Source organism: Paraburkholderia bannensis (genome assembly GCF_014200455.1).
Classification (GTDB): Bacteria; Pseudomonadota; Gammaproteobacteria; order Burkholderiales; family Burkholderiaceae; genus Paraburkholderia; species Paraburkholderia bannensis_A.
Window position 1 is genome coordinate 1 of sequence record NZ_JACHBW010000018.1, and the last position, 115,343, is coordinate 115,343.

94 protein-coding genes, 1 tRNA gene and 1 riboswitch are annotated in these 115,343 nt (G+C 65.0%); of the genes, 44 read left to right on the forward strand and 51 right to left on the reverse strand.

Annotation, left to right across the window (positions count from 1 at the left end; all coding sequences use genetic code 11):
• From F4827_RS26425 to fdnG, 8 genes are all read right to left on the reverse strand, one after another.
• Window positions 1-1,758: hypothetical protein (locus F4827_RS26425; RefSeq protein ID WP_183729002.1), on the reverse strand; the 1,758-nt coding region annotated here is incomplete at its 3' end.
• 402 nt (window positions 1,759-2,160) lie between these two features.
• Window positions 2,161-2,256: transfer RNA gene (locus F4827_RS26430), tRNA-Sec, on the reverse strand.
• 74 nt (window positions 2,257-2,330) lie between these two features.
• Entirely contained in the window at window positions 2,331-4,250 is a 1,920-nt protein-coding gene (gene selB / locus F4827_RS26435; RefSeq protein ID WP_183729005.1) for a selenocysteine-specific translation elongation factor, read from the reverse strand.
• On the reverse strand, window positions 4,247-5,716 hold the full coding sequence (gene selA / locus F4827_RS26440) for an L-seryl-tRNA(Sec) selenium transferase (protein ID WP_183729008.1): 1,470 nt from the start codon (window positions 5,714-5,716) through the stop codon (window positions 4,247-4,249). The genes selB and selA overlap by 4 nt, the downstream gene beginning before the upstream one ends.
• A gap of 17 nt (window positions 5,717-5,733) precedes the next feature.
• Window positions 5,734-6,669 carry a formate dehydrogenase accessory protein FdhE gene (gene fdhE / locus F4827_RS26445; protein ID WP_311674497.1) on the reverse strand — a complete coding sequence of 312 codons (936 nt, stop codon included), beginning with the start codon at window positions 6,667-6,669 and terminating at the stop codon, window positions 5,734-5,736.
• A gap of 128 nt (window positions 6,670-6,797) precedes the next feature.
• Window positions 6,798-7,439: a formate dehydrogenase subunit gamma gene (locus F4827_RS26450; protein ID WP_183729014.1), complete on the reverse strand. Its 642-nt coding sequence runs from the start codon at window positions 7,437-7,439 to the stop codon at window positions 6,798-6,800.
• On the reverse strand, window positions 7,426-8,421 hold the full coding sequence (fdxH, locus tag F4827_RS26455) for a formate dehydrogenase subunit beta (RefSeq protein ID WP_183729017.1): 996 nt from the start codon (window positions 8,419-8,421) through the stop codon (window positions 7,426-7,428). The genes F4827_RS26450 and fdxH overlap by 14 nt, the downstream gene beginning before the upstream one ends.
• An 18-nt stretch (window positions 8,422-8,439) precedes the next feature.
• Entirely contained in the window at window positions 8,440-11,511 is a 3,072-nt protein-coding gene (gene fdnG, locus F4827_RS26460) for a formate dehydrogenase-N subunit alpha (protein WP_183729021.1), read from the reverse strand.
• Between the two features lie 270 nt (window positions 11,512-11,781).
• On the opposite strand from fdnG, the gene F4827_RS26465 reads away from it, so the two are divergent.
• Both F4827_RS26465 and F4827_RS26470 read left to right on the forward strand, forming a co-directional pair.
• Window positions 11,782-13,197, forward strand: coding sequence for a YihY/virulence factor BrkB family protein (locus F4827_RS26465; protein ID WP_183729354.1), 1,416 nt, complete (start codon window positions 11,782-11,784; stop codon window positions 13,195-13,197).
• A 375-nt stretch (window positions 13,198-13,572) separates the two neighbouring features.
• A complete protein-coding gene (locus tag F4827_RS26470; protein WP_183729024.1) occupies window positions 13,573-14,763 on the forward strand; it encodes a porin in 1,191 nt (396 codons plus the stop codon).
• A gap of 164 nt (window positions 14,764-14,927) precedes the next feature.
• Here F4827_RS26470 and F4827_RS26475 read toward each other — a convergent pair whose 3' ends face one another.
• The 3 genes from F4827_RS26475 to F4827_RS26485 form a co-directional block, all read right to left on the reverse strand.
• The gene (locus F4827_RS26475) at window positions 14,928-15,827 is read right to left on the reverse strand and encodes a LysR substrate-binding domain-containing protein (RefSeq protein WP_183729027.1); all 900 of its coding nucleotides are present in this window, start codon (window positions 15,825-15,827) and stop codon (window positions 14,928-14,930) included.
• 251 nt (window positions 15,828-16,078) lie between these two features.
• Window positions 16,079-16,543 (reverse strand): HU family DNA-binding protein, encoded by a 465-nt coding sequence (locus F4827_RS26480; protein WP_183729030.1) that lies wholly within the window; start codon window positions 16,541-16,543, stop codon window positions 16,079-16,081.
• A gap of 280 nt (window positions 16,544-16,823) precedes the next feature.
• Window positions 16,824-18,335 (reverse strand): PLP-dependent aminotransferase family protein, encoded by a 1,512-nt coding sequence (locus F4827_RS26485; RefSeq protein ID WP_183729033.1) that lies wholly within the window; start codon window positions 18,333-18,335, stop codon window positions 16,824-16,826.
• 194 nt (window positions 18,336-18,529) lie between these two features.
• Here F4827_RS26485 and F4827_RS26490 point away from each other — a divergent pair, with 194 nt between their 5' ends.
• The 3 genes from F4827_RS26490 (at window position 18,530) to F4827_RS26500 (ending at window position 21,562) form a co-directional block, all read left to right on the forward strand.
• Complete coding sequence (locus F4827_RS26490) at window positions 18,530-19,207, forward strand: DJ-1/PfpI family protein (RefSeq protein ID WP_183729036.1); 678 nt, start codon at window positions 18,530-18,532, stop codon at window positions 19,205-19,207.
• 298 nt (window positions 19,208-19,505) lie between these two features.
• Window positions 19,506-19,844 (forward strand): DUF4148 domain-containing protein, encoded by a 339-nt coding sequence (locus F4827_RS26495; protein WP_183729039.1) that lies wholly within the window; start codon window positions 19,506-19,508, stop codon window positions 19,842-19,844.
• Between the two features lie 221 nt (window positions 19,845-20,065).
• Window positions 20,066-21,562 carry a DASS family sodium-coupled anion symporter gene (locus F4827_RS26500; protein ID WP_183729042.1) on the forward strand — a complete coding sequence of 499 codons (1,497 nt, stop codon included), beginning with the start codon at window positions 20,066-20,068 and terminating at the stop codon, window positions 21,560-21,562.
• A gap of 90 nt (window positions 21,563-21,652) precedes the next feature.
• Here the strand turns inward: F4827_RS26500 and F4827_RS26505 are convergent, their stop codons facing one another.
• Entirely contained in the window at window positions 21,653-22,825 is a 1,173-nt protein-coding gene (locus F4827_RS26505) for a 4-hydroxybenzoate 3-monooxygenase (RefSeq protein WP_183729045.1), read from the reverse strand.
• Between the two features lie 257 nt (window positions 22,826-23,082).
• Between F4827_RS26505 and treF the strand changes: the two genes are divergently transcribed.
• The 3 genes from treF (at window position 23,083) to F4827_RS26520 (ending at window position 28,260) form a co-directional block, all read left to right on the forward strand.
• The gene (treF, locus tag F4827_RS26510) at window positions 23,083-24,888 is read left to right on the forward strand and encodes an alpha,alpha-trehalase TreF (RefSeq protein WP_183729048.1); all 1,806 of its coding nucleotides are present in this window, start codon (window positions 23,083-23,085) and stop codon (window positions 24,886-24,888) included.
• Between the two features lie 263 nt (window positions 24,889-25,151).
• The gene (locus tag F4827_RS26515) at window positions 25,152-26,135 is read left to right on the forward strand and encodes a glycosyltransferase family 2 protein (RefSeq protein WP_183729051.1); all 984 of its coding nucleotides are present in this window, start codon (window positions 25,152-25,154) and stop codon (window positions 26,133-26,135) included.
• Window positions 26,136-26,256: 121 nt separating this feature from the next.
• Window positions 26,257-28,260, forward strand: coding sequence for a PAS domain S-box protein (locus F4827_RS26520; RefSeq protein WP_183729054.1), 2,004 nt, complete (start codon window positions 26,257-26,259; stop codon window positions 28,258-28,260).
• A gap of 36 nt (window positions 28,261-28,296) precedes the next feature.
• On the opposite strand, the gene F4827_RS26525 is transcribed toward F4827_RS26520, so the two are convergent.
• Entirely contained in the window at window positions 28,297-29,130 is an 834-nt protein-coding gene (locus F4827_RS26525) for a class II glutamine amidotransferase (protein WP_183729057.1), read from the reverse strand.
• 119 nt (window positions 29,131-29,249) lie between these two features.
• Window positions 29,250-29,933 (reverse strand): MarC family protein, encoded by a 684-nt coding sequence (locus tag F4827_RS26530; protein WP_183729059.1) that lies wholly within the window; start codon window positions 29,931-29,933, stop codon window positions 29,250-29,252.
• Between the two features lie 316 nt (window positions 29,934-30,249).
• On the opposite strand from F4827_RS26530, the gene F4827_RS26535 reads away from it, so the two are divergent.
• Together F4827_RS26535 and F4827_RS26540 are read left to right on the forward strand one after the other, a co-directional pair.
• The gene (locus tag F4827_RS26535; protein WP_183729062.1) at window positions 30,250-30,465 is read left to right on the forward strand and encodes a DUF3311 domain-containing protein; all 216 of its coding nucleotides are present in this window, start codon (window positions 30,250-30,252) and stop codon (window positions 30,463-30,465) included.
• Entirely contained in the window at window positions 30,462-31,937 is a 1,476-nt protein-coding gene (locus F4827_RS26540; RefSeq protein WP_183729066.1) for a sodium:solute symporter, read from the forward strand. The genes F4827_RS26535 and F4827_RS26540 overlap by 4 nt, the downstream gene beginning before the upstream one ends.
• A 56-nt stretch (window positions 31,938-31,993) precedes the next feature.
• Here the strand turns inward: F4827_RS26540 and F4827_RS26545 are convergent, their stop codons facing one another.
• The 5 genes from F4827_RS26545 to cbiE all read right to left on the reverse strand — a co-directional run bounded on the left by F4827_RS26545 (window position 31,994) and on the right by cbiE (window position 37,447).
• Window positions 31,994-33,451 (reverse strand): methyltransferase domain-containing protein, encoded by a 1,458-nt coding sequence (locus F4827_RS26545; RefSeq protein ID WP_183729069.1) that lies wholly within the window; start codon window positions 33,449-33,451, stop codon window positions 31,994-31,996.
• 219 nt (window positions 33,452-33,670) lie between these two features.
• Entirely contained in the window at window positions 33,671-34,537 is an 867-nt protein-coding gene (locus F4827_RS26550; RefSeq protein ID WP_183729072.1) for a DUF5672 family protein, read from the reverse strand.
• A 218-nt stretch (window positions 34,538-34,755) separates the two neighbouring features.
• A complete protein-coding gene (cobM, locus tag F4827_RS26555) occupies window positions 34,756-35,487 on the reverse strand; it encodes a precorrin-4 C(11)-methyltransferase (protein ID WP_183729075.1) in 732 nt (243 codons plus the stop codon).
• Window positions 35,484-36,227 carry a cobalt-precorrin-6A reductase gene (locus F4827_RS26560; RefSeq protein WP_183729078.1) on the reverse strand — a complete coding sequence of 248 codons (744 nt, stop codon included), beginning with the start codon at window positions 36,225-36,227 and terminating at the stop codon, window positions 35,484-35,486. The genes cobM and F4827_RS26560 overlap by 4 nt, the downstream gene beginning before the upstream one ends.
• Complete coding sequence (gene cbiE / locus F4827_RS26565) at window positions 36,224-37,447, reverse strand: precorrin-6y C5,15-methyltransferase (decarboxylating) subunit CbiE (protein WP_260175428.1); 1,224 nt, start codon at window positions 37,445-37,447, stop codon at window positions 36,224-36,226. The genes F4827_RS26560 and cbiE overlap by 4 nt, the downstream gene beginning before the upstream one ends.
• A 229-nt stretch (window positions 37,448-37,676) precedes the next feature.
• Between cbiE and cobG the strand changes: the two genes are divergently transcribed.
• The 5 genes from cobG to F4827_RS26590 all read left to right on the forward strand — a co-directional run bounded on the left by cobG (window position 37,677) and on the right by F4827_RS26590 (window position 43,744).
• Window positions 37,677-39,125: a precorrin-3B synthase gene (gene cobG / locus F4827_RS26570; protein WP_260175429.1), complete on the forward strand. Its 1,449-nt coding sequence runs from the start codon at window positions 37,677-37,679 to the stop codon at window positions 39,123-39,125.
• Complete coding sequence (locus F4827_RS26575; protein ID WP_183729086.1) at window positions 39,118-39,744, forward strand: precorrin-8X methylmutase; 627 nt, start codon at window positions 39,118-39,120, stop codon at window positions 39,742-39,744. Before cobG ends, F4827_RS26575 begins: the two co-directional genes overlap by 8 nt.
• Entirely contained in the window at window positions 39,745-40,476 is a 732-nt protein-coding gene (locus tag F4827_RS26580; protein ID WP_183729089.1) for a precorrin-2 C(20)-methyltransferase, read from the forward strand.
• The gene (cobJ, locus tag F4827_RS26585; RefSeq protein WP_260175430.1) at window positions 40,464-42,170 is read left to right on the forward strand and encodes a precorrin-3B C(17)-methyltransferase; all 1,707 of its coding nucleotides are present in this window, start codon (window positions 40,464-40,466) and stop codon (window positions 42,168-42,170) included. Before F4827_RS26580 ends, cobJ begins: the two co-directional genes overlap by 13 nt.
• Before the next feature lie 623 nt (window positions 42,171-42,793).
• On the forward strand, window positions 42,794-43,744 hold the full coding sequence (locus F4827_RS26590; RefSeq protein WP_183729091.1) for a flagellar brake protein: 951 nt from the start codon (window positions 42,794-42,796) through the stop codon (window positions 43,742-43,744).
• Between the two features lie 12 nt (window positions 43,745-43,756).
• Here F4827_RS26590 and F4827_RS26595 read toward each other — a convergent pair whose 3' ends face one another.
• From F4827_RS26595 to cobW, 4 genes are all read right to left on the reverse strand, one after another.
• Window positions 43,757-44,365, reverse strand: a complete 609-nt coding sequence (locus tag F4827_RS26595; protein WP_183729362.1) for a VWA domain-containing protein — start codon at window positions 44,363-44,365, stop codon at window positions 43,757-43,759.
• A 77-nt stretch (window positions 44,366-44,442) separates the two neighbouring features.
• Window positions 44,443-45,495: an ATP-binding protein gene (locus F4827_RS26600; protein ID WP_183729094.1), complete on the reverse strand. Its 1,053-nt coding sequence runs from the start codon at window positions 45,493-45,495 to the stop codon at window positions 44,443-44,445.
• 3 nt (window positions 45,496-45,498) lie between these two features.
• Window positions 45,499-49,299, reverse strand: coding sequence for a cobaltochelatase subunit CobN (gene cobN, locus F4827_RS26605; protein ID WP_183729097.1), 3,801 nt, complete (start codon window positions 49,297-49,299; stop codon window positions 45,499-45,501).
• A gap of 48 nt (window positions 49,300-49,347) precedes the next feature.
• A complete protein-coding gene (cobW, locus tag F4827_RS26610) occupies window positions 49,348-50,448 on the reverse strand; it encodes a cobalamin biosynthesis protein CobW (protein WP_183729102.1) in 1,101 nt (366 codons plus the stop codon).
• A 222-nt stretch (window positions 50,449-50,670) separates the two neighbouring features.
• Window positions 50,671-50,933: riboswitch (cobalamin riboswitch) on the reverse strand.
• 275 nt (window positions 50,934-51,208) lie between these two features.
• Here cobW and F4827_RS26615 point away from each other — a divergent pair.
• The 4 genes from F4827_RS26615 to bluB are packed head-to-tail and all read left to right on the forward strand — an operon-like array spanning window position 51,209 to window position 54,210.
• Complete coding sequence (locus F4827_RS26615) at window positions 51,209-51,628, forward strand: cobalamin biosynthesis protein (protein WP_183729366.1); 420 nt, start codon at window positions 51,209-51,211, stop codon at window positions 51,626-51,628.
• A 9-nt stretch (window positions 51,629-51,637) separates the two neighbouring features.
• The gene (cobO, locus tag F4827_RS26620) at window positions 51,638-52,240 is read left to right on the forward strand and encodes a cob(I)yrinic acid a,c-diamide adenosyltransferase (RefSeq protein WP_183729105.1); all 603 of its coding nucleotides are present in this window, start codon (window positions 51,638-51,640) and stop codon (window positions 52,238-52,240) included.
• Window positions 52,241-52,244: 4 nt separating this feature from the next.
• Entirely contained in the window at window positions 52,245-53,573 is a 1,329-nt protein-coding gene (locus F4827_RS26625) for a cobyrinate a,c-diamide synthase (RefSeq protein WP_260175431.1), read from the forward strand.
• Window positions 53,557-54,210: a 5,6-dimethylbenzimidazole synthase gene (gene bluB / locus F4827_RS26630; RefSeq protein WP_183729108.1), complete on the forward strand. Its 654-nt coding sequence runs from the start codon at window positions 53,557-53,559 to the stop codon at window positions 54,208-54,210. The genes F4827_RS26625 and bluB overlap by 17 nt, the downstream gene beginning before the upstream one ends.
• Before the next feature lie 35 nt (window positions 54,211-54,245).
• Here bluB and F4827_RS26635 read toward each other — a convergent pair whose 3' ends face one another.
• The 7 genes from F4827_RS26635 to ribA form a co-directional block, all read right to left on the reverse strand.
• Window positions 54,246-54,869: a DUF4136 domain-containing protein gene (locus tag F4827_RS26635; RefSeq protein ID WP_311735605.1), complete on the reverse strand. Its 624-nt coding sequence runs from the start codon at window positions 54,867-54,869 to the stop codon at window positions 54,246-54,248.
• 86 nt (window positions 54,870-54,955) lie between these two features.
• On the reverse strand, window positions 54,956-57,394 hold the full coding sequence (locus tag F4827_RS26640; RefSeq protein ID WP_183729111.1) for a CHASE2 domain-containing protein: 2,439 nt from the start codon (window positions 57,392-57,394) through the stop codon (window positions 54,956-54,958).
• Window positions 57,395-57,423: 29 nt separating this feature from the next.
• Window positions 57,424-58,842: a FecR domain-containing protein gene (locus F4827_RS26645; protein WP_183729114.1), complete on the reverse strand. Its 1,419-nt coding sequence runs from the start codon at window positions 58,840-58,842 to the stop codon at window positions 57,424-57,426.
• Window positions 58,839-59,537, reverse strand: a complete 699-nt coding sequence (locus F4827_RS26650) for a response regulator transcription factor (protein ID WP_183729117.1) — start codon at window positions 59,535-59,537, stop codon at window positions 58,839-58,841. Before F4827_RS26650 ends, F4827_RS26645 begins: the two co-directional genes overlap by 4 nt.
• A gap of 287 nt (window positions 59,538-59,824) precedes the next feature.
• A complete protein-coding gene (locus F4827_RS26655) occupies window positions 59,825-60,250 on the reverse strand; it encodes a hypothetical protein (protein WP_183729120.1) in 426 nt (141 codons plus the stop codon).
• Window positions 60,251-60,964: 714 nt separating this feature from the next.
• On the reverse strand, window positions 60,965-61,885 hold the full coding sequence (locus F4827_RS35885) for an SH3 domain-containing protein (protein ID WP_183729124.1): 921 nt from the start codon (window positions 61,883-61,885) through the stop codon (window positions 60,965-60,967).
• Window positions 61,886-61,988: 103 nt separating this feature from the next.
• Entirely contained in the window at window positions 61,989-62,636 is a 648-nt protein-coding gene (ribA, locus tag F4827_RS26665; RefSeq protein WP_183729127.1) for a GTP cyclohydrolase II, read from the reverse strand.
• Window positions 62,637-62,910: 274 nt separating this feature from the next.
• Between ribA and F4827_RS26670 the strand changes: the two genes are divergently transcribed.
• Window positions 62,911-63,354: a CBS domain-containing protein gene (locus tag F4827_RS26670; RefSeq protein ID WP_183729129.1), complete on the forward strand. Its 444-nt coding sequence runs from the start codon at window positions 62,911-62,913 to the stop codon at window positions 63,352-63,354.
• Between the two features lie 279 nt (window positions 63,355-63,633).
• On the opposite strand, the gene F4827_RS26675 is transcribed toward F4827_RS26670, so the two are convergent.
• The 5 genes from F4827_RS26675 to F4827_RS26695 form a co-directional block, all read right to left on the reverse strand.
• On the reverse strand, window positions 63,634-63,984 hold the full coding sequence (locus tag F4827_RS26675) for a DUF4148 domain-containing protein (RefSeq protein ID WP_183729132.1): 351 nt from the start codon (window positions 63,982-63,984) through the stop codon (window positions 63,634-63,636).
• A gap of 195 nt (window positions 63,985-64,179) precedes the next feature.
• The gene (locus F4827_RS26680; RefSeq protein WP_183729135.1) at window positions 64,180-64,848 is read right to left on the reverse strand and encodes a DNA-3-methyladenine glycosylase; all 669 of its coding nucleotides are present in this window, start codon (window positions 64,846-64,848) and stop codon (window positions 64,180-64,182) included.
• The gene (locus tag F4827_RS26685; RefSeq protein WP_183729138.1) at window positions 64,845-66,215 is read right to left on the reverse strand and encodes a cytochrome c; all 1,371 of its coding nucleotides are present in this window, start codon (window positions 66,213-66,215) and stop codon (window positions 64,845-64,847) included. The genes F4827_RS26680 and F4827_RS26685 overlap by 4 nt, the downstream gene beginning before the upstream one ends.
• 11 nt (window positions 66,216-66,226) lie before the next feature.
• Window positions 66,227-68,470, reverse strand: coding sequence for a xanthine dehydrogenase family protein molybdopterin-binding subunit (locus F4827_RS26690; protein ID WP_183729141.1), 2,244 nt, complete (start codon window positions 68,468-68,470; stop codon window positions 66,227-66,229).
• A gap of 3 nt (window positions 68,471-68,473) precedes the next feature.
• Complete coding sequence (locus F4827_RS26695) at window positions 68,474-68,929, reverse strand: (2Fe-2S)-binding protein (protein WP_183729144.1); 456 nt, start codon at window positions 68,927-68,929, stop codon at window positions 68,474-68,476.
• 330 nt (window positions 68,930-69,259) lie between these two features.
• Here F4827_RS26695 and F4827_RS26700 point away from each other — a divergent pair, with 330 nt between their 5' ends.
• Window positions 69,260-69,652 (forward strand): hypothetical protein, encoded by a 393-nt coding sequence (locus F4827_RS26700; RefSeq protein WP_183729147.1) that lies wholly within the window; start codon window positions 69,260-69,262, stop codon window positions 69,650-69,652.
• Window positions 69,653-69,680: 28 nt separating this feature from the next.
• Here the strand turns inward: F4827_RS26700 and prpR are convergent, their stop codons facing one another.
• Entirely contained in the window at window positions 69,681-71,678 is a 1,998-nt protein-coding gene (prpR, locus tag F4827_RS26705; protein WP_183729150.1) for a propionate catabolism operon regulatory protein PrpR, read from the reverse strand.
• Between the two features lie 208 nt (window positions 71,679-71,886).
• On the opposite strand from prpR, the gene prpB reads away from it, so the two are divergent.
• The 5 genes from prpB (at window position 71,887) to prpF (ending at window position 78,365) form a co-directional block, all read left to right on the forward strand.
• On the forward strand, window positions 71,887-72,777 hold the full coding sequence (gene prpB, locus F4827_RS26710) for a methylisocitrate lyase (protein WP_167069644.1): 891 nt from the start codon (window positions 71,887-71,889) through the stop codon (window positions 72,775-72,777).
• A gap of 57 nt (window positions 72,778-72,834) precedes the next feature.
• On the forward strand, window positions 72,835-74,001 hold the full coding sequence (gene prpC, locus F4827_RS26715; protein ID WP_183729153.1) for a 2-methylcitrate synthase: 1,167 nt from the start codon (window positions 72,835-72,837) through the stop codon (window positions 73,999-74,001).
• A 98-nt stretch (window positions 74,002-74,099) separates the two neighbouring features.
• Complete coding sequence (gene acnD / locus F4827_RS26720) at window positions 74,100-76,694, forward strand: Fe/S-dependent 2-methylisocitrate dehydratase AcnD (RefSeq protein WP_183729156.1); 2,595 nt, start codon at window positions 74,100-74,102, stop codon at window positions 76,692-76,694.
• Between the two features lie 82 nt (window positions 76,695-76,776).
• Entirely contained in the window at window positions 76,777-77,178 is a 402-nt protein-coding gene (locus F4827_RS26725) for an endonuclease domain-containing protein (protein WP_221303827.1), read from the forward strand.
• A complete protein-coding gene (prpF, locus tag F4827_RS26730; RefSeq protein WP_183729162.1) occupies window positions 77,175-78,365 on the forward strand; it encodes a 2-methylaconitate cis-trans isomerase PrpF in 1,191 nt (396 codons plus the stop codon). Before F4827_RS26725 ends, prpF begins: the two co-directional genes overlap by 4 nt.
• A 91-nt stretch (window positions 78,366-78,456) precedes the next feature.
• Here the strand turns inward: prpF and F4827_RS26735 are convergent, their stop codons facing one another.
• A complete protein-coding gene (locus tag F4827_RS26735; RefSeq protein ID WP_183729165.1) occupies window positions 78,457-79,308 on the reverse strand; it encodes a peptidoglycan DD-metalloendopeptidase family protein in 852 nt (283 codons plus the stop codon).
• A gap of 707 nt (window positions 79,309-80,015) precedes the next feature.
• On the opposite strand from F4827_RS26735, the gene F4827_RS26740 reads away from it, so the two are divergent.
• Both F4827_RS26740 and F4827_RS26745 read left to right on the forward strand, forming a co-directional pair.
• Entirely contained in the window at window positions 80,016-81,116 is a 1,101-nt protein-coding gene (locus F4827_RS26740; RefSeq protein WP_183729168.1) for an OpgC domain-containing protein, read from the forward strand.
• Window positions 81,117-81,243: 127 nt separating this feature from the next.
• On the forward strand, window positions 81,244-82,140 hold the full coding sequence (locus tag F4827_RS26745; protein ID WP_183729171.1) for an esterase family protein: 897 nt from the start codon (window positions 81,244-81,246) through the stop codon (window positions 82,138-82,140).
• Between the two features lie 52 nt (window positions 82,141-82,192).
• Here the strand turns inward: F4827_RS26745 and F4827_RS26750 are convergent, their stop codons facing one another.
• The gene (locus tag F4827_RS26750; protein ID WP_183729174.1) at window positions 82,193-83,260 is read right to left on the reverse strand and encodes an AI-2E family transporter; all 1,068 of its coding nucleotides are present in this window, start codon (window positions 83,258-83,260) and stop codon (window positions 82,193-82,195) included.
• Window positions 83,261-83,630: 370 nt separating this feature from the next.
• Here F4827_RS26750 and F4827_RS26755 point away from each other — a divergent pair, with 370 nt between their 5' ends.
• Complete coding sequence (locus F4827_RS26755) at window positions 83,631-83,939, forward strand: DUF3331 domain-containing protein (protein ID WP_183729375.1); 309 nt, start codon at window positions 83,631-83,633, stop codon at window positions 83,937-83,939.
• Between the two features lie 140 nt (window positions 83,940-84,079).
• Here the strand turns inward: F4827_RS26755 and F4827_RS26760 are convergent, their stop codons facing one another.
• On the reverse strand, window positions 84,080-84,646 hold the full coding sequence (locus F4827_RS26760; protein ID WP_183729177.1) for a thioesterase family protein: 567 nt from the start codon (window positions 84,644-84,646) through the stop codon (window positions 84,080-84,082).
• A gap of 154 nt (window positions 84,647-84,800) precedes the next feature.
• Here F4827_RS26760 and F4827_RS26765 point away from each other — a divergent pair, with 154 nt between their 5' ends.
• Entirely contained in the window at window positions 84,801-87,344 is a 2,544-nt protein-coding gene (locus F4827_RS26765) for an adenosylcobalamin-dependent ribonucleoside-diphosphate reductase (RefSeq protein ID WP_183729180.1), read from the forward strand.
• A gap of 181 nt (window positions 87,345-87,525) precedes the next feature.
• Here F4827_RS26765 and F4827_RS26770 read toward each other — a convergent pair whose 3' ends face one another.
• The 3 genes from F4827_RS26770 to F4827_RS26780 all read right to left on the reverse strand — a co-directional run bounded on the left by F4827_RS26770 (window position 87,526) and on the right by F4827_RS26780 (window position 91,735).
• Entirely contained in the window at window positions 87,526-89,583 is a 2,058-nt protein-coding gene (locus tag F4827_RS26770) for an EAL domain-containing protein (protein WP_183729183.1), read from the reverse strand.
• A 249-nt stretch (window positions 89,584-89,832) separates the two neighbouring features.
• A complete protein-coding gene (locus F4827_RS26775; protein WP_183729186.1) occupies window positions 89,833-90,786 on the reverse strand; it encodes a 2-hydroxyacid dehydrogenase in 954 nt (317 codons plus the stop codon).
• Window positions 90,787-90,835: 49 nt separating this feature from the next.
• On the reverse strand, window positions 90,836-91,735 hold the full coding sequence (locus F4827_RS26780) for an AraC family transcriptional regulator N-terminal domain-containing protein (protein ID WP_409258863.1): 900 nt from the start codon (window positions 91,733-91,735) through the stop codon (window positions 90,836-90,838).
• A 404-nt stretch (window positions 91,736-92,139) separates the two neighbouring features.
• On the opposite strand from F4827_RS26780, the gene F4827_RS26785 reads away from it, so the two are divergent.
• Both F4827_RS26785 and F4827_RS26790 read left to right on the forward strand, forming a co-directional pair.
• The gene (locus tag F4827_RS26785) at window positions 92,140-93,192 is read left to right on the forward strand and encodes an NAD(P)-dependent alcohol dehydrogenase (RefSeq protein WP_183729192.1); all 1,053 of its coding nucleotides are present in this window, start codon (window positions 92,140-92,142) and stop codon (window positions 93,190-93,192) included.
• A 337-nt stretch (window positions 93,193-93,529) separates the two neighbouring features.
• The gene (locus F4827_RS26790; protein ID WP_183729195.1) at window positions 93,530-94,486 is read left to right on the forward strand and encodes a LysR family transcriptional regulator; all 957 of its coding nucleotides are present in this window, start codon (window positions 93,530-93,532) and stop codon (window positions 94,484-94,486) included.
• 48 nt (window positions 94,487-94,534) lie between these two features.
• On the opposite strand, the gene F4827_RS26795 is transcribed toward F4827_RS26790, so the two are convergent.
• Window positions 94,535-95,236, reverse strand: coding sequence for a C39 family peptidase (locus F4827_RS26795; RefSeq protein WP_409258865.1), 702 nt, complete (start codon window positions 95,234-95,236; stop codon window positions 94,535-94,537).
• 364 nt (window positions 95,237-95,600) lie between these two features.
• On the opposite strand from F4827_RS26795, the gene F4827_RS26800 reads away from it, so the two are divergent.
• Complete coding sequence (locus tag F4827_RS26800; protein WP_183729198.1) at window positions 95,601-96,455, forward strand: helix-turn-helix domain-containing protein; 855 nt, start codon at window positions 95,601-95,603, stop codon at window positions 96,453-96,455.
• Between the two features lie 12 nt (window positions 96,456-96,467).
• Here F4827_RS26800 and F4827_RS26805 read toward each other — a convergent pair whose 3' ends face one another.
• A complete protein-coding gene (locus F4827_RS26805) occupies window positions 96,468-98,285 on the reverse strand; it encodes an ATP-binding protein (RefSeq protein WP_183729201.1) in 1,818 nt (605 codons plus the stop codon).
• A 10-nt stretch (window positions 98,286-98,295) separates the two neighbouring features.
• A complete protein-coding gene (locus F4827_RS26810; RefSeq protein ID WP_183729381.1) occupies window positions 98,296-98,790 on the reverse strand; it encodes a molybdopterin-dependent oxidoreductase in 495 nt (164 codons plus the stop codon).
• 397 nt (window positions 98,791-99,187) lie between these two features.
• On the opposite strand from F4827_RS26810, the gene F4827_RS26815 reads away from it, so the two are divergent.
• The 3 genes from F4827_RS26815 to F4827_RS26825 all read left to right on the forward strand — a co-directional run bounded on the left by F4827_RS26815 (window position 99,188) and on the right by F4827_RS26825 (window position 101,617).
• Window positions 99,188-100,135, forward strand: coding sequence for a phosphoribosyltransferase (locus F4827_RS26815; RefSeq protein ID WP_183729204.1), 948 nt, complete (start codon window positions 99,188-99,190; stop codon window positions 100,133-100,135).
• A gap of 141 nt (window positions 100,136-100,276) precedes the next feature.
• Complete coding sequence (locus tag F4827_RS26820; protein ID WP_183729207.1) at window positions 100,277-100,903, forward strand: glutathione S-transferase family protein; 627 nt, start codon at window positions 100,277-100,279, stop codon at window positions 100,901-100,903.
• Window positions 100,904-100,978: 75 nt separating this feature from the next.
• Window positions 100,979-101,617: a Fur family transcriptional regulator gene (locus F4827_RS26825; protein ID WP_183729210.1), complete on the forward strand. Its 639-nt coding sequence runs from the start codon at window positions 100,979-100,981 to the stop codon at window positions 101,615-101,617.
• Window positions 101,618-101,784: 167 nt separating this feature from the next.
• Here the strand turns inward: F4827_RS26825 and F4827_RS26830 are convergent, their stop codons facing one another.
• From F4827_RS26830 to F4827_RS26840, 3 genes are all read right to left on the reverse strand, one after another.
• Window positions 101,785-102,195 (reverse strand): response regulator, encoded by a 411-nt coding sequence (locus tag F4827_RS26830; RefSeq protein WP_233178625.1) that lies wholly within the window; start codon window positions 102,193-102,195, stop codon window positions 101,785-101,787.
• A 243-nt stretch (window positions 102,196-102,438) separates the two neighbouring features.
• Window positions 102,439-103,977 (reverse strand): deoxyribodipyrimidine photo-lyase, encoded by a 1,539-nt coding sequence (locus F4827_RS26835; RefSeq protein WP_260175434.1) that lies wholly within the window; start codon window positions 103,975-103,977, stop codon window positions 102,439-102,441.
• Window positions 103,978-104,064: 87 nt separating this feature from the next.
• The gene (locus F4827_RS26840; protein WP_183729216.1) at window positions 104,065-104,748 is read right to left on the reverse strand and encodes a TetR/AcrR family transcriptional regulator; all 684 of its coding nucleotides are present in this window, start codon (window positions 104,746-104,748) and stop codon (window positions 104,065-104,067) included.
• A gap of 132 nt (window positions 104,749-104,880) precedes the next feature.
• Here F4827_RS26840 and F4827_RS26845 point away from each other — a divergent pair, with 132 nt between their 5' ends.
• Complete coding sequence (locus F4827_RS26845; RefSeq protein WP_183729218.1) at window positions 104,881-106,407, forward strand: MDR family MFS transporter; 1,527 nt, start codon at window positions 104,881-104,883, stop codon at window positions 106,405-106,407.
• Between the two features lie 15 nt (window positions 106,408-106,422).
• On the opposite strand, the gene F4827_RS26850 is transcribed toward F4827_RS26845, so the two are convergent.
• Complete coding sequence (locus F4827_RS26850) at window positions 106,423-107,808, reverse strand: PLP-dependent aminotransferase family protein (RefSeq protein WP_183729388.1); 1,386 nt, start codon at window positions 107,806-107,808, stop codon at window positions 106,423-106,425.
• 209 nt (window positions 107,809-108,017) lie between these two features.
• On the opposite strand from F4827_RS26850, the gene F4827_RS26855 reads away from it, so the two are divergent.
• Together F4827_RS26855 and F4827_RS26860 are read left to right on the forward strand one after the other, a co-directional pair.
• On the forward strand, window positions 108,018-108,920 hold the full coding sequence (locus F4827_RS26855; protein ID WP_183729221.1) for a DMT family transporter: 903 nt from the start codon (window positions 108,018-108,020) through the stop codon (window positions 108,918-108,920).
• 126 nt (window positions 108,921-109,046) lie between these two features.
• Window positions 109,047-109,598, forward strand: coding sequence for a GNAT family N-acetyltransferase (locus F4827_RS26860; protein ID WP_183729224.1), 552 nt, complete (start codon window positions 109,047-109,049; stop codon window positions 109,596-109,598).
• A gap of 28 nt (window positions 109,599-109,626) precedes the next feature.
• Here the strand turns inward: F4827_RS26860 and F4827_RS26865 are convergent, their stop codons facing one another.
• The gene (locus F4827_RS26865; RefSeq protein ID WP_183729227.1) at window positions 109,627-110,517 is read right to left on the reverse strand and encodes a LysR family transcriptional regulator; all 891 of its coding nucleotides are present in this window, start codon (window positions 110,515-110,517) and stop codon (window positions 109,627-109,629) included.
• A 111-nt stretch (window positions 110,518-110,628) separates the two neighbouring features.
• On the opposite strand from F4827_RS26865, the gene tam reads away from it, so the two are divergent.
• Together tam and F4827_RS26875 are read left to right on the forward strand one after the other, a co-directional pair.
• A complete protein-coding gene (gene tam / locus F4827_RS26870) occupies window positions 110,629-111,438 on the forward strand; it encodes a trans-aconitate 2-methyltransferase (RefSeq protein ID WP_183729230.1) in 810 nt (269 codons plus the stop codon).
• Between the two features lie 112 nt (window positions 111,439-111,550).
• Window positions 111,551-112,402: a mechanosensitive ion channel family protein gene (locus F4827_RS26875; protein WP_183729233.1), complete on the forward strand. Its 852-nt coding sequence runs from the start codon at window positions 111,551-111,553 to the stop codon at window positions 112,400-112,402.
• Here the strand turns inward: F4827_RS26875 and F4827_RS26880 are convergent, their stop codons facing one another.
• On the reverse strand, window positions 112,403-112,957 hold the full coding sequence (locus F4827_RS26880) for a putative glycolipid-binding domain-containing protein (protein WP_183729236.1): 555 nt from the start codon (window positions 112,955-112,957) through the stop codon (window positions 112,403-112,405).
• A 233-nt stretch (window positions 112,958-113,190) separates the two neighbouring features.
• Here F4827_RS26880 and F4827_RS26885 point away from each other — a divergent pair, with 233 nt between their 5' ends.
• The 3 genes from F4827_RS26885 to F4827_RS26895 are packed head-to-tail and all read left to right on the forward strand — an operon-like array spanning window position 113,191 to window position 115,134.
• Window positions 113,191-114,120: an urea transporter gene (locus tag F4827_RS26885; RefSeq protein ID WP_183729239.1), complete on the forward strand. Its 930-nt coding sequence runs from the start codon at window positions 113,191-113,193 to the stop codon at window positions 114,118-114,120.
• 10 nt (window positions 114,121-114,130) lie between these two features.
• Complete coding sequence (locus tag F4827_RS26890; RefSeq protein WP_183729242.1) at window positions 114,131-114,904, forward strand: class II aldolase/adducin family protein; 774 nt, start codon at window positions 114,131-114,133, stop codon at window positions 114,902-114,904.
• A gap of 41 nt (window positions 114,905-114,945) precedes the next feature.
• Window positions 114,946-115,134, forward strand: coding sequence for a 4-oxalocrotonate tautomerase (locus tag F4827_RS26895; RefSeq protein WP_183729245.1), 189 nt, complete (start codon window positions 114,946-114,948; stop codon window positions 115,132-115,134).
• Window positions 115,135-115,343: the final 209 nt, after the last annotated feature.

Consider the following 115,343-nt stretch of genomic DNA (forward strand, 5'->3'; position numbering starts at 1 on the left):
CGCTCTCGGACTTCCGGGGAAAACTTGGTTACCTTCTTGTTCATGGCTCCATTCTCTCAAGAGTTGGAGCCTCCACAAAACCCGGGGCGGTTCAATCCTTCGACTAAACGCGCATATAATCAAGGTCAAAATTGGTCGCTTGAGAGATTCTCCAGTTTTCTTTGACACCACTTCTATCTCCAGCTCAGTATGGTCGATATGAACGTACTGCATGGGATAGTCACCATGCACAGGGGTGTCGTGACGCAAGACCCAGACGAAACGGGATGCTTGGTAAGCAGCTTTCTCGCCTGCACGCTTCCTTATAGTGTCAACGTCTGTCTCTTTGGCTACGCGACGAAGGAATGTGACCTTGGATATTTTTTCACCGATCGCCTTCAATCGCTCTCCGAGTTTTCCGTAGACAAACCACTTGTTTGGCCCTCGAAGCGATTCAAAATCTTCGGAAAATATTTTTTCTATTTCCGCCTCTACTTCATCACTCAATCTCTTTTTCCGATTTCCCCTGTCCGGCCACTTCGGCAACAGAGCGGCGAGGACATCCTCCCCCGCTTGTAGAGCGCTATCCCTTACTTTTCGGAGGCTTCTGTACGACCGATCCGAATAAGCCTCGGTGACCCGCAGCGATCGATCACCGCGCGCCCACATCTCAAGCAACTCAAGCTTATTGATAGCATTCCGTACCGCGCCCAGCGATGCATAGCGCCACTGAGACTCCAAGCACAACGCGTCATCATTGGGTTTTGGTAGGCTCAGAATAGTTATTTCATTGTTGCGCCAGTAGCGTACGAGATCCATCACCGGAATAACGATCGGCTTTCCATCGTCGTCCGGAGTAAGGAACGCATCAATGTTGCCACGTACCGCGACCGTAAAGGCGTGTGAACACAGGATAAGTCTTGTTCCAACAGAAAAATCTGGAGGCGAATGGGCCAATTCAAGCGCTGCAAGCCTGCGCTCCCACTGATACGCCTCTCGATACACATCTCGACTTTCGAGATCTCGAAACACCATAAATCGATGACTTTCACACACGAAAGCGCTCGAGAAATCAGCAACGATGTTTCCAGTTGCAATTGCGGCATAGAAAACATCGATCTTGTGCAAAGGAATCGCAGTTCTAAGTTCCTCCAGTGTGGCGAATGAGACGCGGTCGAAAAATTCCTTCACCTCGCGAACAAAGTGCGAAGGAATCTCCTCTCCGTCCACCAAGTACGATCGCAGAAAATTCCTGTTACGACCTGCGATCGCATCGATCTCCTCTGCAATGCGGAGCCTGTAAGTTAGCTTTAGTTTACTGGCCGCCTCCTCGAGAGGAGGGCATCTGATGACCGTACCTTCTCTTTTGTAGCGAGCCGGATTTCGCTTGCATTTTGCATTCGCAGAATCCAGCGTAATCCAGTCATCTAGGTAGATGCATGAAGGAGTGAAAACTAGAAATCCTTGTGACCAGTTGAAGCAAGTCTCCTTCCCTCCACGCCCTCTATACTTGACATGCAGTTCAAATGGACTGTCGAGATAACCTAGAACTTCATCGTCGAACAAATATGCATTTGCTGCTGCCCTCTCGACCGCGTTTGCGACATGGATAACCAACTCCATTTTCGGACAGGGCATCTCCATTGGTGCACGAAAGCGGTTAGGCTGCAAGTCACGCGCAGGTCGCCGAAAGCTATCGAGTATGCGCCTCCTTGTCGCAGGAGGTATCTCCAGTTCATCAAGCAACGAGTACAAACGATCCTGAGAGAACACGTTCATTCGTACACCTAACCCTAAATTCAGGACAGATTTCGCCAGCGACTTCATCAACCGCAAATGAAAGCGCAACCCAGAGAGCCGTGCCAGGCTCGAGGTCACCGACAGAATCACTTGAGGACGAAGCTATACTAACGCTATAAACTTGCAATGCGCTGGTCAAGCACAGGAGGCTCGACAACTACCCACACGACCAGTTTGTGTCCTTCGCGTTGAGGCAAACGTCTTCGGGCGAGCTTTGTCGCAGAATGCTTTGCGCCTGATTGACGTGTGTCCGGCCCGTGTCGGCAAGGAGGATGTAACTAAATGTAAATTTCTGACGCTATTATTAAACCAATTAACTTCCAGCCGGAAGTTTTATGGTTACCCCTACAAATATTGGCGCTGGCGACGGAACAGAAGGTCTGGCGGAAAGCAGACAGAGTCGAACTGTCCCGGGAACGGCTGACGTCCCCAACTGGATTTGAAATCCAGCCGCACCACCGGATGCGATTGCCTTCCGTTGACTACAAAACCCCTTGTACATTGCATTCAAACGCGATTTCGATGCATGCACACGCACTTTCATCATCTGTTCATAACCATTCACGCATACGGCTATCGGGCCTCAACAGATGCAGATCGCGCTGGAACCGAGTATATCCAACGCGATCGAAGAACTCCAGAATCTGGATCGCACGCTTGCGCCCCAAACCAGACGCATCGCGAAACGCAGCCGCACCGACTCCCGCCCCCTCACTCCCCGCCGTATGCGCAATCAAACGCGCCAGCTCATGCACCGCGTCACGGTCGTAAAACAGGTCGCGCACGATCTGATGAAGGCGTCCCAGGCGAGCAAGTTTGCGCAGCAACGCACGTACCTTCTCCTCGGGCTGCTGCGTTTCGCGCGCCAGATCGCGCACCCACGGCGGATCGTAGCGCCCTTGCGCGATCAACGGCATGAGTCGCGCCGCCAGGTGCTCCTCTTGCGCGTCGAGTACGACCGCATGCGAAGGCAGATGCAGCCACGGCCCGCTACGCGCGAGACGGCCTTCTTGGACCAATGCATCAACGGCCGCGCGCCAGACCGTATCGCTCGCCAGCGGCGCCGCCATACGGCGCAAACGCGCTGCATCCGGACCTTGTTCGTCCGGCATACGCGCATGAAAATCGCTCAGCACTTCGACGATGCGCGCAGCCAGACTCGCCCAATGTTCGCGTGTCAGTAGCGTCGCGTCTTCGGCACGGCCTTGCGGCGCGATCACGACAACGTCATCGGGCAATGCAAGCGTCGCGGCGTCGTAGCCCGTCAATCGCATCAGCGCACTGCGTTCCAGCCCATGCGGCGCCTGAGCAATTAAAGCATCCACCCGGCTTTCGTCCAGCCACGCGCAAAGCGCATCGAGCCAGGCGCGACGTTCCGGCGTGCGCCGTCTGCGCGCCGGACCAAAGGGATCCAGCACGCGGCCGCCGCCCACTGTGCGGCTCGCTTGCGCGTTGCGCACGATGAAGCGATCACCGGGCATCGCGTGCAGCGGCGCGTCGAACACCAGTTGCACGCGCGCGCGCTCGCCGGCTGCAAGCACATCTGCCTCCAGCAGCGCCGCGTTCGCCACCCTATGCGTCGTGCCCAGATGCACATGCAAAGGCGACCAGTGCTGCAGCGTGATATCCGCATCCGCGAGCAGTTGCAGCTCGACGTCGAGCCGCGTGGCCGGTTGCGCGAGCCGCCCATCGACGATCCAGTCGCCGCGTGCGATGCGATCCTTGTCGACGCCGGTAAGGTTGAGCGCGCAACGTTGTCCTGCATGGCCGGTTTCAGACGCGCGATTCTGCGCATGGATGCTGCGTATGCGCACGTGCTCGGCGGCAGGCGCGAGCAGCAGCGTATCGCCCGTCTGCACGCGCCCCGCGAATACGGTGCCGGTCACGATGGTGCCCTGTCCCGTCAGCGTGAATACACGGTCGACAGCAAGGCGGAACAAGCCGTCATCGCGGCGCGACTGCCAGTGCGTCGCGCGCTCGCGCAAATACGCATCGAGTTGCGCCACGCCTTTGTCGCCCGCTACGCTTGCATTCGTTTCAAAAACCACCGCATCGGCAAGCGAAGCCGGTGCGAGCCACGCTGCAATTTCGGCGCGCACCTGCGCGAGCCTTGCCGTCTCCACGCGGTCCACCTTCGTGAGCGCAATCACGCCATGCCGCACACCCAGCAATTGCAGGATCGCGAGATGTTCGCGCGTTTGCGGCATTACCCCATCGTCGGCGGCGATCACGAGCAGCGCAAAGTCGATCCCGCACGCACCCGCCGCCATCGTATGCACGAGCTTTTCGTGACCCGGCACGTCGATGAAACCCAGCACATCGCCATTCACCAGCGGCGCATAGGCATAGCCTAGTTCGATGGAGATGCCGCGCGTCTTCTCTTCCTTCAGGCGGTCGGTGTCCACGCCGGTGAGCGCACGAACGAGCGTGGTCTTGCCGTGGTCGATGTGTCCTGCCGTGCCGACAATCACAGGCGCAACTCCGCGAGTTGCGCGATGAAGGCGGATTCGTCCGCGCTTTCGAGGCAACGCAGATCAAGCCGCAGGGCGTCGTCGGCGATGCGGCCAATCACGGGGCGCGGCAGCGCGCGCAAGGCGCGTTCGAGTTTGACCAACGCGCGGCCGCTGCCGCCCTTGCCGCGATGACGCACGACGAGCCCGCTGCCGGGCAGCACGTCCACCGGCAAGGCGCCGCTGCCAATCTGGCTGAACATCGGCTCGACGCTCACGTCGTAGCCCTCACGCAACGCGCTTTGCCACGCGGGCAAGACGCGCGTGGCGGCTTCGTGAATTTCCGTGGCGGGCCGCGTGAGCAGGCGCAGCGTAGTGAGTCGCTCGCGCAAGAACTCGGGTGCCTGATAGAGCCTGAGCACCGGCTCCAGCGCAGCGAGCGTGAGCTTGCCCACGCGCAATGCCCGCTTGAGCGGATGCTTCTTGATCTTCGCAATCAGTTCCTTACGGCCAACGATCAAGCCCGCTTGCGGGCCGCCAAGCAATTTGTCTGCGCTGAACATCACGATATCCGCGCCCGCCTCCACCGTGGCGCGCACCGTGGGCTCGGCAGGCAAGCCCCATTGCGTCAGATCGGTAAGCGTGCCGCTGCCGAGGTCCACCGCAACGGGCAGATTATGACTACGCGCGAGCGGTGCAAGCTCGTCGAGTTCAACGCTTTTGGTGAAGCCGCTGATCGCGTAATTACTGCAATGGACTTTCATGAGCAGCGCCGTTCGCGCGCTGATAGCCGCTTCGTAATCCTTAAGATGCGTTCGATTGGTCGTGCCGATCTCGCACAGGCGTGCGCCCGCGCGGCTCATGATGTCGGGAATGCGGAACGCACCGCCAATTTCCACCAGTTCGCCACGAGAAACGATGACGTCCTTGCGCGCCGCCAGCGCCGATAGCGTCAGCAATACCGCTGCCGCATTGTTGTTCACCACGGTTGCCGCTTGCGCGCCGGTGAGTTCGCAGATCAGCCCGTCAATCAGATCGTCGCGATCGCCACGCTTGCCGGTGGCGAGATCGAATTCGAGGTTCGCGGGCTGTGTGAGCGCCTGGACCACGGCACGCACCGATTCATCGGGCAGCAGTGCACGGCCCAGATTCGTGTGCAGCACCGTGCCGGTTAGGTTGAATACCGCGCGCAATCTGCTTTGCGCACGTTCGCTCAACGTGCGTTGGGCGGCGGCAACAACGCGTTCGATTGAAAACGCCGCGGCATCGGCGGTCAAAGCGAGCGCTCCTGTCTGCGCGTCGCGCCGCCATCCATCGAGCGTCGCACGAATCGCCGCGAGCACCTGCGTGCGCCCATACTCCGCGATCAACGCCTGCGCTTCGCTTGAGGCAATGACGCGCTCCACCGCCGGCATCTGCGCCAGCAGTGCATTCAGCGCATGGGTATCGAGTGTGGGTTTAGCGCCCTGCTCCACGGTTTCGCTCATCGCGGTCTTCTCAAGGGTCACTGGTCGGCGGGGGCTTCAGGATAGAGCAGCGGGTTCGCGCTTGCGCGCCGGTAGCCCGCTTCGCTCATCAGCAGATCGAGCGTGAGGCTGGCGAGGTCGTCGGCGAGCGGTTCGAATTCCAGATCCTTGTCCTGATAGCCGATCTTGCGATATGTGCGGCATTCGTCGCACGATTCGGCCTTCAATGCGCCATCGCTGCCTTCGATGCCGTGATACGCAATGCCTTTGGTCGAATCGCAATTCGTGCATTTGACGCGTACCACATGATGCTCGGTGGCGCACAGGCTGCATTGCGTGTACCGATAACCCTGGAACGCGCCGCCCACGCGCACGATGCTGGCCACGGGCGGCAAGCCACATACTGGGCACACGCCTGGCGCATCCACGTAGGGCACCTCCTTCACATCGAGCCGGCTCGCGAGATCGGTCCACACAGTTTGCAGCGCGGCCATGATAAACGGCGCGGTAGCAGGCGCGACTTCCGCATATCGTTGCGCGAGCAACGCATCGGCTTGCGCATCGAGTTGTGCGTCGCTCATCGCGCGCAATGCGTCGAGCACTTTTGCGAGCGCGGGCGTGACCGCGCCAGTGGCTTCGATGCGATCGGCGAGGCGGCGCAGCACCGCACGCCATTGCGGATCGCGATTCGCTCCCAGCGCGGGCAGGATCGGCATCGAATGACGTTGCGCGTGAGCGATGGCTTCTGTCGAAGGCATCTGCGCGTCCAGGTGTTCGAGCGCCTGTTGCTGCGCGTCGACGAGTGCAGCCATCAGGCGCATATAGCCGCCGATCGGATTGCGATCAGCCAGTTTGCGCAGCCGTGCGGCACGCTCCTTGAAAAGCGTCGCGCGTTCCGGCAGACGGATGCGTGGAATCGCGGTGGGGTCCTGCGTCTGGATCTGTTCCGGGTCGAGTATGCGTTGTTGCGTCACGGCTAGTCTCCGTCCAACTTGTTCCATCCAATTTATTCGGTCCAGCTCATTTGCATCCGCCCAGCAAAAAGCCGCCGCGCCCTCGCGGGCGAGGCGGCTTGCGTGCAGCGCGCCGTGCAACGGCGACGTTACTTGATGCTCTCGCGGAACCAGCGCGGATGATGCTTGCGCGCCCAGCCCCAGGTGACGTAGCCGCGCGTCATCGCGCCAATCGATCCCTTCACCCAGATCGCCGCATAGATATGCACGACGATGCTCACGATCAGCACGAAGGCCGCCGCGGCATGCACGACGGCGGCAACGCGGATGATCGTGATCGGAAAATAGAACGAGAAGTAACGCCGCCAGATCACGATGCCGCTCACCAGCAGCAGCACGAGGCAAACCACCAGGGTAAAGAATAACAGCTTCTGTCCCGCATTGTATTTGCCGATTTCGGGCAGTTTGTCCTCGCGATTGTGCAGCACATCGTCCATCTGTTTGAGCCATTGCACATCGGCTTTGTCCAGATAGTTGTGATGCCAGAAACGCAGCGCAAGGATCATGAACGACACGAACATCACGATGCCGATGAACGGATGCAGGATGCGCGTCCATTGTCCGCCGCCAAACAGCGCGCTGAGCCAGAACATGGCCGGATGGAACATCGCCAGCCCGGACAGCGCAAGCAGGACAAAAGTGATGGCCGTGATCCAGTGGTTGCTGCGTTCGTTGGCGGTGTAGCGCTGGATCAAGCGCGGCTCGATCACCCGCGGTTCATGGTCGCTCATCGTTGCGCTCCTCGGGAGGGATACTGCCAATGCCGCCGATTCCACCGATGCCACCGACTCCACCGATGCCGCTACGCTGCGAACGAATGCGCTGCGCTTCGTCGATCGCGGCCTCTTCGTCCTCGGCGTGCGTTTCGTTCGGGCCGATGCGCGTGTAGTGGAAGAAACCAGCCACCGCCGCCAGCGCGATACCCGCGAGTGCGAGCGGTTTGGCCACGCCCTTCCACAGACGCACGAACGGGCTGATACGCGGGTTATCGGGCAAGCCGTGATAGAGCGACGGCGTGTCCGCATGATGCAGCACGTACATCACATGCGTGCCGCCCACACCCGGCGGATCGTATAGTCCCGCGTTTTCGAAACCGCGCTCCTTGAGATCCTCGATGCGCTCAGCAGCATGCACCTTCATATCTTCCTTGGTGCCGAAAACAATCGCGCCGGTCGGGCAGGTCTTCACGCAGGCCGGTTCCTGCCCCACGGCCACGCGATCGGAACAGAGCGTGCATTTATAAACGCGATGTTCGGTCTTCGACAGACGCGGAATATTGAACGGACAGCCGGTAATGCAATACCCGCAACCGATGCAGTTTTCCTCGTGAAAATCCACGATGCCATTCGTGTACTGCACGATCGCCCCGGGCGACGGACACGCCTTGAGGCAGCCCGGATCCTCGCAATGCATGCAGCCGTCCTTGCGGATCAGCCATTCGAGGTTGCCATCCGGATTTTCGTATTCGGTGTAACGCATCACCGTCCACGAGTGCTCCGTGAGGTCGCGCGGATTGTCGTACACGCCCGTGTTGATGCCCACTTCGTCGCGCAGATCGTTCCATTCCATGCACGCGGTCTGACACGCCTTGCAGCCGATGCATTTAGTGACGTCGATGAGCTTCGCGACCGTGCCCGTCACCGGCTCGCGCACGCCCGGCGGCGGCGTGGTGGTGGCGGACAGCCGTTTGATGTCGAGAGACTGGAATGCCATGTTCCCCCCTGCTCCCCGTTATGCCTTTTCCACTTTCACAAGGAAGGACTTGAACTCGGGCGTCTGCGAATTGCCGTCGCCGACGGGCGGCGTAAGCGAATTCGTCAGATAGCCCGGTTTCGTCAGCCCCGTGAAGCCCCAGTGCAGCGGCACGCCCACGGTATGCACCTTCTTGCCATCGATCATGAGCGCCTTGATGCGCTTCGTGACCACGGCAACGGCAATCAGATAACCGCGATTGCTCGATACCTTCACGCGCCCGCCATCGGCCACCCCCACTTCCCTGGCCAGTTCCTCGCCGATTTCGACGAACTGCTGCGGCTGGATAATGGAGTTCAGGCGTGCGTGTTTGGTCCAGAAGTGGAAATGCTCCGTGAGACGATAGGTGGTAGCGACATGCGGGAAAGCCTGCGCCGTCCCAAAGGTCTTGCGGTCGTCCGGAAACACCCGCGCGGCCGGATTGGAAGTGGCCTGCGGATTGTGCGGATGGAACGGGTTGTAGCCCAGCGGGTTTTCAAACGGTTCGTAGTGCTCAGGGAACGGACCTTCGTTCATGCCGTCGCGGGCGAAGAAACGCGCCACGCCTTCTGGATTCATGATGAACGGCCCCATGCCCAGATCGGGCGATTCATCGACCTTGTAGTCGGGCACGTCCGCCCCGGTCCACGCCGCGCCATTCCAGCCGATCAGCTTGCGGGTGGGATCGAAGGGCTTGCCCGCGGTATCGCACGACGCGCGGTTATAGAGCACGCGCCGGTTGACCGGCCACGCCCAGGCCCAATTCAGCGTCTGGCCGATGCCGGTGGGGTCCGAGTTGTCGCGCCGGCCCATCTGGTTGCCCGCCTGGGTCCACGCGCCGCAGAAGATCCAGCAACCGCTCGCGGTGCTGCCATCATCCTTGAGTTGCGCGAATCCCGATAGTTGCTCACCCTTCTTCACGAGCACCTTGGTGGCGTCCTTCGGATCGGTCTGATCGGCGAGTGCCTTGCCGTTGTATTCCCTGGCAAGCTCCTCGGGTGTGGGGCTTTCCGGGTCGGAATACGGCCAGCTCAGCTTGAGGATCGGGTCGGGCACCTTGCCGCCGTCCTTTTGGTACGCGGCGCGAATGCGCAGGAACAGCCCCGACATGATCTCCAGGTCGCTCTTAGCCTCGAATGGCGGCTCCGCCCCCTTCCAGTGCCATTGCAGCACGCGGCTCGAACTCACCAGCGAACCGTTTTCCTCGGCAAAACAGGTGGTCGGCAGGCGAAAAACCTCGGTCTGGATCGAGCCCGTATCGACATCGTTGTAGTCGCCGTACTTCCTCCAGAACTCGGATGTCTCGGTTGCGAGCGGGTCCATGATGACGAGCCACTTGAGCTTGCTGAGCGCCGAGACCGTTTTCGCCTTGTCCGGCGCGGAGGCGATCACGTTGAAGCCCTGGCAGATATAGCCCGTCATCTTGCCTTGATTCATCAACTCGATGGTCTGCAACAGGTCGTAGGGCTTGTCGAGCTTGGGCAGCCAGTCGTAGCCCCAATTGTTCTCCTGGGTGGCGTTATCGCCCCACCACGACTTCATGAAGCTCACGAAGAACGCGCCGTAATGCTGCCAGTAACTCAGTTGATTCGGCCGCAGCGGCTGCGGCGCGCGCTTCTTGATGTACTCGCCGTAATCCTGCTCGTCTTCGACCGGCAGCGTCATATAACCGGGCAGCAAGTTCGACATCAGGCCGAGATCGGTGAGCCCCTGGATGTTCGAGTGGCCGCGCAGCGCGTTCATGCCGCCGCCTGCAATGCCGATGTTGCCCAGCAGCAATTGCACCATTGCGCCCGTGCGGATCATCTGCGCGCCAATCGAGTGATGGGTCCAGCCCAGCGCATAGAGGATCGTGCCCGCGCGGCCCGGCACCGCCGTGCTCGCCAGCATTTCGCACACCTTGAGGAATTTATCCTTCGGTGTGCCGCACACTTTCTCCACCATCTCGGGCGTATAGCGCGAATAATGTTGCTTGAGCAACTGATACACGCAGCGCGGGTTTTGCAGCGTGTCGTCGGTTTTCACGAAGCCGTCGTCGCCCAGCTCGTAATTCCACGACGATTTATCCGGATACGCGTGCTTTTCGGCGTTATAGCCCGAATAGATGCCATCGTTGAACGCATAGTCGTCGCGCACGATGAACGAGAAGTCCGTGTAGTTCTTCACGTACTCGTGCTGGATCTTGTCGTTCGTGAGCAACCAGTTGATCACCGCGCCCAGGAATGCGATGTCCGTGCCGGTGCGGATCGGCGCGTAATAGTCCGCCACCGATGCCGTGCGCGTGAAGCGCGGGTCCACCACGATGAGCCGCGCCTTGCGGTGCGCCTTGGCTTCCGTGACCCACTTGAAACCGCACGGGTGCGCCTCGGCCGCATTGCCGCCCATCACCAGAATCACGTCCGCATTGCGAATATCGACCCAATGGTTCGTCATCGCACCACGGCCAAACGTCGGGGCAAGACCTGCCACCGTCGGGCCGTGTCAGACACGCGCCTGGTTATCGAATGCGAGCATGCCCCACGAGCGGGCCACCTTATGCGTGAGATAACCGACTTCGTTGCTGGCCGCCGATGCAGCCAGCATGCCGGTGCTCAGCCAGCGGTTGACCGTCTTGCCGTCCGCGGTTTTATCGACGAAATTCGCGTCGCGGTCTTCCTTGAGCAACTTCGCGATGCGATCGAGCGCCTCGTCCCACGAGATGCGTTTCCACTCGTTCGATCCCGCCGCACGGTATTCCGGATACTTAAGGCGATTCGGACTATGAATGAAATCGATCAGGCTTGCGCCCTTGGGACAGAGCGTGCCGCGATTGACGGGGTGATCGGGATCGCCCTCGATGTGGATGATGCTCGCCGTCGCGTTCTTCGCGCCATCGCCGAGACCGTACATAAGGATGCCGCAACCGACCGAGCAGTAAGGACAGGTATTGCGGGTTTCAGTGGTGCGCGCCAGTTTGTATTGTCGGACTTCGGCAAGCGCATTGTCAGGCGCGAAGCCCATCAATGCGAGGCTGGATCCCGCCAGCGACGTAGCCGTGACCTTGAGGAACTGACGCCGGGACATCTGCAGCATGATGTACGTCCTCGGCTTTCTGGTTGTGGGTAGATTCAGTATAAGACGTTTTGGGATCCGGATCCCATGAGTTGCGTCTTGGCGTTCACCCTATGTCCAACCCGATGTTCGCCCTGCCGCGCATCGCGCAACCGGGTATTGGGATTGCTATAGTCGAACGAAAGGTGCAGCGCAAAATCCGCGGCGACGCGAAGCGTGAAACGGGTTGCATGCTTGCTGAATCAAGCCCGATGACGCTGCGCACCTGGCACACGCTTGAACGCGGAACGCATAATCATGACGACGATTTCATCCCGGCGGCTCGAATCGGCCGCGCGCAAGGAAGCTTCCTGGGTTGTCGACGCCTGCCGGCAATTCATCGCCGACCGCTGCCCATCGCTGGCCGCCAGCATCGCCTTTTATTCTGCGTTTTCGCTCGCGCCCACACTGGTCATGGTGATCGCCGTGGCCGGCTGGTTCTTCGGCGCCGACGCCGCGCGCGGCGAGCTTTTTCGTCAGGTGCATAACGTGCTGGGCAATGACGCCGCCGCCGGCATCACCACCATCGTGCAGAACGCCCATCGCGCGGGCGACGCGGGCGGCCTCGCCGCCGTGATTTCGCTGGTGCTGCTGGTGGTCGGGGCGTCCGCAACCTTCTCCTCGCTCAATTCGGCGCTCAATATAGTGTGGCCGCTGGACGGGCCGCGCACCTCGTCGGTAATCGCACTGGTGCGGGTGCGGCTGATCTCGTTCGGGCTGGTGCTGGGCGTCGCCTTTCTGCTGATCGTGTCGCTCGTGCTCGACGCCGCCATCACCTTTGTCGGCCAGTGGCTGCTGGGCGACTCCACCTATCTGTTCATCGGCAACATCGTGCAGTTCGTGGTGGGGCTGCTGGTGCTCGCGGTCGCGTTCGCTGCGCTATTGCGCTTCCTGCCCGATGCACTGGTGCAATGGCGCGACGCGATGGTGGGCGGCATTGTCGCCGCCGTGTTGTTTTCGGTCGGCAAGAAGCTGTTCGCTCTCTATCTCGCCCACGCGGGCATGGCGACGGCGTTCGGCGCGGCGGGCTCGCTCGCGGTGCTGCTGATGTGGCTGTACTTTTCGGCGGCGGTTCTGCTGCTGGGCGCGGAGTTCTCGGCGGCGCGCGGACGCCTGCACGATCCGCGCGGCGCATGGAGCTTTCTCGACGAACCTCCGCCCGGCAGCCGCGCCAAACTGGCCTCGGTGCTGGCCGCCTCGACGATCGCGCCGCGGCGCGAAGCCGCCAGCGGCGTGCGCAAGGCCGACGCCGTTGCAGGCGCAAGCGCTGCTGAAGCAGACGCCGCGCCGAGCAACGGCGCTTTGCCGCCCTACGCGGCAGCCGTGGCCGCCGAAGCCGCCGCTGGAACCCCCGCCGGCCCCGCCGATCTCGCTGCAGCCGACGCCGACGCGCCCCTGCGCGCCATCGGCCAGGCGCGTGCCGCGGGCCGCGCCTTCGCGCGGCGCGGCAATGGCGGCTTGCAGATCCGCCGCTCGGTGGTCCGCATCGAAGACAGCGCCACCTATGCCGCCGCACTCACGCTCGTTCATGCCGGTCGCACCATGGCCGCCGCCGACCGCTATATCAAGCGGCACCCGTGGAGTTCGGTCCTGATCGTCGCCAGCGCTGCCATCGCCGTCACCGCCGCCACCAGCCGCCGGCACGCCAGCTCACGCAGCAAATCCTGAGCGCCGGCCGGGCGCGCTGCCCTTCCCGCGCGCCTCTATATAAAGAGCACCGCTAACTTTGCGTGGAGCAACCAGGGCACACCCCTGGTTGCTCCACGTTTACCCGTACACTCTAAAAACTGGAGTTGCACTTTTCGCGACTTGTAGTGAAAACGACAATAATGCAGAGTCGGCATTCCGATATTTCAGGATTCGGAGGAATCGCCGAATCTCCCGTATTTCAAGGCCTTACGCGCGTGTGTCAGCTTTTCGCGACACTGATTTTTTTTCAGTTCGAGAGATTTGCACCCCTGCGTTATTCTCCTTTACGCAACAGCTGCAATCAAATTGCGCAACAGCAACAACTAAATCAAACATCTGCGTGGAGAATTCTGGATGAAACGAGTCGCACTCTCGACCCTCTCGCTGGCACTGCTGGCCGTTACTGGCGTGGCACATGCCCAGAGCAGCGTCACCCTGTACGGCGTGATCGATGAATCGATCCAGTGGGCACACAACGTGGACACCAACGGCGCCAACAAGAACCTGTATCAACTGGCCGGCGGCAATCTGTCGGGCAACCGCTGGGGCCTGAAAGGCACGGAAGATCTGGGCGGCGGTCTGAAGGCGATTTTCCAGTTGGAAAGCGGCTTCAACGTCAACAACGGCAAGTTCTCGGCATTTAACGCAAGCACCACGATCTTCGGCCGTCAGGCATACGTCGGTTTGACGCATGACCAGTTCGGTACGGTCACGCTGGGCCGCCAGTATGATCCGTTGGTCGACATGGTTCAGCCGCTGACGGGCGACAACTACTTCGGCAGCGAATTTGCCACGCCGGGTGACGTCGACAACAACGACAACAGTTCGCGCACCAACAACGCGATCAAGTACGTGTCGCCGGTGTTCGACGGCTTCCAGTTCGAAGGCATGTACGCACTGGGCGGCGTCGCTGGCGCAACCGGTTCGGGTCAAAGCTGGGGTGCGGCTGCAACGTACGGCATCGGCTCGTTCAACGCTGCTGCTGGCTACTTCCGCATGGATAACTCGTCGACCCCGGCAGACCGCATCGCAGCGTCGAACGGCGGCTGGGCTTCGGGCGCGACTTCGGACAACGTGTTCTACGACGGCAGCGTGATCACCAACAGCCTCGCTTCGGCGAAGTCGGTTGGCATCGCGTCAATCGCTACGCAGTACGTCGCTGGTCCGTTCACGTTCGGCATCCGTTACAGCAACGTGCAGTTCAAGCCGGACGGCTACTCGGCGTTCGCGTCGACCGAGCGCTTCAACGTCGGTGGCGGCTTCCTGGGCTATCAGCTCAATCCGGCACTGCTGCTGGGCCTCGGCTACGTCTACACGCACGCCGCAGGCGAAACGTCGAGCACGTACCACCAGATTTCGCTCGGCGCGGACTACAACCTGTCGAAGCGCACCGACCTGTACGCCGTGGCGGCTTACCAGCACGCAAGCGGCACGCAGCCGGGCACGCCGGGTGTGAACGCCACCGCATCGATCGGTTCGTACGGCATCAACTCGGCAACGAGCTCGCAGGAACTGGTCAGCCTGGGCATCCGCCACAAGTTCTGATCGACGGCATGAGCCGGGCGCAAGCCCGGCCACGCGACGAGACCTCGCAGCCAGAAATCTCACGCTGCACCCAAACCAGCCTTCGGCGCGAGCCCAGGCTGGTTTTTTATTGGCCGTGCGGCGTGCTGCGCTGCCTGGTTACGCTGATGTGGCTTGCGCCTGACTTACTTCAGCCGCCCCAGTGCGGCCGTTGCATGCCGAACGAAAGCATCGGCCAGCGGCGACGTTTCGGGTTGCCCGCCGCGCGCCACATTGACCGGCACGTCGAGCGCCGGCTCGAAACGCTTCACTGCGACGCGCGTTCCCAAGGCCGCCGCCGTCACTGGATCGACGAGCGCGATGCCCATCCCCGCCTCTACCAGCGTCACCACCGCCTGCGCGAGATCCGCTTCCAGGCCGCCCGCGCGCGTCACCGCGCATTCGGCAAACAGGCGATCGATGCGCAGACGCGCGGGCGTGCCCGCCGCGAACGCGATGAACGCCTCGCCTTCGCAATCCGCCGCGCTCAGCACACGCTTGCGCGCTAGCAAATGACCGCGCGGCACGATCGCGCGCATCGGCCATTGCCCCAGACGTTCGAGCCGTACGCCGCGCGGCGGTGCGGCGTCGTTCACGATGGCCAGATCGCAGCGCTGCGCGGCTACGCGTTCGAGCGCAAGCGCCGCTTCGAGCGTGAGCAGCGTCACGTCTACACCTTCGTGTTCATGCGCGAAGGCCGCCGCCACGCGTGGCAGAAAATCAGCCGCAAGCTCCGGCGTTGCCGCCACGCAGATCGCACCGCGGCGCTGCTCGCGAATCTGCGCGGCCGCCTGAACCACGCGATCGAAGCCGCTGAATGCGCGCTCCACTTCTGCATGCAGCGCATGCGCCTGCGCGGTAGGCCATAGGCGGCCTTGCCTGCGCTCGAACAGCACAAACCCCACACTCGATTCGAAATCCGCCAGCAAACGGCTCGCCGCAGGTTGCGACACGCCAAGCATGTGCGCGGCGCGCGTGACGGTGCGCGCATGCATCAAGGCGCGAAATGCCTCGATCTGGCGAACGCTGAGTTCATTGTCGGCCATAATATAAAGACATGGTCTGCTGAATAAATTCCATCAATACAGCGTCAAGCGAAGATTTTCCGCGCGAAATCTTCCTTATTTATCGCCAGATATTACAGCACTTCATTCCATAACATGCACACATTGAACTGCGCGCGTTTCACACGCACTTATTTTTCGCGGACAAATAAAAATCCCCGCGGGCGCAAAGCCAACGGGGATTCTTTGGGTACTGACGCAAACCGCAACCGTCTTGGCTGCGGCGCGAGGCTTTAGCCTGCTGCTGCGTCCTTCAGCTTTTTCAGCGCGCGTGCCTTGACGCGAACGCTAGCCGGCTTGGCCGGGAACCAGCGCTCTGCACCCGTGAACGGGTCCTTGCCGAAGCGCTTCTTCTTCGCCGGCACAGCCTGAACGACGATCTTCAGAAGGCCCGACAGCGTGAATTCGCCAGCGCCCTTCTTGTGGACCGAACCCAGGATCGTGTCTTCCAGTGCGGCGAGCACAGCCTTCGTTGCCTTCGGCTCGACACCAGCGCGCTCAGCGACGTGAGCAGCCAGCGAGGCCTTCGTGAAGGTGTCCTTGATCGGCGACGGAGCGCCGGACGCCTTCACGGCGACCTTCTTAGCTGCGGGCGTCTTGGCTGCGGCCGTCTTGGCGGGCGCTGCTTTCTTTGCAACAACCTTCTTGGCCGGGGCAGCAACTGCCTTTTTGGCCACTTTCTTTGCGGAAGTCGGCATGTTTCTCCTACCAGTGTTGGTCAGTGAAGCGACGAAGCACTACGGGATGCAGATGCTTCATCGGCGGATTCTACAAGCGTGCAAGCGTTTTGCGTCATTCTTTTGCATCGCCGATGCAAATTTTTTGTTTCAAACCCACTCTCGAACGCATTTTGACGCCTGTTTACAGGGGTAAACGTGCCCGGGCGCGCCTGCCAAACATGTCGTGCGCCTCGACGCGACACAGCGGCGCTGCAGCGAAAACGCCACACGTATGGCGTTTTTCGCGTTCAAGCGCGCTTCACGCGGCCTCAAGACGCGCGGCGAGCGCACTCAGCGCGGCGTCGATCTGCCCGACTTCGACCGCACCGTAGCCAAACAGAAAGCCTTGTTGCAGCGGTGCATTCAGATGAAACGGCGCAAGCGCATGCAGGCCAACCGAGGCCGCACGCGCCGCCGCCAGCAGCGCGTTTTCATCCGCGCCAGCGACGAGGCGCGCGGCCAGATGCAGTCCCGCTGTATTCGGCATCACCGGTTCGAGCCATGCACAAAGCGGTCCGCGCAGATGGGCAAGCAGCGTCTCGCGCCGCGCCGCATAGGTCTGGTGCATACGTCGCAGATGCCGTGCGAAGTGGCCGTTGAGCAAGAAGTCAGCGAGCGCCGTCTGCGTGAGCACGCAGCCGTGACAGTCCGCGGTCTGACGCGCACGCATGAGCGCCCCCTTGAGCGCGGCGGGCGGCACCATGTAGCCAACTCTTAACTCGGGAAAGATGGTCTTCGAAAACGTGCCGACGTAGGCCACGAGACCGGCGTTATCGAGGCTCTTGAGCGGTTCGAGCGAACGTCCTTCGAAGCGGAACTCGCAGTCGTAGTCGTCTTCGATCACGAGCGCCCCGTGCTTCTGGGCCCATTCGAGCAGCGCGACGCGCCGCGCGAGACTCATCGGCATACCGAGCGGAAACTGATGGGACGGTGTCACATAAACGACGCGCGCGTCCTTCGGCAGCGTCTCAACGATCAGGCCGTCGTCGTCGACGGGAACCGGCACGACCTTCGCGCCAAACGACTCGAACGCTTCGCGTGCAGGCGGATAACCGGGATCTTCCACCGCGACGATGTCGCCGGGACGCAACAGCACGCGTGCGAGCAGCGCGAGCGCCTGCTGTGCGCCCTGCGTGACGATCACGTCGTCCCAGTTGCTCGCCACGGCGCGATTGAAAGCGAGGTAACGCGATATGGCGAGGCGCAGTTTCTCCTCGCCCGCCGGATCGCGATACGCACCCAGGCCGCGCGCCTGAACGCGCAGCGCATCGGTGATGCAGCGACGCCAGATGTCGAAGGGAAAGCGCGATTTGTCCACGATGCCACCCGCGAAATCGCAGGCAAGACGCGGATCGGGACGCGGCAGCGCGAACGGCCCGGTCTGCGTTTGCCACCATGGCAGAGCATCGGCGTCGCGCACCAGCGGCTGAGCGTGTGGATCGCGTCGGCCACCCGCGTCGCGTTGGCTGACTGCCTGCGCCGCGCGACTCTGTGCATTCGGATGCCCAGACGCACGCGCGGGCAGACGCTCCAGCGTATCGGCGACGAAGGTGCCCGAGCCGCGCCGTGCGATCAGATAGCCTTCGGCGAGCAGGCGCTCGAATACGTCGAGCGTGGTCTTGCGCGAGACCCCCAACTGCCCGGCAAGTTCGCGCGTGGACGGCAAGCGCGTTCCGCCCGCCAGCCGTCCTTCGACGATGCGTTCGCGCAGTTGCCGGTAGATCTGTCCGGCAAGGTCGCGCTGGCCGGACACGGTGACGTGTAGATCCATCTGAGTGACGAGTGGTCGTGCTGGCAAGGATGCTGGCACAAAGCCGCGCTGCGCTGGCAGCTTTTGTGCGTTTTTTGGCGCTCGTGCGCGAGCGCGCCTGCCTAAAGTAGCGATGCGCAAGCGATGAACCGACGATGGGCGTGCCGCCGCGACGGCGGCTCGCCCGGTCTCACTCCAATATAAAGGCACTTTCCATGACGCTACAGATCGGCTTTCTGCTCTTCCCCCAGGTCCAGCCTCTGGACCTCTGCGGCCCTTACGACGTGCTCGCCTCGATGCCGGATACGACCGTCCGGCTCGTCTGGAAAACGCGCGAACCGCTCATGTCGGCGACGGGCATGCTGCTCACGCCCGATACCGTGTTCGATGATTGTCCGCCGCTCGACGTGCTCTGCGTGCCGGGCGGCAGCGGCGTCGGTGCCTTGATGGAAGACGATGCCACGCTCGCCTTCGTGCAACGCCAGGCGCAAAACGCGCGCTACGTGAGCTCCGTGTGCACCGGTTCGCTCGTGCTGGGCGCAGCGGGCCTGCTGCACGGGCGCCGTGCGACGACGCACTGGGTCTTCCATGGGCTGCTCGAACCGTTCGGCGCCATCGCCGTGAAGGAGCGCGTCGTGCGCGACGGCAATCTGATCACGGGCGGCGGCATCACGGCGGGCATCGACTTCGCGCTCACGCTCGCGGCGGAACTGATCGGCGACGAAGCCGCTCAAGCGCTTCAACTCGAACTGGAATACGCGCCCGCGCCGCCTTTCGATGCAGGCAGCCCGCAAAGCGCGCCGCCCGCCGTGGTGGAGCGCGTGCGCGAGATGAACGCGACGGCGCTGGCGCAACGCACGCGCATCGTCGAACGCGTGACGCAGAGGCGCTGAAAATCAAGCCGCAGCGCCTGGGCGGGAGCGCACTTCGCGCCTGCCGGGCGCGCACTTCGCGCCTGCCGGGCGCGCACTTCGCGCCTGCCGGGCGCGCACTTCGTGCGTTGGGGGGAGCGCACTTGGTGCTTAGGGTCGGCACTTGCTACCGTGTTTTGCAAGGATCGTATACATTGAGCCTCGGGCGTGACATGCATTGCACTCGTTGTTTCGGGTCGCGCCGCGCGTCCAGAACTTCTCGCCGTGCCTGCATCTCAAGCCCTGAATCCAGCCGTACACACAACCAAGAGGGGTATCAATGCGTTCCATTACCAGCAAGCTGACTCTCGCCGCGGCCACCGCCGCATTCCTGCTCGGCACCGCCGCGCCCGTGTTCGCCCAGGACGCCAGCGCACCTGCCGCCACGGCGCCGGCCATGGCATCGGCACCCACCGCCAAGGAGCAGAAGGCCGCCGCGAAGAAGCAGGCCCGCGCCGAGCGCAAGGCCGAACGCAAGGCCGCACGCGCCAAGAACAACGCGGAACTGAAGAAGCTCGAAGACGCCGGCTACAAGCCCGCGAACAACGACCCGAACTATCCGCAGAATCTCCAGGACGCGCAGAAGAAAGCCGCCGCTGCGCAGGGCGCAAGCCAGTAAGTTCGCCGTCGTTTCGTAGCTGAAATATCCATGCCGTAACGCAGTAAAGCAGCATGAGGACCGGCGCTGCCGGTCCTGCCACGCGTCTCATGAAAGCGCCCGCCGCACGCCCCGCCGCAGCTCTTTTCCCCGCTTCGCTTCATTACAGGACACCTACGACGCACACCCCGATTCGTTATGGGACGATGCGCGACGTGCCGGTCCCAGATGGAGCGCAACGCATGAACGCAGCGAAGCCGCAGGCAAGCGCCGCCCAGGCGCAGAAAAAACCAGGCGTTCCGATCGGCCTGATCGCGGGCGCGATTGCACTCGTCGTCGTGCTGTTGTTGCCGTTGCCTGCGAGTCTGCCTGTTGCCGGCCAGCGCATGCTGGCGATCCTCGCCTTCGCCGTGGTCGTGTGGCTCACCGAAGCCGTCTCCTACGAAGCGAGCGCCATCATCATCACTTCGCTGATGGCGTTTCTGGTCGGCACCGCGCCCACCATCGACGATCCCGCGCAGCTTTACGGCACCTCCAGAGCGATCAGCATGGCGCTTGCGGGCTTTTCGAATTCCGCGCTCGCGCTGGTGGCGGGCGCGCTGTTTATTTCGGCGGCGATGACCGTCACTGGCCTCGACAAGCGCATCGCGCTCGTCACGCTCTCGCTGATCGGCACCACCACGCGACGCATCCTGATCGGCGCGGTGGCGGTCACCATCGTGCTGTCGCTGGTGGTGCCCAGCGCCACCGCGCGCAGCGCCTGTGTGGTGCCGATCATGGTCGGCGTGATTGCGGCGTTCGGGGTGGACAAGCGCTCGAATATCGCGGCCGGCATCATGATCGTGGTGGCGGAGGCGACCAGCATCTGGAACGTCGGCATCCAGACCGCCGCCGCGCAGAATCTGCTGACCGTGGGCTTCATGGACAAGATGCTGGGCACGCGCGTGACGTGGCTCGACTGGCTGATCGCGGGCGCGCCGTGGGCGATCGTGATGTCGGTGGTCCTGCTCGTGCTGGTGCTCAGGATGCTGCCGCCCGAAACCGACGCCATCGCGGGCGGCAAGGAAGCCGTGGAAAAATCGCTGCGCGACCTCGGCCCCATGACGGGCCCGCAAAAGCGCCTGCTGGGCGTCTCCATCGGGCTGCTGTGCTTCTGGGCCACCGAGGGCAAGCTGCATCCCTTCGATACCACCTCGGTCACCTACGTGGGCCTCGTGCTGCTGCTTCTGCCGCGCTTTGGCGTGATGGACTGGAAGACCGTGCAAAGCCGCATTCCGTGGGGCACGGTGATCGTGTTCGGCGTGGGGATCAGCCTGGGCACCGCGCTGCTGACAACCAGGGCGGGCCAGTGGCTAGGCGATCTCGTTGCACATCACACCGGGCTCGATAGCGCCGGGCCGTTCATGGCGTTTGCGATTCTGGCCGCGTTTCTGGTGGTGATCCACCTGGGTTTCGCGAGCGCCACGGCGCTGACCTCCGCCATGCTGCCGATTCTGATTGCGGTGCTGCAGTCGATGTCGGGCGATTTCAATCGTCTGGGCATCGCCATGCTGCTCGGCTTCACGATGAGCTTCGGTTTTATCTTGCCGATCAACGCGCCGCAAAACATGGTGTGCCTCGCCACCGATACCTTCACCGCGAAACAGTTCGCGCGCGTGGGCCTCGTGCTGAGCGTGATCGGCTATCTGCTGTTGCTGCTATTTGCAGCGACGTGGTGGCGCTGGCTCGGTTGGGTTTGATATTTCCCCCGCACCATGAAAAAGGGGCGTTTTTCGCGCCCCTTTCGCACCCCTGCGCCCCTTCTGATTGACTCCTGCGGATTGCCCGGCTTAAACCGCCACTGCGCCCACATAGTTCTCGGCCATCGCCATCGCCGCCGCGCGCGAGGTGGTCACGTGCTCCAGCTCCGCCACCTGCAAACGCCGCTCGAACGGTGTGGCGTCGTCGAGGCGGTGCATCATGCACGTCATCCAGTACGAGAAGTGCTCGGCGCGCCAGATGCGGCGCAGCGCCGTTTCGCTATAGCCGTCGAGCAGATCCGTGCGGTTCTCCTTGTAGAACGCCACCAGCGCCGCGGTCAGCACGCGCACGTCGGCGACGGCCAGGTTGAGGCCCTTCGCGCCCGTCGGCGGCACGATGTGCGCCGCGTCGCCCGCGAGGAACAGGCGGCCGTGCTGCATCGTCGTCGAAACAAAGCTGCGCATGCCGACGATATTCTTCTGGAAGATCTTGCCCTCCACCACCTGATGGCCTTCTTCCGAATCGACGCGGGCGTGCATTTCGGCCCAGATGCGATCGTCGGACCAGTTATCGACGGAGTCCTTCGGATCGCACTGGAAATACATGCGCTGCACATTGGGCGAGCGGGTGCTGACGAGCGCGAAACCGCGGTCGTGACGCGCGTAGATCAGTTCGTCGGACGACGGCGGCGCTTCCACCAGAATGCCGAACCAGCCAAACGGGAACACGCGCTCGTAGTCCTGGCGCAATGCGGCGGGAATGGCCGCGCGCGAGACGCCTTGCGAGCCGTCGCAGCCGATCACGTAGTCGCAGTGCAGCGTGTGTTGCTCGCCGTCGTGCTCGAAACTGATCGAGGGCGCATCGGTATCGATGCCGTGAATCGCGGTGTTCTTGACGCCGAAGAACAGCGTGCCGTCGGCGGCCACGCGCGCCGCCACGAGGTCCTTGAGCACTTCGTGCTGCGCATAGACCGTGATGGCCTTGCCCGTGAGTTCGGTGAGATCGATGCGGCGGCGCTTGCCCTCGAAGGCCAGTTCGAAGCCGTGATGCAGCGCGCCTTCGGCCTTCATGCGCGCGCCGACGCCGGCTTCGGTGAGCGTGTCCATGGTGCCCTGTTCGAGCACGCCGGCGCGGATCGTCGATTCGATCTGCTCGCGGCTGCGCATTTCCAGAACAACGGACTCGATGCCGCGCAGATGCAGAAGATGGGAAAGAAGCAGGCCCGCAGGCCCCGCGCCGATGATGCCAACTTGAGTGCGCATAGGTGTCTCCATGTGCGGTTTTGATTTTCCGCAAGTTTCGCTGCCGCCAGCGATATCGCGCAACGCGATATGGAGAATAGGAACTATCCCAATTTTAGATAATGCAAGCGACGTTTCGATCGTCCAGTGCCAAGCCAGAACGCACCCACGTGAACGGGGGCGGAACGAAATTTGCTGCACCACAGCGTTTTTGCCGGCGACACGGTCGCGCGCCGGCAAGCAGCCCCTCCATCGAACAATCACCGCGAGCCACGCCGATGCCGTTTTCCACGCCGCCTGATTTGCCCGCTCATTTTCGTGCTCATTTCCTTGCTCATTTTCCTGGCCTCGCGCGCACGCGCCGCTATGCCGCCGCCCTGATCGCCGCGCTGCCGCTCGCCTGCGTCACGCTGCCGACCTTTGCGCAGAGCAGCGCGCCTGAGGTTGCCTCGTCCGCAGTGGCTCAGCAGGATTTACAAGGCGCGCCCCAACCGCCCTCCGAACTTTTCGGCCAGCTTTATCGCGACGTCGAACTCGCCCAGGTCTTCCCGGACAGCAAAACCTTCGCCGACATGGTGCCGAACGAAGCGCCCTCGAAAATCGTCGCCGAATACGAAATCTGGAGCTCACACAACGCCGGCATCACCGATCCGGATGCACGCAAGGCCGCGCTGCGCCAGTTCCTTGCACAGCATTTTTCCGATCAGAAACAGAGCGGCGATCACTATGTTTCCGATCCTGATCAGGACGTCGTGAGCCATATCGACACGCTCTGGGACGTGCTGCGGCGCAATCCGGATAGCGCGCAGCAGCCGTATTCGTCGCTGCTGCCGCTGCCCAAACCCTATGTCGTGCCCGGTGGCCGCTTCAACGAGATTTACTACTGGGATTCGTACTTCATCATGCTCGGCCTGGAGGCGAGCGGGCGCCACGAACTCACCCGCGACGAACTCGATAATTTCGCTGCGCTGATCGATCGCTACGGCCATATTCCGAACGGCAACCGCAGCTATTACCTGAGCCGCTCGCAGCCGCCGTTTTTCGCGCAGATGGTGGCGCTGGTGGCGCGCCGCGACGGCGACGCGACCTACGTGCGCTATCTGGCCGAACTGCGCAAGGAATACGACTACTGGATGGCGGGCGCCGATACGCTCAAGCCCGGCGAGGCGACGCGCCACGTCGTGCGTCTGGACGACGGCACCCTGCTCAACCGCTATTGGGACGCGCGCGACACGCCGCGCGACGAGTCGTATCGCGAAGACGTGCTGACCGCCCGGAGCGCCCCGCAACGCGGCGCGCCGGAACTGTGGCGCAATCTGCGCGCGGGTGGCGAAACGGGCTGGGATTTCAGCTCGCGCTGGCTGGCCGACAACCGCACGCTGGCGACCATCGACATCACTTCGCTCGTGCCGGTCGACCTGAACTCGCTGCTGGTCGATCTCGAACGCGCGCTCGCCAGGGGCTACGGCCTGACCGGCGACGCCGGCCAGGCGCAGCAGATGAGCGAGCGCGCCGCGCAACGCAGCGCCGCGATCGGCCGCGTGCTGTGGGACCCGCAGATCCATGCCTTCAGCGACTACGATTTCGTGCATCGCACGCTCACGCACCGGCTCACGGCGGCGACGGTTTATCCGCTTTACACGGGCGTGGCCACGCGCACCCAGGCGCATCAGGTGGCGGGCGCGGTGCGCGCCGGACTGCTGCGCCCGGGAGGTCTTGCCACCACCCAGGTGACGAGCGGCCAGCAATGGGATGAGCCCAACGGCTGGGCGCCGCTGCAATATCTGGCCGTGACGGGCCTGCGACGTTACGGCGAAAGCTCGCTCGCGCAGACCATCGCGACGCGCTGGATTGCCACCAACCTCGTCTACTACCGGCGCACGCACAAGCTGGTCGAGAAGTATGAGGTGAGCGCGGCGGCGGCGAAGGCGTCGGCGGCGGGCGGCGGGGAATATCCGCTGCAGGACGGTTTTGGCTGGACCAACGGCGTGCTGCGCGTGCTGATGACCATGTATCCGCACACGGAAAACACCCCGGCGGCGCGGGCCTCCAGTGTGCCGAAACCGATGGTTCCGGCACATTGAAGGGCGGCTGGGGCGAGACTGCGGCGAACCGGTGCATGCAAGCATGGCGGATGCGCGATTTAAATGCCTTCGCCCCGCCTCGCGCACCGTTTGCGCAACGCAGCATCCATCGTGCCAGAGCGCGCCGGAAACGGCAGAAACGGCGCTCTGACGAGGTGCAAGCCGCCCCGCATCGGCGTATCCTGAAAACCTGCCCCGCAGAGCGATCTGGATGCTGGCCGCCGGCTTGCGCCGCCCGCAACGCGATGGAAGATGGAACCGCGATGAACGCCTCCGCTCCCGCTCCTGGCGCCTCCGGCGCCCCCGCCCCGACTGCTCCATCGGGTTCCCGCATCACCGTGGTGGTGCTCACCCGCAATCACGTGCGCCAGACAGTCGACACCGTCGCGCGCCTCACTGCGCTGCCCGAACATCCTCATGTGATCGTCGCCGACAACGGCTCGACCGATTCCACCATCAGTCTGCTCGCCTCACTGTTTCCGCAGGTGCGCATCGTCCAGTGTCTGGGCGATCGCGGCATGGCGGGCTTTAATCGCGCCATCGCCCTCGCACCCACCGAATACGTGGCCTGTTGCGACGACAGCACCTGGTTCGCGCCCGGCGCACTTGCACACGCCGCGCAATGGCTCGACCAGCATCCGCAGGTGGCCGTGCTCAACGCGCGGGTGGTGGGCCAGGACGAACGCGAAATTCACCCCGCCTGCCTGATGCTCAACGCCACCTCGCCGGGCGACGACGCGCTGCCCGGCCCCGCGCTCGCGGGCTATATGGCGGGCGCCTGCGTGTTGCGCGCCGCGGTATTCCGCGCGCTCGGCGGCTACGAGGAACGGCTCTCGCATGGCGGCGCGGAAGAGCTGGCCGCGCTCGACGTGCTCGCCGCCGGGCATTCGATCGTCTACTGCGAACCCGCGCTCGCGCACCGTGAACCGCTCTACCGCTGGTTCACGCGCGCGCAGCATTGCACCCACGCGCGCAACTCGGCGTGGGTCGCATGGATGCGCCTGCCGGTGCGCGACGCGCTTGCCGCCACCGGTCGCGCGCTGGTCGTGTTCGCGCGCCAGCGCTCGCTCGGGCCAGCGGGCTTCGCACTGCTGCGCGGCGCATTCTGGGCGTTGCGCCGCCGCCGCGTGGCCCCGGCACACGTCGTGCTGCTCACCCGTCAGGTGCGCCGCGCCGAGCGCCTGGTGCGCGCCGGCATCCCGGCCATGGCCGAAAAGTACGATCGCGCCGGTCAACGTGCGTGGTAAGCTGCCGCGCTACATGTAACTGGAAACGCGGCGGAAATTGCAGCCAAAACGCAGCAAAAGGCGCATCGCGAGCGCCTGCCCGCCTGAGTCGCGTTTCATCTTTGCCGATTAAAAAAGGACCATGACCAAGTCCGATTCCGCGATGCAACCCGCTGCCGCCCTGTCCGCCGAAGGCCACAGCGGGCGCCGCTTCGAGGCGCTCGTGCAGCCCATCGAGGACTACGCGATCTTCCTGCTCGATCCACGCGGCCATGTGGTGAGCTGGAACCGGGGCGCCGCGCGTATCAAGGGCTACGAAGCGCACGAGATCATCGGCCAGCATTTTTCCCGTTTCTACACCGACGAGGCCAACGCCCGACGCTGGCCCGAGCACGAGCTGGAACAGGCCGCGCTGCATGGCCGCTTCAACGACGAAGGCTGGCGTGTGCGCAAAGACGGCTCGATGTTCTGGGCCAATGTGGTGATCACCGCGCTGCGCGAGCAGGACGGCTCGCTCGCGGGCTTCGCCAAGGTCACGCGCGACCTCACAGCCGAGCGCCGCCAGGTCGAAGCGCTGCGGCTTTCCGAAGAGCGCTTCCGCCTGCTGGTGGAAAGCGTGAGCGATTACGCGATCTTCATGCTCGACGCGCAGGGCCGCGTGGTGAGCTGGAATAGCGGCGCGACCAATCTCAAGGGCTACCGGCCCGCCGAAATCATCGGCCAGCATTTTTCGGTGTTCTTTCCGCCCGACGAGATCGCGGCGGGCGTGCCCGAGCGAGAATTGCGCCGCGCCGCCGATCTGGGCCGCTGCGTCAACGAAGGCTGGCGCGTGCGCAAGGACGGCTCGATGTTCTGGGCCAACGTCACGCTCACCGCGATTCACGACGCGGATGGCCGGCTGACCGGCTTCGCCAAGGTCACGCGCGACATGACCGAAAGCCGCCGCACCGACGAACTGGAGCATTCGAGCGAGCAGATGAAGCAGTTCCTCGCCATGCTCGCGCACGAACTGCGCAATCCGCTCGCGCCGGTGCGCAACGCGGTCGCCACGATGCGCCTGATGACTGCGCAGAGTCCCGAAGTCGAACGCGCGCGCGATCTGATCGACCGCCAGATCGTCCATCTCACGCGTCTCGTGGACGACCTGCTCGACGTGGGCCGCATCACCTCGGGCAAGATCGAATTGCGCGCAGCGCCGCTCGATCTGCGCGAGGTGGTCAAGGATGCGCTCGAAGCGGCGCAGCCGTTCACGGCGGCGCGCGGCCAGCACGTCGAAGCGATCCTGCCCGCCGCGCCCCTGCCCATGACCGGCGACCACACGCGCCTCGTGCAGGTTTTGCAGAACCTGCTGCACAACGCCTCGAAATTTTCGCCGGACCAGACCCGCATCGTCGTCGAGGTACAACTGGCCGGGCGCGGCGTGCAGATCCAGGTGCGCGACGAAGGGCGCGGCCTGCGGCCCGAAACCTTCGAATCGATCTTCGGCCTCTTCAGCCAAGACCGCTCGATGCCGGGACCTGCCGAAAACGGCCTGGGTATCGGCCTGATGCTGTGCCGCTCGCTGGTCGAACTGCACGGCGGCGCCATTTCCGCTACCAGCGACGGGCCGGGTGCGGGCAGCACCTTCACGATCCGTCTGCCGCTGGCGCGCGCAAGCAACGCGGCGCACGTGGATCTGGCGGTGGAGGGGCTGATCAGCACGGTGGGACAGACCGTGCTCGCGCACGACGAATCCTTGCCGCTGCGTGTGCTCGTGGTGGACGACAACCGCGATTCCGCCGACAGTCTGGCAATGCTGCTCGAACTCAAGGGCCACGAGGTGCGCGTGGCCTATAGCGCCGCCCAGGCGCGCGAATGGGCCGAGCGCTTCACGCCCGATGCCGCGCTGATCGACATCGCCATGCCGGAGATCGACGGCTACGCGGCGCTACGCGAGCTGCGCACGCTGGAAGCGCTCTCGCATACGGTGTTCGCCGCGATGACGGGCTTCGGCCAGGCCGCCGATATCGAACTCACGCGTGCAGCGGGTTTTGAAATGCACCTCGTCAAGCCTGTCGATGTGCTGCTGTTCGACGAAGTGCTCGCGCGCGCCGCGGCCCGGCGTGCAGCGCGCGTGGCGTGGACAAGCTCGCATCCGCAGATCTGAGGCACCTCAGGGCGCGTAAGGGCGTGTCAAGGTGCGTTAGGGCGCGACCGGTTTGAAATCGCGATATTCGATCTGCGGGCCGCGTACCACGATGGCGGTGGATTCGGGTACCTCGGCCCAGGCTTCCGGCAAGTCGACGATAGGCTCCGATACCAGCAGATAGGCATCCTCGCCCACCGCCGCAATGCGCGGATCGTCGGGATAAAGCTCCCGCAAATGCTTGAACGAGGTGCTGTGAAACAGCGAGCGCGAGTTGTGCTCGCTCGAATAGCGCACCGCCACGATCTGCTCGCCGTCGCTGGCAAAGACCGTCATATTGAGCGCCGGCTCGATGCCGTGCCTTTGTGCGGTCGCCTCGATAAAACCGGCCATGCGTTCGAGCGCCGGCACCGGATCGACTTCCAGACCGAAGGTCATCGCGAGATAAAACATCGCCTCGGAATCGGTCGATCCTTCCAGCGCATTGAAGCGCCCAGGATCGATGGCAAGCAGCAACTCGCGCCGCATGAGCGGAAAACTCTGGATCAACCCGTTGTGGGCAAACATCCAGCGCCGATGCCGGAACGGATGGCAGTTGGTCTCCTGCACCGGCGTATGCGTGGCCGCGCGCACATGCGCGACGAACAACGGCGCGTGCACGGCCCTTGCCAGTTCGCGTAGATTGCGATCGTTCCAGGCGGGATGCACGCTGCGATAGCGATAGGGAATATCGTGCGGATGCTGATACCAGCCAAGGCCGAAACCGTCACCGTTGGTGGTGGTCGCGCCAAGCTTCGAATGCAGGCTTTGGTCGATCAGCGAATGGCGCGCCCGAAACAACACGGTTTCGAGCGAAATCGGATTACCCGTGTAAGCAAGCCAGCGGCACATCGTTGCCTCCCTCGATCAGATCGGCGATTGCCTTCGCGCACAGCCACGCAGTGTACCGTGTCGTTGGCCGCTCAGTTCGCCGCTTAGTTCGCCGCGGACTTCAACGCTTGACTGCCGCTTCAATTGGCTGCGTGCAGCCCCGCGGCAATCGGCGTGAGAAAACCGGTCAGGCCGGTCAAGATAATCTGCACACCGATACACAACAACAGGAACGACGACACGCGCACGGCGACGCGCGTGCCCTCCACGCCCAGATACTGCGCCAGACGCGCGGCGCGGCTGTACACGTAGTAAATCACCAGCACGACCAGCAGCGAAATCACCAGCGAGGCGATGCTCGACAGCAGCCACGCCGAAAGCTTGTGCGTGCGGTTCGCGTTCAGCGCAATGGCCGTGGCGATCGAGCCAGGGCCAGTCGTGAGCGGCACCGTCAGCGGAAAGAAAGCCTTGCCGCTAGCCGACCAGGCACTCACGGGCCTGACCGACGGATCGCTCGCCGCGGGCGGCTCCGGTTCCGGCGCGTTGAGCATCTGCCAGCCGCTCACCGCCACCGCGAGACCGCCACCGATACGCAGCGCTTCCATCGAAATGCCGAAGAAGTGCAGGATCGGCGTGCCGACGAAAAACGCCGCAAGCAGCACGAAACCCGCATTGGTGGCGACGCGCTTGGCGAGCAGGCGGCGCTCCTCGTCGGTGAGCGTGGCGGTGCGATCGAGAAAGACAAAGGCGATGCCGATGGGGTTAATAATGCTGATCAGTCCGGTAAAACCGAAAAGAATGTCTGAAATCAGGCTCTCGATCATGAAGTCGATCCGGAAAACGGGGCGGGTGCGGGCATCGAATAGTGCGGCGGCGCGCAGCGCGAAATCGGTTAAAGCGGTTCAAAGCGCGCATGCCGCCAGAGTGCGGGAAGTTTAACTGGATCGGCCTGCGGCGTGCCCGCTGAATGCGCTGCGCGCGCACGAAATCTGCTTGCGGGTGACGCGGCGCAGCATCGAATGACAGGCGCGCGCAAGGCGCTGACGGGATTTTTGGCAGCTTTACGGGGTGCGTTCACGGGCATAGAGTGAATCGTTCTGACCCGGTCGCGACGTTCCCCTTTTACAAAAAGGAGTTGCCATGTCACTGAGGTTGCTCGCAGCGCTACCCTTCATCGGCATCCTGCTGGGCGTGCCGTTCGTCAACCGCACCGAACCGCTGATACTCGGCATGCCGCTCGTGCTGGCGTGGATCGTCATGTGGGTCGTGCTGACATCGGCGATCATGGCCATCGTCTACCGCCTCGATCCGGTCAACCGCCTGCCTGCCGATATGCAAAGCGAGGTGCGGCCATGAGCGCGCTCGTCATCATCGTGGCGATCACGCTCGTCGCGCTCTATCTGGGCATGCGTGCGCGGCGCGGGCACGACATGAGTCTCGAACAGTGGTCGGTGGGCGGACGCAGCTTCGGCACCGCCTTCGTGTTCCTGCTGATGGCGGGCGAGATCTACACCACCTTCACCTTCCTTGGCGGCAGCGGCTTCGCCTACGGCAAGGGCGCGCCGGTCTATTACATCCTCTGCTACGGCACGCTTGCGTACATCCTCTCGTACTGGATGCTGCCGCCGGTCTGGCGCTACGCCAAGCAACACCGGCTGATGTCGCAGCCGCACTTTTTCGCGCGCAAATACAACAGCCCCGCGCTGGGGGTGCTGGTCGCGTGCGTAGGCGTGCTTGCGCTCGTGCCGTATCTGGTGTTGCAACTCAAAGGCCTCGGGATCATCGTGACGACGGCCTCCTTCGGCGCGATTTCGTCGACGGCGGCAATCTGGATCGGCGCGGCCGTGGTGACGGCTTACGTGATCGTCTCGGGCGTGCGGGGCTGCGCGTGGAATTCGGTCGTGAAGGATACGATGATTCTCGCCATCGCCGTGTTTCTGGGCATTTATCTGCCGATTCACCACTACGGCAGCATGTCGGAAATGTTCCGTGCGATCGACGCCGCCAGGCCTGGATTCCTGGTGTTCCCCGCAAAAGGCCAGAGCGTGGCGTGGTTCCAGTCGACCGTGCTGCTCACGGCGATGGGCTTCTTCATGTGGCCGCATACGTTCGGATCGGTCTATACCGCCAGGGACGAACGCATTTTCCGCCGCAATGCCGCCATATTGCCGCTCTATCAACTGATTTTGCTGTTCGTGTTCTTCTGCGGATTCGCGGCGGTGTTGAAGGTGCCGGGGCTCAAGGGCGGCAATATCGATCTTTCGCTGTTCCGGCTTTCGTTGCAGACCTTTGATCCGTGGTTCGTGGGCGTAATCGGTGCGGCCGGCGTGCTCACCGCGCTCGTGCCGGGTTCGATGATTCTCACCACGGCCTCAACGCTGATCGCCAACGACGTGTATCGCGGCGCCATGATGAAACAGGCCGATGACGCACGCGTGGCGAAACTCGCGCGCTTCTTCGTGCCGGTGATCGCGCTGGTGGCGGTGGGCTTCACGCTCAATGGCGGCGAAACCATCGTGGCGCTGCTGTTGATGGGCTATAACTTTGTCACGCAGTTGTTCCCTGCGCTGGTGTGCAGTCTTTCGACGCGCAATCGCGTGACGAAACAAGGCGCGTTTTGCGGGATTTTGTCCGGCGTGGCCGTGGTCATCATCACGACGGTAACGCATGTGAGCGTCGCGCAACTGATTCCTTTCGCACCGGATGCGCTCAAGGACATCAATATCGGCTTTCTCGCGCTGGCCGTGAATATCGCGGTGCTCGCAGCGGTGAGTGTGCTGACGCAACCGCATACGCATGCCGATCACGAGCATGCAGGCGCGCATTAAATGAAGTGATGTACGGGTTGTAAATGATTGGGGCCGACGTTGTCGGCCTCTTTCGTTTAGATCACGTCTTCTGGAATGCCGCCGAAGTCCGGTCGTACAGCACGCGCCGTTGTGCGTTCCTGTGCGGACGTCGCCACTTTCTGCAAACGCACACGCATGAAGTGAGCGTGTTCGAGCGTGGTCACCGCGAGTTTTTCGTCGAGATACTCCAGCGCGACGATTGCGAAGCGCGACTCGAACCAGCCGAGATACCAGAACCAGTCTGCGTAGTAGATCCACGAATTCTCATTGAAAGCGCGTACATGTGTGGGGTCTTGCCAGGCGCTGCGCGCTTTTTCGTAGGGCACTTCGATTAACATCTGCCCGCCTGTTTTGAGCAGTCGCAGGCAATTGCCCATCAACTGCGTCAGATCAGCGACGTGTTCCAGCACATTATTTGCATAGATGAAATCGACGGCATCCGCGCGCAATTCAACCGGACCGGCCAACGAGCTATCCAGGTGCTTCGGCAAGGTCAGCGGCACAGAAAGATCCAGCAGCACATCGGGTTCGGCGCGCGGCAGTATGTCCAGATTCAGCCAGCCCGGCATGTAGTCCTTGCCCGATCCGATATGCACACGCTCCGGACGCCATGGCGTGGATGCCGTGAACTGCCCTGCGAAATATTGTTGCGCGCTTTCGAGCGCCATGGCGTATTGATCGAGCACGTCATGCGCGCAAAATGCAGCGAGACGCGCTCGCGCGGTATAGGCGAAAGACGATGCGCCGAATTCCTTCTGGAAAAACGTCCTGATGTTATCGGCGCTCACCCAGAAGACGCTGTCATCGAACTGCGGGGGCGCTTGCGTGCCTGATGTGCGCTCGCTGATGACCGGGGTGCCAAGAGACAGGCAATGGAATACGCGAGCCTGCTCGAAACGGGCGCTATCGTAGAAGTGGCAGTTGAAAACCGCCTTGGCCCGGCGGATTTCCGCATCGCGTTCAGCGCCAAAAATACCGAACGGCAGCACGCTGACCTTACAGCCCGCGGCTTCGATTTCGCGCAGCAATTGCAGCCGCCGCTCGTTCATGCTGCCGAAGAACAGAACGTCCAGCGGCCGTTCTTCAATGGGCTGCTGACCTTCGGCGGCGAGGTAAGGTGCGTAGGCGAACGAGACGATGGAAGTGCAAGCGCCTGCGCCATAGGCACTCACATTGCGCCCGTCATAATCGACGACCGGCGCCGCACGCAGCAGGCGTAGATAGTCAGGCGAAACCTGTGCGCCAAGTTCGCCCAGTTGCTCCAGATTCACGAATACACAGCGGTAGCGCTGCGTGAGTTTCTGGTCGAATCCAGTGTGAGCGCCAAAGATGAAATTGATCGCATCATGCCGCAGACGGTTCTTGCCGATGGTCACCTCGGCGCCCAACCGCCGGAACTGATAGCGAAAGAAACGTACCTGGTCGAGAAAGCCTAGTGCCGGGACGTGAGCGCCCGGCTGGATGATGCAGAGATGGATGTGCGATGGAGACATATTTGGGCCGTTTGATCGGTAGGCCTCAAGGCTGTGCGCTCATCATCACCCACGTGGTCCAGCCTTGAGTCAAGACTTGATACGTGCGTGATGATAGTCAGGCGCAAATCTCAAATATCGCGGATAAGCCCGATGACCTGCCTCAGCGAGCCTAAATTACGCTCAATCTTGTGATGAATCAGCGGGAACGTATGCGACGACGGCCCTGCACAAAGCAGCTTAACTACGCTCGCAGATGTTCACATATTCTCGCGCGGCATCGTCACTCAAACGATTGCGCACGAATGCGTGCGCGACCTCTGCTACGCTCAAATGCGCCCGGTAGCGGCGGTATATGGCGCGCACACAGGCAAATTTTCGTAGATCGCAGTAGACCTTCAGTAAGGCCACGCCTCGGGGAGACGCCAGGGTCTCGATATCGAGACCATCGATAATCTCGAACATCGCGCTGTCTTCAATGTGCCGCCACATATTGAAGAACCCATGAAAGCCGAAGGTCGGTTGCCTGGGCACCGCGTACTCGTAGGCGAATTCGTCGGCAACGTCGCCGGGCGCAAAGCGGATTCCGTAATCGGCTTCCAGCGCCTCGCGCCAGGTGCTGCAGATCAGGACGTCTTCTACTGCGCCGGCTTCAATCGCGAACTGGTCGCTAGCCAGCGCCTTCAGCAGCTTTGCCGAGCGCAGCGAAAATCCGCCATTTCCCACATCGTTTAAGTTGCTGGCGTTGGGCCAGCGCGCGCCGATATAGTCGTACTGATAAAAGCGGTCGCTCCATCTGGAAGCGTCCAGCACGTAGCCGTCCCATTGAACAACCAGCACCCACGGCGTGGCGATGTAATCGACCAGGCGCTTGAGCATGAACTGGGAATATTCGGCCAGCGAGCGTAGCGGTTCGATCTTTTCGATACGCGCCCGCGTTGGCGCGTCGACGTGTGCGATCAGCAGCGCGTCGCCGAAATCGCACTGCGCAAGCGATAGATCGAGAGCACGCGCCGCGATTGCAGGATTGACGGTATCGACGGCACAGAGCGTGACGTCGCGCAGATTTCGCGACGGACTGCTTACGTTTAAAGTTCGTTCACTCATTTCCCGCTCCGCAAGCAGTGAACACTGAAAACCCAAGGTGCCAGTGGCGAGGCGATACGTTAGGCAACATCATGGGTTGCAGATTCCTGCCAGTTTCCGAGCCGCGATTTTGCAACAGCCTCAACGCAGAAACGCGCGTCGCGAAATCAATTGGCGGCGTATCTGTTACACGTTTGCGCTAGCTCAATGCGCTGCCTTCGTATGGTTTGCAGCCCCGCCTACCGCTTCCCCATCCCATACAACTTCGAATCCGCAAAACCCTCTGCGCCCAACACGCGCCCGACCAGAATCAACGCCGTGCGCTCGATATCTGTCGCCTGCACCTTGCCGACGATATCCGCGAGCGTGCCCGTCACGCGCTCCTCATCCGGCCAGCTTGCGCGATAAATCACGGCCACCGGGCAATCATCGCCATAGTGCGGCCGCAGTTCCTCGACGATGCGCGCGATATGCCGCACGCCCAGATGAATCGCCATCGTCGCGCGATGACGCGCGAGATCGCCCAGGGCCTCGCCTTCCGGCATCGACGTTTTGGCCGCATAACGCGTGAGAATCAAGGTCTGCGAAATACCCGGAAGCGTCAGCTCATTGCTAAGCGCGGCCGCACAGGCGGCCGTCGCCGTCACGCCCGGCACCACTTCATAAGGAATCCCAAGCTCGCGCAAACGTCGAATCTGCTCGCCGATCGCGCCGTACAACGACGGATCGCCAGAATGCACGCGCGCCACATCGTGGCCCCGGCGATGTGCGCTTTCCAGCAGCGCAACGATTTCATCGAGCGTCAGCGGCGCAGTATCCACGACCTGTTGCGCGCGATGACCTTCCAGCACCGCGGGAGGCACCAGCGATCCCGCGTAAAGAATGACCGGACAGGTCCGCACGAGCCGTTGGCCCTTTACGGTAATCAATTCGGGGTCGCCTGGTCCCGCGCCGATAAAGAAAACAGTCATGCGTCGATCTTCCGTTGATTGAGATCCGCGAGCGCGTCCAGCACCTCCTGCACCGATGCGAATTCGCGTTGCGCGGGCGGCAGTGACGGACGCTTCACCATGACCACCGGCAAGCCCATTTCGCGCGCGACTCCAAGCTTTGCTCCGGTTGCCGCGCCGCCGCTGTTCTTGCTGACGATCACGTCGTAACGCCCTGTTTTGAAGAGCATCCGCTCGCCTTCAGCCGTAAAAGGCCCGCGTGCGTCGATCACCTGCGCGCGAGCGTGGCCCGGATGCGCATCGAGACAGCGCACCGTCCAGTGCTGATGCAACGGCACTTCGCCCAGATGCGCGAGCGGCTCGCGGCCCAGCGTAAACAGCACGCGTGCGTAGGGCTTGATTGCTTCGACCACGCCGGCCCAGTCGTCCACCCAACGCCAGTCGTCGCCGGGTTGCGGCTGCCAGGGCGCGCGACGCAGCGCCCAGTACGGCAGCTTCGCCTGTTCGCATGCGCGCGCAGCGTTCGCGCTGATCTGCGCCGCGTAGGGATGCGTGGCGTCCAGAACACAGCCGATACCCTCATCGGCGAGATAACGCGCGAGTCCTGGCGCGCCGCCAAAGCCCCCCACCCTCACCGCGCAGCTCAGATCGGCAGGCACGCGGCCGAGGCCCGCAAGGCTATAAACATGCTCAGGGCCGAGTGCGCGCGCAATACGCAGTGCGTCTCCGGTACCGCCAAGCAACAACACGCGTGCGCTCATGGCTTGATCGCTTCGTACAGCGTCACGGGCAGCGCCTGACGCCAGGTATCGAAGCGGCCAAGCGCTTCGGCCTCGCCGATGCCGATACGCGTGAGCGTGCCGCCATGTCGTTCACGCCAGGCTACGAGCGCCGCTTCGCTCTGCACGGTGACGGCGTTCGCCACCAGCCGTCCGCCAGGCGCCAGCCTGTCCCAGCACGTTTCGAGCACGCCCGGCACCGTGACACCGCCGCCGATGAACACCGCGTCGGGCGTGGCAAGTCCATCGAGCGCATCCGGCGCGCGTCCCGCGACGAGTTGCAGCGCGGGCACGCCCAGCGCGTTGCGGTTATGTTCGACAAAGCGCTGGCGCGCGGCGTTCGCTTCGATCGAAATGGCGCGGCAAGCCGGATGCGAGCGCATCCATTCGATGCCGATCGAGCCGCTGCCCGCGCCCACGTCCCAGAGCAGCGCACCGGGCACCGGCGCGAGACGTGCGAGCGTGAGCGCGCGCACGTCGCGCTTGGTGATCTGGCCGTCGTGCCGATAGGCATCGTCGGGCAAGCCCGGCGTGAGCGTCCAGGCGTGGGCGGGCGCTTCATCGGCGGCTTCGCATTCGAACGCAACGAGATTGAGCGCAGCGACTTCGTCCAGATGCCAGGCATCGGCGCGGCCTTCGATGCGCCGCTCCTGGGCACCGCCCAGATGCTCGAATACGGCAAGGCGCGACGCGCCAAAACCCTGCGCGGTGAGCAAGGCCGCGATGGCTTTGGGCGTGTGCCCGTCGGCGCTCAATGCAAGCACGCGCGAATGCGAATACAGATGCCGACGCAGCGCATCGAGCGGCCGTCCCACCAGCGAGGCAACCGTGGTGTCCTGCAAGGCCCAGCCAAGCCGCGCCGCCGCAAGCGACAGCGACGAAGGCGCCGGCAGCACGCACAACTCAGCGGCCCCAAGCTGGCGCGCAAGCGTCGCGCCGACGCCGTAGAACATCGGATCGCCGCTTGCCAGCACGCACACCGAGCCCTGGGTATCGCGCAGCACAAGCAGCGGCTCGACGCTGAACGGCTGAGGCCACACCTGGCGGCGCGCCTGCACGCGCGCGGGCAACATCGCCAGATGGCGCGCGCCGCCCGTCACGACCGTCGCCGCAAAAAGCGCGCGGCGCGCGGCGCGCCCGAGCCCCGCGTATCCGTCCTCGCCTATGCCGATCACCGTCAGCCACGCTCGCCTGCCCTGCATCCGTGCTCCGTCATGCGTTGCGCGCGGCCCGTCTGGATTCGCGGATCGCGCTGGAAAACGGGCATAATACCGCTTCCGCTGGCGCCCGACGGGCCCGAAAACCGCGAATTTCGCGCGCATTTCGCAGCCTTTGCCGATGCTGCCAGCGCTCGCGCCGCGCTGATGCCAGGCCACCGCAGCACTGGGCCATGGGTCTGGCGACCGCGCGATCCCCGACACGAGTGCTCCCTTGAATCACGACTCGAAGCCCGCCGCTACGTCTGCTACGTTCGCTTTGTCCGTTACGTCCGCTGCGTCGCCCGCAGCATGGGCCGCTGCCCGCCGTTCGGCATGCCCGGGGCTCGTGCGGGTCGTCGCGGCGCTCGACGGCGGCCTCTGCCGCGTCCGTTTGCCGGGCGGCGTGCTGCTGTCCACGCAGGCACACGCGATTGCCGAAGCCGCCATCGCCCATGCAAGCGGCACGCTCGAACTGACGAATCGCGCCAACCTCCAGGTGCGCGGCATCCGCGCGGGTAGCGAGGCGGCGCTCACGGCCGCGCTGGTCGAAGCAGGCCTCGGACCCTCGAATGCCACAAGCGAAGCCGCCGATCTGTGTATCGCCGACGAACTGCGCAACCTCATGCTCAGTCCGCTCGCTGGCCTGGATCGCGCAGCGCTCATCGATACCACGACACTCGCCGCGCCCATCGTCGCGATGCTGCAAGGCGAACCGCGTTTCGCAGCGCTTTCGCCCAAATTCGCGCTGCTGATCGATGGCGGCGAGCAGCTTGCGGCGCTCGATCATCCGCACGATATCTGGCTGGCCGCCGCCGCGCGCGGCGCAGCCGTGCGCTTCACGTTCGGTCTCGCGGGCTGTCCCGCCGATGGCGCGCACGGCTCGATTGCCGCCGCCGATGCGATCGCGTTCATTGAAGCGCTGCTGCACGCCTTCCTCGATCTCGCGCAGCCCGGGCAGACGCGCATGAGGGAAATCGTCGCGACGCATGGCGCGCAAGCCGTGTTGCAACGGGCGCAGGATCACGCGCCGCTCGACATCGCGCACGAGCGCGGCTGGCATCACCCGGGAGTCGATCTGGCCTTGCGCCTGGGCGTCCATGAATCGAAACACGGCACCGTCTACATCGGCTGCCAGCCGCCGCTGGCGCGCCTCGACGCCGCCACGCTGCATGCCCTCGCCACGCTCGCGCGAACGCACGGCGACAGCACACTGCGCATCACGCCCTGGCAAGGCGCGATCCTGCCGAATATCGATAACGGCAACGCGCAGGACGTGCTAGAAAACCTGCAGACGCTCGGCCTGATCACCGATCCCGCCCACCCGCTCGCACGCACGATTGCCTGCACGGGATCGGCGGGTTGCGCGAAGAGCCGCGCCGATACCAAGGCCGACGCCCTGCGTCTGGCCGGCCAATTGCCGCCTGAGGTCCACGTCCACTTGAGCGGCTGCGAGCGCTCCTGCGCCGCCGCTCATCGCGCGCCGTACACGCTGCTCGCCGTTGCGCCCGGCGCATACGAACTGTACGAACAAGGCGACGACCACCACCAACACGACCAACAGCACGCGACGCACATGGCCCCATTCGGCCGCGCCGTCGCGAGCCACCTGACGATCGACGCCGCTGCGCAGATGCTCACGCAACTGACTGCCCAGCGGCCCCGGAGCACCTCTGATGTCTGATTACATCCGCGACGGCCAGGCGATCTACCGCGAGTCCTTCGCGACGATCCGCGCCGAAGCCGATCTCTCGCGCATTCCCGCCGACCTCGAAAAACTCGCCGTGCGCGTGATCCATGCCTGCGGCATGGTCGACGTGGCCGCCGACCTGGCCTTCTCGCCAGGCGCGGGGACCGCTGGCCGCACGGCGCTGGCCAACGGCGCACCGATTCTCTGCGACGCGAAGATGGTCGCGTTCGGCATCACCCGCACGCGCCTGCCCGCCGGCAACGAAGTCATCTGCACGCTCGACGATCCCGCCGTGCCCGCGCTCGCGCGCGAAATGGGCAATACGCGCTCGGCCGCCGCACTCGAACTGTGGCGTCCGCATCTCGAAGGCAGCGTGGTCGCCATCGGCAATGCGCCCACCGCGCTGTTCCACCTCATCGACATGATCGCGGCCGGCGCGCCGCGCCCCGCGCTGATCCTCGGCATGCCGGTGGGTTTCGTGGGCGCAGCGGAATCGAAAGCGCTGCTCGCGAGCGCCGCGCACGGCGTGCCCTTCGTGGTCGTGCATGGCCGCCGCGGCGGCAGCGCCATGGCCGCAGCCGCCGTCAACGCACTTGCTTCGGAGATCGAATAAATGTCCATCAAAGGACGACTGCACGGCATCGGCGTGGGTCCGGGCGACCCCGAACTGCTCACGCTCAAGGCGCTGCGCCTCATCAAGGCCGCACCCGTGGTTGCGTACTTTGTCGCGAAGGGCAAAAAGGGCAACGCGTTCGGCATCATCGAAGACCATCTGGAAGCGCGCCAGCAACAACTGCCGCTGGTCTATCCGGTGACCACCGAAGCGCTGGAGCCGCCGCTCTCGTACGAAGCGATCATCGGCGACTTCTACGACGGCGCGGCCGAAACCGTCGCCGCGCATCTGGACGCGGGCCGCGACGTGGCCGTGATCTGCGAAGGCGATCCGTTCTTCTACGGCTCGTACATGTATCTGCACGACCGCCTCGCCATGCGTTTCGAAGCCGAAGTCGTGCCGGGCGTGTGCTCGATGCTGGGCGGCGTGGCGGTACTGGGCGTGCCGCTCGTGTACCGGAACCAGAGCCTTTCGGTGCTCTCGGGCGTGCTGCCCGAGGACGAACTGCGCCGCCGCCTGGCCGATGCGGACGCCGCCGTCATCATGAAACTCGGCCGTAACTTCGAGAAAGTTCGCCGTGTGCTGACCGATCTCGGTCTGGCCGATCGCGCGCTTTATGTTGAGCGCGCAACGATGTCGAACCAGCGCATCGTACCGCTCGATGACGTCGATCCGATGGCATCGCCCTACTTCTCGCTGCTGGTCGTGCCGGGGGAAAAATGGCAACGCTGAGCCCCGCGCTGCATGCACCCGCCGTGGTCATACTCGGCCCCGGCGCGCTTGCCACCGCACAGCGCGTGAAGGCGCTCTATGCGGGCGCGCAGATTCACGCCTTGCAGGATCGCGCGCAAGGCGACATCGCATTCACCGAACTGGGCGAGCATCTGCGCGAACTCTACCGGCGCGGCACGCCGCTCATCGCGCTGTGCGCGGCGGGCATCGTGATCCGCTGCCTCGCGCCGCTGCTCGCCAACAAGGGCATCGAGCCGCCCGTACTCGCACTCGCCGAAGACGGCAGCGCGGTCGTACCGCTGCTCGGCGGCCTCACGGGTGTCAATGTGATGGCGCGCGCGATTGGCGCGGCGCTTGGCATCGCGCCTGCGATCACCACGAGCGGCGAACTGCGCTTTGGCACCTGCCTGCTCAATCCGCCCGAAGGCTATGCCTTATCGAGTCTCACGCAGGGCAAACGCTTCGTCTCGGATCTGCTCGCGGGCGACACCACGCGCATCGACGGCGACGCACCCTGGCTCGACAACGTCGATCTACCGCGCAACGCCGCGGCGCGCCATGCGATTCGTGTGAGCCCGCAGGCATGGGACGGCAATCCGGAACATCTGGTGATTCATCCGCGTTCAGTGGTTGCGCGCGCAACCGAATCGCCTGCCTTGCTCGCTGAATACGTGCGCGAAGCGTTGGCTGGGAACGGCCTCGCTGAACAGGCGCTCGCCGCGCTGGTCGCGCCCGTCGAGCACATGGGCGATGCCGCGTTCGAACAGGCGGCAGCGGCGCTGGGCGTGCCGCTGCGTTTTGTCGATGGCGAATCGCTCGACGCATTGAAGCTGCCTGAGCCGCATCGACTTATCGAAGCGGGACATGGCATCACGCTGGGCGTCGCGGACGAACCGCTCGACGTCTCCACGCTGGGGCGCGCGCGCGGACGCCTGACCGTGCTTGGCCTCGGGCCAGGGTGCGCCGATCTGCTCACGCCGATGGCGCGCGCCGCGCTCGACGAAGCGACCGATATCGTCGGTTACGCTACTTATGTGGAGATGGCCGGGCCATTGCGTCCGGGTCAGGTGCGCCACGCCACCGATAATCGCGAGGAGTTGCAGCGGGCGCGCCATGCGTTTGAACTGGCTTGTGAGGGACGGCGCGTGGTGGTGGTGTCGTCGGGCGATCCGGGGGTGTTCGCGATGGCCGCTGCGGTGCTCGAAGCGCTTGAGGGGGCTGAGGATCTGCGCTGGCGTCGTGTCGATCTGCGGATCGTGCCGGGCGTGTCGGCCGCGCTTGCCACGGCTGCGCAAGCAGGCGCGCCGCTGGGTCACGACTTCTGCATGCTGTCGCTTTCGGACAATCTCAAGCCGTGGGCTGTGATCGAAAAGCGTCTGCATCATGCGGCGCTGGCCGATCTTGTGATGGCTTTCTATAACCCGATTTCTCGTGCGCGGCCTTGGCAGCTCGATCGGGCGCTGGAGATCGTGCGCGCGGTGCGTGCGCCGCAAACGCGGGTGGTGCTGGGGCGCGATGTGGGGCGGCCAGGGGAAACGCTCAGGGCGATGACGCTTGGCGAGCTGCAATCGTCGGATGTGGATATGCGCACGATGGTGATCGTCGGGTCTTCCGCTACGCGGGGGTTTGGGCGGGAAGGCGCTCGTGATGGCTCGATGGATGAGTGGGTTTATACGCCGCGTTGGTATAAGTAGCGCGTTGGCATTTCCTTGTGATCGTGTCGGTCTATTAGCGTTGCCCCTGTGCGGGGCGGCACCTACTTTTCTTTGCCGCGGCAAAGAAAAGTAGGCAAAAGAAAGCCGCTCAAACCGCTAAATTGACGCCGTCCACCTCTCGCCCATCTACGGAGTGGTGACTGGGCATTGCTCCCACCACGCGCCCAATATCGGAGTGACAAGGCAGTCATTCATCCCGTTGTTCGCTGCGCTCACAACGGTTGGGTCTGCGAAGGAAGGCGCAAACCTGCGGTTTGCGTAATGCCCCACGGGGCGCTTGCGCCCCCGGATGTGCGGGTGGCACCACTCCGATATTGGGCGCGTGATGCGGGCGCTGCCCGGGCGCCACTCTGTTTTATAGGCTGTAGGTGTACCGCGAAGCACTGGCGGTGGTAGCGGCTTTCTTTTGCCTACTTTTCTTTGCCGCGGCAAAGAAAAGTAGGTGCTGCCCCGCACAGGGGCAACGCTAATAGACCGACACGACAACAAGGAAATGCCAACACAACAATCCACCCAGCATAACCACAACCCACCCCCACCCTAAAACTCCGCGCAATCGCGCCGTAAACACAGTGATCCCATCACCCGCAGGACGCGCGCCGATGACCGATAGCATTGAAGCCACCGAGGCTGCCCCCACTCCGACAGCGGCCCCCGTGGACGCCCCCACCGCCCCCCTCTCCCCCGCCGACATCGCACTCGGCCAGCCACTCGACTGGCCGCTCGTCGATGCCGACGGCACGCCACTGCTCGACGTCGGCGCGACGCTCATAGGCGAAATGGAACGCGACTTCCTGTTTCGCCACTTCGCCCCGCGACGCGGCGACTGCGAGCCGCCCCCCAGCGAGCCCGTCCCCCCCCAGCAACAGGACACCGCCCTCGCCGTCCGCGACCTGCATCTGACGATCGGCGCGCTCATGGGCCTGCGCCCGCAACAGGGCGCGAGCGGCGCGCCCATGCATCCGTGCAAGCTGATCGGCGTCGCGCCCAATGAAGCGATCTTCGTCACCCTTCCCTACGTGGATCGTCGCCCGATAGAAATCACCCCCGGCGAGAACGTCGAAATCGTCGCGATCGCGAGCCACGCCGTTTATCGCTTCGTCTGCACGGTTCACGCGATGTATCAGGCGCCGCTTGGCTACCTGCTGCTGTCGAAGCCCGCCAATATCCGCATGCTGCGCGAGCGCAAATCGATCCGCGTACGCGCGCAGTTTCCGGTGCGCTTTGGCATCGGCGAGGAAACCACGGGTTATCAAGGTGTCGCGCTCGCACGCGGCGTCAGTGCGCTCGGGCTGTCGATCGCCGCGCCGTGGGCGCTCGCCAAGGTCGGCGAGCGTCTGCGCGTGGCCTGGCGGCTGCGCTCGGGCGAACTCGATTCGATCATCGAGACCAGCGCCGTCGTGCGTAACGTCCATCAGGAAGACGGCCCCGAGCCGCTCGTCACGCTCGGTCTCGAACTCGATAGACTCTCGCCCGCCGACCAGATGGCGATGAAGGTCTACGTGTTCGATCGTCAGGACGACGTGCTGTACTGGACCGGCGCGGCCCGCTAAAGCGACCAGTTACTACGAAAGCGACCGGTCGATCAGCGCATCCACATCGACGCACTCGCCTTGCCACGCCTGCGCCAGCGCATGACAGCGCCCGAGGCGCAGGTTCGAGGCCTCGCAATCGACCACGGTGATGTGGTCCGCCAGCCGCGGTCGCGCGGGCCATTGCGTGGTGCGGCCGTCGCTGAAAAGCCAGAGGTGGCGTTCACGCGCCGGGTCGCGCCGCGCCGCCGCGTCGAGCAGTTGCGAGGCGCGCGCAATGCCCGCGTCCAGCGGCGTGCCGCCTCCACCACCGATGGGCGCAAGCCAGCGCTCGTTCCACCAGCGCGGCACCGCAGGCCCGAAGCGCAGTTCGGCGTGCGCGCCGCCAAAGCAGATCAAGGCCACTTCCACGCGTTCGGCGCGCGCGCGATCGAATAGCGCAATCAGCAGCCCTTTGGCAAGCGCAAGCTGACCATGTGCGAGCATCGACGCCGAACAATCGAGCACGAAGCAATGCAGCGCGCCGGTGCCGGTCTTGCGCTGCGCGTAGCGCAGGTGTTCCGCGCGCAGCGCAGTGCCGCGTTTGGCGGCGAGCGTGGCGGGCCATGCAAGGCGCGCGCCAGGCTCGGGTTGGCGCGCGATGCGCGCTCGCGCGGCTCCTGGACCTTCACGCCGTCGTGCGCCGCCCTGTGCCTGGGCAGCGGTCCTTGCCCGACGGGTCAGCGTTTTTTTGCTGGCAGCGGGATCACGCCCTTGACCGCTCTAGCGGCGACGGGCTCGGGCGGGAGTTCGCCCCAATCCGGTTGCGAGCCTGCATTTACTTCGGACTGCAGGCTTTTCTGCGATTCATCGCGACGCTGCGGCTGTTGCTGGTGTTGCTGCTGTTGTTGTGTCGGCGAAGGCTGATCCGGCAATGCGCGACGCCGATGCAAGAGCACCGCATCGGCAACCTGATCGACATGTTCGGGCGCGATCTGCGCCGCGCTTTCGAGCGCCGCCAGCGCACGCGCCGCGCGCAGCATCACCAGATCGGCGCGCATGCCGTCGACGGCCGCTTCCACGCACAGTTGCGCGGCACGTTCATGCACGGCGTCGCTCCACGCCAGCGATTCGAGCGCCGCACGCGCCGCCGCGATACGCGCGGCCAGCGCGCTTTGCGCTTCGGCATGCGCCGCGCAGAACGCCTGCGGATTCGCATCGAACGCGAGCCGCGCCTTGACGATGCGTTGTCGTTCGGCCGTGTCGTAGCGATTGTCGAGTTCGACCATCAGTCCGAAGCGGTCCAATAGTTGCGGACGCAACTCACCCTCTTCCGGATTCATGGTGCCGACCAGCACGAAACGCGCATCGTGCGTATGCGAGACGCCGTCGCGCTCGACCGTGTTCACGCCGCTTGCCGCCACATCAAGCAAGGCGTCGACGAGCGCATCGGGCAGCAGGTTCACTTCGTCGACATAGAGCACGCCGTCATGTGCGCGCGCGAGCAGTCCCGGCGCGAAACGCACCGCGCTCTCGCGCAACGCGGCTTCGAGATCGAGCGTGCCGATCAGCTTTTCCTCGCTCGCGCCCAGCGGCAGCGTGACGAATGCGCCATCGGGCAGCAGCGCGGCAAGCGCGCGCGCCGCGGTCGATTTCGCGGTGCCGCGCGGCCCGCTCACGAGCACGCCGCCTATCGCGGGGTCGATGGCCGCCAGCAGCAAGGCGCGCTGCAACGACGCCTGGCCGACCAGCGCGGTGAAGGGAAAGGCGGGACGCGCCGCTGCCTGATTCATGTTTTATCGTCCTTCCATCTTCTGCCCGGTTTCGAGCAGACGCTGTTCGATCCGCGCGCGATGCTCGCCCGGCTCCTGCCACAAACCCCGTTGCATCGCTTCGACCAGACGTTCGCAGATCGCGTGCAAGGCGTGCGGATTGTGGCGCTCCATGAAGGCGCGCGTGTCGTCGTCGTGCACGTAGGCGTCGGCGACCAGCGCGTACTGGTGATCGCCCACCACGCGCGCGGTCGCGTCATAGCCGAACAGATAATCGACGGTCGCGGCCATTTCCGCCGCGCCCTTGTAACCGTGGCGCTTCACGCCGTCGATCCACTTGGGGTTCACCACGCGCGAGCGGATCACGCGCGCGATTTCCTCATGCAGCGGGCGGATGCGCGGCGCGGCGGGGTTGCTGTGATCGGCGTGATAGAGCGTGGGCTGCGCCTGCGAGAAGTGCCGCGCCGCCGCCGCCATGCCGCCCTGGAACTGGTAGTAATCGTTCGAATCGAGCAGGTCGTGTTCGCGGTTGTCCTGGTTCTGCAGGATCACGTCGATGGAGGCGAGGCGCTTGCGGAAGGCGTCGCGCGCTTCGTCGCCGCCCGTCTTCTGTGCATACGCATAGCCGCCCCACGCCTGGTAGGCCAGCGCGAGATCGGCGTCGCTCTGCCATTGGCGGTGATCGATCATCGATTGCAAGCCTGCACCATACGCGCCAGGCTTCGCGCTGAATACGCGCCAGCCCGCACGGCGGCGCGCTTCGCCCGCTTCGATGCCATCGGCGATCAAGGCGTCGCGCTCGCGCTGGATGCGCGCGCGCAGCGGGTTCAGATGCGCGGGTTCGTCGAGTTCGGCCACGGCCTGCACGGCGGCGTCGAACAGATGCATGACGTTCGGGAACGCGTCGCGGAAAAAACCCGACACGCGCAACGTCACGTCGATCCGCGGGCGATCGAGCGCCTCGACCGGCATGATCTCGAAGTCGATCACGCGCTGGCTGCCCGCCGCCCATTTGGGGCGCGCGCCGATCAGCGCGAGCGCCTGGGCGATATCGTCGCCGCCCGTGCGCATGGTGGCCGTGCCCCACACGGAAAGACCGATCGCGCGCGGATAGTCGCCATGCTCCTGCAAATGCCGCTCGATCAGCTGTTGTGCGGATTTCAGACCGAGCGACCACGCCGCCTGCGTCGGGATCGCGCGCGTGTCGACCGAATAGAAGTTGCGACCCGTGGGCAGCACGTCGGGGCGGCCGCGCGAAGGCGAACCGCTCGGGCCGGGCGGTACGAAGCGGCCTTCGAAGCCGCGCCGCAGCTGACGCAGTTCTTCGTGCCCGCACGCATCGAGACGCGGCAAAACATCGTCGCGCAAACGTGCGATCACGCGCGCGGCGCGCGGCAGCGTTTGCTCGATTTCATCGATGGCGTCGGGGGCATCGGGGGCTTCGCACGCGCCCGCGAGCAGCGCGCCAGCCAGCGCTTCCAGTCGTTCACGCGTATCGCCGGTATGCCGCCACGGCGCGTCGATCGCCTGCTCAAGCGCCAGGGGCCGCGCACCGGTCCACGGCGCGGCCCAATCGACGCTTGCCGCATCCAGCAGATGATCGATGCCGAAATCGCGCGCCAGCGCGTCGATCAAACCGGCGTTCGCGCCCTGCCCATCGCCGCACGCGTAGCGCCCGAGCGCCAGCAGCGTGTCGCGCCGCTGCGTGCCTTGCGGCGATTCGCCAAAGATATGCAGGCCGTCGCGGATCTGCGCTTCCTTGAGTTCGCACAGGTAAGCATCGGCGCGCGTGAGCAGTTCGTCCTCGCCCTGCTGGTCCTGCGGCGCGCTCACGCTCAATTCTTCGTGCAGCTTGTGCTCGATGATGGTCGCCAGAATCGTCTTGCGCAGCAGTTTCGCGCGGCGCGGGTCCACCATCAATGCTTCGTAATACTCATCGACCTGACGTTCGAGGTCCTGCAACGGCCCGTAGTTTTCGGCGCGCGTGAGCGGCGGCATCAGGTGATCGACGATCACGGCCTGGGCGCGGCGCTTGGCCTGGCTGCCCTCGCCCGGATCGTTGACGATGAACGGATACAGATGCGGCAGCGGCCCGAGCACCATGTCGGGCCAGCAGGTGTCGGCCAGCGCCACGCTCTTGCCCGGCAGCCATTCGAGATTGCCGTGCTTGCCCACGTGCGCGATCGCGTCGATGCCAAAGTGCTCGCGCAGCCAGAAAAAGAACGCCAGATACGCGTGCGGCGGCACCAGATCGGCGTCGTGATAGTTCGCGTAGCTGTCGTCGCCGCGCGAACGCGACGGCTGAATGCCGACGAACACCTGCCCGCAGCGCCAGCCCGCGATCATGAAGCGACCGCGACGCACGGTCGGATCCTGCTCCGGCGCGCCCCAGCGCGCGATCAGCGCGTTCTGCGCGTCCACGGGCAACTGCGTAAAATGCGCGCGGTAATCGTCGATCGACAGGCTCTGCCACGCGGGCCGCAGCGCGCGCGTGTCCGGGTCGTTGGTCACGCCCTGCGTGAGCGTGTTCATGAGCGCTTCGCCATCCTCGGGCAGGTTGCCCACGCGATAGCCTTCATCGGCCAGCATGCGCAGGATGTTCACCACCGAAGCCGGCGTATCGAGTCCCACGCCATTGCCGATGCGCCCTTCGCTCATCGGATAGTTGGCCAGCACCAGCGCGAGTTTTTTCTGCGCGTTCGGCAGCGTGCGCAAACGGCACCAGCGCCGCGCCAGTTCGGCCACGAAGGCAACGCGCCCGGCATCGGGCTGATAACGCACGACGTCGACCTGGGTGTCCTTGCAGTGATAGGCAAGACCCTTGAAGCTGATCGCACGCGTAATGACGCGGCCGTCGACTTCGGGCAGCGCGATATGCATCGCGATGTCGCGCGAATTGAGGCCGTGGTTGTCCTTGAGCCAGTCGTCGCGATTGCCGCCGCTCAGGATCACCTGCAACACGGGCGCATCGCCCGCCAGCGCGAGCGGCTCCGGATCGTCGAGCGACGAAGCCGCGAACGCGGTCGTATTCAGCACGAGCGCGATATCGAGTTGCGCGGCCAGACGGTCGAGCACATCGCGGCTGATGGCGTCCTTGAGCGAGGTGATGGCGAGCGGCAGCGGATTGAGGCCGCGCTCGATCAAGGCGTCGATCAGCGCATCGAAGGCGGCCGTGTTGGCGGCCTGCAAATGCGCCTTGTAAAACAGGATCGCAACGACGGGCGCGCCGGGCGTCCAGCGCGCGCGCCAGTCCTCCACCGTTGCCACATCGCGCGACGGGTGATACAGCGAAGCGGCAGGCAACACGACCGGCGGCGGCGGTTCCGCGCCAAAGCCGAACGCATGCCACGCGAGCGCGCGCAAAAAACCCTCGGCATTGGCCGCGCCGCCTTCGCGCAGATAACGCCACAGCAGGCGACAGAACTCGGGCTGAGCGCGGCTTTTGGCGATCAGATTGGGGTCTTCCTGCAAGTCGCCCGAAAACATCGCGAGCGTCTGGCCGCGTTGTTCGGCCAGCGTCGTCACCTGCTCGATGCCATACGGCCAGTAGGACTCGCCACCCAGATGATCGACCACGACCACTTTCGCGTGCTGCAGGACATCGTCGACGTAAAAGTCCACCGAGGCGGGCTGGCGCAGATAGGTCACGTTGGCGAGCCGCACGCTGGGAAAGCCCGCGGGCAGACGCGGCACGACGCTCGCGAGCAGCGCGAGCGTCGTATCGGCGGAACTCAGCACGACGATGTCGGCGGGCTGCTGGTCGATGCGGATGACGCCCTGCGTATCGTCGATGAAACCGCCCGGTGTGGTGCGCAAAAGATGCATGGCGGTTCCGTCAGTGCAAGCTTGAAAAAGACGCGTGCCGAAGCACGCTTATTGCGTAACCGCGCTGGTGACTGCGGCCAATGCCGCGTCGAACGCGCCTTGCAGCGTGGCGGCGTCGAGGTCTTCGCCGATCAGCACGAAGCGGCTCGCCAGTTTGCCGTCCGCCAGCGCCGCGCTTTCCTGCGCGTTCCAGCGGCGGTCGAAATAGCTGTCGAAGCGACGGCCCACGCCCTGGATCACCAGACGCATCGGTGCGCCCGGCAGGACGGCGAAGCCCTTTGCGCGATAGATCGTGTGATCGTCGACGAGCTTTTGCAGCGCTTCGACGGCGATATCGCGCGACATCACCGCGCCTTCGACCACCACCGAATCGAACTCGTCGTGATGATGGTCGGCATCGTCGGCGGAACCGTGATGGTCGTGGCGCAGATGGATGCTTTCTTCCGAAGCGGCCTCCAGACCGAGCAGCGTATGCAGGTCGAGCTGGCCATGTTGCGCACGCACGATCTTCACCTGCGGCGGCAGTTCCTCGCGCAGTTCGGCGATGAGCGCGTCCTGGCCCGCTTCGTCGATCAGATCGGTCTTGTTGAGGATGACGAGATCGGCGGCCGACAGCTGGTCTTCGAACAGTTCGTGCAGCGGCGATTCGTGATCGAGGTTCGGATCGGCGCGGCGTTGTTCGTCGACGGCCTGCGGGTTGGCGGCGAACTGGCCGCTCGCGGCGGCGGGGCCGTCGACCACGGTCACGACCGCATCGACGGTGAAGGCGTTGCGGATCGACGGCCAGTTGAAGGCCTGCACGAGCGGCTTGGGCAGCGCAAGACCCGAGGTTTCGATCAGCACATGGTCGATGTCGCCGCGGCGTTCGAGCAGTTGCTCCATCACCGGGAAGAATTCTTCCTGCACCGTGCAGCACAGGCAGCCATTGGCCAGTTCGTAAAGCTGGCCTTCTGTTTCGTTGCCGTTCTCGTCGCAGCCGATGCCGCAACCGCGCAGGATTTCGCCGTCGATGCCGAGCTCACCGAATTCGTTGACGATGACCGCGACGCGCAGGCCTCCAGCATGCTGGAGGATGTGACGCATCAGCGTGGTTTTTCCGCTGCCGAGAAAACCAGTGATGATGGTGACGGGGATCTTGCGCATTTGCATGGGGTGCTCCTTCGGCGCGTGGGCCGCAGGTGGATGGCGCCGCGCACGGTATGGGCCTGAGCATCTTCACCGGGGTCTGGCCGGTTCAACGCGTCACGCGCCTGCCGCTGGGCGGGCGTCGCACGATGGAACGAGGCAAAACAGGGCTTCGGTCAAAGACGCGTCGCGGGCCCAACCCGGCTGACGCATGGAAATCATGGACGGTGCGCCGCATTCCCGCAGCGCGCGTCCCGCGTATCTGGCCGGTATCCGGACTGACGAGGCGCCGCTTCGCCTTCCCACGCGCGGCCTTGTGGCCCGCTCGCGCAGTGGCGTACCTTGAAGCGGCGTGCATCGGCTTGCGGCCGATGCGCTCGTTGTACCGTTGCGGGTGCAGTTCAGGCTGGCTATCGCAGCGTATTCACCCTGCGCGATAGCTCCCTGATTCCCGTTTAACCGCGTGCAGAACGATCGCGCACGCGAGCACCAGAGTGCGTGCGAGTGTAGGCGCGGGGCCCCCCTGCGTCAACCGGACGCCGCCGTTGAAGCCGCGCTGCGGGCGCTTGAGCGTGTGCTATCGTAGCGCGCAATTCCAGGTGCGCCAGGCGCGCCAGGCGCGCCAGGCGCAATCGTGCGGAAAGCCCACGCCCGCAGGCTCGGGCGCTCGCTGCGCCCCGCTCGTGCGTCCTCCGCGATCCGTTGCACCCGCCTCCACGTGAACCGCTCCCAATCCGCCAACACCGTGCCTGACGAACCCGTGCTCCCGCATGCTCCCGCTGGACTGGCCGTGGGCATCGGCTGCCGCAGCGGTGTGACGCTCGGGCAGATCGAGGCGGCAGTGCGGGCTGCGCAGGCGGGACTCGCCGGATGGACGCTCGCGCAGATCAAGGCGGTGGCCACGCTCGACGCGAAGGCCGCCGAACCCGCTCTGCTGGCGTTCTGCGCCGCGCATGCGCTGCCGCTGCGAACCTTCACGCGCGAGCAGGTGAGCGCGCTTGCGGCCGATGCCTTGCAATCGGCGCCGAGCGCCGCTGCGCAGGCGCGTTTCGGCGTGGCGGGCGTGTGCGAACCCTGCGCGCGCCTGGCGGCGAATGGCGGCCCGCTCGTGCGCGCCAAACTCGCGCTCGACGGCGTGACGGTGGCGCTCGCCGCTATCGCAAACTCCGCCGATTACGTAAATCCGAACCAACTACAGGACTGATCCGCGACGATGAAAACCGACCCCGAATCGCACCAGCGCATGACCCAGCGCCGCCGCGAAGGCCACGAAAAAAAGCAGGCCGCCGCGACCCAAGAAAAAGGCCTCCTGATCGTCAACACCGGCACCGGCAAGGGCAAGAGCACGGCGGCGTTCGGCATGGCGGTGCGCGTGCTCGGCCACGGCATGAAGCTGGGCGTCGTGCAGTTCATCAAGGGCGCGCTGCATACATCCGAGCGCGACTTCCTCGCGAGCGTCGCGCACTGCGATTTCGTGACGATGGGCGACGGCTACACCTGGAACACGCAGAATCGCGACGCCGACGTGGCCACCGCGCGCAAGGGCTGGGACGAAGCGAAGCGCATGATCGAGAGCGGCGAGTACGCGATGGTGATCCTCGACGAGCTGAACACCGTGCTCAAGTACGAATATCTGCCGCTCGACGAAGTGCTGGAAGTGCTCACCGCACGCGGGCCGATGCAGCACGTCGTGGTCACGGGCCGCCATGCCCCGGACGCGCTGATCGAAGCCGCCGACCTCGTCACCGAAATGCGCCTCGTGAAGCATCCGTACCGCGAGCAAGGCGTGAAAGCGCAAAAGGGCGTGGAGTTCTGACGCAATGAGCGCAATCAGCTCGATGTCCGCGAAGGTCGCGTGTCCGGCGCTTTTCATCAGCGCGCCCGCCTCGGGCCAAGGCAAGACCACGCTCACCGCCGGGCTCGCGCGCCTGCACCGCCGCCAGGGGCGGCGCGTGCGCGTGTTCAAGACCGGCCCGGATTTTCTCGATCCGATGATTCTCGCGCGCGCGAGCGGCGCGCCCGTGATGTCGCTCGACCTCTGGATGGTGGGCGAAGCGGACTGCCGCGCGCTGCTCGCGCAAGCCGCGCGTGAAGCCGATCTGATCCTGATCGAAGGCGTGATGGGCCTCTACGACGGCACGCCCAGCAGCGCCGACCTGGCCGCGAAATTCGGCGTGCCGGTGGCGGCGGTGATCGGCGCGAACTCGATGGCGCAGACTTTCGGCGCGCTGGCGTTCGGCCTCGCGCGTTATCGCGCCGATGTGCCGTTTCATGGCGTGCTGGCCAATCGCGTCGGTTCCGCGCGTCATGCGCAGATGTTGCAGGAAGGATTGCCGGCGGATATCCGCTGGCTCGGCCACGTCGCGAGCGACGCGCAGTTCTTGCTGCCCGATCGCCATCTGGGCCTGCATCAGGCCAGCGAAATCGCCGATCTCGATGCGCGCATCGATCGCGCCGCCGACGCGCTCGCGCACACCGCGCTGGCCGAACTGCCGCCCGCCGTGACGTTCGACGCGCCGCAAACGCAAGCCGCATTGCCGCGCCTGCTCGATGGCCAGCACATTGCGGTTGCGCGCGATGCTGCGTTCTCGTTTATCTATCCTGCGAACCTGGCGTTGCTGGAAACGCTCGGCGCGCGTGTGAGCTTTTTCTCGCCGCTCGCCGATCACGCCGCGCCCGCAGACGCCAGCGCCGTTTATCTACCCGGCGGCTATCCCGAACTGCACGCCGCCGCGCTGGCCGCGAATGCGCGCAGCGCCGCGTCGCTCAAAGCGCATGTCGATGCCAACAAGCCGCTCGTGGCCGAATGCGGCGGCATGCTGTATCTGCTCGACGCGCTCACCACCGTCGACGGCGTAAGCACGCCGCTGCTCGGCCTGTTGCCGGGCGTGGCCGCGATGCAAAAGCGCTTCGCGGCGCTCGGCATGCAACGTCTGGACGGGGCGCACGGCACACTTACGGGCCACACGTTCCACTATTCGCGCGTGAGCACGCCGCTCGCGCCCACATTGCGCTCACGCCACGCGCAGAGCGGCGCGGACGGCGAAGCGCTCTATCGCCACGGTTCAATCACCGCGACCTATATGCACGCCTACTGGCCTTCCAATCCGGCCTTCGCGGCCGCCCTGTTCCATGGCACAACCCTTTGACGAAGCCGAACGCGCGGCGGTTTACCGCGCGATCTACGAACGGCGCGACATGCGCCATTTCTCGCCCGGCCCGGTCGATCCGGCGGTGCTCGCGCGCCTGCTCGACGCCGCGCATCACGCGCCGAGCGTGGGCTTCATGCAGCCCTGGCGCATCGTGCGCATCACCGAGGCCGCCGTGCGCGAGCAGCTTCAGCAAGCCGTCGAGCGCGAACGCCTCGCCACCGCCGATGCGCTAGGCAAGCGCCGAGACGAGTTCATGAAGCTCAAGGTGGAAGGCATGCGTGAATGCGGCGAACTGCTGGTCGTCGCGCTGATGGACCGCCGCGAGGCGCATGTCTTCGGCCGCCGCACGCTGCCGGAAATGGATCTGGCGTCGGTTGCGTGCGCGATCCAGAACATGTGGCTCGCGGCCCGCGCCGAAGGCCTGGGCATGGGCTGGGTGTCGATCTTCGATGTCGACGAAGTGCACGCGCTGCTGGGCATGCCGCCCGGCGCCAGGCCGGTGGCGATCCTGTGCGTCGGCCATGTGGAGGCGTTCTATCCGAAGCCAATGCTCGAAATGGAGCATTGGGCCGAACGCAAGGATCTGGGCGAGTGCGTCTATGAGAACCGCTGGCCGGCGTCGCCGCAAGGCTGACGCGCTGTCTATCGAGCGGTGGGCGCTTATGTCGCTTATGGCGTGACCGGGGTGAGCGGCGTGACCGAAGTCACCTCGGGCATCGCGCCAGCCGGGGTCGCCTCCTTCATCTTCACGCGCCATTGCGGCGCGCCCGCATAGGGCATCTTTGCCAGCGCGCTGGCGACGAGATACGGCAAGGCCTGGTGCGCATCGGGGTTGCGGTCGCGCTTTTCGGTGCTGACCTTGTAGGCTTCGTGGCCATCGGGCAGCGTGAAAAAGCGCAGCGTAAGCGTATGGACGTATCGATGGCCGAACCAGGGCAGCGACGGCCCTTCTTCAGCCGGCGCGCAGCCGCCCGCGCAATCGCCGGTGGCGACCGTGACATCGGCGGGCCGCGAAGCCCACGCGGCGGAGACGAGGTAGCGCGCGGCGTCGGCGCCTTGCTGGAAGCCTCGCTGTGCGAGGCCCTCGCGCAGCAGCGCCTCATAAGGCAGGTTGTCGCCTGCGTCGGCCTGTGCGGGAGTGCGTGCGAAACGGTAGGCGGATGCCGCGGCGGATGGGCTTGCCGCGCCCATCGAGGGCAAACCGCCGCTTGCCTGCACATCGGCGCTCACGCCGGCGCAACCGGCCAGCGCCCCCGCCATCGACACGGTGCAGATCGTCATCAGGAACTTCACTGGGTACTCCATCGGAATCTTTGCCAGCGGGTTCCGGCATCGCTCGGGGAGTCAGGCGGCACGTGGAGACGAGGACCGCGCGGCCCTCATTCCGGTGCTTCCAGCGCGGGCAGCGACATCGTCACCGTCGTGCCCTGGTCCGGCATGCTCTCGACGTGGATTTCGCCGCCGTGGCGCGTGACCACCGTCTTCACGAACGCCATGCCGAGCCCCGCGCCGCTCACTTCGGGACGCTGCCCTTCGTGAAAACGTCGGAACGGCTCGAACAGCTTCGCCTGATCCTCAAGCGGAATGCCGTAGCCCTGATCGCGGATCGAGCAGATCACGCGCGGGGCTGAACCCTCCACGACAGCGATACTACAGATAATTCTTGTATTTGGCGGGCTGTATTTCACCGCATTGTTAAGAAGGTTGACGAGTGCGCGAGTCATCAGCGAGCGATCGGCGTTGATCCAGCCCATCTGCTCGCCGTCGAAGGCGGTCTCGACCTGGATGTGCCTGGCGCTGGCCTGCGGCCAGACTTCGTCGCTGGCGTCGATGGCGAGTTCGGTGAGGCTGGTGGGCTCCAGCGCGTAGACCTGCGATTCGGCGCGCGCAAGTTGCACGAAGTCGTCGGCGAGCGTGAGCGAGCGGCGCGCATAGCGCTCGATGCGGTCCATCACTTCGCGCACCGGTGCGGCCTCCAGCGTGCCGCGCTCGCGCTCGGTCTCGACCAGCGCGACGATCGAAGCCTGCGGCGAGCGCATGTCGTGCGACAACAGCCGCAGCGCGTCCTCGCGCTGGCGCTCGGCGTCGTGCAGCGCCGTGACGTCGACAAGACCCGCGATCCAGCCCACGCCCTGCCCCTGCGCGTTGGTGCAGCTCGCGTAGCGCAGCAGGTAATCGCTGCCGTCGCGCGCACGCACTTCGACGCCGCGCTCCATCAATTGCGCGTAGTCGCCCAGCGCCGGATCGAGCGGCGCGGGCCAGTGCGCGTGAGCAAAGGCCAGCGTGTCCGGATTCGGGTCGATCGGCTTGACGAGTGCAAGATCGCCGAACACGTCCTTCATCTGCCGCCCCTCGGCGACATCGACGTCAAGGCGGGCGAAATACGCGCGGGCCGCGTGATTGGCGATCAGCACGACGCCCTGCAGATCGGCCACGAGCAGCGGCTCGGGCACGGAATCGAGGCTGTCCCACACGAAACGCCGCATGTCCTGCAGGCGCTGCGCGGCCTGCGCCATCAACGCCATCTGCTGGGCCAGCGCATCGCCGCCAAACTCGCGCGCGGGCGCGGGCGCTTCGGGCAGCAGATAGGGTTCGTCGGCGAGTTGCTTGAGCTCTTTGCGCAGATACGCCATCGTCATTTCAAGACGCCGCCAGCCCCAGAGCGGATAAACCAGCGCCAGCGCCAGCAGCGCGGGGACCGGCGCGAGCCACAGGCGCGCGAAATAGAGCAGCGCGGCGCTGGCCGCGAGCGTGACGAGCGCGAGGAACGGCAGCAGCAACAGCGTGCGCAGCGGCGAAAGCACCAGAAAACCCGCCAGCAGCAGCGCGAGCGGCAGCAGCGAGGCCAGCACGACCGCCATGCGCGAAGCCGGTTCGATCGCCGAGCCGGTGAGCAGCGTATCGAGCACCAGCGCGTGGATATCGACGCCCGGCATCGGCCCGAGCGTGCCCGAAAGCGGCGTGGCAAAGCGGTCGTAAAGGCCCGAGGCGGTCACGCCCACCAGCGCCACACGGCCGCGCAACAGATCGGGCGGCACGCGGCCTTCGAGCGCCTGTGCGAACGAGATTTTGCGATACGACTGCGTGGTCTGGCTGAACGGCAGGAGAAAACGCGCTTCGCTGCCGTCTTCGCCCGCGCGCATGACCCTGGCGTCCGCGCGCGTGAGCGCATGGGTTGGCGGGTAAGAGGTGGCGGCCAGCGCGATCTTGCCGTCGCGCGCGGCGCGCCAGAGCGGCTCCATCAGTTGCGGCCAGCGTTGCTGCGCGTCGCCTTCGAACAGCGCGACGCTGCGCACGATGCCGTCGCCATCGACTTCCAGGTTGATATGGCCGAGGCCCGCGGCGGCATCCGCGAGCGGCGCAACCGGCTTCACTGCCTGGCGGCGGCCATCGGTGGCTTGGTCGGCGGGAGCGAGCAGCACGGGCAGAAACGCGGGACGCTGACGCAGCGCGGCACCAAAGCGCGCGTCTTCGGGCGAAGGTTCGGTGAAGAGCACGTCGTAGACGACGGCTGCCGCGCCCGCCTTCGCCAGTTGATCGACAAGCCGTGCGTGCACGCTGCGTGGCCAGGGCCAGCGCCCCAGCGCGGCGACGCTGGCATTGTCGATCTCCACGACGACGATATCGGGCGAGACCGGCCGCTCGCGCGCCGCGAGGAAGCGGTCATAGACCAGCGAATCGGCGCTGAGTGTCCAGTGCGTGAGCACGCTGAGCAAAACGATGGCGACGCCCGCGCACGCCACGCCCAGCCATTCAAACAGAAAGCGCCGGCCTACCGGACGACCGGGACGACCGGGCCGGGCCGGCCGAACATTCATGCGCGCGCCTGCGCTCATGCGCGCACGCCTCACCAGTCGAGCCGGAACGACTGGACCGGGCTGGCCTTCTGGTAGTAGCGGCCTGCCTCGAACTGCTCGGCGATCACGCTCCAGTAGTAGACGCCCTTGGGCAGATCGCGCACGACGGCCTCGCCATCCTTGATGTCAGTGCGGTCGACGAGCGGCGTGCGCAGATCCGGCGACGCCGCCAGCACGAAGCGAAAGCGCGTGTCGCCCGCGCCGCGGTCGACAAACCAGCGGAAAGCGTAGTCGCGCGAACCGTCGACGCGCCCCGCCGTCGCGTTCAGCGAGACGCGGCGTCGCTCGAACGCGTAGGTCGACGGCATGCCTACGAGGCCGCTTTCGTCGATGGCCGACAGGCGCACGAAGTACGTGCCGTCGTCGAGCGAGCCGACGTCGATGTGAGGCGAATCGGTGCGCAGGTCCCGGATCATGTCCAGCAGGCCCGCGTCCCGCCCGACCTGCACACGATAGCCGTGCGCAAGCGTGATCGGTGCGAGATCGAAGGCGACCACGGCGTCGTCCTGGATCTTCGAGGGATTGCGCAGCTCGGGCGCGTCGAGCAGCGGCACCGCGCCGCCCACCGCGCGGCCCGCGAGCGTCAGGCTGCCGTGACGGGCCGCAACCAGTTGCGTCGAGGCGGCCAGCGGCGTGCCGGGCGCGGGCGCGACCGTCGCCGCCTGGCCTTGCGGCGCGGCGTCCACGCCCACGGCGCCTTCGAGCACTTCGACCGCCGTCGAGCCCTTGTCGCCGTCGTAGTTCACGCGAAAGCTGGTGCCGCGCACGCCCGCGACCACCGAAGGCGAACGGATCTGGAAGCGGTCGTCCTTCTTCGTGGCGTGCGTGACTTCGGTGTTCACCTCGCCGTGCTGCAGATTGACGATGCGGTCGGTTGCGCCCGTGAGCGCTGTCTGGCGCAGCGTGGCGAGATCGAGCGCGGTGCGCGGCGGGATCACCAGATGCGAGCCGTCGGCCAGTTCGAGCGTGGCGAAACCGTTGTCGCCGGTCTGCACGTGTTCACCTTCCACCAGCTTCGCGCCGATGATCAGCGGCAACTGGGGGCCGCCGCCAAAGGTGTGGCTCGCAGGCCCCGACGTGGCGATCACCTGCGCGCTCAGACCATCCTGGCGCAGCAGCGCGACCGGCACGCGCAGCGCGGTGCCCGGCTTCAGGCGGCGCGGCGCGCTCACGCGATTCAGACGCGCGAGCTGGGTCCAGTCAGCGGGATCGCGCAAATAGCGCTGGGCGATGTCGTAGAGCGAATCGCCGGAACGCGCGACGTAGATCGTGGTTTCGGCCGTTTGGTGAGCGTGGGCGGCGGGCAGCGGGCCGAGCGCCAGCACGCAGGCGATCAAGGAGCGCGAGAGCGTCCCGGGGGTGCGGGGGGTGCCGAGTGCCGCCGCGCGTGTCGAACGCGCGCCGCTCAAGCCGCGTCCCCTTCGATGCGTTCGAGACGGTAGCCGTAGCCGTAGATCGGCGTAAGGCGATAGCCGTTTTCAGGGCGCAGCCCGAGCTTGGAGCGCAGCATCGAGACGTGCGTGTCCATGGTTCGCGAGGGGATATCGTCGGATTGTTTCCAGATCACGTCGAGGATGTGCGCGCGCGACAGCGGGCGGCTCAGGTGCTGGAACAGGAGCAGCGCGAGCTCGAATTCCTTCTGCGTGAGCGCGACCGGCTTGCCGCCCACCGACGCCTGGCGCGACTTCAGGTCGAATTCGTACTCGCCGAACACTTCCTTCTGCGCGGGTGCGTGCAACTGATAGGCGCGGCGCAGCAGCGAGCCGACGCGGGCCAGCAGCACGGGCGCCGAGACCGGCTTGACCACGTAGTCGTCGGCGCCGCTGTTGAGCATCAGCGCGATATCGACTTCACGGCTGCGGCTCGTCATGAACAGCACCGGCAGGCGTGTGGACAGGCTCTGGCGGACCCAGTGCAGGACTTCGTCGCCGGCCATGTCGGGAACGTTCCAGTCGAGCACGAGCAGATCGAACGTCTGCCGCCTGAGCTGCTTGACGAGATCGCCGCCCTTGGCGAACGCATGACAGACATGGCCCGCGGCCACCAGCGTTTGACAGACGAAATCGGTTTGCGCCGGATCGTCATCGAGTACTGCGATTCTCATAGTGCCCTGCACCCAGTTCGTTATTCATCTTCTCGGGTCAGGCCGACGCGACTGCCGGCCGGACTCCATACCCAATCTCTTGCCGCGCAGCCCCTGCCGCGCGCCCAATCCGCTACTCTCGCTGCGTCTTGAAACAAATGGGAGTGCCGCAGCGGAACCGACAGCCCATCGAGATCGGGACCTGGATTTCGCTCATGGTAGTCGAAATCCGCCCAAAGCCGGCCCGCATGGGCCTTGCGGCGCTATTCCTGCGCTATCCTTGCGCTATTCGTACACAATTCCTGCGCTCACCGAGGCTCGGTCCGCATTGCGTCGGCGTGATCCTCACCGCCGTGCGTGCCATCGAGCGTCTCGTCCGTGCCCGCCCGAGGCAGTCCCGCGAGCACGGCGGCCAGTTGCACGCGTACGTGTTCCCAGGCGGCATGCGCGTAGTCGGCCTGAATGGCCGCGCGCGACTGCGCAAGCACAAATGCGCGCAGCACTGTCGAGGAACAGTTCGTCAGCTTCTCCGGGCGTCCAAAGCGCGACTTGCGCAAGACTTCGCTCAGCCACGGCAATTCGGCTTCGCAGGAATCCGCATAGGCTTCCATGGCGGCACGCGCGTGCCGGTCGCGGGCGAGATCGAGTTCGATCCGCGCAAGATCGCGGCTGCGGCTCGCGCCGCTCAGGCGCGAACCGGGAGGAAAACGGATGCTGCCGGTACGGAAAAACATGACAAGCCTCGTGTTGCGGATCAGTCCGGCCAATCTTGGGCGACAGCGTCGCCGCACCGGTGGCTTCGTCCAGGAAGACCAGCGCGCAGACTCAGGTAGACGGACCGATAAATGAAAAACGAGTGGCGACAGCACGGATTGCGCGCTGCGTGGTCTCCGGCGGCCCTTCCCCCCGGACTCGGGCCACCGGCGCAGACACCGCCCTCACGGCGCGTCGCGTGCAAACTGGCATCACCGCCCGATGCCCGGCCTGCGGACTGCAACCGATCTGAAACCTGGCGTTCCTCACGCCATCGCCACTCCTACTGCCAGGCGCTGTTATCCAGCGTTATACGGCGGGCTCGAACCCGCTCTGACTGCCTCGCCACCGGCGCGCCGCCGTGTCCCGACCGCGCCAGCCCCCGTAGCCGATATACGTTGTGCGCCAGGCACGAGATGCCCGGCACATTCTGCGACTCAGACGTTTCTGAACTCGCGCTGGGTTATTGTCGCCAATTGCGCGCGAACCTACTGTCAGGGATTGTTAAATCCCTCAGACGAAATTCAGATGAGCTGTAGGGAATGGGCCAAGGCGACGACGGAATCGAAAACAAATCGGAATCCTTATCAACCAGAGATCGACCAGGTGGGCGCAGCACACGATTTATCTTGATTGAGATAAAAAAGGGCGCTCTGTCAGAGCGCCCTTCACAAATTGCTGGATAGCGCGGGAAATCAGTTCGGCTGATGCCGATCGTCGTGCCCGCCGCCTGCGCCGCCCTGGCCGGGAGCATGGCCTGCGCCACCTTGAGGCGGACCCTCGCGGCCATGCTCCGCGGGCGGCCCGCCCGGTCCCGCCGGACGGCCCCCGCCCTGCATCTGCGGCGGCGCGGCAGGGCGCGGCGCATTATTCGGCTGCGGCATCGGCGCATGAGGCTGATTGACGGCTCCCGGCGGCGGCCCGCCAGCGTTTCCGGGCGGACGCGGCGCTTCGGCGCGCTCGCCGCCGTTCATCGGCGGACGACCGCCTTGAGGAGGCTCACCGTTGCCCGGTGCGGGCGGACGGCCTGCTCCCGGCGGCGGCGCACCATTGACCTGCGGCCCAGGCGGGCGTCCACCTTGTGGGCCCGGCGGGCGGCCAGAACCACCCAGCGGACCGCCATGCGCGGGCGGCGGCGGACCGGGCTGATGGCCGCCATAACCAGGAGGCGGCACGTGCGCCCAGTGATCGCGCTGGCCATACCACGGACGGTCGCGGTAGAAACTGCCCCAGTACGCGCCGATGGAGAACGTCACGATCGGCAAGCCGATCGTCGCGCCGTAGTTGGTCAGCGGCACATAGCCGCCCTGATAGGGATAGGTCAGATAGCCTGCGTAGACCCAGCCGCGCATGCCAGGCATGGCCACGTCGCACCATGAGTAGTCACTGACGCAGCCCATCACGGTAACGGGCACGTTAGGCCCGAGTTCGGTCACGACGGGATAATCGCCCGACGGTCCCGCGTAGAGATCGACGGGTTCGCTGGTGTAAGCCTCGGATTGTGCGTTGGCGCCGGTTGCCGTCAACGCAAGTCCCGCTGTCAGGCAGAGAGCCGCAAGTGGAACCGCGAATGGCGCCTTGGGACGGCGCGGTGGCGGCGTGTAACGGTGAGTCATGCTCTCCCCTTTTTTTGTGCGTTCATGCCGGGGGTGTCAGCATATTCCGTTCCTCGCGAGGGCGACAGCTCGCCGCTCGCGAGTTCATCGCGATGAATCGCGTTTATTCGTTTTCTTCGAAGTAATGGCCAAATTTGACCTGCTTCGTGCGGATGTAGTGCTCGTTCTCTTCGCGCATCGGGATCGCCAGCGCAACCCGTTCGATGACCGGAATACCGTGCTTCGAAAGCGTGTCGAACTTCTTCGGATTGTTGCTCATCAGGCGCACCGAACCGACCTTGAGCAGGCGCAGGATAGCGGCCGCCGAATCGTATTCGCGCGCGTCGTCGGGCAAACCGAGATCGCGGTTCGCCTCGACCGTATCGCGGCCCTGCTGCTGCAGCTGATACGCGCGGATCTTGTTTGACAGGCCAATGCCGCGGCCTTCGTGGCCGCGCAGATAGAGCAGCACGCCACGGCCTTCGGCGGCGATGTAGCGCAACGCGAGATCGAGCTGTTCGCCGCAGTCGCAGCGGTAGGAACCGAATACATCGCCGGTCAGACATTCGGAATGCAGGCGCGCCAGCACGGGCTCGCCGCTTCCCACGTCGCCCATCACGAGCGCGCAGTGTTCGGCGCCGCCGTCTTTCACACGATAGACGTAAGACTCGAAGGTGCCGTAACGGGTCGGCAGCGTGGCGCTCGCGTCAAGCACGACGCATTCGTTGGCGTTGTCGCCGTCAGCGCAGGACGGCTCTTGAAGCGTAGGCATGATCTGGAACAGATGACTGGCAAAAACCGGCCTGGGGCCGGGTTGAAGTTAGGAATCGGAGTGTACCGCCATTTGGCTCGCGCCGCCCCGCGCGCCTCTGCGGTGGATGGGCCGGCGGAAGGTTCAGGCATGCCCGCATACCGCCGCGCGCAGGCCAACCCCGCGCATACCCCGACGCCGCGCGAGCAGCCATCCGCCTATACTTCAATGGCTTTCACGGCTTTCTGAGACAGCCCCCAATCGAACGACACGAAGGACGAACTGGAGTCGCCCTATGACGAGCGTTGCACAGGTACTTAAATCCAAGCCGGAACAGGTTGTCCATACGATCGGCGCCAACGATTCCGTCTATGACGCCATCCGCCTGATGGCAGACAAGCATATCGGCGCCTTGGTCGTGGTCGACGGCGACGCGATCGTCGGCATCGTCACCGAGCGCGACTACGCGCGCAAGATCGTGCTGATGGACCGCTCGTCGAAAACGACCGCCGTGCGCGACATCATGACCCCGCACGTACGCTTCGTGCAGCTTGATCAGACCACCTACGACTGTATGGCGCTGATGACCGAGCGGCGCATGCGCCACCTGCCGGTCATGGAAAACGGCAAGCTCATCGGCATGGTGTCGATCGGCGACCTCGTGAAGGAAATCATCGCCGAACAGCAGTTCACCATTTCGCAGCTGGAGCATTACATCACCGGCGGCCCTGGCACCTGACGCCGACCTGAAGTCGCCGTAACGCGGATTTACACGCTTGGGCGCACAGGTTCATGCCAATGAATCGTGCGCAAGACACTGCGAAAAAAGCCCAATCCGGGGGCGGGTTGGGCCAAGCCACCTTGCGGCGGCGGAGGTTCCACGCATGAAAATTCGCGCGAAAGTGTGAATTGCGGCGTGACAGGCGATCCATGAGACGTATCTGACGCGGCCTGCGCAACGCAGGCCGCGTGTTTTATCGCGCCGCGACCAGGGGATCAGCTGGCTGCCGGTTGAGGCTTAGTTGCCGAAATAAACGCGTTGCGACGGCGCGATCTGCGCTGGCTGGGCACCCGATTGCGACGTGCCCATGGTTGCGCCACCGTAGCCGGTGTCAGCGCCCGGCTGGGTCTGCGCGATGCCCTGTTGCCGCGAAACGCGCGCTTCTGCTGCCTGGATGTCACGCGGATAGCTCGCGTCATCGGCGATGGCCGGGTTGTAGCCAGCCTGTTCGATCTGAACCAGTTCGGCGCGCACTTCGGCGCGGGTCTTGGGAGCGTTGTTCTGGTCAACGGACTGTGCGAACGACAAAGCCGGCGCGGCCACGAGTGCCGCGACGATTGCGGCCTGAATCAGGGTACGGGTCTTCATGGTATTTACCTCCATCGCTTGTTGTGCCGGGCCTCGCCGCCGCACGTGATATGCGCGAAACGTCGGGCCAGTGCATGTAGTCTAGGAAGCGAAGCGATCAGGGAAAATACTTATTTCTTCAAAATACAGTTCCGCAAACAGCAACAATGCGGAAGCCGCAAAAAGTCGCCGTAAAAATGCGATCGAACCCGTTTTTTAGACGTTTGCAAGCAGCTTGCGCGGACCGCTGACGTAAGGATTGCCAATCTCGTAGAACCGCAGCGGCCGCTCCTGTTCGCGCGAGAGCCCGATGCGCGTGGTCACCCCCACCCTGGGTTGCGCGTCGTCCGCCATCTGCCCGATCCATAAGCCAACCCCCGCGCAAAGATCGACGCCGTCCAAACTTGCGCCGATACCCCACGCCTGCGTCAACTTGCCTGGCCCGCGCGTGAGATCGCGCAGAGGCGCGAGCGGCCTGCGCGCCGCCATCCACTCCACGCCTTCGAGCGGCTCCACAGCGCGGAACAACACGCCCGCTCCGACGCCCTCCAGTTCGCTCGACATGTTGAGCATGTACGAGACGCCATAGGTGAGCCGCACATAGGCATGCCCGCGCGCGCGGAAAAGCGAGGCATTCCATGCGCGCGGTCCTATAAACGCGTGGCCCGTGGAATCGCCGGGCGGATAGCCTTCGATTTCGACGAGGCGACCGACCAGACGCCCTTCGGCCAGCTCATGAACCAGGTACTTGCCGACCATGAAGCGCGCGAGCGCGGCGGTCTCCACCGGCAGATCGTCGCGCCGCAGCGGCACGATCGGCAAGGGCAAGATCGAAGGCGCGGCGGCGGCCGTCTCCAACGCACCGGCCGCCGCCGCTCGCTTCATTGCGCGGCCTGCGAATCGGGCTGGGACCCGGCTTGTGACTCCGGCTGCGTCGCCGCCCGCAGCTTCGCGACATCGCCCGCACCCACCGCCCCCGCCCGGTTATTCCAGCCCGCGCGGATAAAACTCAGCACATCGGCGATCTGCTGGTCGTTGAGCTGATCGCGATACGGCGGCATGGGATACGGCGCGGGGATGCCCTGGATCACGAGGTCGCCCGTACCGTTGAGCGTGACGTTGATGAGCGACGCGGCCTGCTTTTCCAGCACGTTCGGATTGCCCGCTAGCGGCGCGAACATGGGCGCGAAGCCACGTCCGTCGACGCCGTGACAGTGCATGCAATACGCCGTGTAGACGCGCGCGCCTGCATCGTTCGCGGGCCGCGAGAGCGACACCCTGGTGGCCTGCGGCTCGTAGGCGTAGGCCGGGTCGCCGTCGCCGCCCGCCGGCGGCAGCGATTTCAGGTAGCCCGCGATCGCGTTGACATCGGCGTCGTTCATCGCCTGCGTGCTGTTGTTGATCACGCTCGTCATCGCGCCGAACGCCGACGCATGCTGGTTCGCGCCCGTCTTGAGGAACTGCGCGAGATCGGCCTGAGTCCAGCGCCCAAGACCGGTGTTGTGCTCGCTCGTGAGGTTCGAGGCGAACCAGTTGTCGAGCAGCGCGCCGCTCAGGAATTCGCTGCCGCTTTCGTCGAGCGCCTGCTCGTTGAAGCCGATGCCGCGCGGCGTATGGCACGAGCCGCAGTGTCCCAGGCCCTGCACCAGATACGCTCCGCGATTCCACGCTTCATCCTTGCCCGGCTTGTCCTGATACACGCCCTTCTTCAGGAACACGAGGTTCCAGAGCTTGAGCGGCCAGCGCATGTTCAGCGGCCATTTGATATCGCTGTCGCGATTGGCCTGCTTGATGGGCTGCACGCCGTGCATGAAGTAGGCGTAGAGCGCGGCTATGTCGTCGTCGCGCACTTTTGCGTAGGACGGATACGGCATGGCGGGATAGAGGTTGTGGCCGTCTTTCGCCACGCCCTCGCGCATCGCGCGCGTGAAATCGTCGAGCGTGTAGCCGCCGATGCCCGTATCCGCATCGGGCGTGATGTTGGTGGTGTAGATATGGCCGAGCGGCGTGCTCATCGGCAGGCCGCCCGCGAAGGGTTTGCCGCCCGGCGCGGTGTGGCAGGCCGCGCAGTCGCCCGCCTGGGCGAGGTACGCGCCGCGCCGGATCATGGTGGCATCGGCGCTGGAAGCAGCATTGGAATCCGCGGCGAAAGCGGAACCCGGCGCGAACGCCACCGTGCTTGCGAGCGCTAAAGCCGCTAGACAGTTAGTAGCAAATCCTCGCGCGCTGGAGGATGCGTTGAATGGCTTCATCGTCGACCTCCTTAAGCGGATTGGGTGTTCATCAACTGGCGTCCCACGGGCAGATGCCGCAGCCGCTGGCCCGTGGCCGCATAGATCGCGTTGGTCACCGCAGGGGCGAGCGCCGCCGTGCCCGGCTCGCCGATCCCGCCCGGCGCTTCCCCGCTCGGCACGATATGCACTTCGATCACCGGCGCTTCGTCGATGCGCAGGATGCGATAGTCGGTGAAATTGCGCTGCTGCACGCGCCCGCGCTCGATCGTGATTTCGCTATAAAGCGCCGCCGAAATGCCGAACACGATGCCGCCCTGCACCTGCGCCTCGATGGTGGTCGGATTCACCACCATGCCGCAATCGACCGCCGCCACCACGCGGTTCACGCGCACTTCGCCATTGGTCACGCTCACGTCGGCGACCATCGCGAAGAAGCTGCCGAACGCGTGCATCACCGAGACGCCGCGCCCTTGTCCTTTCGGCATCGGCGGCCCCCAGTTGGCGGCGCGCGTGGCGACGTCGAGCACGCCCAGCGCGCGCGGCGACTTGCCCAGCAGATTGCGCCGGTACTGCACCGGATCGGTCTTGGCCGCGGCGGCGCATTCGTCGATAAAGCTCTCCACCACGAAGGTGCCGCGCGTCGGCCCGACGCCGCGCCAGAACGCCGTGGGCACCGTATGCGGCTCCTGGCGCACGTATTCGATCAACTGGTTCGGCAGGTCGTAGGGCAGATCGGCGGCCACTTCCACCGCGTCCGGGTCGATGCCGTTCTTGAAGGCGGGCGGCGCGAAACGCGCCATGATCGACGAGCCGACGATGCGGTGCTGCCACGCCACCGGTTTGCCGTTGGCGTCGAGCCCGGCCGAGATGCGGTCGTAGTAGAACGGCCGGTACATGTCGTGCTGGATGTCTTCCTCACGCGTCCAGAACACTTTCACGGGCGCATTCACCTGCTTGCCGACCTTGAGCGCCTGGGTGATCGCATCGACTTCCAGACGCCGCCCAAAGCCGCCGCCCAGCAGATGGTTGTGCAGCACGATCTGCTCGGGCTTGAGGCCGGTGACCGCCACGCCCGCATCGATGGCGCGCGTGGGCACCTGGGTGCCGACCCAGATCTCGCAGGCGTCGGCGCGCACATGCACTGTGCAGTTGATCGGCTCCATCGTCGCGTGCGCGAGGAAGGGTTGCTGATAGACCGCATCGACGCGCGTTTTCGCGCCGCCGAAGGCCTGCTGCACGTCGCCGTCCTTGCGCGCGACCGCGCCGGGCTGCTGCTGCGCCGCGTTGGCCAGATCGCCGACGATCTGCCGCATCGACAGGTTCGCCGTCGCGCCCTCGTTCCACTCGATCACGAGCGCCGCCGCGCCGCGCTTCGCGGCCCAGGTATGCGCGCCGATCACGGCCACGCCGTTGTCGATCTTGACGATCTGCGTGACGCCGGGAATCTGCTTCGCGTGCGTGTCGTCCACGCGCGCGAGCGTGCCGCCGAACACCGGGCAATTGACGATGGCCGCGTAGACCATATTGGGCACGCGCACGTCCAGACCAAACAGCGCCGAACCATCGACTTTTTCCGGCGAATCGAGCCGTTTGGTCGGCTTGCCGATGAGGGTGAAATCCTTGGGATTCTTGAGCGTGACGTTCTGCGGCGCGGGCAGCTTCGCCGCCGCGTCCACCAGTTGACCGTACGAGGCGCGCCGCCCGCTGGCGTCGTGCAGCACTTCGCCGTTCTTCGCGTGGCATTCGCCGGCATCCACGCTCCATTGCTGCGCCGCGGCCGCGATCAAGGCCACGCGCGCCGTCGCGCCCGCGCGGCGCATCGGCTCCCACGCATAGCGGATCGAGGTGGAGCCGCCCGTCAGTTGGCCGCCGAGCAAGGGATCGGTGAACAGCTTCGCGTCGGGCGGCGCGTGATCGAGCGTGACGCTGTCGAGCGGCACTTCCAGTTCCTCGGCGATCAGCATCGGAATCGACGTGTACACGCCCTGCCCCATCTCCACCTTGGGGATGATGAGCGTGACCTTGCCGGTGCGATCGATCTGCACGAAGGCGTTCGGCTCGAACACGCCGTCCTGCGGCGCTTCGTTGCCGTCGCCGCCCACCACCGACTTGCGCGCGGCGCTGTCGCCCTGCGCGCCCGCATCGAAACTAAAGCCAAGCAGCAGACCGCCGCCCGCCGCCGCGCTCATTTTGAGGAACGAGCGCCGCGATACGCCCGACGACGCCGCCGCGCGCTCTGCGCTCCTGCCCGCATCGAGAAGACCTTGTGACATCGCTCAGGCCTCCTTCGCAGCTTGCTTGATGGCCGCGCGGATGCGGCTATAGGTGCCGCAGCGGCAGATATTGCCGGCCATTGCGGCATCGATATCCGCGTCGGTGGGATTGGCGTTCTGCGCGATCAGCGCCGCCGCCGACATCACTTGCCCAGACTGGCAATAGCCGCACTGCACCACGTCGATTTCGCGCCACGCCTTCTGCACTTTCTGACCGGCGGGCGTCGCGCCCACGGCCTCGATGGTGGTGATCTTGCGGCCTTCGAGCGCCGCGACCGGCAGCACGCAGGAGCGCGTCGCCTCGCCGTCCAGATGCACGGTGCAGGCGCCGCATTGCGCAATGCCGCAGCCGAATTTGGTGCCCGTCAGGCCGATGATGTCGCGCAGCACCCAGAGCAGCGGCATGTCGGGTGGCGCGTCGATCGTGTGGGTCTCGCCATTGATGGTTAAAGTCGTCATGAGGCGGCTCTCCGCTGTGGGGGGTATCGATGATTGTTGACTGCGTTCGATCAATCGAAGGCCATGCAAGCGCGTTGTTCCAGCAACCTGCGCAAATCGTGTGGCGTTTGCGCTAACTGCGCGCGAATGCGGCCTTGCAAGGACTGGGCGAGTGTAGCGCCGACTTTATTCGCGCGCTGATTAGCTTGCCAATGCGATGTCAATACGATGCCAATACGATAACGGCCGCTCCATAACGACAGGCGTTCTGGCGTTGCGCTACCATCCCTTGAAGCCGCGCAATATCGAACGCATATACAGCCCTTCACGCACCCCCAAGGAGCCGCCACGATGGACGAAGCCCGCGCGATTCAATTTCTCTCCGAAGTCCGCAAGCCGCTGCTCAATCTGCACAAGGCCATGCTCGATCACGAGCGCGCCGAATACGAGCGCGAATTCGGGCCGACCACGCCCGCGGCCTTTTTGCAGGTACTCATCAACGGCACGGGATTTCGCTGGCTGATGCCGTTCTCGACGGTGATCGCCAATGTCGACGAAACGCTGGACGCGAAGGACGCTAAGCCCGAAGACCGCATCGGTGCGGTCGAAGGCGTGACGGCTCTCTTTTCCGGCGAGGAATCGGCGGAATTCTTCGAGCGCTATCAGGCGCTGTTGCAGAAGAGTCCTGAAGTGCTGCAACGGCACGGTGTCGTTGCGCAGTTGCTCAACGGCGTCAAGAACTGACGTTCCTCCCAAGGCCGCGCGTCACGACTCAAAGGGCGCGCGCGGCTTTCTTCGCGGCGCTCAGACGCCGCCACAAGGTCGTCTTGCTGATGCCGAGCATCGCGCACACGCGCTCGCGATCGCCGCCGCAGGCTTCGAGCGCCGCGCGGATTTCATCGGCTTCCACGGTGAGGCTGCGTTCGCGCAAGGTGCGCGGTTCCTGCACCGCCTCATGCTGGTCGGGCGCCACGTTGCGCACCGTCTCGAACACCTCCGGCGCAATCGCGCGCAGCACCTCGGGCGTGAGCACGTCCACTTCGGAATCCGCGAGTTCGACCACCATCCGCTCGACCACGTTTTGCAGTTCGCGCACGTTGCCAGGCCAGCGATGGCGTTCGAGCGCGAGTCCGATGGCGTCGAGCGCGCGCGCCGCATCGTCCTGAGTGCGCACGCGCAGCGCCACGCGCGGCTCGCGGCGCGCCGACTGCAGCAGCAGTTCCGCCGCCAGCGGCACGATATCCGCAACGCGTTCGCGCAGCGGCGGAATCGCCAGGTTGAGAATGTTCAGGCGATAGAACAGATCGGCGCGAAATGCGCCGCTTTCGATCTGCTCGGTGAGCGCGCGGTGCGTCGCGGCCACCACGCGCACATCGACGCGCGTTGGCTCCGTCGCGCCCAGACGCACCACTTCGCGCTCCTGAAGCACGCGCAGCAGACGGCTTTGCAACGGCAACGGCATTTCGCCGATTTCATCGAGAAACAGCGTGCCGCGATGCGCCGCCTCGATCAGCCCAACCTTGCCGCCGCGCCGCGCGCCCGTGAACGCGCCTTCCTCGTAACCGAACAATTCGCTTTCCAGCAACGCCTCGGGAAACGCGCCGCAATTGATCGCGACAAACGGAAAATCGCGCCGCGGGCTCTCACGGTGAATGCCCTGCGCGACCATTTCCTTGCCGGTGCCGCTTTCGCCGCGAATCAGCACGGTCGCATCCGATTTCGCATAGCGCTGCGCCAGTTGGCGCACGCGGGCGATGCCCGGGGTCGCGCCGCTCAAGTCGCCGATGCGGTAACGCGCCACGAACTGCTGCGTGCGCTGACGCGTGCGCAAGGTGCGGTCCAGGCGCTCGACCGCGCGCGACTCCTGGAACGTCAGCACCGCGCCCGTCGTCACGCCGTTATCGACCAGCGGGCCGCGATGCACGACATAGCTCACGCCACGGATGGTTTCGAGCGATTCGCCGTCGGCGTCGGGCAATGTGAAGGCGATGTCGGGCGCGAGCGACGCCAGCGGCTGGCCCGCCGCCGCAGCCGGGTCGATGCCGAGCACGCCCGCCAGACGCTGGTTGATCGCCTCCACGCGCCCGCGCGCATCGAGCGCCACCACGCCGTCGCGCAGATGCTGGAGCACGCTGTCCAGGCGCTGGCGGCGCTGCGTTTCGCGCCATGTCGCCTGCACGACTTCGAGCGCATTGTCGAAAGCCGCCCGCACGGAGGAACGCGAATACACGAAAAACGGCACCAGGCCGAAGCGCGCCGCCAGATCGTTCACATGGCCCGGGCCGACCACCGCGCCCACGCCGCGATCGCGCAGATCGAGCACGCAGGCTTCGGCGTCCTGCACCGTGCGATATGAGGCGAACACCACGTCGATGCCGTAGGCGCTCGCGAAGCGGCGCACTTCCATGGGCGTCTCGCCGTAGGTCACGAGCGCGACCAGATCGGCCTCGCGGCGCGCGCGCGCCAGCGCCTGCATCACGTCGAAGCCGGTGGGCTGCACCAGCACCACGGGCAGGTCGATGCGCGCCTTCAGATAGGTGCCGTTCGAGCCTGCCGCCACCACCACGTCGGGGCGCTGGTTCGGGCCTGCCGCCGCGATTTCCGCGACCGCCTCCTCGAAGCCGCGCGCCACCACACGCAGATCGGCCAGATCGTCGTACTCGCCGGCGATATCGCGGAACAGATCGCGCAGGCGGCTGATGCCCATCGCCCAGACGCGCGGGCGGAAGGGCTCGGAAGGATTGGCGGGGTTGGGTGGAAAGCGGTTCATCGACGGCGCGGGCAGTTTTCAGACGAAATTTCATTATCGCGCTTCAATTTCATAATTGAAATCACGATTTCATAGTGGAAATCGGGGCAAGAACCCCGTCGGCGCCGTTCAGGCGCAAAATCAACGTCTTAGACAACGCCTCGCCTGACGCTTTCGCGCTGGCACGGTATCTGCATTATCAGCGCCGATTCCTTCGGAGACTTCACGCATGAACAGCAAATTCCCCGCAAGCGCCGGCGCGAAATTCCGCGCGGCCGTGGCTACCGAACAACCGTTGCAAGTCGTGGGTGCGATCACCGCCTACGCCGCCAAACTGGCCGAGCAGACCGGCTTCAAGGCCGTCTATCTCTCTGGCGGCGGCGTGGCCGCTAACTCGCTGGGCGTGCCCGATCTGGGCATCAGCACGATGGACGACGTGCTGATCGACGCGCGCCGCATCACCGACGCCGTGGACATCCCGCTGATGGTCGACATCGACACCGGCTGGGGCGGCGCCTTCAACATCGCGCGCACCATCAAGTCGTTCATCAAGGCGGGCGTGGCCGCCGTGCACATGGAAGATCAGGTGGGCCAGAAGCGCTGCGGCCATCGCCCGAACAAGGAAGTCGTGCCGATCGACGAAATGGTCGACCGCGTGAAGGCTGCTGTGGACGCGCGCACCGACGACGGCTTCGTCATCATGGCGCGCACCGACGCCGCCGCCGCCGAAGGCATCGACTCCGCCATCGAGCGCGCCGTGGCCTACGTGGAAGCGGGCGCGGACATGATCTTCCCCGAAGCCATGAAGACGCTCGACGACTATCGCCGCTTCAAGGCCGCCGTGAAGGTGCCGATTCTCGCGAACCTGACCGAATTCGGCTCGACGCCGTTCTTCACCACCGAGGAACTCAAGAGCGCCAACGTCGACATCGCGCTTTACTGCTGCGGCGCATATCGCGCCATGAACGCCGCCGCGCTGAACTTCTACGAGACGGTCAAGCGCGACGGCACGCAGAAAGCCGCCGTGTCGACCATGCAGTCGCGCGAGGATCTGTACAAATATCTCGGCTATCACGAATACGAAGACAAGCTCGACGCGCTGTTTGCATCGAAGAAGTAAGCGGCTGACGCGTCCGCGATACGTTTTGAACCTATTAGATCGAGAGAGGAAGACACCATGAGCGAAACGGACAACACCACGCAAAGCGCAGGCGGCTTCAAGCCGAAGAAGTCGGTCGCGCTGTCGGGCGTGGCGGCGGGCAACACGGCGCTGTGCACCGTGGGCCGCACCGGCAACGACCTGCACTATCGCGGCTATGACATCCTGGATCTCGCCACCGCCTGCGAATTCGAGGAAGTCGCGTATCTGCTGGTGCATGGCAAGCTGCCGAACACGGCCGAGCTGGCCGCGTACAAAACGAAGCTCAAGGCGCTGCGCGGCTTGCCCGCGAACGTAAAGGCGGCGCTCGAATGGGTGCCCGCTTCGGCGCATCCGATGGACGTGATGCGCACGGGCGTGTCGGTGCTGGGCACCGTGCTGCCCGAGAAGGACGACCACAACCTGCCGGGCGCGCGCGATATCGCCGACCGTCTGATGGCCTCGCTCGGCTCGATGCTGCTGTACTGGTATCACTACTCGCATAACGGCCGTCGCATCGAAGTGGAAACCGACGACGACTCGATCGGCGGCCATTTCCTGCATCTGCTGCATGGCGTGGAGCCGTCGAAGTCGTGGGTCGACGCGATGCACGTTTCGCTCAACCTTTACGCCGAACACGAGTTCAACGCGTCGACCTTCACGGGTCGCGTGATCGCGGGCACGGGCTCGGACATCTATTCGGCGATTACCGGCGCAATTGGCGCGCTGCGCGGCCCGAAGCACGGCGGCGCGAACGAAGTGGCGTTCGAAATCCAGTCGCGCTACGAAGACCCGGATCAGGCGGAAGCGGACATCCGCGCGCGCGTCGAGAAAAAGGAAGTGGTGATCGGCTTCGGCCATCCGGTCTATACGATCTCGGACCCGCGCAACAAGGTCATCAAGGAAGTCGCCAAGAAGCTCTCGAAGGAACAGTCGAACCTGAAACTGTTCGATATCGCCGAGCGCCTTGAATCGACGATGTGGGAAGTCAAGAAGATGTTCCCGAACCTCGACTGGTTCAGCGCGGTTTCGTATCACATGATGGGCGTGCCGACCGCGATGTTCACGCCGCTGTTCGTGATTGCGCGCACCGCAGGCTGGAGCGCGCACATCATCGAACAGCGCATCGACAACAAGATCATCCGTCCGAGCGCGAACTACACCGGCCCGGAAAACCTCAAGTTCGTGCCGATCGGCAAGCGTTAAATCTGCTTCGTTAGCCATTCGGCTAATGGGAAACGCCGACCCGCACGCGTAGAGTTGTGCGGGTCGGCACCCGCTTACTACACATTGGTCCCCCAGCCGTGAATACTGCCCACCGCAAGCCACTTCCCGGCACCCGGCTCGACTACTTCGACGCGCGCGAAGCCGTCGAAGCGATCCAGCCCGGCGCCTGGGACACGTTGCCCTACACCTCGCGCGTGCTCGCCGAAAACCTCGTGCGCCGTTGCGAGCCCGCTACCCTCGCCGCCTCGCTCCAGCAGCTTATCGAGCGCAAGCGCGACCTCGATTTCCCGTGGTTTCCGGCGCGCGTCGTCTGCCATGACATCCTCGGCCAGACCGCGCTCGTCGATCTGGCGGGCCTGCGCGACGCCATCGCCGATCAAGGCGGCGACCCTGCCAAGGTCAACCCGGTCGTGCCGGTCCAGCTGATCGTCGATCACTCGCTGGCGGTGGAATGCGGCGGCTTCGATCCGCAGGCGTTCGAGAAGAACCGCGCGATCGAAGATCGCCGCAACGTCGACCGCTTCGACTTCATCAACTGGACGAAAAAGGCCTTCAAGAACGTCGACGTGATTCCGCCTGGCAACGGCATCATGCACCAGATCAATCTGGAGAAGATGTCGCCGGTGATCGGCGTGACGGACGGCGTCGCCTATCCGGATACCTGTGTCGGCACCGACAGCCACACGCCGCACGTGGATGCACTGGGCGTGATCGCCATCGGCGTGGGCGGCCTGGAGGCCGAAAACGTCATGCTGGGCCGCGCGTCGTGGATGCGCCTGCCGGATATCGTCGGCGTGGAGCTGACCGGCAAGCGGCAGCCCGGCATCACGGCCACCGACGTCGTGCTCGCACTCACCGAATTCCTGCGCAAGGAAAAGGTCGTGGGCGCGTATCTGGAGTTTCGCGGGGTTGGGGCGTCGAGCCTCACGCTCGGCGACCGCGCCACGATCTCGAACATGGCGCCCGAGTATGGCGCGACGGCCGCGATGTTCTTCATCGACGAACAGACGCTCGACTATCTGCGCCTGACGGGCCGCGAGGAAGAGCAGGTCGCGCTGGTCGAAACCTACGCGAAGACCGCTGGCCTGTGGGCGGATTCGCTTGCGCATGCGCAATATGAGCGCACGCTGACGTTCGATCTTTCCAGCGTCGTGCGCAACATGGCCGGTCCGTCGAACCCGCACAAACGCCTGCCCACGTCCGCACTGGCGGAGCGCGGCATTGCGGGCAAGTGGGAAGAAACGCCGGGCCAGATGCCTGACGGCGCGGTCATCATCGCGGCCATCACGAGCTGCACGAACACCAGCAACCCGCGCAACGTGATCGCCGCCGCGCTGCTCGCGCGCAATGCGAACGCGCGCGGCCTCACACGCAAGCCGTGGGTGAAGAGTTCGCTCGCGCCGGGATCGAAGGCGGTCGAGCTTTACCTGGAAGAAGCGAAGCTGCTGCCGGAGCTGGAAAAGCTGGGCTTTGGCATCGTCGCGTTTGCGTGCACGACGTGTAACGGCATGTCGGGCGCGCTCGATCCGAAGATCCAGCAGGAAATCGTCGATCGCGACCTGTACGCCACGGCGGTGTTGTCGGGCAACCGCAACTTCGACGGCCGTATCCATCCGTACGCGAAGCAGGCGTTTCTGGCCTCGCCGCCGCTGGTGGTGGCCTACGCGATCGCGGGCACGATTCGCTTCGACATTGAGAAAGACTCACTGGGTAAGGATCAAAACGGCCAGCCGGTCTATCTGAAGGATCTCTGGCCGAGCGACGAGGAAATCGACGCGATCGTGGCGCAGAGCGTGAAGCCGGAGCAATTCCGCAAGGTGTACGAACCGATGTTCGCGATCACGGCCGCGAGTGGGGAGACCACGGATCCGCTCTACGACTGGCGCCCGCAAAGCACGTATATTCGCCGCCCGCCGTACTGGGAAGGCGCGCTGGCAGGCGAGCGCACGCTGCGTGGCTTGCGACCGCTGGCCGTGCTGGGCGACAACATCACGACGGACCATCTTTCGCCGTCGAACGCGATCCTGGCGGATAGCGCGGCGGGCGAATACCTCGCGAAAATGGGCCTGCCTGAAGAGGACTTCAACTCGTACGCGACGCACCGCGGCGACCACCTGACGGCGCAGCGCGCGACCTTCGCGAACCCCACGCTCATCAACGAGATGGCGGTGGTGGACGGCGTGCAGAAGAAAGGCTCGCTAGCACGCCTCGAACCGGATGGCAAGGTCACGCGCATGTGGGAGGCGATTGAAACCTACATGGAGCGCAAGCAGCCGCTCATCATCATTGCGGGTGCGGACTACGGCCAGGGATCATCGCGCGACTGGGCGGCGAAGGGCGTGCGGCTGGCGGGCGTGGAGGCGATCGTGGCGGAAGGCTTCGAGCGGATTCACAGAACGAATCTGATTGGCATGGGCGTATTGCCGCTGGAGTTCAAGGCGGGCACGAACCGCACGACGCTAGCGATTGACGGCACGGAGACTTACGACGTGATCGGCGAGCGGACCCCGCGAGCGGACCTCACGCTGGTGATGGTGCGCAAAAACGGTGAACGCGTACAAGTACCGGTAACGTGCAGACTGGACACAGCGGAAGAAGTCTCGATCTACGAAGCAGGCGGCGTGCTGCAGCGCTTCGCACAAGACTTCCTCGAATCATCCCAGTCAGCGTAACCACCAAATAGCCCCTCTCCCTTCGGGAGAGGGGTTGGGGAGAGGGGAAAGGGGGAGAGGGAAACGAGGGGGAGAGGGTGCCGTGACCCAGCTAGAGCGCGCAAAGTTTCTACGCCAGCACATGACCGAAGCCGAGCAACTGCTCTGGCGTCACCTGCGCGCCCACCGCCTCTGCGGCGAAAAGTTTCGCCGCCAACACCCCATCGGCCCCTACATCGTGGATTTCATGCACTGCGGCTCACGTGTAGTCATTGAAGCCGACGGCGGACACCACAACGGCAGCGCTAGCGATGCCGTACGCGACACGTGGCTGAAGAACCGGGGCTGCACCGTCCTGCGCTTCTGGAACGACGAGATACTGCAGAACACCGAGGCGGTGCTTGAGGTGATTCTGATGGCGGTTGCCAGACGCGCTGCCCCCTCTCCCCCGGCCCCTCTCCCACAGGGAGAGGGGAGACAAACTGTTGAAACGGGAATTTTATGAGCCAATTACCCCAGATCAAGATTGCCGCCACCTATATGCGCGGGGGCACCAGCAAAGGCGTGTTTTTCCGCCTCCAGGATCTGCCCGAGGCCGCGCAGCAGCCCGGCCCGGCGCGCGACAAACTACTCATGCGCGTCATCGGCAGTCCCGACCCCTACGGCAAGCAGATCGACGGCATGGGCGGCGCGACCTCCAGCACCAGCAAAACCGTGATCGTCGCCAAAAGCACCCGCCCCGGTCACGATGTCGACTATCTGTTCGGTCAGGTCGCCATCGACAAAGCCTTCGTGGACTGGAGCGGCAACTGCGGTAATCTCTCCGCCGCAGTCGGCCCGTTCGCCATCAGCGGCGGCCTGATCGACCCGGAGCGAGTGCCCGATAACGGCGTCGCCACCGTGCGCATCTGGCAGGCCAACATCGGCAAGACCATCGTTGCGCACGTGCCCATCACCAACGGCCTGGTGCAGGAAACCGGCGACTTCGAGCTCGACGGCGTGACCTTCCCCGCCGCCGAAGTCCAGCTCGAATTCCTCGACCCCGCAGCCGAGGAAGAAGGCGCGGGCGGCGCGATGTTTCCCACCGGCAACCTCGTCGACGACCTCGACGTGCCGGGCGTCGGCACGCTAAAGGCGACGATGATCAACGCGGGCATCCCGACGATCTTCGTGAACGCCGAAGCCATCGGCTACACCGGCACGGAATTGCAGGACGCCATCAACAGCGACGCCAGCGCGCTGGAGAAGTTCGAGACCCTGCGTGCTCACGGCGCGCTGCGCATGGGCCTCATCAAGGACCTCGACGAGATCGCCACGCGCCAGCACACGCCCAAGATCGCCTTCGTCGCGAAGCCCGCGGACTATACGGCTTCGAGCGGCAAGCGCGTGCAAGCCGGCGACGTCGATCTGCTGGTGCGCGCCATGTCGATGGGCAAACTGCATCACGCGATGATGGGCACGGCTGCCGTCGCCATCGGCACGGCGGCGGCCATTCCGGGCACACTCGTGAACCTCGCGGCGGGCGGCGGCGAGCGCAATGCCGTGCGCTTCGGCCATCCGTCGGGAACGCTGCGTGTAGGCGCCGAAGCAAACCAGCAAGACGGCCAATGGAGCGTCACCAAGGCCATCATGAGCCGCAGCGCGCGCGTGCTGATGGAAGGCTGGGTGCGGGTGCCGGGAGATGCGTTTTAAGCAACGCGATTTGCACTGCGGACAAAAAAACCCTGCCGCATCGCTGCGTCAGGGCTTTTTTTCGTCGTGCTGAAAACGTGAACCGGCCGCCTTAACTCTGCGGCGTCGGCAGATACGGCATCGGGTCGACCGGCTTGCCGTCGCGGCGCACTTCGAACAGCACGGCCACGCGGTCGTTGTTCTCGTTGCCCATCTCGGCGATCTGCTGACCTTGATGCACGGTGTCACCCGTCTTCACCAGCAGGCGGCGATTGTGCGAATACGCCGTCAGGAAGTCCTTGTTGTGCTGGACGATGATGAGGCTGCCGTATCCATTGAGGCCGGTGCCCGCGTACATGACCTTGCCGTCCGCAGCCGCCAGCACGGGATCGCCCGCCTTGCCGCCGATCTCGATGCCGCGCGTCGTACCCGGCTCGAACGGCTCCACCACATGACCGCGCGCGGGCCACATGAGCGCCACACTGTCCGCATGACGCGCGACTTCGGCGGCCACCGCACGGCTTTGCGCCGTATTGGCGACTGCCGCAGCGCCGCCCTGCGCGGGCGCGGCCTGCTGCACGATGATCGTCTGCGTCGAAACCAGCTTGAGCGACTGACCGGCACGCAGTCGGCCGTTTGGCTTCAGATGGTTCCACGCGGTCAGATCCCTGACCGACACGTTATGTGCCGCCGCGATGCGCTGCAACGAATCGCCGCGGCGCACGCGCACATAGGTGGTTTTGGTGACAGTGCGCTTGACCGGCGTGCTCGCTGCCTGCGCAGCGGCGCTGGCGGCGTCGGTTGCCGGACTGGTCGCCGCCGACGGATCGGGCTGCGGCTGCGGCGTCTGGGGGTCGCTAACGTTAGCGCAAGCGCCCAGCAGAAGACTCAGGCCAAGCCCACTCAGGCCTGCCAAAAATCGTGTCAGACCGGATGCGCTTTGCCCCGAACGATCTTCGAACATTTTCGATGCTCCTTGTTGCATGCGGCGAGCCTGGGTTCCGGCCGGTCAAAGGACGATTTGCCGCGTTTCAACGCGCTCCCGCCCCGCCGATTCAACCGCGAAACCCTCAGCCCCACCACCTCCATCTTCATTCAAAATGCGTGCTTTATCGAATAAAAGCGCCCAATGTCGCGCAAACAGTCTTTGCCACGACTACGCTCTATCTCAAAAGCGATCCGGCATTGTATGCGCATTTCATAGGCAACATTCAGGCCACTACACTCTGATACAACTCTTGCGCGCCTGAATTTGCACGTCGTTGCCGCCTGCTAACCTGCGCCAGATCGCGCCCCTTATCTCTTCTGCATAACGGCAATCCCCAACAGAACTTGAACGCCAGACCTGCCCCTATTAACGTCTTATCCGAATGGCCAGCATTCGAGCTAGCGCACTGAAAGCCGTTTGAAATTAAGGTAGTATGGCCAACATCCCGGTAAAATCCGCCCCACTGGAACCTCCCCGCGTCAATCAGGTCATTTCCTGGTCAAGGTGCTGACTTCGTCCTTCGCGGGTTACATTCCGTCGTCGCCCACTTTTTTCTCCGCTGCCTCGCGCAGCCGCCGCCGTTGAGCCTGCGCTCCGGAAGCGGGCCCTCGCAGCGGTTTTTTGCATGCGCCAGCCGGGCCGTGCGCGCCATCGGGCGTGCCAGCCAGGACAGCGCCGGATCCATGTCACAGTCTTCCAATCGTCTAGTCGAACTCGACTTCTTTCGCGGGCTTGTCCTGCTGATCATCGTCGTCGATCACATCGGCGGCAGCATTCTGTCGCGCGTTACGCTGCACGCCTACGCGCTGTGCGACGCCGCCGAAGTATTCGTGTTCCTCGGCGGCTTCGCCACCGCCACCGCGTGGACCGCGCTCTGCGCGCGCCGCACCGAGGCCGCGGCGCGCCAGCGCTTCATCAAGCGCGCGTTCGAGATCTATCGCGCCTTTGTCGTGACCGCGCTGCTCATGCTGCTGGTGACGGCGATCCTCGTCGCCTGCAATGTCGACGCGCCCAATCTCGCCACCACCGATCTCGACGACCTGACGCTCGCACCCGCCGCGGCGCTGCGCGACATCGTGCTGCTGCGCCGCCAGCCCTATCTCGCCAGCGTGCTGCCGATGTACGCCTGCTTTGCGCTGGCCGCGCCCCTCGCCCTGCCGCTGGCGCGCTCGCGGCCCTGGCTGCTGGTCGCGATCAGCCTCGCGCTATGGGGCGTTGCGCCGCACCTCGCGCCGTATCTCCCGCACGTCGACGACGTCAACTGGGACTTCAATCCGTTCGCGTGGCAGTTGCTGTTCGTGGCGGGCGTGATCGCCCAGGCGCAGCCGGTGTTCCAGACCACAACCGCCAGGCCGAAGCTCGGTACGCTCGTCACGATGCTCGCGCTCCTCGTGGTCGCCGCCGCTGCGATCTATCGCCTGCATCTGGGCAACACGGCGCTCGACGCCGATTTCAAACGCAACCTCGCGTGGTTCCGCGCGCTCAACTTCTTCGGCATCGCGTGGCTCACGGCGCATGCAATCCGCCTGGGCTGGGCGAAGAAACTCGCCATCGCGCTGCCGTGGGTGGGCCTGGTCGGCCGCAAGGGGATGCTGTCGTTCGTCGCAGGCGCGGTGATCTCGCTGACCGTCGATTCCGTGCTGTACTGGTACACGGACGGCTATCTCGACTATCCGGCCGGCCTCGCCGCCGATGTCATCGCGTTGACCGCGCTGTTTGCCGTTGCGCGCGCGTCCGATCCACTCAGGCGTTTGCTGCCGTCACGCGCCAAGGCGTCTGCCTGAGGACCGTCGCCCCTTCGCAATGCGCGCGGCCACTGGCGCACCCGGCGCGGTTTCCTGCCGTCACGGGCCACTGCTAGTATGTTGACCCCGCGCCGCAGGCGCGTTCTTTCGAGCCAGCTTTCCTGCCATGCGCAGACTCTCACGCACCGCGCCGTTTGCCTCGCTGCCTGAAATCGTGCGTCCCGCGCTTGCGTCATTCGTAGCCCTGATAGCCGTGGCAACACTCGCCGTTCACGCGGCAAGCGCCGCAGCCAGCACCATCGCCTCGCGCACCTTCCACGCCAACGCGCTGGATCGGGAATGGCCCTACGTGGTCTATCTGCCCACCGGTTATCACGCCGACAGCGTGCGCTATCCCGTGCTGTATCTCCTGCACGGCAACAACGGCGAGCCGATGGACTGGGTCACGCAAGGCGCGCTGCAAAGCACGGCCGACGTGCTGATCGCGCGCCACGAGATACCGCCGGTCGTGATCGTGATGCCGCAAGGCGGCACCGACTGGTATGTCGATCGTAAGGAAAAGATGGAGACGGCGTTCTTCTCGGACCTGATGCCGGAGATCGAGTCGCACTTCGCCGTCGCCGATACGCGTGACGGCCGCGCGATCGGCGGCGTGTCGATGGGCGGCTTCGGCGCGCTGCGTTATACGCTCGAACATCCCGACCTGTTCTGCGGCACGCTGCTGCTGTCGCCCGCGATCTACTCGGGCGATCCGCCGCCGGCGTCTTCTGCGCGGCGCGTGGGCGTGTTCGGCGAACAAAAATTCGACTCGCACATCTGGCGCACGCTCAACTATCCCACGCTCTGGAGCGGCTATTTTGGCCGCCCGTGGCGGGTGCCCTTTTTCATCGCCTCGGGAGACGACGACCTCGTGATCCAGGCCGAATCGTCGCTGCTCTACACGCGCCTGCGCGAAGCCGGCAACCCGGCGGCGCTGCGCATCGTCGATGGCGGCCACGTCTGGCCGGTGTGGCGCGAGCTGCTGCCCGCCGCGCTCAAGTACACGCTTGCCTGCGTGCGCTGAGCGCGCGTGGTTTCAACGCGCCTGATCGAACCTGAACAGGCGCCGCCCGGCGTCATTCCGCCCAATTCGCCCACAGCACCATCAGCACCGTCATGAGGGCCGGGCCGATGAAGATGCCGATCAGGCCAAACGTAGTCGCGCCGCCCAGGATGCCGAACAGCACGAGCAGGAACGGCAGCCGCGTGGAATTGCCGATCAGCACGGGGCGCACGAAATGCTCGGCGACGAACACCACCACCACGCCCGTCACGGCCACCACGATGGCGCTCACGATCGTGCCCTGCGCCGCCAGCCAGAGCGCCGCGCCGAAGAACACGAGCGGCGCGCAGAACGGCAGCATCGCCGCAATGGCGGTAATCGTGCCGAGCAGCGCCGCATGGGGCACGCCCGTGAACATATAGGCGATGCCGAGCAGCACGCCTTCGCCCAGCCCCACCACCACCAGTCCCGTCACCGTCGCGCGCACGGCTGCGGCCATGCGCTGGAGCAACTGCGCGCCGTCCGCGCCGAACGCCCGGCGCGCGCCGCGCATCATCGTGCTGGAGAGCTTCGGACCCGCCTGCAGCACCACGAACAGCGTCACGAGCATGAAACTGAAGGTCACCGACGCATGGACCGCACGCGCGCCGAAATGCCGCCCGAACGACACGATGGCGTCGCCGTGCAGCCCCTTCATGGCAGGCGATTCCTTCAACGGCTGGGCAAGATTGGCCTGCCACCAGTCGCTCACCTGGCGGCTGCCGAGAGGCAGATGCGAGACGAAATCGGGCACCGGCACGCCGTTCTCCAGCGCCGCGCGCGCCCACAGGTAAAGATCATGCGCCTCGCCCCCGGCCTGGATTGCCGTGAGCGTGATCGGCAGCACGACCAGCAGCGCAATGGCGACCGTGAGCACGGTCGCCAGCCAGGTGGTGCGGCCACGGAACAGCGGGTGCCGCTCGATGGCCTGGTAGGCCGGCCAGAGGACGATGGCGAGCACACAGGCCCACGCCACGGCGGGCAGGAATTCCCGCACGACCCACAGGGCCAGCAGGACGAGCACGGCGTACAGGGCGGCCGAGGCGGCGCGCTGGAGTTTTTGCTCGTTTGCGGAGTTCGGAGCAGGCGGGCGATGAATCATGTAACCTCGTGAAAATTCGGCAAATTAGCTCGTGCAAGACGAGCCGCCAGCATAAGGGCGACAGAGCAAAAACGCGACCCAACTGTCCCTCGCCCTCGTGATCCAGTCAGGTCCCCGCCAGCTATCGGCGTTCCCACCCCGCTCAAATGCTCCCCTCCAGGCCGATTTCCATGTCGCGCCTCGCACAACACTGCGTTGCACAAATTCGAAGGGTCGGGTCTCGATCGCCCGCAAACCCGCATTCCTTCGTTAACCCGTATATGTGCCAGATCGATTGTTGCCGTTTTTGGAATGGTGTTTCAACGGCGACACAATGGCACTTGACGCCTTAGAGGAATACATTGCGGCAACCCCACTTACGGAGCCGACAATGAAGAAAAAGGCGTGCCTTGCGCTTGACGGAGCCAACGGTGAACGCATCGAAATCCTTGAACAAACGGATTCCGCGCTCGTGATCCGCTGGGTGGAACCTGGCCGTTGTCATTATGGCGAGCAGCGCTGGCGCCGCCGCTCGGCGCATACGTCGGGCACCTGCGCCGTCTCGCGCCGCAAGATCCGCCGTGGCGACGCCGTGTTCAAACCGGCAGAGCGCCCTGCGCCGCTCAACGCGTCGGTGATGATCGCGGCCGAAGTGTTCGGCGATCTCGTCGCCAACGTGCCGTATGGCGAAGCGGCCTGACGCGCTGAAAGCTGTCGGAAGCGGCCGCTTTGCAGGCAAGCGGCGATAAAGCGATTAGGTTAGATCCCGTAATAATCGCGATCCCGATGCCCACCGGCGGATCGCAAACGCCTCAGGCAAGACGGACGACTCCCGACGTTTTAGCCGCCCGGCTCCACCGTTGTTGCGCTCCAGCCGCAAGCCTGCCGCAACGGTGCAAGCGAAATCGAGCGCCCGGCATGGCGCGCGACGTTCCCCATCTGTCCCGCCGACTCCTCGCGCAGCGCAGCCACGCGCGCGAGCACGTCGGCGTCGAACGGCACGGCGCGCGGGCCCGAACGGTCCACATGCAGCAGCAATTGCTCGCTCGCGCAGACCGGCTGCGCCGCTTTGTCGTCCTCGCCCTTCGCGCGCTCCTCCCCCGCTTCGACGAACATCTCCAGATAGACCCGCACGCGCTTGTCGTCGTGCTCCAGCACCCGCACCTCCACCCGCAGCGGCGTGCCCTCCCTGACCTCGCGCAGATAGTTCACATGGGCCTCGACGGTAAACATCGAACGCCCGCGCGCCTCGCGCCGCGCATGATCGAGGCCGATGGCGTCGAGCAGCGCATCGGTCGCATGGCTGTAGATCAGCATGTAGAACGCATCGCGCAGATGGCCGTTGTAATCGACCCATTCGGCGCGCACGCGGTCGCGATAGACGACGCTGGGGGCGTGGTCGCTCATGTTTCCCTCTCCTTGCTGCGGCTTCGCTTGAAACGCCGGAAACGACGCGCCCAGTTTACCCATTGCGCCAACGCGGGCACCGGCAAATGCCCGGGCATGCGCGCTGCCTCTGCGCTACTCTGAGCTAACGCAGAACGATCGCAAGGAACCGGCCATGGCAGAAAACTCGCGCCCGCAATCCGATTCGAAGCCCGACGTCCAGGCTTTCTCGCTCGACGTGATGCTGGAAAAGTACGCGAAGGGCGACGAACGCAGCGCCGACGACATCTACCGCCGCGTCGCTCACGGCGTCGCGCAGGCCGAACCGCCCGCGCTGCGCGCCGAAATCGAGGCGCGCTTCGTCGACAACCTGCGCCACGGCGCGCTGGGCGCAGGCCGCATCATGAGCGCCGCCGGCACCGGCATCGAAGCCACCCTCATCAACTGCTTCGTGCAGCCCGTGGGCGACAGCATCCAGGGCGTCGACGACGAAGGCCGCCCCGGCATCTACGTCGCGCTGCTGCAAGCCGCCGAAACCATGCGGCGCGGCGGCGGAGTGGGCTACAACTTCTCGGCGATCCGGCCGCGCGGCGCGCTCGTGCATTCGACCGGATCGAGCGCCTCGGGGCCGTGCAGCTATATCGACGTATTCGACGCCTCATGCCGCACCGTAGAGAGCGCGGGCGCGCGGCGCGGCGCGCAAATGGCCGTGCTCGACTGCGACCATCCCGACCTGCCCGAGTTCATCGAAGCCAAGCATTCGAAGGGGCGCTGGAACAACTTCAATGTCTCCGTGGCGGTGACCGACGCCTTCATGCGCGCGGTTGAAAACGACGCGACATGGCAGCTGGTGCATCGCGCCGAACCCTCGCCCGCACTGCGCGCGGCAGGCGATCTACGCCAACGCGACGACGGCCTCTGGGTCTACGCCGAAACGCGCGCCCGCGCGATCTGGGACACCATCATGCGCTCGACCTATGACGTGGCCGAACCGGGCGTGGTCTTCATCTCGCGCATGAACGAGGACAACAACCTGCGCGCCATCGAAAGCATTCGCGCCACCAATCCGTGCGGCGAACAGCCCTTGCCCGCCTACGGCTGCTGCAATCTCGGCCCGCTGGACCTCACGCGTTTCGTGCGCAATCCATTCGCCTCGCCTTCGTTCGACTGGGACGACCTCGTTGCGCGCACAACGACGCAGGTGCGCTTCCTCGACGATGTGCTGGACGTAACGCTCTGGCCGCTGCCCGAGCAGCATCAGGAAGCGATGGCCAAGCGGCGCATCGGCGTGGGCTTTACGGGGCTTGGCGATGCGCTGGTGATGCTCGGCATCGGCTATAACTCCGCGCAAGGCTGCGCGTTCGGCGCGCGCGTGGGCCGCACCATGCGCGACGCCGCGTACCGCGCGTCGGTCGAACTCGCGCGCGAGCGCGGCGCGTTCCCGCTGTTCGACGCCGATACCTATCTCGCGCCCGGCACCTTCGCCTCGCGCCTGCCCGATGATCTCCAGGCGGCGATCCGCACGCACGGCATCCGCAACAGCCATCTGCTCTCGATCGCGCCGACCGGCACCGTGAGCCTCGCGTTCGCCGACAACGTCTCGAACGGCATCGAACCCGCGTTCTCGTGGACCTATCAGCGCACGCGCCGCATGGCGGACGGCGGCCGCGAATCCTTCGCGGTCGAGGATCACGCGTGGCGACTCTATCGCGCGCTGGGCGGCGATGTGAACGCCCTGCCCGATTATTTTGTGAACGCGTTGCAGATGAGCGCGCAGGAACATGTCGCGATGATGGCGGCCGTGCAGCCCTTCGTCGATACGTCGATTTCGAAAACCGTGAACGTGCCCGCCGACTATCCGTTCGCAGCATTCGAGGATCTCTATCTGGACGCCTGGCGGCGCGGGCTCAAAGGGCTGGCAACGTATCGGCCAAACGAAACGCTGGGCGCAGTGCTGCAAACGCTGCCCGCCAACGAAGACACGCCCGCCGACGCGCAGAGCGACGCCGTGCTCGATCCGCTGCGCGTGGCGATCGATCATCGGCCCAGGGGCGAATTGCCCGCGGTGATCGAAAAGATCGAATACCTCACGCAGACGGGCAAGGTGTCGCTGTACGTGGCGGTGTCGTTTCTCGAAGTCACGGGCCAGGTGGGCGGCGAGCCGGTGACGATCGAGCGGCCTATCGAGTTCTTCATCCCGGTGGGCCAGCGTGACGAATCGCAGCAATGGATCACGGCGACGATGCGCTCGTTGTCGCTGGCGGCGCGCGGGGGTTTTGTCGCGCGCAATCTGCAGGATCTGCGCAAGGTGTCGTGGGATCGCGGGCAGGTGCGCTACGGCGAAACGCAGCGCCTCGACGGCAAGCGCACGCCTTTGTGGCACGACTCGGAAGTGGCGGCGATTGCCTATGCGATCCAGCAGATTCTGCATCGGCGCGGGTTTCTCGATGCGGAAGGCAGGCAGGTGCCGTCGCGCTTGCTGGCGCAGCGGCGCGACGCTGCGGCTTTCCCGGCTGCCAGGGCGAAAGACGATGCGTCGCAAGCGCGCGCCGGCGATCAGGTGCTCGACGGCCCCAATGCACTACCCGCCGATGCGACCTTCGGCGCGCAGCACGCGATGTTCGGCCGGAAATGCGGTTCGTGCGGCGCGAATGCGGTTATTCGCAAGGACGGGTGCGATTTTTGTACGGCGTGCGGGGAGATTGGGGTTTGCGGCTGAGGGCAAAAGCGAAGCCAATCGCTGCGCTTCACGCTTTGCACAGAAACGCCGCGAACCCCTGCACAATCGCATCCGTCTCCCCTTCACGCACGAACTTCAGCACCTGTGATTCATAAGGATTACTGGTCAATGGCCTGAATACCGCGCGGCGAGGCCGCGCTCGCCATGCCGGAAAAAGCGTTCAGTGCGCGTGCGCGGTTGCGTGCGCTTCCAGTGCCGCCACTTCGATGGCCAGCATCAACTGCGCCATCGCCGCTCGCCACGCGGCGCTTTCGCGCCCGCCTGGCAGCGCGCGCAGCAGATCGCGCTGAATCACGTCGCGCGCCTCGCCCGCAGGGAGAATATCGCCCAGCCCGACCAGCGCCTGCGCCAGCGGCTCGCGCGAATCGGTCGCGCCCAGCAGATCGCGCGCCGCGCCCGGCGTTGCCGCGATCATGCGCACCCGCTCTTCCCAGACGATAAAGCGCGCAAGCCGCGCAAGCACGCTGCCCTGCGCACCTGCGTCGGGCACATGGGGCGCGCCGCCGATCCAGACCGCGAGTTCGTCCGCCGGCATCGGCCGCGCGATCACGTAACCCTGCGCGCCATCCACACCGAGAATCGCCAGCGCTTCGAGCAGATCGGCGGCATCGACGCCTTCGGCCAGCACCAGCTTGCCGAGCGAGTGCCCCAGCCGCGTCAACTGATAGACGACCCGCAGCGCGTCGAGCGTCGTATCGCCGCCGCGCTTTTCGCCGCCCAGGTGGGCGATCTCGCGGTCTATCTTGATCCAGTCGAACGGCAGTTCGCGCAGCCGCGCCAGTCCGCTATGACCCGAACCCAGATCGTCCTGGGCCAGCAACACGCCCAGCGCGCGAAATTTCGCGAGAATCGCGCGTTGTCCCTGGTTCAGCGACAACGCTTCGTTCTCCAGAACTTCCAGCGTCAGGCGCTCGCTCGGGCAGGCATGGGCATTCAACAATTCGCGGGTCGCGTCGAAGTAGCGGATATCGTTGAGCGCGGCGGGCGGCAGATTGATCGACATTTCCAGATCGTGGCCCGCCGCAAGCCATTGCGCGCGCTCGGCGAGCGCCTGCTGCAGGCCGCGCACGAACAGTTCGAGCAGATCGTCGGAAGCCAGCGCAAAGAGGAATTCGTCGGGCGTGAGCAGGCGCTCGCCGTCGCGCAACCGCGCAAGCGCCTCGACCTTGCCGCAATGGCCGCTCGCCAGATTCAGCAGCGGCTGATAGTGCATTTCCAGCGCGCCGGTGCGCACCAGCGCGGCCCAATGCTGGCGCACGCTCATCGGCACGGCGGCGACATGCAGCCCGTCGTGCGTCTGCAGGCGCGTGACCGCGCAACCCAGCAGCGTTTGCAGCAATTCGACGAAGGCCACCTGGTCCGGGCCGACGAAGCCGCCCGGATACGCGCTATAGAGCATCAGGATCGCAATCGGCGTCTCGCCAGGCGCGGCCAGCGGCAGCGCCACGGCCGAGCGCAGCCCTTCGCGTTCGGCGACTTCACGCCAGCGCGCGACCAGTGGATCGGTCTGGTAATTGACCACGCGTTCGGGGTTGCCACTGCGCCACGCGCGCCCCACCGCACCCTGCCCTTGCGGATGATCGGCGCGCACGCTGATTTCGTGGCCTTGCGCCATCAGCACGTTGAGCAGGCCGTCGCCGGCGGCGCTGCCGGTGCCCGCTTCAAAATGGAAAATGCCGGCCGCGTCGGGGCGGCCGATGGCGCAGGCGGTGACTTCGTCGTGCGCGCCAAGCGTCGCGATCACCTGATCGATGAAATGCGTGTAACTGCCCGCTTCCCAGACGATGCGCGTGATGCGCTGAAGCACGTCCTGCTGCGAGTCTTCTACGGATTGATAGGCTTTCAATTGCCAGGCGGTATCGGAGGTCAGGCGGCGTGAGTAGAGCGACAGCGCCTGGCTGCTCACGTTGCGCCCAATGAGTTTGTAAAGCAGTTCCTGCAGGATGCCGCGGCTGCGCACCAATTCTTCCTTGTCGAGTCCGACAATCGCGTGAATGCGGCCGATGCGCATCGCCATTTCGGCATGCGCTTTCGAGGTCAGTCCGGGCTGGGCAATGGCCAGCAGGTTCTGGACCTGCCGCGATTTTAACTGGGCGAGTTCCGGCTCCGACAGCATTTCCAGAATGCGCCGGGACTTGGGCAGGCGAGCCAGTTCCTCGTAGAAACGATTCACCACGAGGTCTGCAGTGCCTTGCAATGCCTCGATCAGGGTTTGCATGTGCTTGACGCCTCTTGGCTCCCGGGCGGGGAAGTCGGCCGTCCATGCGCGGCGCGCGAGGCAACGGGCGAAGCAGCGAGCGGGAACGCGACGCTTTAGGCGCAATGATACGGCATGCCTGTGGGCACGGCCGTGGCCCAACGTACATAGCGGGCGCGAGGGCGGGAAAACGCCAGGGATTGGCGGTAAAAAACGGCCTGACGAGGGGCGCTTAAGCAGGTTATGAGCGGCGGGTTTAAAGCGGACGATTTAAAGCGGCGTGAGCAAGGGCTCGCCCGCGAAACAGCGCGTGGCGTTGTCGATGAAGTTGCGCACCGTGGCCGCGCGCACGTCGGGCGAGGTGCCCGCCACGTGGGGCGTAAGGACGATCGTGTCCAGCCCGGTCAAGGCCTGCGGAGGTTCCGGCTCGCCTTCGTAGACATCGAGGCCCGCACCGCCCAGCGTGCCTGCCTTGAGCGCCGCGGCCAGCGCCGCCGTATCCACTACGCTGCCGCGCGAAACGTTGACGAGGAAACCTTCCGGCCCGAGCGCATCCAGCACCGCGCGGTCGACCAGATGCCGGGTTTGCGCGCTGCCGGGCGTGGCGACCACGAGACAATCGCTCCACTGGGCGAGCGCGAGCGTGGAATCGAAATAGCGCGCATTCACGCCCTCGCGCGGCGCACGATTGTGATAACCGATGGCCATCTCGAAGGCCGCTGCGCGACGCGCAATTTTCGCGCCGATATGCCCATATCCCACGATCCCCAGGCGTCGCCCCGTGAGCGTGGGACGCATTGGCAAGGCGTCGCGCCAGACGCCCGCGCGGCACGCGGCGTCGTATTGCGGCACCGCCCGCACGACGGCGAGCAGCAGCGCCATGGCGTGATCGGCAACGCAATCGGCATTCACGCCCGCGCCGTTGCACAGCGCGATGCCGCGCGAGCGCGCGTGGTCGAGTGCGATGTTCTCGTAGCCCGCGCCCAGCGCCGCCGCCAGCTTCAAGGCGGGCATGGCGTCGATTTCGTCTGCCGTGAGGCCGGTGGTGCCGTTCGTGAGCACCGCGCGCACCGTTGCGCCCTGCTGCGCTATCGCCGCGCTGCGCTGGGCCGCATCGGGCGCGTAGAGCACTTCGAAACGCTCTGCCAGCGCGGCGCGATCAGCGTCGGTGAGCGGGATCAGCACGAGCAGGCGGGGACGGTCAGCAGGCGCGGCGGCATTCATATCGGCGTCATTCCTCAGTCATGCGAAACATGTTCACACGGCCACTCAATCAAGCGGCCGTCGCGTACCTGGCCACCACTTCCACGCGCGGCGTGGCGGCTTCGGCGGCGCTGCGCGCACGGCGCATCTCGTCAGCGGGACTGCAGCCGAACAGGCGCTTGAACTCGCGGCTGAACTGCGAAGCGCTTTCGTAGCCCACGCGCGTGGCCGCCGCGCTCACGTTCATGCCGTCGTGCGCGATCAGAATGCGTGCGTGGTGCAGGCGCGTGGTTTTCACGTACTGCATCGGCGAGGTCGACGTGACTGCCTTGAAATGCGCGTGAAACACGGCGAGGCTCATGCCCGCCTCGGAGGCGAGCGTCACCACGTCGAGATCGCCGCGGTAGTCGGCATGAATGCGGCGCAGCGCCTTTGCGATGCGGCCAAAGTGATGCTGATGCGTGAGCGCCGCGCGAATCGCATCGCCCTGCTCCCCCGTGAGCACGCGATAGCAGATTTCGCGCACGATCGCGGGCCCGAGAATGCGTGCGTCGCCCGCATGCGCAAGCGCTTCGAGCAGGCGCAGCACGGCGTTCGAGAGCGGCGCGTCGAGCGGCGTGGCGTAAATGCCCACCGGTTCCGCCACGGCGCTGCCGCGCGTGTCGTCCAGCGCCATCAGCAATTCCGCGACCATGGTGAGATCGACGCGCACCGAAATGGCGAGCAGCGGTTTCTCGGGCGTCGCCTCGGTCTCGCATTCGAACGGCAGCGGCACCGACAGCACGAGATACTGCTGCGCGTCGTAGATAAACACCTGGTCGCCGAGAAAGCCGCGCTTGCGGCCCTGGCAGACGATGAAAATGCTCGGCTCGTACATCACGGGCTGGCGCGGATGCGCCTGGCTGCCGCGAAACAGGCGCACGCCTTCGATGGCGGTGTGATGCGCGCCGTCGCGCTGCGTGAGTTGCATCAGCAGATCGACGACGCGGCGCTGCATCGCGTCCTCGTTCTGGACAGCAGGCAGGGAAACTGCTGTGGAAACCGGGCTGGCCAGAAGCGGCGCGGCGTCGGCGGTATGTGCATTTTTCATGACAGAAGCGCCCCAAAATTCATGGGCAAAGGCGGAGAAACAGGCTTGCAAATCTATCACCGAATGCACAGCCGCGCTGTTGACCCGCTGTTGGCCAGGAGAATCAGGCAAGTCTTCGATAGATTCAGGTATTCCCTGGGTGAGGTCCGGTCCTTACGATGGGAACCCTGCCGCAACACCCGAATCGTCCAGCGCCTCAAGGCGTTGCGCTTTGGCGTTTGTGCTGTGTTTCGCGCTGTTTTTCACGCTGTTTTCAGGCAACCCAGTTTCAGGAGCCACACGATATGTACCCCACTTACGGATATGCCGCCCGCGACGCGCAGTCGCCGCTTGCGCCCTTCGAATTCCAGCGCCGCGACCTGCGCGAACTCGACGTGCGTATCGACGTGCAGTTCTGCGGCGTGTGCCATTCCGACCTTCACCAGGCGCGCAACGAGTGGCGCAACACGATGTTCCCGGTCGTGCCGGGCCATGAGATCGTAGGCCGCGTCGCTGAAGTGGGCACGGGCGTGACGCGCTACAAGGTCGGCGATCTGGTCGGCGTGGGCTGTCTGGTCGATTCCTGCCGCACCTGTGGCAGCTGCGAGGAAGGGCTCGAGCAGTATTGCGAGAACGGTTTCGTCGGCACCTATAACGGCAACGACCGCGTGAGCGGCGACGTCACCTACGGCGGTTACTCCACGCAACTCGTGGTGGACGAAGCCTTCGTTCTGCGCGTGCCCGAGAACCTCGACGCCGCCGCGGCCGCCCCGCTGCTGTGCGCCGGCATCACCACGTATTCGCCGCTGCGCACGTGGGGCGCGGGCCCCGGCAAGAAAGTCGGCATCGTCGGTCTGGGCGGGCTTGGCCACATGGGCGTGAAGATCGCCCATGCGATGGGCGCGCATGTGGTGCTGTTCACCACCTCGCCTTCGAAGATCGAAGACGGCAAGCGCCTGGGCGCCGACGAAGTCGTGATTTCGAAGGACCCGGAGCAGATGGCGAAACACGCCAACAGCTTCGACCTGATCGTCAACACGGTGGCTGCGCAGCACGATCTGAATCCGTTCATCGAGCTGCTCAAGCGTGACGGCACGCTCACGCTGGTGGGTGCGCCCGAGCACGATCACCCCTCGCCGCAGGTGTTCAACCTGATCATGAAGCGCCGCCGTCTGGCGGGTTCGCTGATCGGTGGCATCGCGCAAACGCAGGAAATGCTGGACTTCTGCGGCAAGCACGGCATCACGTCCGATGTCGAAATGATCAAGATGCAGGACATCAACGACGCCTACGAGCGCATGCTCAAGAGCGACGTGAAGTACCGCTTCGTGATCGATATCGACACGCTGCGCAAGTAAGCGCGCAACACCTGACGTAACGCCTTGCCCCGCCGGGCCGTCCATTCCGGACGGCCCGCCAGCCCCCGCTTCGAGGCCAACTTTTCCGGCCTCCCGCAGTACCTCTCGTAGTCGAGCCGGCGTCCCTGTGCGCCGTCATCTAACGAACCGTTTTTGTACAACCGCTGCCGCGCGTCGCTTTCCGCGAGACGCCGGCGCCGCGAAGCGTTTTTCAACGCAGCGCGGCTCGCCCCTTTCCGGCGCTTACGAGCTGTTGCGCCGTTGCATGGGCATGTCGCGGAAATCGTGCCACCCGTTTCAGCCCGGTTTTCAAGCCTGTTTCTGAAGGAGCTCGCCCGTGATCGACCGCATCCAGGCGATGCGTACGTTCGTGCGTATCGTCGATACCAATAGCTTCACCAAAGCCGCGCAGTCGCTGGACATGCCGCGCGCCAGCGCCACCACGCTGATGCAGAGCCTTGAGGCGCTGCTCGGCACACAACTGCTCGTTCGCACCACGCGCCGTCTTTCGCTCACGCCCGAAGGCGCGGCCTATTACGAGCGCGCCGCGCGGATCCTCGCCGATATCGACGACGCCGAAGCGAGCCTGCGCCAGACGCCCGGCGCGATTGGCGGGCGTCTGCGCGTGGAAATGCCGGGGCTGATCGCCAATGCGATCGTGCTGCCCGCACTCGATGATTTTCACGCGCGCTATCCGCACATCGATCTGGTGATCGGCGTGAGTCTGCGCAATGTCGACCTGGTCGGCGAAGGCGTGGATTGCAGCATCCAGCTCGGCGAATTGCCGGATTCGGGCCTCGCCGCGCGTCGGCTTGGCCTGCTGGAGCACGTGACCTGCGCGAGCCCGGCGTATCTCGCGCGCCACGGCGCGCCAACTTCGCTCGACGATCTCGCCCGGCATCCCGCGGTGAATTTTCTGTCGCCGCTCACGGGTCGCCCCTACGAGTTCGACTTCGAAGTGGACGGCAGCCCGACCAAGGTGAAGGTCGACGGCTTCGTGCATGTATCCGACGAATTCGCCTACCTCACCTGCGGACTGCAAGGCTACGGTCTCGTACAGCCGCCGCTGCTCGCGGCCCAGCAGTATCTGGACAACGGCGCATTAGTCGAGGTGCTGCCGCAGTGGAAGCCGCTGCCGACACCGGTTTCGGTCGCGTTCGTGAAGTCGCGCCAGCCCGCGCCGCGCGTGCGGGTGTTCATCGACTGGCTCGCAGAGCTGTTCGAGGACGCAGGCGCGCTCAATCGCGATCTGTCGCGCGTGCGTCAGTTGCTGGGAGGGTTGCAGCCGGCCTGATGAAAAGACGGAGAGGCGGCTTCATTCGTGCCGCCGCGCCGTTCTTTCTCACTCGGCCAGGGTCTCGTCGACGGTGATGCGCGTGAGCGCCATGCCGCGGCGGGCATGGAAACGCGCCACCGTGCCGTAGGGCAGCCACGCGTTCGCCTGATACGGCGCCACGCCCGACGGATTGTGGAACCAGACGCCGCCATCGCTGCGGCCGTGCAGCAGGATCAGATGACCGCCCTGATCGACGTTGGCACGCTCCGGGTAGCGGATCTCGGGGCTCACCGACACGATCGCGAGCGTGTCGGCGTCCAGACGCGCGGCGCTCGCCTGAATGTCTTCGTCGGTCATCACTTCGACGCGCACGCCATAGGCCGACTCTGCCCACGCGGCGAAGGGGTGATAGATCAGCCCGTCCACGCCGCCGTCCTCGCGCAGGCGGTAGACGCCGTGGCGCAGCGCGTCCTCCAGCATGGCGGCACGCGGCGCATGTTCGATGCCCCAGTAATCGAGCGCCGATTCGAAACAGGTCAACCCGCACAGGCGCTTGGCCCAGAAGCGGTATTGCTCCGGCTGCCCGAAACCGCTCGCGCCCCAGGCGGGGTCATCGCAGGGGTCGACATCGTCTTCGACGATGCGCGCCACCCATTCGGGACTGCCCCATTGGCTGTAATACGGTACGCCAAAATGGCGGATTTCCTTTTCCTGAGCGAGCGCCTTGCGCTGCCCGGTTTGCTGTTCGCGTGCTGCTTGCGTGTTGATTTCGTTCAAGCTTTTCTCATCCCAGTGACGTTATGCAACCGTAATCGGCCTGAAGGGCACTGCCGCGCCCAGGCTCGTGAAATGCGCGTACAAAACCATTGTCGCAAAGCCGCGTGACGCGTGCGGGTGCGATGCGCGAAGCCCCTGTCAGCCTGAGGCGCAGCGGCTTGCGAGCCGTTGAATTGCGTCCCCGGATTCTGGTTACCATCAGACCCTTAATGTTGTCATACGAAAGCTAAGCGATTGTCAAATGATGCGTTTAGAATATTGTGCGCCCGTGCCCCAGCAGTGTTATTTCCTCCAATAACGGCACAGTGGCACGCGATAATTAGCCCAATCCAACTCCGGTCCCCCCATTAGCAGTATGTCGAACGTTGCACACACAACCGACTCAGCCGCGGTCGCGGAGCGCGTACGTGAGTTGATGAGCCGACATGGCATCGGCAAACGCCAGCAGACCACCGAGCTGTGCAGGATTCTTGAGCTGAGCTTTTCACAGGGGCACCGCAAGCTGCGCGGCAATAGCCCGTGGACGCTCGCGCAGATCAAGAAAGTGGCCGAGGCGTTCGGCGAACCGGCAGGACAGCTGTTCGGCGCGCAGTTGCTCGATCCGGGCATGGTGGGCGCGAGCGCGCAGGACGCGCTGCTGTGCGTGAGCGCGGTAGAGCTGCCATGTACCGCGTGGATTGGCGCACCGGTGGAGCCGGGCACGCGCCCCGACTTCGTCGCTTACGAGAAGCAGGGCCAATGGCGCGTGGTACGCCCGGACGGTGCGCTCTATCTGAACGCGCGAGAAGTGCACAAGATCGAGATCTACCCGCGCCGCGCCGAGGCCGACAAACCGCTCATCGCCGTGGTCGACGACGACCAGGCTTCCGCCGACAACCTGCGCGACTATCTGGAGCACAGCGGCTACGCAGCGCTTGCGCTGTACGGTCTCGCGGCATTCGGCGAGGCGCTGGAGCACAACGTGTTCGACGGCGTGGTGATCGACTGGCTGTTCGGCAGCCAGACCGCCGCCGAGGCAATCCGCCAGGTGCGCGCGTCCGAAAACCCCGAAGCGCCGATTTTCGTGCTGACCGGAGAGCTGCTGACCGGCAAGGCGAGCGAATCGGAAATCAGCCAGGTGGTGCGGCATTACAACGTAGCCTGCTATGAGAAACCGGCTCGCATGGCGATTCTGGTGGCGGATCTTTCGAAGCGACTCAATCGCGGCTAGGCAACCGGTCGGCTAAGCCGCGCGCGCCGCACTCAACGCGCGCTGCAACGCCGCGCGCAGCACTTCATAGTGCACGGGCTTCTGCAGCGCATCGAAGAATGGATTCTCTCCCGCGCCTGTCGAGGTCAGCGCCGTCACATCGGCGCTCACGGCAATCACATGCGGCTTCCTGCCCGCCTTCGCCTGCAGCCCCGCCATAAACGCATACCCGTCGCGCCCCGGCATATGCAGATCGAGCAGCACGACGTCGCAAGGCGTGGCATCGAGGCTCGCCAGCGCGCCATCGGCGTCGCTTGCGGCGAGCGCCGCATAACCCATGTGCGACACCATTTCGCACAGCGACTCGCGCATTAGCGGGTGATCGTCCACTACCAGCACCAGCGGCGGCGCGGCCTCGGCGCACACCGCCGGCACGAGCGCGTGCGGCACCGGCGGCACGACGGCGGTGACCGGAATCGTCACCGTGAAGGTCGTGCCCTCGCCCACGCGGCTATCCGTTTCTATCGTGCCGCCAAACAGATCGACCAGCCCGCGCACGATCGCCAGCCCCATCCCCGCGCCTTCATAGCGGCGCGAGCGCGATGTATCGAGCTGCGTGAACTCCTTGAAAATCAGCGGAATCTGCGCGGGCGCGACACCCGGCCCCGTATCGCTCACGACGATTGCAAGCGTCTGCGCGCCGCTCGCCGCAGCCTCGCGCAAGGCAAATTCGATGCGCACCGAACCGCGTTCGGTATAGCGGATCGCATTGGTCACGAGGTTGTTCGCGATCTGGCGAATGCGGTGCGGATCGGCGACCACCGCGCGCTCCGGCCCGCTCCACGCATGGCCGAATTCAAGCCCCCGCGCATGCGCAGCCTGTTCGTTTTGATCGACGATCGATTGCAGCAATTCGCGCGGACAGAACTCCTCCTGGCGCAACTCCAGCTTGCCCGCCCCCAGACGCGCGTAATCGGTCAGATCCCTCATCTGCGCCTCAAGCTGGCGCGCGGCCGTCTCCAGCCGATCAATCACCTTGCGGTCGCTTTCCGAATGCGAGTTGAAGCCCAGCAATTCGATCGACGAGACGATCGCGTGCAGCGGCGTGCGCAGTTCGTGGCTGATCATGCCGAGGAACGCGTCCTTGGCGTTGCTCGCCTCGCGCGCGGCGCGGGTCGCCTGGTGTTCGGCTTCCAGCGCGGCGTGTTGCTGCCGGATCAAACGGGTGCGCCGGTAGCCATTCATCACCAGCAGCACGGCCGCCGCCGCTGAGAGCATCAGCAGCACGAGGCCCGCGGCAAACAACTCGCGGCGCTTGGCGATGAAATCGCGCCGAATGTCCTCGCGCTCGGTCACATCGGCAAAACGCCGATTGAGCGCGAGATCGGTCACCTCGGCCCAATGGGTGTCGAGCGCGGTCAGCATGGGCACGGCGCGCGCGGGGTTGTCGGCGAGGGTGGCGATCTGCGCTTCGAACGGCGCGATGGTGGCGTCGACGACGGCGAGATCCTGCTGCTGCAGCTTCATCAGGCTCGGCATGCCCGCCAGCCTGCGCGTCGAGCCCTTCATGACGTTGAGCTTCGATTGCAGAACTTCGTAGCGCAGCCGCACCTTGTCCAGATCGCGGTCGATGCCATCGGCGTAGATCAGCAACTGGCTTTCGAAACGCGCGTAGGCAATCTGCATCTGCGCGGCGTCCCAATAGAGGCCGTCGTAGTTGCCGGTGAGGCGCTGCACGATCTTGGGATTGAGCAGGTTCGCGTAGAGCAGGTAGCCAACCGCCATCACTGGCGGCGACAGCGCGACGATCCAGATCAGCACATGCAGGAGGCGTCGCAGCGGACGATGCATTACGTAAAACTCAAGGCTTGATGGTCATGGAAACGATCTGCCAGGCGAATTTCGAATCGCCCGCCGCGCCATCGAGTTCGAGCGGGAACTGGTCGCGCGGATAGATCAGGAACAGCGGGCCGAAGTCGCTCACCTTCAGACGGCGGCCGTTCATCGCGTAGGCCAGCACGGCGCCGTAACGATCGGCATCGGAGACCGGCACGATGCAGGTGTAGTCGTCGATGGTGTGGATCTCGATCTGGCTGCCGTATGCGCCCACGGTCGCGAGCACGTCGGCCAGGCGCGGGCCCGTGAAGGTCGAGCGCGGCGTCCAGGTCGTAGCGGTCTCGATCGAATGCTGGGGCAGCTTGAGCAGTTGCTCTTCGCTGAAGTGATAGGCGGTGTGCGCGGCGTTGTTGGTCACGTGGACCGCGCCGTTCACGTCGAGCGCGAGAGCGCCGCTCTCGCCCGCCATCGCAAGGCGCGGCAGCGGCAGCGCGGCGGCCGCCAGTCCCGCGAGCGCCATGGCGAAGCGGCGGCGCGCGCCGCTTGCGGGCCGGTCTTGCTGCCGGCTCTCGTCACGATTCGTTTCCTGCTCATTGCCCAGGACAATCCGATCCTGCATCTGCTCGCCCCCAAGGCGCTAAGTGTTGGTTGTGTGGTATCGCGACGGGCCGCTTCATCAGCCCGTTACATTCAGCCCGCTTCATCAGCCCGCTTTATCAGCCCGTTCCATCGGGCCCCATCATGGCCGGCATAGCCAGCGCGGCGGCAGCGGATCCGTCCGAAGCTCGCCGGTCTGCATCCGCCCGCAAGCATAGGCATAATATCGTCAAACATTACTCCGACAATAGACGTGTTCTTCGCTGACACATCGGTGAGCGTCGCGTAACTGACCGTCTTCGTGCTGCATTTGCCATCAAATGAACAAACCCGTCGTTCCGCTCACTTATGAACAGCTCGACCATTGGGTCGAATCGCTGCAGCCGTTGCTGGTCGAAGAGGAATTCGACGTCGTCGTCGGCATCCTGCGTGGCGGTGCGCCGCTCGCGCTGATGGTTTCGCATGCCACCGGCGCGAGCGTCGCCTTCCTGCGCTACACGCGCGAGACCCGCGAAGTGCGCTGGGACTCCACGTTGCCGATGCCCGAGCCGGGCGCCAAAGTGCTGCTGTGCGAGGACATCGCGGGGCGCGGCCATACGCTGGTCGACTGCATCGCCTTTCTGCGCGAACACGGCCTGGTGGTGCGCACGCTCACGGGCGCGTATGACGATCTGAGCCGCCTGCGCCCCGATTACTCGATCGACGCCAGCGGCTACTTCGCGCTGTTCCCGTGGGAGCGCCAGGCCTACACCGACCGCTATCGCGCGGACTGGGTGAAAGAAGGCGCGCGTGAAGGCACGCGCATGGCCGACGACCACGAATACACGGTCTACGCGATCGACCTGGACGGCATCCTGCTGCCCGACATCGCGCTCGCGCGCTACGACGAGGACCTCGAAGCGGCGCTCGCCGAACGCGACGCGCTGCTGCCGCTCGACCGCATTCCCGACATCGACATCAAGCGCACCCGCGCGATCATCACGGGGCGTCCCGAAGTCGACCGCGAGCGCACCCAGGCGTGGCTCGACCGCCACGGTTTCGGGCATCTGGAACTGATCATGCGCGCACCGGGCAAGCATGACGACACGCCCTCGGGCGCCGCCGCCCACAAGGCCGCCGCCGCCGTGCGCAGCGGCGTGACGCATTTCATCGAAAGCGATCCGGTGCAGGCTATCTATATCGCCCAGCAGGCGCCGCTGCTGCGGGTCATCTGGTGGAACGCGCAGGCGCGCGTGGGCACGATGATCGGCGCATCGGCCTGGGGTTGAGGGCGCTCCAGAGTCTATTCTGGGAAGATCGCCCGCCCGGCTCTCGGCCTCGCGATAAAAAACCCGCACCACATCAGGGAACGTTGCGTGTATCGTTTCGGTCCCTACCTGCCCATTTAGCTGCAAAGGAGAGTGCACCGGATGATCAAGATCTGGGGACGCGCCAACTCGGTCAACGTCCAGAAAGTGCTGTGGTGTTGCGACGAACTCGGCCTGCCGTTCGAGCGCATCGACGCGGGCGGCACGTTCGGCCAGCTCGACGAGCCGGCCTTTCTGGCCATGAATCCGAACGGCAAGGTGCCGACCATCCAGGACGGCAACTTCGTGCTGTGGGAATCGAATTCGATCCTGCGTTATCTGGCGATGCAATACGGCCCTTCGAGCCTGCTGTATCCGAACGAACCGAAGGTGCGCGCCGGTATCGACCGCTGGCTCGACTGGTCGATCGGCACGCTTGCGCCCGCCGAGCGCCCGCTCTTTCTCGCGCTGGTGCGCACGCCTGCCGATCAGCGCGACGCCGCGAAGATCGAAACCGATCTCGCCAGTATGGCTACGCTGTGGGCGCTGCTCGACCAGCATCTGCAAGGCCGCTTCTTCCTGGAAAACGAGCGCTTTTCGCTCGCCGATATCGTGCTGGGCTCGTTCGCGCGGCGCTGGTACGGCCTGGAAGGCATCGAGCGCCCCACGCTGCCCAATCTCGATCGCTGGTATCAGCGGCTTGCGCAGCGCCAGGGTTTTCGCAAGTACATCGACCTGCCGCTCACCTGAGCCGCACGCCTTGCGCCGATGCGCGCGTGCCGCCGGCGCCAGGCGCGCGTGCGGCACGCCCCGTATAATCGCAGGATGAAGACAGCAAAACCGTCCCAGGACACTGCGGCACTGCATGCGAACAATGCAGCGGCGCACGACCACGCACACGCGCATGATGACGCCCACGAAGCGCACGATCATGGACACGCTCATGGACATGATCACGCGCACGGTCATTTCGCAGCGGGCGGCGCATCGCTCGAAAGCGCGCTTGAGATGGCCGAAGCCTACTGCCGCGAACGCGGCGAAAAGCTCACGCCGATCCGCCGCAAGGTGCTCGAACTGCTGCTTGCTTCAGGTCGCGCGACCAAGGCTTATTCCCTGCTAGACGAAATGCGCCAGATCCACCCGGGATCGGCGCCGCCCACGGTGTATCGCGCGCTGGACTTCTTGCTGTCGGCGGGGCTGATTCACCGCATCGAATCGATCAACGCGTTCGCTGTCTGCCACGATCTCACGCAATGCCAGCACGGCATTCTGGTGGTCTGCCAGCAGTGCGGCAACGTCACCGAACTGGACGAGCCGAAGCTGCGCCAGGCGCTGGTCGCGCAGATCGAGGCCGCGGGCTATCGGCTTTCGGGCGATGGCATCGAACTCAAGGGCGTCTGCGCGCAATGCCAGGCGAACGAGCAGGCCAGCGCCGAGGGCGCGAAAGCCGCCGCGCATAGCTGACTCGACCGATCCGATTCACGTCTGAACACTGCCGCGATTTGAGGCCTTTTTAAGGGCTGAATCGGCTTGGTAAGGTTGCGAATCCCCCGCGCGGCTCGCAGGCCGCGCGTGAAGGGCGCAATGCGGCGGCGCTTGCAACCCGAGCGCCGCCGTGCCTGGTCAAAACCTCAGGACGACTGTCGCGCGTCGATCGCGTCGCTGAGCAACGCGACCAGCGCCTCCGGCTTCGCGGGCTTGGTCATGAAGTGCTGGAAGCCCTCGCCGATGCTGCGCAAGCGCCAGCTTTCGTCGGTATGGCCCGTAAGCGCCACCGCGACCGCCGGTGCATGATCGCCGCGAATTTCATGATCGCGCAGGCGCTGGATCAGGTAAAAACCGTCCATCGCGGGCAGATCGAGATCGCATACCACTGCATCGGGGAGCAGGCTGAGAGCTGCTTCAACGCCGGTTTCGGCGTCCTCCACCGCAACTACCCGGGCCCCTTCCGCTTCAAGCAGCGAAGCGAGGGAATCCCGGCTCTGCGGGTCGTCTTCAACCAGCACGATGGTCGTCTGGTCGAGCTTGTGTACTGCGTTCATTGTGTTTGCTTGAATGCCGTTCTGTCTGTTTGGCTTGCCGCGCGGCCTGGCAGGCGGCGCGGTTCGCATCTGGCAACCCGGCCGGGCAAGGCGCGAATTCGACGCTGCGAATCCGCCCGTTCATGCCCGGGCGCTCAATTAGAGCAATATTGATGCCGTGCGTTCAGCCGCACGCACGATAACCGCCGCCGACGTCACGCCGATGACAGCCACACGGCCCTGTTTTTTCTCTTTTTCAGCGATTCATGGCTTCGACTTGCGCCCGTCGCCGGCCGGCGGGTTCTTGCCCTTGCCGGTTTTGGCGAATGCTTCGAGCGCGCGCTGGCGCGCCATATCGTGCTCGACCACCGGCAGCGGATAATCGATGCCCAGGCGCACGCCGGCTTCTTCCAACTGCGCTTCGCTGGCCTTCCACGGCTGATGAATGAACTTGTCGGGAAGACTCGCGAGTTCCGGCACCCATTGCCGCACGTAGATGCCGCGCGGGTCGAACTTCTGGCCCTGCAACACCGGATTGAAGATGCGGAAATACGGCGCCGCATCCATGCCCGAGCCAGCCACCCACTGCCAGTTGGCCGGATTGCTCGCGCCATCGGCGTCCACGAGGGTGTCCCAGAACCACGCCTCGCCCTCGCGCCAGTCCACCAGCAGATGCTTGGCGACGAAGGACGCCACCACCATGCGCACGCGATTATGCATCCAGCCCGTGTGCCAAAGCTCGCGCATCCCGGCATCGACGAGCGGATAACCCGTCAGCCCGCGCTGCCACGCGCGCAGCCCTTTGGCGTCGCGGCGCCACGGCATCGCGTCGAACGCCGCGCGCAGATTGCGTTCGGCCAGGTGGGGCCAGTGGAAGCGCTGGTAGTAACAGAACTCCCGCCAGCCCAGTTCGCTGAGGAATTTTTCGGCGCTGGTCTCGCGGCGCGTGGCCGAACCGCCATGCTTGCCGTGCTGCGCCGCCTTCAGGGCCGCGAAAGCCTGACGCGGCGACAGCGCCCCCACCGCCAGATAAGGCGAAAGACGGCTGGTAGCGGCGACGCTCGGGTCGTCGCGTTCTTCGGCATAGGCTTCGAGGTCGCCGTGCAGGAACGCGCGCAGGCGCTCCAGCGCCGCCGCTTCGCCCGCGGCCCACGCGTCGCGCATGCCGCCCGCCCAGTCGGGCTTTTTCGGCTCGAAACCCAGATCGTCGAGTTTCGATGCCATTTGGGTAAGTCCTGCCGGTAGCCGTTGAAAAATCATCCGTTCCGGTGCGGGTTCGGGCGGCGGCGGATCACCCGCGCGGCGGCAGGCGCGCCAGAACGCCGTGAAGACCTGGAAGGGTTCGCCCGACTGGTTGAGCACCGTCCACGGTTCATGGAGCAGCGCGCCGTTGAAGCTTTCGACCGTCAAGCCGTTATCGCGCAGACGCGCCTTGAGCGCCGCGTCTGCCTCGCGCGCGCGGCCGCCGTAGCGGCGGTTCCAGAACACGCCCGTGGCGCCGCTCGCCGCGATGACCGCGTCGAGCACTTCGTCCTGGGCGCCTTCCACGATCAGCAAACGGCCGCCGTGTTCTTGCAGCGACGCATCGAGCGCCTTGAGCGAGCCGTGCAGCCACCAGCGCATCGCCGCCCCGGGCGGGCGTTCACCGGCCGCCTGCTGGTCGTGGATATACAGGCAGATCAGGGGCTGGCCCGTGGCGGCGGCGTGCGCGAGCGCGGGTTGGTCGGCAAGACGCAGATCGTCGCGAAACCAGACGATCACGGGAGCGGAAGCGGATTCTTTCGCAGACAAATTCGCAGACAAACTGACCTCGACGATAGGGATGCCGCGTGGCGGCCTCACGGCGGCCTCGGCTTGCGAAGCGCAGCGTACCACGCGACACGACGAGGTTTAAGCAGGCCGTATGCCCTGCGTAATGAGCGCGACGGCGTGACGGGCGATTTCCTCCGCGCCGACGTTGCGCGGCACCACATCCTTGCGCCAGACCGGGGCGGTCGCAAGCGGCAGCAACGTCAGCCCGAGCAGCGACTGGAACAGCAGCGAAGGCTCAAGCGCCGGGTTGAGCTTGCCTTCGCGCTGCCAGCGCACGATCGCCTCGTGGACGCGATGCTGCTGCGCCTGGCCAAAGCGCTCGTGCATACGCTGGCGCAACAGCCCGCCTTCGCTGATGACCTCGCGCACCCACAACGGCGCAAACCACGGATTGGCCGCACCCACCTCGACAAAACGGCGCGTGAGCGCCGTCAGCGCGGCAACCGGATCGTCGGGATGCGCCTCGAAGCAACCGCCAAAGGCGGCGCGCAGCGGCAGGAAACGCTCGTCGATCAGGACGTCGATCAACTGGTCGCGTGTCTTGAAATAATAGTGAACCATCGCGGACGTGACGCCCGCCTCGCGCGCAATCGCGCCAAGCGTGGTGTCGAGAATGCCCTGACGCGCGAACAGCGTGAGCGCGGCCGCAATCAGGCGCTCGCGCTGCTCCACTCCGCGCACGCCGCCGCTCGGGCGGCCTGGGCGGCGTGCGGCAGGTCTGTCCGATGCCGCACTTTCCTTCGATTCGTTCGACTCTTTCATTTCGTTACTTCTTCTGGCTTTGACCGGCAACAGGAATTATCCTAATATTAATCGCCGAGTTAATTAATTTCAAGATTCGTAATTCCAAGATTCGCGATGCCTTCAAGGCTTCCCAAGGCAGGAGAGTCCCCAATGCAATCCCCCACGCACACCGCGCAGTCCGTCGGCGAGGAATCTGCCCCCGCAGTTTCGGCGCATCCGCCGCTGCGCCTGCTGTTCCCCGCGCTGCTGCTTGTCATGTTGCTGGCCGCGCTCGACCAGACCATCGTGTCGACGGCGCTACCCACCATCGTCGGCGAACTAGGCGGACTCGACCGGCTCTCATGGGTCGTGACCGCGTACCTGCTCAGCTCCACCATCGTCGTGCCGCTGTACGGCAAGTTCGGCGACCTGTTCGGGCGCAAGATCGTGCTGCAGACCGCCATCGTGATTTTTCTGGTCGGCTCGGCGCTGTGCGGCGTCGCGCAGAACATGCCGCAGCTGATCGCGCTGCGTGCATTACAGGGCATCGGCGGCGGCGGTCTCATGGTCGTGACGATGGCCGCTGTGGGCGACGTCATTCCGCCTGCGCAGCGCGGCAAGTACCAGGGCATGTTTGGCGGCGTGTTCGGCCTTGCGACCGTAGTCGGTCCGCTGCTAGGCGGCTTTCTGGTCGAGCATCTGTCGTGGCGCTGGATTTTCTACATCAACCTGCCGCTGGGCGCGCTCGCGCTGGTGGTGATCGGCGCGGTCTTCAAGCCGCGCGTCGAGCAGGTCAAGCACGTGATCGACTATATGGGCGCGGGCTGGCTAGCCGCCGCGCTCACCTGCCTGATCCTCTTCACGAGCGAGGGCGGCTCGCTGCTGCCGTGGAATTCCCCGCAACTCTGGCTCACCCTGCTGATGGGCGTGGTGGCCGTCGCGGGCTTCATCCACGAGGAAAAGCACGCGTTCGAACCGATCATGCCGCTGGCGCTGTTCCGCGAGCGCACCTTCGTGCTGTCGAGTTTGATCGGCTTTATCGTCGGCGTGTCGCTGTTTGGATCGGTGACGTTCCTGCCGCTCTATCTGCAGGTCGTGAAGGGTTCGACGCCTTCGCAGGCCGGCGTGCAGATGTTGCCGATGATGGGCGGCGTGCTGGTCATGTCGATGGTGGCCGGCCGCATCATCAGCAAGATCGGCAAGTACCGCATGTTCCCGATCCTGGGCACCGCCTGCGTGGCCGTGGCGATGATGCTGCTCGCGCGGCTGGAAATTTCCACGCCGATCACGCAGATGTATCTGTACATGGGCCTGCTCGGCTGCGGGCTGGGCATGGTGATGCAGGTGCTGATCCTGGCGGTGCAGAACACGGTGGAATTCCGCCATATGGGCGTGGCGACTTCGGGCGCGACGCTGTTTCGCTCGATTGGCGGCTCGGTGGGCGTGGCGGCCTTCGGCGCGGTGTTTTCGCACGGCCTCCATACGCGTCTGGCCGCCTTGCTCAGCGCCGATGTCGAACTGCCCCAGCCGCTTACGCCTGAAGTGATCCGTCATCTGCCGCCCACGCTGCACGCGCAGTATCTGGACGCGTTCGCCGGGGCGCTGCACACGGTTTATCTCTCGGCGGCATGCGTGGTCGTGCTGGCCTTCGCACTCTCCTGGCTGATGCGCAACGCGCCGTTGCGTACGCATCACTGAAACTTCAGATCACGCTCACGCAGGCGTCGCAGCGCGCTCCATCGCGCGCTGCAAGGTCTCGTAGACCTTCGGCCGGTTGCACTGCGAAGCATTGAAGCGCAGAAAACCAGCCGCATTGCGCGCCACGCTAAACACATTGCCCGGCGCGAGCACCACGCCATCGGCGAGCGCCTCGCGCGCGACCTGCGCCGCGTCGAGCCCATCGGGTAGTTGCGCCCACAACAACATACCCGCCTGCGGCCGCGTCCAGGCCGTCAGGCCCGCCGATGCGAGGCGGCGCAAGGTCTCGCCCATCGCATCGGCAAGCTGCGCACGCAGCCCGTCCAGATAGCGCCGATAGGTCCCGTCCACCAGCAGACGCTGCACCAGATCGGCCGCCAGTTCGCCATTGCCGAACGACACCGAGAGCTTGAGATCGACGAGCGGCTCGACCCAGTCCGCGCGCGCCGCGATGTAGCCGCAGCGCGCGGCCGCGGTCATGGTCTTCGAGAAACTGCCGATCGCCACCACGCGCGCGAGGCCGTCGAAGGCGGCGAGACGCGGTGCGGGATCGGTTTCGAAGTCGGCAAAAATATCATCCTCGACGATCAACAGATCGTGTTCCTCGGCGAGCTTGAGCAGCCGGTGCGCAATCGCGGGCGCGAGCGTCGCGCCGGTCGGATTGTGGATTGCCGAATTGGTCACGTAGAGGCGCGGCCGATGCTCCTTGAGCACGCGCTCGAACGCGGCCAGATCGGGGCCGGTGGGCGTATAGGGCACGCTCACGACCTGCACGCGATGCACGCGCAGCAGCGCCTGAAAATTGAAGTAGCACGGATCGTCGACGACCACGGTGTCGCCGGGTTCGAGCAGGAAGCGGCACAGGATGTCGAGCGCCTGGCTGCCGCCATCGGTCAGGACGATCTGCTCGGGTGCGGCCTCGATGCCGTGCTGGCCGAGCCGCCACGCCAGTTGATGTCGCAGCGCGGGCAAGCCTAGCGGCGTGGCGTAATCGGTGAGTTGGGCGCGCGGGTCGCGGGCGATGGCGCGCAGCGCGCGCCGCACCGCGTCCTGCGGCAACCACGCGGCGGGCAGCCAGCCGCAGCCGGGACGCAGCGCGCGTGAATCGGTTTCGAGCGACTGGCGCGTCAGCCAGAGCGGATCGATTTCGCGGTCGAGCTTGGGAGCGGGCGTCCCGTGCATGCCGCTCAGCCCGCGCGCCAATGCCGCGCCGCCGTGACCCGCCACGAAGAAGCCGGAGCCCCGCCGGGCCGCCAGCGCGCCTTCTGCCACGAGGCGCTCGTAGGCCTCCACCACGGTCGACTTCGACACGCCCATCTGCTCGCTCATCGCACGGATCGACGGCACGCGCGCCCCGCCCGCCAGCGCGCGCGTCGCAATGCGCTCGCGCACGGCCTGCATCACCTGTTAGACGCGGGTTAGCGCTGCTGCGGATGCGCTGCTTGTGTTCTTTGTGTGCTTTGCGTGCAGCGTGTGAAGCGTGTCTTCCATCTGTACTGCTCCGTATCCAATACAGTTTGTCGAAATTGTACTGATGCTTAGCTTACCGGTTTGTCCCAGCACGCGCATGATCGGCCGATCGGCTCAACGCTCACTTCCTCGTCGAATTCATGCCCAAAACCCTCGATACCACCACCGACGGCTGGCTCTGCGGCCTCGCCGGCGTGCTGATCTTCAGCGGCTCCCTGCCAGCCACGCGCCTGGCCGTGCTGGGCCTCGATCCGCTGTTTCTGACCGGCGCGCGCGCCACGCTCGCGGGCGCGCTCGGCGTGTTGCTGCTGGTGCTGTTTCGGGCGGCGTGGCCCGAGCGGCGCGAACTCTGGCCGCTCGTCATCGTGGCGCTGGGCGTGGTGGTGGGTTTTCCGCTGCTCACGGCGCTGGCGCTGCGGCATGTGAGTTCGGCGCATGCGATTGTGTTCGTCGGCCTGTTGCCGCTGTCGACGGCGCTGTTCGGCGTGCTGCGCGGCGGCGAGCGCCCGCAGCCGGTGTTCTGGCTCTTCTCGGCGCTGGGCAGCGCCGCCGTGGTGGCGTTCGCGCTGCGCCACGGCGCGGATGCCTCGCCCGTCGGCGACGCGCTGATGCTCGCCGCCATCGTGGTCTGTGGGCTGGGCTACGCAGAAGGCGCGCGGCTCTCGCGCCGGCTCGGCGGCTGGCAGGTGATCTGCTGGGCGCTGGTGATTTCGCTGCCGGTGATGGCGCCGCTCGCGTGGTGTTTCATGCCGGCTTCGTTCGCAGCCGTGAGCGCGGCGTCGTGGTGGGGGCTCGCCTATGTGTCGCTTTTCAGCATGTTGATCGGCTTCGTGTTCTGGTATCGCGGCCTGGCGCTCGGCGGCATCGCGGGCGTCGGCCAGTTGCAGCTGCTGCAGCCGTTCTTCGGCTTCGTGCTCGCCGCGCTGCTGCTTCATGAGGCCGTGCCGCCCGCGATGATCGCGGTGACGGCGGTCGTGATCGGCTGTGTGGCGGGGGCGCGGCGCTTCGGCCGCGCCACGCCCGCTCCGGTGCGTGCGGGGTGAATGCTTTACGGATCGGATTCGAACGCGCGATGCAGGCGGCGGATTTTTGACGCGCTTCATTTCGGCTCGCCCGCGAGGCATAGTGGATGCGAGCGCCGCGCCGCTTGCGCGGCACCTTGACTCCGCATGCCGATCATGAACGCACCGCACCCTGCCGCGCCGCTGCTGCGCGACGCCACGCCCGCCGACTTCCCCGCCATCGCCGCGATTTACGCGCATCACGTGCAGTACGGCGCGGCTTCGTTCGAAGAGACGCCGCCTTCGCTCGACGAGTTGCTGCGCCGTCACGCCGCCGTTCGCGAACACGGCTTGCCGTGGATCGTCGCCGAAATCGAGGGGCGTGTGGCGGGCTATTGTTACGCCACGCCGTATCGGCCGCGGCCGGCCTACCGTTTTACGATCGAGGATTCGATCTATATCGACGAAGCATTTCGCGGACGCGGCCTTGGACGCACCTTGCTGGCCGCGCTGATCGAACGCTGCGAGGCGGGACCGTGGCGGCAGATGATCGCCGTGGTCGCCGACCCGCAAGGCGGATCGCTCTCGCTGCATGAAAGTCTGGGCTTCGAGCCGGTGGGGACGCTGCGATCGGTGGGGTTCAAGCACGGTGCGTGGCGCGATACGGCGCTCATGCAGCGTACGCTGGGTGAGGGCGCCGATAGCATCCCAGAGAATTAAAAGTATGGATTCCCAGGTAATTGCTGGATCAGCCTGACGCCTGGTCCAGCAACATGTCATAAAGCGCCTGCGCCGCCGGCGAAAGATGCGCGGCCTTGCGCGCGAGCAATACCAGCGTGCGCGACACGTCCGGCTCGATCAATTCGATCACGCGCACCATCGGGAATACATCCTTCTGCACCGCCAGCCGTGGCACCACGGCCGCGCCCAGCCCCTGCGCAACCAGTCCAAGCGCAGTCGAACTGCGCTGCACCTCGTAAAACGCGCGCAGATTCACACCATTGGTTTCGAGCGCGACATCGAGCAAGCCGCGATTCGCGCTCACCTCGCCCGCGAAAATCAGCGCATGCGCGCCAAGCGCCGACCACTTCACACGCCGCCGCTTCGCCAGCGGATGATCGTCGCGGCACACCAGTACATAGGGATCGGTTGTGAGCGGCACGCTCGTCAACTCGGGATGCTGTTCGCCCGCCACACCAATGCCGAATTCCGCCTCGCGTCTGAGCACCGCAGCGCGCACATGCGAGGAAGCATGATCGAGAATGCGTACGCGATCATGCGGACGGCTCGCCGAAAAGCGCCGTAGCACGCGCGGCAGATACTGCACACCGATTGTCGGCACACAGGCAATCGACACATCGCCGCGCTGACTCATGCCGGTTTCGCGGATTTCGGTGAGGGCATCGGCCAGTTCGCCTAACAGACGGCGCGCCTGCGGCAGAAAGCGCTCGCCGATTTCCGTGAGCGCGCAATGGCGCGTCGTGCGCTCGACCAGCACCACGCCCAGATACGATTCGAGCTTGCGCAGCCGCTGCGTGATGGCCGTTTGCGTGACATTGAGCGTCTGCGCCGCCTGCCGGAAGCTGCCGCCTTCCGCGATGGCCACGAACGCCTGTACGCCGAGTGTGTCTATTTTCATCAGAAATTGGCATCAATTCGTCGATTTATTTCATTTTACTGATTTACGCCGGGCGACCAGAATACGCGCATTCCACCTGCCGCACGGCGCGGCACGCACAAGGAGAACGCCATGGCGAACGCCCACCTCACAAACGGCGGCGGCTACGCAAAGCAGTACGTACAGTTCGAAAGCGAGCGCACCCGGCCCGTGCGCGATCTGCTGGCCGCCGTGCCTGCCACACCGGTAAGCCATGCGATCGACATCGGCTGCGGGCCGGGCAACTCCACCGAATGCTTGATCGCGCGTGTGCCCGACGCACAGGTGAGCGGTCTCGACGCGTCGGCGGATATGCTCGACGCCGCGCGCGAGCGTCTACCGCAAATCGACTTCACGCTCGCCGATATCGCACAATGGAGCGCCGCCGTACCAGACCGCGCGCCACGCTACGATCTGATGCTGGCGAATGCCGTGCTGCAATGGCTGCCCGATCACGACACGCTGTTTCCGCCGCTCGTGCAGCGTCTCGCGCCCGGCGGCCATCTGGCGATCCAGATGCCCGACAATCTCGATGAACCCGCACACCGCCTGCTGCGTGAGATCGCCGCCAACGGGCCGTGGGCGAGCCAGTTGGCGAACACCGCGCGCACCGAACGCTACGACGCGCGCCACTATTACGCGCTGCTCGCGCCGCTCTGCTCGCGCGTTGACGTCTGGCGCACGACCTACTATCACGCGCTCGCGGGCGGCGCCGACGCCGTGGTGGAATGGTTCAAGGGCAGCGCGCTGCGGCCTTTGCTCGCTGCGCTCGGCAATGACGAGGAGCGCGTGGCTTTCACGGCGCGCTATCGCGAGTCCATCGCGCAGGCCTATCCCGCCTTGGCCGATGGCACCGTGCTGTTGCCGTTCCCGCGCCTTTTCATCGTCGCCACGAAAGCCTGAGCTGAACACACAACGTTAGCGAACGCAGCTGGGGCGAGCGCGCCCTTAAAATAGGTCCTCCCGCGAGCCGCTCGCAGCTGGCACGCACGCTTATTTCGAGGATCATCGCCCCATGCAATCGCTACTCGCGCACGTTCATCCGTCCAACTGGAGTTTCCTGTGGGACGCGCTCACCGCCTTCGCGCTGCGCCTGTGCGCGGCGGTGGCGATTCTGTGGCTCGGCTGGTGGATCGCGCGGCGCGCGGGCAACTGGCTGTCGCGCCAGGGCAGCATCGACGCCACGCTGCGGCCCATCGTGCGCGACAGCGCCGTGTGGGGCGTGCGCCTGATCGCGATCGTCGGCGCGCTTTCGCAGATCGGCATTCAGACCGCGAGCATCGTCGCGGTGCTGGGCGCGGCCGGTCTTGCCATCGGCCTTGCGCTCCAAGGCACGCTGCAGAACATTGCCGCCGGCATCATGTTGCTGCTGCTGCGCCCCTTTAAGGTGGGCGACTATATCGACGGCGGCACCAACGTTGCGGGCACCGTCGAGGAAGTCAATCTCTTCACCACGCGCCTCACCAAACCCGACGGCATCTGCGAATACGTGCCGAACAGCGCGCTGTGGAGCAATTCGATCCGCAATTACAGCCGCAATCCTACGCGCCGTCTGGATCTGGAAGTGGAAGTCTCGGTGCGCGACGACGTGAACCGCGCCATCGACGCGCTACGCGCGCTCGCCGCCGCCGATCCGCGCGTGCTGGCCGCGCCCGCGCCGCAAGTGATGGTGACGCGGTTCGACGATAGCATCGCAGTGCTGAATATTCGCGTCTGGGCCAATATCGATACGTACTGGGAAATGCGCTGGGAACTCTCGCGCCAGGTGCGCCAGACGCTCAACGACGCGCACTTTGCGTTGCCGCTGCGCACGCGCGAACTGCACATCGTGCAAAGCGGCGAGCCTGCCGCTCAGCAAACGCCTTGATCACGCAGGCGTCGGCAGGCGACGAAATAGCGTGGGATAGTCGATCACCAGACCATCCGCATCGATCTTCAGATTCGCGGTGAAGTCGCGAAAGATGCCTTCGTAACGGTATTCGCGGTCCGGCTCGATGCACACGTACGCCTGGGCGACGCGCGTGGCGCCGAGTTCCGGCGCGGCAATATAGGCAACCTCGACCGGACGGCGCTCGCCGCGCGCGAGACCCAGGCGGCGGATCGGCAGCGTGTTGGTGAAGGGCGTGGCGGCAAGGTCGATATCGATGCAGCCATCGATTGCGTCGAGCGCGCGGCCCGCGCCATCGCGCCAGTGACCCAGACCGTCGCCGTGCATGGCGAAGCTCGCGCCGCCCATCACGCGAAACGCCGCGTAGGTCACGCGCCAGTGCGGATCGCAGTGCACCGTGTAGCAGAGTCCGTACGCCTTTCCATAGCGCTGCCCGACGACCACGCTTTCCACGCGGATCGCGCCGCCGCTCGCGTCGAACGCGAGATGTTCGATGCCCTCGCCTTCTTCCGAAGCCCAACGTACTTCGCGCATGGTGCGTCTCCGTGCAGAGTGTGCTGAATGTGTCGAACAGGCTCGATCGCATCCCGATTCGGGCGGATCCGGCGCTTATGCTAACAGCCCCGCAAATAGCGACTATCACGCCTGCGCACGCGCACGGCGGCGCGCTTCGCCTATGCTCGCGAAGCGGCGCGTGCCGTGTGTTCTTCGCCGCTTGATCGCGTGTTCGCTTGTTCGCCTGTTCGATTCTTCGCTTTCGTCCCACCATGTCATCCTACGCGAGCGTTCGCGCCGCTTCCCTCGATTCCGCGACCAGCCTCGCCGAGCCCGTGCGCACGCTGCTGCGCAGCCTCGGCCAGATCGTCCTGCAAAAGCACGCAGGCACGGGCGTGTGCGTGCTTGCCGCGCTGGCGCTCTGCGACCTGCGGCTGGCCTGCGCGGCACTGCTCGGCGCGACGGCCGCCAACGTCTGCGCGCTGCTGGGGCGCGCGCCGTTCGACGCGATCTGTGACGGCCTGGCGGGCTTCAACGGTGCGCTCGCGGGTCTTGCGGCTTTCACCTTCGCCGCCGACACCGCCACGGCCTTCGCGCTCACGCTGCTGGCTGCGGCGTTCAGCGCGTGGCTTGGGACGCCGCTGGTACGTGTGCTGGGACGCGCTCGCCTCGCGGTGTATTCGGCCCCGTGCCTGGCCGCAACATGGCTCTGGATGGCGCTGGGCGCGGGCGGTGCACGCGCCGCCGCCGCGCCCGCCACGTTGCCACCCGCTCTGGATGCAACGCATGCGTTTTCGGGCCTGATGAGCGGCCTCGCACAGACCGTATTCGCCTCCGGCACCCTGGCGGGCCTGGTGCTGCTCGCGGGCATCGCCTGGTCGTCGCGGCAGGCGGCGGCCTTCGCGCTTGGCGGCGCCGCGCTGGCAAGCACGCTCGAATACGCGCTGGGCGCGCCGCCCGCCAGTTTCGCCGCCGGCCTGTGCGGCTTCAACGGCGCGCTCGCCGCGCTGGCCGCAAGCGCACTGGGGCCGCGCGCCTCGATCTGTGCGACGATGCTGGCCGCAGCGCTGCATCTGGCCGCCGTGCGCCTTGGCCTGCCCGCGATGACCGCGCCGTTCGCGCTCGCAGCCTGGAGCGCGCATCTTGGGTGGCGCTTGCTGGCACCCGGCCTGCGCCAACCGGACAACCCCACCGCACGCTGAAGGAGCCGCCATGTCATTCGCCCATCGCCCAACCGGCATCGCCGAAGCCGCGCCCGTTTCCGCAGCGGAACGGCAACTACGCATCGACCTGGCCGCCGCCTACCGCCTGATCGCGCTCTACGGCTGGGACGACCTGATCTACACGCACGTTTCCGCCGCCATACCGGGCGAGCCGGGGCGCTTCCTGATCAATCCGTTCGGCCTCGCCTTCGACGAGGTGTGCGCCTCGAATCTCGTCAAGATCGACACCGAAGGCCGCATCGTCGGCAACATCGAACACCCCGTCAATGCGACCGGCTTCGCGCTGCACGCCGCCGTGCATCTCGCGCGCGCCGACGCCCTTTGCGTGATGCATCTGCACAATACCGCGGGCATCGCCGTCTCGATCCAGCGCGACGGCCTGCTGCCTGCCTCGCAGCATGCCCTGCGCTTTTACGGCCAACTGGCGTGGCACGACTACGAGGGCCTGGCGTTCACGCCCGCCGAAGGCGCGCGTCTGACCGCGAGCCTGGGCGACAAACCCGCCATGCTGCTGCGCAATCACGGCACGCTCACCACCGGCCGCACCATCGCCGAAGCCTTTGTGCTGATGGCGACGCTCATCAAGGCCTGCGAGATCCAGTTGCAGGCGCTAGCAGGCGGCGTGCCGCTCGTCACGCCGCCGCCTGAAGTCTGCGCGCGCACCGCGACGCAGTTGTTCGACGGCGGCGCAATCGAAGGCGAACTCGAATGGCCCGCGCTGCTGCGCAAGCTCGATCGCCTCGACCCGTCATATCGGGACTGAATTTGCCTGCATCGTTTTGCACTTCAACCACGGAGATCGTCATGCCCACATTCCGCGTCGAACTATTCGAAGGCCGTAGCGTCGAGAAAAAGCGCGAACTCGCCGCTGCACTCACCGAAACCACCGTCAAGGTGCTGGGCTGCGATGCCCAGTCCGTCGACATCATTTTCCACGACGTCAAACCGGAAAACTGGGCGACGGCCGGCAAGCTATGGAGCGATCCGCGCTGATCTTCGCATGGGCAATTAGATCGTCATCCTGATTATTTATGTACGAAGCGCCGCGTTGCCCACGGCGCTTTTTTATTCCCGAACGGTCCCGGAAAAAAATCCGGTTCGAACACCGTTTCTGCGCGCACCTGGGCCAATTGACGCACCATGCGCGCGCAGCTTGAAAATTGACGCATATTGCCGCAGCGCGCATCGCTTGCGTTAGATCA

Excerpts from the sequence above, each read along its gene's own strand:
- selA (WP_183729008.1), bottom strand. The coding sequence starts at position 5,716 with ATGAGCGAAACCGTGGAGCAGGGCGCTAAACCCACACTCGATACCCAT.
- F4827_RS26450 (WP_183729014.1), bottom strand. The coding sequence starts at position 7,439 with ATGAGCGACCATGAACCGCGGGTGATCGAGCCGCGCTTGATCCAGCGC.
- fdxH (WP_183729017.1), bottom strand. The coding sequence starts at position 8,421 with ATGGCATTCCAGTCTCTCGACATCAAACGGCTGTCCGCCACCACCACG.
- F4827_RS26470 (WP_183729024.1), top strand. The coding sequence starts at position 13,573 with ATGAAACGAGTCGCACTCTCGACCCTCTCGCTGGCACTGCTGGCCGTT.
- F4827_RS26475 (WP_183729027.1), bottom strand. The coding sequence starts at position 15,827 with ATGGCCGACAATGAACTCAGCGTTCGCCAGATCGAGGCATTTCGCGCC.
- F4827_RS26480 (WP_183729030.1), bottom strand. The coding sequence starts at position 16,543 with ATGCCGACTTCCGCAAAGAAAGTGGCCAAAAAGGCAGTTGCTGCCCCG.
- F4827_RS26485 (WP_183729033.1), bottom strand. The coding sequence starts at position 18,335 with ATGGATCTACACGTCACCGTGTCCGGCCAGCGCGACCTTGCCGGACAG.
- F4827_RS26490 (WP_183729036.1), top strand. The coding sequence starts at position 18,530 with ATGACGCTACAGATCGGCTTTCTGCTCTTCCCCCAGGTCCAGCCTCTG.
- F4827_RS26495 (WP_183729039.1), top strand. The coding sequence starts at position 19,506 with ATGCGTTCCATTACCAGCAAGCTGACTCTCGCCGCGGCCACCGCCGCA.
- F4827_RS26500 (WP_183729042.1), top strand. The coding sequence starts at position 20,066 with ATGAACGCAGCGAAGCCGCAGGCAAGCGCCGCCCAGGCGCAGAAAAAA.
- F4827_RS26505 (WP_183729045.1), bottom strand. The coding sequence starts at position 22,825 with ATGCGCACTCAAGTTGGCATCATCGGCGCGGGGCCTGCGGGCCTGCTT.
- treF (WP_183729048.1), top strand. The coding sequence starts at position 23,083 with ATGCCGTTTTCCACGCCGCCTGATTTGCCCGCTCATTTTCGTGCTCAT.
- F4827_RS26515 (WP_183729051.1), top strand. The coding sequence starts at position 25,152 with ATGAACGCCTCCGCTCCCGCTCCTGGCGCCTCCGGCGCCCCCGCCCCG.
- F4827_RS26520 (WP_183729054.1), top strand. The coding sequence starts at position 26,257 with ATGACCAAGTCCGATTCCGCGATGCAACCCGCTGCCGCCCTGTCCGCC.
- F4827_RS26525 (WP_183729057.1), bottom strand. The coding sequence starts at position 29,130 with ATGTGCCGCTGGCTTGCTTACACGGGTAATCCGATTTCGCTCGAAACC.
- F4827_RS26530 (WP_183729059.1), bottom strand. The coding sequence starts at position 29,933 with ATGATCGAGAGCCTGATTTCAGACATTCTTTTCGGTTTTACCGGACTG.
- F4827_RS26535 (WP_183729062.1), top strand. The coding sequence starts at position 30,250 with ATGTCACTGAGGTTGCTCGCAGCGCTACCCTTCATCGGCATCCTGCTG.
- F4827_RS26540 (WP_183729066.1), top strand. The coding sequence starts at position 30,462 with ATGAGCGCGCTCGTCATCATCGTGGCGATCACGCTCGTCGCGCTCTAT.
- F4827_RS26545 (WP_183729069.1), bottom strand. The coding sequence starts at position 33,451 with ATGTCTCCATCGCACATCCATCTCTGCATCATCCAGCCGGGCGCTCAC.
- F4827_RS26550 (WP_183729072.1), bottom strand. The coding sequence starts at position 34,537 with ATGAGTGAACGAACTTTAAACGTAAGCAGTCCGTCGCGAAATCTGCGC.
- cobM (WP_183729075.1), bottom strand. The coding sequence starts at position 35,487 with ATGACTGTTTTCTTTATCGGCGCGGGACCAGGCGACCCCGAATTGATT.
- F4827_RS26560 (WP_183729078.1), bottom strand. The coding sequence starts at position 36,227 with ATGAGCGCACGCGTGTTGTTGCTTGGCGGTACCGGAGACGCACTGCGT.
- cbiE (WP_260175428.1), bottom strand. The coding sequence starts at position 37,447 with ATGCAGGGCAGGCGAGCGTGGCTGACGGTGATCGGCATAGGCGAGGAC.
- F4827_RS26575 (WP_183729086.1), top strand. The coding sequence starts at position 39,118 with ATGTCTGATTACATCCGCGACGGCCAGGCGATCTACCGCGAGTCCTTC.
- F4827_RS26580 (WP_183729089.1), top strand. The coding sequence starts at position 39,745 with ATGTCCATCAAAGGACGACTGCACGGCATCGGCGTGGGTCCGGGCGAC.
- cobJ (WP_260175430.1), top strand. The coding sequence starts at position 40,464 with ATGGCAACGCTGAGCCCCGCGCTGCATGCACCCGCCGTGGTCATACTC.
- F4827_RS26590 (WP_183729091.1), top strand. The coding sequence starts at position 42,794 with ATGACCGATAGCATTGAAGCCACCGAGGCTGCCCCCACTCCGACAGCG.
- F4827_RS26600 (WP_183729094.1), bottom strand. The coding sequence starts at position 45,495 with ATGAATCAGGCAGCGGCGCGTCCCGCCTTTCCCTTCACCGCGCTGGTC.
- cobN (WP_183729097.1), bottom strand. The coding sequence starts at position 49,299 with ATGCATCTTTTGCGCACCACACCGGGCGGTTTCATCGACGATACGCAG.
- cobW (WP_183729102.1), bottom strand. The coding sequence starts at position 50,448 with ATGCAAATGCGCAAGATCCCCGTCACCATCATCACTGGTTTTCTCGGC.
- cobO (WP_183729105.1), top strand. The coding sequence starts at position 51,638 with ATGAAAACCGACCCCGAATCGCACCAGCGCATGACCCAGCGCCGCCGC.
- F4827_RS26625 (WP_260175431.1), top strand. The coding sequence starts at position 52,245 with ATGAGCGCAATCAGCTCGATGTCCGCGAAGGTCGCGTGTCCGGCGCTT.
- bluB (WP_183729108.1), top strand. The coding sequence starts at position 53,557 with ATGGCACAACCCTTTGACGAAGCCGAACGCGCGGCGGTTTACCGCGCG.
- F4827_RS26640 (WP_183729111.1), bottom strand. The coding sequence starts at position 57,394 with ATGAATGTTCGGCCGGCCCGGCCCGGTCGTCCCGGTCGTCCGGTAGGC.
- F4827_RS26650 (WP_183729117.1), bottom strand. The coding sequence starts at position 59,537 with ATGAGAATCGCAGTACTCGATGACGATCCGGCGCAAACCGATTTCGTC.
- F4827_RS26655 (WP_183729120.1), bottom strand. The coding sequence starts at position 60,250 with ATGTTTTTCCGTACCGGCAGCATCCGTTTTCCTCCCGGTTCGCGCCTG.
- F4827_RS35885 (WP_183729124.1), bottom strand. The coding sequence starts at position 61,885 with ATGACTCACCGTTACACGCCGCCACCGCGCCGTCCCAAGGCGCCATTC.
- ribA (WP_183729127.1), bottom strand. The coding sequence starts at position 62,636 with ATGCCTACGCTTCAAGAGCCGTCCTGCGCTGACGGCGACAACGCCAAC.
- F4827_RS26670 (WP_183729129.1), top strand. The coding sequence starts at position 62,911 with ATGACGAGCGTTGCACAGGTACTTAAATCCAAGCCGGAACAGGTTGTC.
- F4827_RS26675 (WP_183729132.1), bottom strand. The coding sequence starts at position 63,984 with ATGAAGACCCGTACCCTGATTCAGGCCGCAATCGTCGCGGCACTCGTG.
- F4827_RS26680 (WP_183729135.1), bottom strand. The coding sequence starts at position 64,848 with ATGAAGCGAGCGGCGGCGGCCGGTGCGTTGGAGACGGCCGCCGCCGCG.
- F4827_RS26685 (WP_183729138.1), bottom strand. The coding sequence starts at position 66,215 with ATGAAGCCATTCAACGCATCCTCCAGCGCGCGAGGATTTGCTACTAAC.
- F4827_RS26690 (WP_183729141.1), bottom strand. The coding sequence starts at position 68,470 with ATGTCACAAGGTCTTCTCGATGCGGGCAGGAGCGCAGAGCGCGCGGCG.
- F4827_RS26695 (WP_183729144.1), bottom strand. The coding sequence starts at position 68,929 with ATGACGACTTTAACCATCAATGGCGAGACCCACACGATCGACGCGCCA.
- F4827_RS26700 (WP_183729147.1), top strand. The coding sequence starts at position 69,260 with ATGGACGAAGCCCGCGCGATTCAATTTCTCTCCGAAGTCCGCAAGCCG.
- prpR (WP_183729150.1), bottom strand. The coding sequence starts at position 71,678 with ATGAACCGCTTTCCACCCAACCCCGCCAATCCTTCCGAGCCCTTCCGC.
- prpB (WP_167069644.1), top strand. The coding sequence starts at position 71,887 with ATGAACAGCAAATTCCCCGCAAGCGCCGGCGCGAAATTCCGCGCGGCC.
- prpC (WP_183729153.1), top strand. The coding sequence starts at position 72,835 with ATGAGCGAAACGGACAACACCACGCAAAGCGCAGGCGGCTTCAAGCCG.
- prpF (WP_183729162.1), top strand. The coding sequence starts at position 77,175 with ATGAGCCAATTACCCCAGATCAAGATTGCCGCCACCTATATGCGCGGG.
- F4827_RS26735 (WP_183729165.1), bottom strand. The coding sequence starts at position 79,308 with ATGTTCGAAGATCGTTCGGGGCAAAGCGCATCCGGTCTGACACGATTT.
- F4827_RS26740 (WP_183729168.1), top strand. The coding sequence starts at position 80,016 with ATGTCACAGTCTTCCAATCGTCTAGTCGAACTCGACTTCTTTCGCGGG.
- F4827_RS26745 (WP_183729171.1), top strand. The coding sequence starts at position 81,244 with ATGCGCAGACTCTCACGCACCGCGCCGTTTGCCTCGCTGCCTGAAATC.
- F4827_RS26750 (WP_183729174.1), bottom strand. The coding sequence starts at position 83,260 with ATGATTCATCGCCCGCCTGCTCCGAACTCCGCAAACGAGCAAAAACTC.
- F4827_RS26755 (WP_183729375.1), top strand. The coding sequence starts at position 83,631 with ATGAAGAAAAAGGCGTGCCTTGCGCTTGACGGAGCCAACGGTGAACGC.
- F4827_RS26760 (WP_183729177.1), bottom strand. The coding sequence starts at position 84,646 with ATGAGCGACCACGCCCCCAGCGTCGTCTATCGCGACCGCGTGCGCGCC.
- F4827_RS26765 (WP_183729180.1), top strand. The coding sequence starts at position 84,801 with ATGGCAGAAAACTCGCGCCCGCAATCCGATTCGAAGCCCGACGTCCAG.
- F4827_RS26770 (WP_183729183.1), bottom strand. The coding sequence starts at position 89,583 with ATGCAAACCCTGATCGAGGCATTGCAAGGCACTGCAGACCTCGTGGTG.
- F4827_RS26775 (WP_183729186.1), bottom strand. The coding sequence starts at position 90,786 with ATGAATGCCGCCGCGCCTGCTGACCGTCCCCGCCTGCTCGTGCTGATC.
- F4827_RS26780 (WP_409258863.1), bottom strand. The coding sequence starts at position 91,735 with ATGCAACTCACGCAGCGCGACGGCGCGCATCACACCGCCATCGAAGGC.
- F4827_RS26785 (WP_183729192.1), top strand. The coding sequence starts at position 92,140 with ATGTACCCCACTTACGGATATGCCGCCCGCGACGCGCAGTCGCCGCTT.
- F4827_RS26800 (WP_183729198.1), top strand. The coding sequence starts at position 95,601 with ATGTCGAACGTTGCACACACAACCGACTCAGCCGCGGTCGCGGAGCGC.
- F4827_RS26805 (WP_183729201.1), bottom strand. The coding sequence starts at position 98,285 with ATGCATCGTCCGCTGCGACGCCTCCTGCATGTGCTGATCTGGATCGTC.
- F4827_RS26810 (WP_183729381.1), bottom strand. The coding sequence starts at position 98,790 with ATGGCGCTCGCGGGACTGGCGGCCGCCGCGCTGCCGCTGCCGCGCCTT.
- F4827_RS26815 (WP_183729204.1), top strand. The coding sequence starts at position 99,188 with ATGAACAAACCCGTCGTTCCGCTCACTTATGAACAGCTCGACCATTGG.
- F4827_RS26820 (WP_183729207.1), top strand. The coding sequence starts at position 100,277 with ATGATCAAGATCTGGGGACGCGCCAACTCGGTCAACGTCCAGAAAGTG.
- F4827_RS26825 (WP_183729210.1), top strand. The coding sequence starts at position 100,979 with ATGAAGACAGCAAAACCGTCCCAGGACACTGCGGCACTGCATGCGAAC.
- F4827_RS26830 (WP_233178625.1), bottom strand. The coding sequence starts at position 102,195 with ATGAACGCAGTACACAAGCTCGACCAGACGACCATCGTGCTGGTTGAA.
- F4827_RS26840 (WP_183729216.1), bottom strand. The coding sequence starts at position 104,748 with ATGAAAGAGTCGAACGAATCGAAGGAAAGTGCGGCATCGGACAGACCT.
- F4827_RS26845 (WP_183729218.1), top strand. The coding sequence starts at position 104,881 with ATGCAATCCCCCACGCACACCGCGCAGTCCGTCGGCGAGGAATCTGCC.
- F4827_RS26850 (WP_183729388.1), bottom strand. The coding sequence starts at position 107,808 with ATGCAGGCCGTGCGCGAGCGCATTGCGACGCGCGCGCTGGCGGGCGGG.
- F4827_RS26855 (WP_183729221.1), top strand. The coding sequence starts at position 108,018 with ATGCCCAAAACCCTCGATACCACCACCGACGGCTGGCTCTGCGGCCTC.
- F4827_RS26860 (WP_183729224.1), top strand. The coding sequence starts at position 109,047 with ATGCCGATCATGAACGCACCGCACCCTGCCGCGCCGCTGCTGCGCGAC.
- F4827_RS26865 (WP_183729227.1), bottom strand. The coding sequence starts at position 110,517 with ATGAAAATAGACACACTCGGCGTACAGGCGTTCGTGGCCATCGCGGAA.
- tam (WP_183729230.1), top strand. The coding sequence starts at position 110,629 with ATGGCGAACGCCCACCTCACAAACGGCGGCGGCTACGCAAAGCAGTAC.
- F4827_RS26875 (WP_183729233.1), top strand. The coding sequence starts at position 111,551 with ATGCAATCGCTACTCGCGCACGTTCATCCGTCCAACTGGAGTTTCCTG.
- F4827_RS26880 (WP_183729236.1), bottom strand. The coding sequence starts at position 112,957 with ATGCGCGAAGTACGTTGGGCTTCGGAAGAAGGCGAGGGCATCGAACAT.
- F4827_RS26885 (WP_183729239.1), top strand. The coding sequence starts at position 113,191 with ATGTCATCCTACGCGAGCGTTCGCGCCGCTTCCCTCGATTCCGCGACC.
- F4827_RS26890 (WP_183729242.1), top strand. The coding sequence starts at position 114,131 with ATGTCATTCGCCCATCGCCCAACCGGCATCGCCGAAGCCGCGCCCGTT.
- F4827_RS26895 (WP_183729245.1), top strand. The coding sequence starts at position 114,946 with ATGCCCACATTCCGCGTCGAACTATTCGAAGGCCGTAGCGTCGAGAAA.